The organism is Croceicoccus sp., assembly GCF_983967925.1.
Map to the genome: position 1 here is coordinate 1 of NZ_CFETID010000012.1, position 101,789 is coordinate 101,789.

At 65.0% G+C, this 101,789-nt stretch carries 110 protein-coding genes and 1 pseudogene; 59 read left to right on the forward strand and 52 right to left on the reverse strand.

Going from position 1 to position 101,789, the window contains the following annotated elements; genetic code table 11:
- The first annotated feature begins 268 nt into the window (after positions 1 to 268).
- From AC4FIJ_RS08380 to nadC, 13 genes are all read left to right on the forward strand, one after another.
- Positions 269 to 679 carry a hypothetical protein gene (locus AC4FIJ_RS08380; protein ID WP_490336264.1) on the forward strand — a complete coding sequence of 137 codons (411 nt, stop codon included), beginning with the start codon at positions 269 to 271 and terminating at the stop codon, positions 677 to 679.
- A 41-nt stretch (positions 680 to 720) separates the two neighbouring features.
- On the forward strand, positions 721 to 1,224 hold the full coding sequence (locus AC4FIJ_RS08385) for an MmcB family DNA repair protein (RefSeq protein WP_490336265.1): 504 nt from the start codon (positions 721 to 723) through the stop codon (positions 1,222 to 1,224).
- Positions 1,225 to 1,324: 100 nt separating this feature from the next.
- Positions 1,325 to 2,080 carry a sterol desaturase family protein gene (locus tag AC4FIJ_RS08390; protein ID WP_490336266.1) on the forward strand — a complete coding sequence of 252 codons (756 nt, stop codon included), beginning with the start codon at positions 1,325 to 1,327 and terminating at the stop codon, positions 2,078 to 2,080.
- Entirely contained in the window at positions 2,077 to 2,559 is a 483-nt protein-coding gene (locus AC4FIJ_RS08395) for a DUF2141 domain-containing protein (protein WP_490336267.1), read from the forward strand. Before AC4FIJ_RS08390 ends, AC4FIJ_RS08395 begins: the two co-directional genes overlap by 4 nt.
- 26 nt (positions 2,560 to 2,585) lie before the next feature.
- Positions 2,586 to 3,467: an HpcH/HpaI aldolase/citrate lyase family protein gene (locus AC4FIJ_RS08400; protein ID WP_490336268.1), complete on the forward strand. Its 882-nt coding sequence runs from the start codon at positions 2,586 to 2,588 to the stop codon at positions 3,465 to 3,467.
- 123 nt (positions 3,468 to 3,590) lie between these two features.
- The gene (locus AC4FIJ_RS08405; RefSeq protein ID WP_490336269.1) at positions 3,591 to 4,439 is read left to right on the forward strand and encodes a PAS domain-containing protein; all 849 of its coding nucleotides are present in this window, start codon (positions 3,591 to 3,593) and stop codon (positions 4,437 to 4,439) included.
- 92 nt (positions 4,440 to 4,531) lie between these two features.
- Positions 4,532 to 5,662: a phosphatase domain-containing protein gene (locus tag AC4FIJ_RS08410; RefSeq protein ID WP_490336270.1), complete on the forward strand. Its 1,131-nt coding sequence runs from the start codon at positions 4,532 to 4,534 to the stop codon at positions 5,660 to 5,662.
- 160 nt (positions 5,663 to 5,822) lie between these two features.
- Positions 5,823 to 7,190, forward strand: a complete 1,368-nt coding sequence (locus AC4FIJ_RS08415) for a M48 family metalloprotease (protein WP_490336364.1) — start codon at positions 5,823 to 5,825, stop codon at positions 7,188 to 7,190.
- Between the two features lie 29 nt (positions 7,191 to 7,219).
- On the forward strand, positions 7,220 to 8,005 hold the full coding sequence (locus AC4FIJ_RS08420) for a DsbA family protein (RefSeq protein WP_490336271.1): 786 nt from the start codon (positions 7,220 to 7,222) through the stop codon (positions 8,003 to 8,005).
- Positions 8,002 to 9,006, forward strand: a complete 1,005-nt coding sequence (locus AC4FIJ_RS08425) for a M48 family metalloprotease (RefSeq protein ID WP_490336272.1) — start codon at positions 8,002 to 8,004, stop codon at positions 9,004 to 9,006. The genes AC4FIJ_RS08420 and AC4FIJ_RS08425 overlap by 4 nt, the downstream gene beginning before the upstream one ends.
- 123 nt (positions 9,007 to 9,129) lie before the next feature.
- Entirely contained in the window at positions 9,130 to 10,320 is a 1,191-nt protein-coding gene (locus AC4FIJ_RS08430; RefSeq protein ID WP_490336273.1) for a sensor histidine kinase, read from the forward strand.
- A gap of 46 nt (positions 10,321 to 10,366) precedes the next feature.
- On the forward strand, positions 10,367 to 11,164 hold the full coding sequence (locus AC4FIJ_RS08435; RefSeq protein WP_490336274.1) for a LytR/AlgR family response regulator transcription factor: 798 nt from the start codon (positions 10,367 to 10,369) through the stop codon (positions 11,162 to 11,164).
- 378 nt (positions 11,165 to 11,542) lie between these two features.
- A complete protein-coding gene (nadC, locus tag AC4FIJ_RS08440) occupies positions 11,543 to 12,403 on the forward strand; it encodes a carboxylating nicotinate-nucleotide diphosphorylase (RefSeq protein ID WP_490336275.1) in 861 nt (286 codons plus the stop codon).
- Between the two features lie 9 nt (positions 12,404 to 12,412).
- Here the strand turns inward: nadC and AC4FIJ_RS08445 are convergent, their stop codons facing one another.
- Positions 12,413 to 12,868: a nucleoside deaminase gene (locus AC4FIJ_RS08445; RefSeq protein ID WP_490336276.1), complete on the reverse strand. Its 456-nt coding sequence runs from the start codon at positions 12,866 to 12,868 to the stop codon at positions 12,413 to 12,415.
- Between the two features lie 201 nt (positions 12,869 to 13,069).
- Between AC4FIJ_RS08445 and rpmB the strand changes: the two genes are divergently transcribed.
- Positions 13,070 to 13,348 carry a 50S ribosomal protein L28 gene (gene rpmB / locus AC4FIJ_RS08450; RefSeq protein ID WP_490336277.1) on the forward strand — a complete coding sequence of 93 codons (279 nt, stop codon included), beginning with the start codon at positions 13,070 to 13,072 and terminating at the stop codon, positions 13,346 to 13,348.
- Between the two features lie 36 nt (positions 13,349 to 13,384).
- Here rpmB and AC4FIJ_RS08455 read toward each other — a convergent pair whose 3' ends face one another.
- The 4 genes from AC4FIJ_RS08455 to xseA are packed head-to-tail and all read right to left on the reverse strand — an operon-like array spanning position 13,385 to position 17,064.
- Positions 13,385 to 14,392, reverse strand: a complete 1,008-nt coding sequence (locus AC4FIJ_RS08455; protein WP_490336278.1) for an esterase-like activity of phytase family protein — start codon at positions 14,390 to 14,392, stop codon at positions 13,385 to 13,387.
- Complete coding sequence (locus AC4FIJ_RS08460; RefSeq protein ID WP_490336279.1) at positions 14,385 to 15,320, reverse strand: M23 family metallopeptidase; 936 nt, start codon at positions 15,318 to 15,320, stop codon at positions 14,385 to 14,387. Before AC4FIJ_RS08460 ends, AC4FIJ_RS08455 begins: the two co-directional genes overlap by 8 nt.
- On the reverse strand, positions 15,317 to 15,520 hold the full coding sequence (locus AC4FIJ_RS08465) for a DUF2093 domain-containing protein (protein ID WP_490336280.1): 204 nt from the start codon (positions 15,518 to 15,520) through the stop codon (positions 15,317 to 15,319). Before AC4FIJ_RS08465 ends, AC4FIJ_RS08460 begins: the two co-directional genes overlap by 4 nt.
- A 26-nt stretch (positions 15,521 to 15,546) precedes the next feature.
- Positions 15,547 to 17,064, reverse strand: coding sequence for an exodeoxyribonuclease VII large subunit (gene xseA, locus AC4FIJ_RS08470; protein WP_490336281.1), 1,518 nt, complete (start codon positions 17,062 to 17,064; stop codon positions 15,547 to 15,549).
- Here xseA and purD point away from each other — a divergent pair.
- Entirely contained in the window at positions 17,064 to 18,353 is a 1,290-nt protein-coding gene (gene purD / locus AC4FIJ_RS08475; RefSeq protein ID WP_490336282.1) for a phosphoribosylamine--glycine ligase, read from the forward strand. The genes xseA and purD overlap by 1 nt on opposite strands.
- A 16-nt stretch (positions 18,354 to 18,369) precedes the next feature.
- Here the strand turns inward: purD and AC4FIJ_RS08480 are convergent, their stop codons facing one another.
- Entirely contained in the window at positions 18,370 to 19,365 is a 996-nt protein-coding gene (locus AC4FIJ_RS08480) for an adenosine kinase (RefSeq protein WP_490336283.1), read from the reverse strand.
- Between the two features lie 151 nt (positions 19,366 to 19,516).
- On the opposite strand from AC4FIJ_RS08480, the gene AC4FIJ_RS08485 reads away from it, so the two are divergent.
- The 3 genes from AC4FIJ_RS08485 to AC4FIJ_RS08495 all read left to right on the forward strand — a co-directional run bounded on the left by AC4FIJ_RS08485 (position 19,517) and on the right by AC4FIJ_RS08495 (position 21,676).
- On the forward strand, positions 19,517 to 20,254 hold the full coding sequence (locus AC4FIJ_RS08485; RefSeq protein ID WP_490336284.1) for an EI24 domain-containing protein: 738 nt from the start codon (positions 19,517 to 19,519) through the stop codon (positions 20,252 to 20,254).
- Positions 20,241 to 20,663, forward strand: a complete 423-nt coding sequence (locus AC4FIJ_RS08490) for a hypothetical protein (protein ID WP_490336285.1) — start codon at positions 20,241 to 20,243, stop codon at positions 20,661 to 20,663. Before AC4FIJ_RS08485 ends, AC4FIJ_RS08490 begins: the two co-directional genes overlap by 14 nt.
- A 65-nt stretch (positions 20,664 to 20,728) precedes the next feature.
- On the forward strand, positions 20,729 to 21,676 hold the full coding sequence (locus AC4FIJ_RS08495; protein ID WP_490336286.1) for a hypothetical protein: 948 nt from the start codon (positions 20,729 to 20,731) through the stop codon (positions 21,674 to 21,676).
- 14 nt (positions 21,677 to 21,690) lie between these two features.
- Here AC4FIJ_RS08495 and AC4FIJ_RS08500 read toward each other — a convergent pair whose 3' ends face one another.
- The 10 genes from AC4FIJ_RS08500 to AC4FIJ_RS08545 all read right to left on the reverse strand — a co-directional run bounded on the left by AC4FIJ_RS08500 (position 21,691) and on the right by AC4FIJ_RS08545 (position 30,063).
- A complete protein-coding gene (locus AC4FIJ_RS08500) occupies positions 21,691 to 22,050 on the reverse strand; it encodes a HesB/IscA family protein (RefSeq protein WP_490336287.1) in 360 nt (119 codons plus the stop codon).
- Positions 22,050 to 22,526 carry an SUF system Fe-S cluster assembly protein gene (locus AC4FIJ_RS08505; RefSeq protein WP_490336365.1) on the reverse strand — a complete coding sequence of 159 codons (477 nt, stop codon included), beginning with the start codon at positions 22,524 to 22,526 and terminating at the stop codon, positions 22,050 to 22,052. The genes AC4FIJ_RS08500 and AC4FIJ_RS08505 overlap by 1 nt, the downstream gene beginning before the upstream one ends.
- 74 nt (positions 22,527 to 22,600) lie before the next feature.
- On the reverse strand, positions 22,601 to 23,812 hold the full coding sequence (locus AC4FIJ_RS08510) for an aminotransferase class V-fold PLP-dependent enzyme (RefSeq protein WP_490336288.1): 1,212 nt from the start codon (positions 23,810 to 23,812) through the stop codon (positions 22,601 to 22,603).
- Positions 23,809 to 24,567: a SufD family Fe-S cluster assembly protein gene (locus AC4FIJ_RS08515; RefSeq protein WP_490336289.1), complete on the reverse strand. Its 759-nt coding sequence runs from the start codon at positions 24,565 to 24,567 to the stop codon at positions 23,809 to 23,811. The genes AC4FIJ_RS08510 and AC4FIJ_RS08515 overlap by 4 nt, the downstream gene beginning before the upstream one ends.
- Positions 24,564 to 25,304 (reverse strand): Fe-S cluster assembly ATPase SufC, encoded by a 741-nt coding sequence (gene sufC, locus AC4FIJ_RS08520; protein ID WP_490336290.1) that lies wholly within the window; start codon positions 25,302 to 25,304, stop codon positions 24,564 to 24,566. The genes AC4FIJ_RS08515 and sufC overlap by 4 nt, the downstream gene beginning before the upstream one ends.
- A gap of 17 nt (positions 25,305 to 25,321) precedes the next feature.
- A complete protein-coding gene (locus AC4FIJ_RS08525; protein ID WP_490336291.1) occupies positions 25,322 to 25,870 on the reverse strand; it encodes a DUF559 domain-containing protein in 549 nt (182 codons plus the stop codon).
- Complete coding sequence (locus tag AC4FIJ_RS08530; protein ID WP_490336292.1) at positions 25,867 to 26,124, reverse strand: hypothetical protein; 258 nt, start codon at positions 26,122 to 26,124, stop codon at positions 25,867 to 25,869. Before AC4FIJ_RS08530 ends, AC4FIJ_RS08525 begins: the two co-directional genes overlap by 4 nt.
- Positions 26,124 to 27,650 (reverse strand): Fe-S cluster assembly protein SufB, encoded by a 1,527-nt coding sequence (gene sufB, locus AC4FIJ_RS08535; protein WP_490336293.1) that lies wholly within the window; start codon positions 27,648 to 27,650, stop codon positions 26,124 to 26,126. The genes AC4FIJ_RS08530 and sufB overlap by 1 nt, the downstream gene beginning before the upstream one ends.
- Entirely contained in the window at positions 27,647 to 28,060 is a 414-nt protein-coding gene (locus AC4FIJ_RS08540) for an SUF system Fe-S cluster assembly regulator (protein ID WP_066847310.1), read from the reverse strand. Before AC4FIJ_RS08540 ends, sufB begins: the two co-directional genes overlap by 4 nt.
- A gap of 98 nt (positions 28,061 to 28,158) precedes the next feature.
- Positions 28,159 to 30,063, reverse strand: a complete 1,905-nt coding sequence (locus tag AC4FIJ_RS08545; RefSeq protein ID WP_490336294.1) for a DUF885 domain-containing protein — start codon at positions 30,061 to 30,063, stop codon at positions 28,159 to 28,161.
- A 125-nt stretch (positions 30,064 to 30,188) separates the two neighbouring features.
- On the opposite strand from AC4FIJ_RS08545, the gene AC4FIJ_RS08550 reads away from it, so the two are divergent.
- The 5 genes from AC4FIJ_RS08550 to AC4FIJ_RS08570 all read left to right on the forward strand — a co-directional run bounded on the left by AC4FIJ_RS08550 (position 30,189) and on the right by AC4FIJ_RS08570 (position 36,008).
- Positions 30,189 to 31,226: a quinone-dependent dihydroorotate dehydrogenase gene (locus AC4FIJ_RS08550; RefSeq protein WP_490336295.1), complete on the forward strand. Its 1,038-nt coding sequence runs from the start codon at positions 30,189 to 30,191 to the stop codon at positions 31,224 to 31,226.
- 2 nt (positions 31,227 to 31,228) lie between these two features.
- Positions 31,229 to 32,965 (forward strand): gamma-glutamyltransferase, encoded by a 1,737-nt coding sequence (gene ggt, locus AC4FIJ_RS08555; protein ID WP_490336296.1) that lies wholly within the window; start codon positions 31,229 to 31,231, stop codon positions 32,963 to 32,965.
- A gap of 153 nt (positions 32,966 to 33,118) precedes the next feature.
- Positions 33,119 to 34,966 carry an AMP-dependent synthetase/ligase gene (locus AC4FIJ_RS08560; protein ID WP_490336297.1) on the forward strand — a complete coding sequence of 616 codons (1,848 nt, stop codon included), beginning with the start codon at positions 33,119 to 33,121 and terminating at the stop codon, positions 34,964 to 34,966.
- 174 nt (positions 34,967 to 35,140) lie between these two features.
- Positions 35,141 to 35,299, forward strand: a complete 159-nt coding sequence (locus AC4FIJ_RS08565; protein ID WP_490336298.1) for a YqaE/Pmp3 family membrane protein — start codon at positions 35,141 to 35,143, stop codon at positions 35,297 to 35,299.
- A gap of 82 nt (positions 35,300 to 35,381) precedes the next feature.
- Positions 35,382 to 36,008, forward strand: a complete 627-nt coding sequence (locus tag AC4FIJ_RS08570) for a septal ring lytic transglycosylase RlpA family protein (RefSeq protein WP_490336299.1) — start codon at positions 35,382 to 35,384, stop codon at positions 36,006 to 36,008.
- 217 nt (positions 36,009 to 36,225) lie between these two features.
- Here AC4FIJ_RS08570 and AC4FIJ_RS08575 read toward each other — a convergent pair whose 3' ends face one another.
- The 3 genes from AC4FIJ_RS08575 to AC4FIJ_RS08585 all read right to left on the reverse strand — a co-directional run bounded on the left by AC4FIJ_RS08575 (position 36,226) and on the right by AC4FIJ_RS08585 (position 38,376).
- Positions 36,226 to 36,771, reverse strand: coding sequence for a hypothetical protein (locus AC4FIJ_RS08575; protein ID WP_490336300.1), 546 nt, complete (start codon positions 36,769 to 36,771; stop codon positions 36,226 to 36,228).
- A gap of 130 nt (positions 36,772 to 36,901) precedes the next feature.
- Positions 36,902 to 37,912, reverse strand: a complete 1,011-nt coding sequence (gene thiS, locus AC4FIJ_RS08580) for a sulfur carrier protein ThiS (protein ID WP_490336301.1) — start codon at positions 37,910 to 37,912, stop codon at positions 36,902 to 36,904.
- A 59-nt stretch (positions 37,913 to 37,971) separates the two neighbouring features.
- The gene (locus tag AC4FIJ_RS08585) at positions 37,972 to 38,376 is read right to left on the reverse strand and encodes a MerC domain-containing protein (protein ID WP_490336302.1); all 405 of its coding nucleotides are present in this window, start codon (positions 38,374 to 38,376) and stop codon (positions 37,972 to 37,974) included.
- Positions 38,377 to 38,469: 93 nt separating this feature from the next.
- On the opposite strand from AC4FIJ_RS08585, the gene AC4FIJ_RS08590 reads away from it, so the two are divergent.
- From AC4FIJ_RS08590 to rpsI, 5 genes are all read left to right on the forward strand, one after another.
- Complete coding sequence (locus AC4FIJ_RS08590; RefSeq protein ID WP_490336303.1) at positions 38,470 to 39,582, forward strand: COX15/CtaA family protein; 1,113 nt, start codon at positions 38,470 to 38,472, stop codon at positions 39,580 to 39,582.
- Positions 39,579 to 39,893, forward strand: coding sequence for a divalent-cation tolerance protein CutA (gene cutA / locus AC4FIJ_RS08595; protein ID WP_490336304.1), 315 nt, complete (start codon positions 39,579 to 39,581; stop codon positions 39,891 to 39,893). The genes AC4FIJ_RS08590 and cutA overlap by 4 nt, the downstream gene beginning before the upstream one ends.
- A gap of 104 nt (positions 39,894 to 39,997) precedes the next feature.
- Positions 39,998 to 40,216 carry a hypothetical protein gene (locus tag AC4FIJ_RS08600; protein WP_490336305.1) on the forward strand — a complete coding sequence of 73 codons (219 nt, stop codon included), beginning with the start codon at positions 39,998 to 40,000 and terminating at the stop codon, positions 40,214 to 40,216.
- Between the two features lie 160 nt (positions 40,217 to 40,376).
- A complete protein-coding gene (gene rplM / locus AC4FIJ_RS08605) occupies positions 40,377 to 40,856 on the forward strand; it encodes a 50S ribosomal protein L13 (protein WP_066847347.1) in 480 nt (159 codons plus the stop codon).
- Complete coding sequence (rpsI, locus tag AC4FIJ_RS08610; RefSeq protein WP_490336306.1) at positions 40,856 to 41,371, forward strand: 30S ribosomal protein S9; 516 nt, start codon at positions 40,856 to 40,858, stop codon at positions 41,369 to 41,371. The genes rplM and rpsI overlap by 1 nt, the downstream gene beginning before the upstream one ends.
- Before the next feature lie 100 nt (positions 41,372 to 41,471).
- On the opposite strand, the gene AC4FIJ_RS08615 is transcribed toward rpsI, so the two are convergent.
- The 3 genes from AC4FIJ_RS08615 to AC4FIJ_RS08625 all read right to left on the reverse strand — a co-directional run bounded on the left by AC4FIJ_RS08615 (position 41,472) and on the right by AC4FIJ_RS08625 (position 43,535).
- Positions 41,472 to 42,335, reverse strand: a complete 864-nt coding sequence (locus AC4FIJ_RS08615) for a metallophosphoesterase family protein (protein ID WP_490336307.1) — start codon at positions 42,333 to 42,335, stop codon at positions 41,472 to 41,474.
- Entirely contained in the window at positions 42,335 to 43,189 is an 855-nt protein-coding gene (locus AC4FIJ_RS08620) for a diacylglycerol/lipid kinase family protein (RefSeq protein ID WP_490336308.1), read from the reverse strand. The genes AC4FIJ_RS08615 and AC4FIJ_RS08620 overlap by 1 nt, the downstream gene beginning before the upstream one ends.
- A 76-nt stretch (positions 43,190 to 43,265) precedes the next feature.
- The gene (locus tag AC4FIJ_RS08625) at positions 43,266 to 43,535 is read right to left on the reverse strand and encodes a hypothetical protein (protein WP_490336309.1); all 270 of its coding nucleotides are present in this window, start codon (positions 43,533 to 43,535) and stop codon (positions 43,266 to 43,268) included.
- 270 nt (positions 43,536 to 43,805) lie between these two features.
- On the opposite strand from AC4FIJ_RS08625, the gene AC4FIJ_RS08630 reads away from it, so the two are divergent.
- Positions 43,806 to 44,105 carry a UrcA family protein gene (locus AC4FIJ_RS08630; protein WP_490336310.1) on the forward strand — a complete coding sequence of 100 codons (300 nt, stop codon included), beginning with the start codon at positions 43,806 to 43,808 and terminating at the stop codon, positions 44,103 to 44,105.
- 159 nt (positions 44,106 to 44,264) lie between these two features.
- On the opposite strand, the gene AC4FIJ_RS08635 is transcribed toward AC4FIJ_RS08630, so the two are convergent.
- The 3 genes from AC4FIJ_RS08635 to AC4FIJ_RS08645 form a co-directional block, all read right to left on the reverse strand.
- Positions 44,265 to 45,032: a LytR/AlgR family response regulator transcription factor gene (locus AC4FIJ_RS08635; protein ID WP_490336311.1), complete on the reverse strand. Its 768-nt coding sequence runs from the start codon at positions 45,030 to 45,032 to the stop codon at positions 44,265 to 44,267.
- 3 nt (positions 45,033 to 45,035) lie between these two features.
- The gene (locus AC4FIJ_RS08640; protein ID WP_490336312.1) at positions 45,036 to 46,370 is read right to left on the reverse strand and encodes a sensor histidine kinase; all 1,335 of its coding nucleotides are present in this window, start codon (positions 46,368 to 46,370) and stop codon (positions 45,036 to 45,038) included.
- A 139-nt stretch (positions 46,371 to 46,509) separates the two neighbouring features.
- Positions 46,510 to 48,036: a fumarate hydratase gene (locus AC4FIJ_RS08645; protein ID WP_490336313.1), complete on the reverse strand. Its 1,527-nt coding sequence runs from the start codon at positions 48,034 to 48,036 to the stop codon at positions 46,510 to 46,512.
- Between the two features lie 227 nt (positions 48,037 to 48,263).
- Between AC4FIJ_RS08645 and AC4FIJ_RS08650 the strand changes: the two genes are divergently transcribed.
- The 4 genes from AC4FIJ_RS08650 to AC4FIJ_RS08665 all read left to right on the forward strand — a co-directional run bounded on the left by AC4FIJ_RS08650 (position 48,264) and on the right by AC4FIJ_RS08665 (position 51,746).
- Complete coding sequence (locus AC4FIJ_RS08650) at positions 48,264 to 48,953, forward strand: protein-L-isoaspartate O-methyltransferase family protein (protein WP_490336314.1); 690 nt, start codon at positions 48,264 to 48,266, stop codon at positions 48,951 to 48,953.
- 26 nt (positions 48,954 to 48,979) lie between these two features.
- Positions 48,980 to 50,419 (forward strand): TolC family outer membrane protein, encoded by a 1,440-nt coding sequence (locus tag AC4FIJ_RS08655; RefSeq protein WP_490336315.1) that lies wholly within the window; start codon positions 48,980 to 48,982, stop codon positions 50,417 to 50,419.
- Positions 50,420 to 50,434: 15 nt separating this feature from the next.
- Positions 50,435 to 51,316: a DUF2497 domain-containing protein gene (locus AC4FIJ_RS08660; RefSeq protein ID WP_490336316.1), complete on the forward strand. Its 882-nt coding sequence runs from the start codon at positions 50,435 to 50,437 to the stop codon at positions 51,314 to 51,316.
- Positions 51,317 to 51,380: 64 nt separating this feature from the next.
- Positions 51,381 to 51,746, forward strand: a complete 366-nt coding sequence (locus AC4FIJ_RS08665; RefSeq protein ID WP_490336366.1) for a (2Fe-2S) ferredoxin domain-containing protein — start codon at positions 51,381 to 51,383, stop codon at positions 51,744 to 51,746.
- Here the strand turns inward: AC4FIJ_RS08665 and AC4FIJ_RS08670 are convergent.
- Positions 51,743 to 52,051 carry a hypothetical protein gene (locus AC4FIJ_RS08670; protein ID WP_490336317.1) on the reverse strand — a complete coding sequence of 103 codons (309 nt, stop codon included), beginning with the start codon at positions 52,049 to 52,051 and terminating at the stop codon, positions 51,743 to 51,745. The genes AC4FIJ_RS08665 and AC4FIJ_RS08670 overlap by 4 nt on opposite strands.
- A gap of 151 nt (positions 52,052 to 52,202) precedes the next feature.
- Between AC4FIJ_RS08670 and AC4FIJ_RS08675 the strand changes: the two genes are divergently transcribed.
- From AC4FIJ_RS08675 to xth, 3 genes are read left to right on the forward strand one after another with little or no spacing between them, the layout of a single operon-like run.
- Positions 52,203 to 52,634: a CBS domain-containing protein gene (locus AC4FIJ_RS08675; protein WP_490336318.1), complete on the forward strand. Its 432-nt coding sequence runs from the start codon at positions 52,203 to 52,205 to the stop codon at positions 52,632 to 52,634.
- A 58-nt stretch (positions 52,635 to 52,692) separates the two neighbouring features.
- Positions 52,693 to 53,025 (forward strand): HesB/IscA family protein, encoded by a 333-nt coding sequence (locus AC4FIJ_RS08680; RefSeq protein ID WP_490336319.1) that lies wholly within the window; start codon positions 52,693 to 52,695, stop codon positions 53,023 to 53,025.
- Between the two features lie 9 nt (positions 53,026 to 53,034).
- The gene (gene xth, locus AC4FIJ_RS08685; RefSeq protein WP_490336320.1) at positions 53,035 to 53,811 is read left to right on the forward strand and encodes an exodeoxyribonuclease III; all 777 of its coding nucleotides are present in this window, start codon (positions 53,035 to 53,037) and stop codon (positions 53,809 to 53,811) included.
- A 129-nt stretch (positions 53,812 to 53,940) separates the two neighbouring features.
- On the opposite strand, the gene AC4FIJ_RS08690 is transcribed toward xth, so the two are convergent.
- The 6 genes from AC4FIJ_RS08690 to dnaQ form a co-directional block, all read right to left on the reverse strand.
- A complete protein-coding gene (locus AC4FIJ_RS08690; protein ID WP_490336321.1) occupies positions 53,941 to 54,615 on the reverse strand; it encodes a cell wall hydrolase in 675 nt (224 codons plus the stop codon).
- 221 nt (positions 54,616 to 54,836) lie between these two features.
- Entirely contained in the window at positions 54,837 to 55,148 is a 312-nt protein-coding gene (locus tag AC4FIJ_RS08695) for a DUF1491 family protein (RefSeq protein ID WP_490336322.1), read from the reverse strand.
- A 16-nt stretch (positions 55,149 to 55,164) separates the two neighbouring features.
- Entirely contained in the window at positions 55,165 to 55,674 is a 510-nt protein-coding gene (locus tag AC4FIJ_RS08700) for a PaaI family thioesterase (RefSeq protein ID WP_490336323.1), read from the reverse strand.
- Positions 55,664 to 56,125 (reverse strand): PTS sugar transporter subunit IIA, encoded by a 462-nt coding sequence (locus AC4FIJ_RS08705; RefSeq protein WP_490336324.1) that lies wholly within the window; start codon positions 56,123 to 56,125, stop codon positions 55,664 to 55,666. Before AC4FIJ_RS08705 ends, AC4FIJ_RS08700 begins: the two co-directional genes overlap by 11 nt.
- 261 nt (positions 56,126 to 56,386) lie before the next feature.
- Complete coding sequence (gene hpf / locus AC4FIJ_RS08710) at positions 56,387 to 56,971, reverse strand: ribosome hibernation-promoting factor, HPF/YfiA family (protein ID WP_490336325.1); 585 nt, start codon at positions 56,969 to 56,971, stop codon at positions 56,387 to 56,389.
- Positions 56,972 to 57,040: 69 nt separating this feature from the next.
- Positions 57,041 to 57,757 carry a DNA polymerase III subunit epsilon gene (dnaQ, locus tag AC4FIJ_RS08715; protein ID WP_490336326.1) on the reverse strand — a complete coding sequence of 239 codons (717 nt, stop codon included), beginning with the start codon at positions 57,755 to 57,757 and terminating at the stop codon, positions 57,041 to 57,043.
- A 118-nt stretch (positions 57,758 to 57,875) separates the two neighbouring features.
- Here dnaQ and AC4FIJ_RS08720 point away from each other — a divergent pair, with 118 nt between their 5' ends.
- Both AC4FIJ_RS08720 and AC4FIJ_RS08725 read left to right on the forward strand, forming a co-directional pair.
- Positions 57,876 to 58,877 carry a ligase-associated DNA damage response exonuclease gene (locus tag AC4FIJ_RS08720; RefSeq protein ID WP_490336327.1) on the forward strand — a complete coding sequence of 334 codons (1,002 nt, stop codon included), beginning with the start codon at positions 57,876 to 57,878 and terminating at the stop codon, positions 58,875 to 58,877.
- 12 nt (positions 58,878 to 58,889) lie between these two features.
- Positions 58,890 to 60,485, forward strand: a complete 1,596-nt coding sequence (locus tag AC4FIJ_RS08725) for a cisplatin damage response ATP-dependent DNA ligase (protein WP_490336328.1) — start codon at positions 58,890 to 58,892, stop codon at positions 60,483 to 60,485.
- On the opposite strand, the gene wecB is transcribed toward AC4FIJ_RS08725, so the two are convergent.
- The 5 genes from wecB to AC4FIJ_RS08750 form a co-directional block, all read right to left on the reverse strand.
- Positions 60,482 to 61,594: a non-hydrolyzing UDP-N-acetylglucosamine 2-epimerase gene (wecB, locus tag AC4FIJ_RS08730; protein ID WP_490336367.1), complete on the reverse strand. Its 1,113-nt coding sequence runs from the start codon at positions 61,592 to 61,594 to the stop codon at positions 60,482 to 60,484. The two genes, AC4FIJ_RS08725 and wecB, sit on opposite strands and share 4 nt — an antisense overlap.
- Before the next feature lie 85 nt (positions 61,595 to 61,679).
- On the reverse strand, positions 61,680 to 62,252 hold the full coding sequence (locus AC4FIJ_RS08735; RefSeq protein ID WP_490336329.1) for a gamma carbonic anhydrase family protein: 573 nt from the start codon (positions 62,250 to 62,252) through the stop codon (positions 61,680 to 61,682).
- On the reverse strand, positions 62,249 to 62,824 hold the full coding sequence (locus tag AC4FIJ_RS08740; RefSeq protein ID WP_490336368.1) for a GNAT family N-acetyltransferase: 576 nt from the start codon (positions 62,822 to 62,824) through the stop codon (positions 62,249 to 62,251). The genes AC4FIJ_RS08735 and AC4FIJ_RS08740 overlap by 4 nt, the downstream gene beginning before the upstream one ends.
- A 5-nt stretch (positions 62,825 to 62,829) precedes the next feature.
- On the reverse strand, positions 62,830 to 63,819 hold the full coding sequence (hemB, locus tag AC4FIJ_RS08745) for a porphobilinogen synthase (protein WP_490336330.1): 990 nt from the start codon (positions 63,817 to 63,819) through the stop codon (positions 62,830 to 62,832).
- Positions 63,820 to 63,879: 60 nt separating this feature from the next.
- A complete protein-coding gene (locus tag AC4FIJ_RS08750) occupies positions 63,880 to 65,310 on the reverse strand; it encodes a peptidoglycan DD-metalloendopeptidase family protein (RefSeq protein ID WP_490336331.1) in 1,431 nt (476 codons plus the stop codon).
- Between the two features lie 307 nt (positions 65,311 to 65,617).
- On the opposite strand from AC4FIJ_RS08750, the gene AC4FIJ_RS08755 reads away from it, so the two are divergent.
- The 6 genes from AC4FIJ_RS08755 to AC4FIJ_RS08780 all read left to right on the forward strand — a co-directional run bounded on the left by AC4FIJ_RS08755 (position 65,618) and on the right by AC4FIJ_RS08780 (position 71,198).
- On the forward strand, positions 65,618 to 68,191 hold the full coding sequence (locus AC4FIJ_RS08755) for a helicase-related protein (protein ID WP_490336332.1): 2,574 nt from the start codon (positions 65,618 to 65,620) through the stop codon (positions 68,189 to 68,191).
- Complete coding sequence (locus AC4FIJ_RS08760; RefSeq protein WP_490336333.1) at positions 68,188 to 68,496, forward strand: S4 domain-containing protein; 309 nt, start codon at positions 68,188 to 68,190, stop codon at positions 68,494 to 68,496. Before AC4FIJ_RS08755 ends, AC4FIJ_RS08760 begins: the two co-directional genes overlap by 4 nt.
- Positions 68,497 to 68,565: 69 nt before the next feature.
- Complete coding sequence (gene fdxA / locus AC4FIJ_RS08765) at positions 68,566 to 68,904, forward strand: ferredoxin FdxA (protein WP_490336334.1); 339 nt, start codon at positions 68,566 to 68,568, stop codon at positions 68,902 to 68,904.
- Between the two features lie 330 nt (positions 68,905 to 69,234).
- Positions 69,235 to 69,765: a CarD family transcriptional regulator gene (locus AC4FIJ_RS08770; RefSeq protein WP_490336335.1), complete on the forward strand. Its 531-nt coding sequence runs from the start codon at positions 69,235 to 69,237 to the stop codon at positions 69,763 to 69,765.
- A 197-nt stretch (positions 69,766 to 69,962) separates the two neighbouring features.
- A complete protein-coding gene (locus tag AC4FIJ_RS08775; RefSeq protein ID WP_490336336.1) occupies positions 69,963 to 70,769 on the forward strand; it encodes a GIN domain-containing protein in 807 nt (268 codons plus the stop codon).
- A 102-nt stretch (positions 70,770 to 70,871) separates the two neighbouring features.
- Positions 70,872 to 71,198: a hypothetical protein gene (locus tag AC4FIJ_RS08780; RefSeq protein WP_490336337.1), complete on the forward strand. Its 327-nt coding sequence runs from the start codon at positions 70,872 to 70,874 to the stop codon at positions 71,196 to 71,198.
- Between the two features lie 8 nt (positions 71,199 to 71,206).
- On the opposite strand, the gene AC4FIJ_RS08785 is transcribed toward AC4FIJ_RS08780, so the two are convergent.
- Complete coding sequence (locus tag AC4FIJ_RS08785; RefSeq protein WP_490336338.1) at positions 71,207 to 72,166, reverse strand: L-threonylcarbamoyladenylate synthase; 960 nt, start codon at positions 72,164 to 72,166, stop codon at positions 71,207 to 71,209.
- Between the two features lie 64 nt (positions 72,167 to 72,230).
- On the opposite strand from AC4FIJ_RS08785, the gene AC4FIJ_RS08790 reads away from it, so the two are divergent.
- A complete protein-coding gene (locus tag AC4FIJ_RS08790) occupies positions 72,231 to 73,055 on the forward strand; it encodes a DUF815 domain-containing protein (RefSeq protein ID WP_490336339.1) in 825 nt (274 codons plus the stop codon).
- On the opposite strand, the gene AC4FIJ_RS08795 is transcribed toward AC4FIJ_RS08790, so the two are convergent.
- Positions 73,010 to 74,419 (reverse strand): PQQ-dependent sugar dehydrogenase, encoded by a 1,410-nt coding sequence (locus tag AC4FIJ_RS08795; RefSeq protein WP_490336340.1) that lies wholly within the window; start codon positions 74,417 to 74,419, stop codon positions 73,010 to 73,012. The genes AC4FIJ_RS08790 and AC4FIJ_RS08795 overlap by 46 nt on opposite strands.
- A gap of 80 nt (positions 74,420 to 74,499) precedes the next feature.
- On the opposite strand from AC4FIJ_RS08795, the gene AC4FIJ_RS08800 reads away from it, so the two are divergent.
- Positions 74,500 to 74,982, forward strand: a complete 483-nt coding sequence (locus AC4FIJ_RS08800) for a GAF domain-containing protein (protein WP_490336341.1) — start codon at positions 74,500 to 74,502, stop codon at positions 74,980 to 74,982.
- Here the strand turns inward: AC4FIJ_RS08800 and AC4FIJ_RS08805 are convergent.
- The 6 genes from AC4FIJ_RS08805 to AC4FIJ_RS08830 form a co-directional block, all read right to left on the reverse strand.
- Positions 74,979 to 75,956 carry a ParB/RepB/Spo0J family partition protein gene (locus tag AC4FIJ_RS08805; protein ID WP_490336342.1) on the reverse strand — a complete coding sequence of 326 codons (978 nt, stop codon included), beginning with the start codon at positions 75,954 to 75,956 and terminating at the stop codon, positions 74,979 to 74,981. The genes AC4FIJ_RS08800 and AC4FIJ_RS08805 overlap by 4 nt on opposite strands.
- On the reverse strand, positions 75,953 to 76,729 hold the full coding sequence (locus AC4FIJ_RS08810; RefSeq protein WP_490336343.1) for a ParA family protein: 777 nt from the start codon (positions 76,727 to 76,729) through the stop codon (positions 75,953 to 75,955). The genes AC4FIJ_RS08805 and AC4FIJ_RS08810 overlap by 4 nt, the downstream gene beginning before the upstream one ends.
- Positions 76,726 to 77,406 carry a 16S rRNA (guanine(527)-N(7))-methyltransferase RsmG gene (gene rsmG / locus AC4FIJ_RS08815; protein ID WP_490336344.1) on the reverse strand — a complete coding sequence of 227 codons (681 nt, stop codon included), beginning with the start codon at positions 77,404 to 77,406 and terminating at the stop codon, positions 76,726 to 76,728. Before rsmG ends, AC4FIJ_RS08810 begins: the two co-directional genes overlap by 4 nt.
- A complete protein-coding gene (gene mnmG, locus AC4FIJ_RS08820; RefSeq protein ID WP_490336345.1) occupies positions 77,403 to 79,265 on the reverse strand; it encodes a tRNA uridine-5-carboxymethylaminomethyl(34) synthesis enzyme MnmG in 1,863 nt (620 codons plus the stop codon). Before mnmG ends, rsmG begins: the two co-directional genes overlap by 4 nt.
- Before the next feature lie 68 nt (positions 79,266 to 79,333).
- On the reverse strand, positions 79,334 to 80,626 hold the full coding sequence (mnmE, locus tag AC4FIJ_RS08825; protein ID WP_490336369.1) for a tRNA uridine-5-carboxymethylaminomethyl(34) synthesis GTPase MnmE: 1,293 nt from the start codon (positions 80,624 to 80,626) through the stop codon (positions 79,334 to 79,336).
- Positions 80,627 to 80,683: 57 nt separating this feature from the next.
- On the reverse strand, positions 80,684 to 80,941 hold the full coding sequence (locus AC4FIJ_RS08830; RefSeq protein ID WP_490336346.1) for a DUF6489 family protein: 258 nt from the start codon (positions 80,939 to 80,941) through the stop codon (positions 80,684 to 80,686).
- Positions 80,942 to 81,059: 118 nt separating this feature from the next.
- On the opposite strand from AC4FIJ_RS08830, the gene AC4FIJ_RS08835 reads away from it, so the two are divergent.
- Together AC4FIJ_RS08835 and AC4FIJ_RS08840 are read left to right on the forward strand one after the other, a co-directional pair.
- Complete coding sequence (locus AC4FIJ_RS08835; protein WP_490336347.1) at positions 81,060 to 81,758, forward strand: dienelactone hydrolase family protein; 699 nt, start codon at positions 81,060 to 81,062, stop codon at positions 81,756 to 81,758.
- 8 nt (positions 81,759 to 81,766) lie between these two features.
- Positions 81,767 to 83,380 carry an FMN-binding glutamate synthase family protein gene (locus AC4FIJ_RS08840; protein WP_490336348.1) on the forward strand — a complete coding sequence of 538 codons (1,614 nt, stop codon included), beginning with the start codon at positions 81,767 to 81,769 and terminating at the stop codon, positions 83,378 to 83,380.
- A gap of 37 nt (positions 83,381 to 83,417) precedes the next feature.
- On the opposite strand, the gene rho is transcribed toward AC4FIJ_RS08840, so the two are convergent.
- The 3 genes from rho to hemE form a co-directional block, all read right to left on the reverse strand.
- A complete protein-coding gene (gene rho, locus AC4FIJ_RS08845; RefSeq protein WP_490336349.1) occupies positions 83,418 to 84,671 on the reverse strand; it encodes a transcription termination factor Rho in 1,254 nt (417 codons plus the stop codon).
- A gap of 234 nt (positions 84,672 to 84,905) precedes the next feature.
- Positions 84,906 to 85,349: a CopD family protein gene (locus tag AC4FIJ_RS08850; protein ID WP_490336350.1), complete on the reverse strand. Its 444-nt coding sequence runs from the start codon at positions 85,347 to 85,349 to the stop codon at positions 84,906 to 84,908.
- A gap of 116 nt (positions 85,350 to 85,465) precedes the next feature.
- Positions 85,466 to 86,494 (reverse strand): uroporphyrinogen decarboxylase, encoded by a 1,029-nt coding sequence (gene hemE / locus AC4FIJ_RS08855; protein ID WP_490336351.1) that lies wholly within the window; start codon positions 86,492 to 86,494, stop codon positions 85,466 to 85,468.
- A 336-nt stretch (positions 86,495 to 86,830) separates the two neighbouring features.
- On the opposite strand from hemE, the gene AC4FIJ_RS08860 reads away from it, so the two are divergent.
- The 4 genes from AC4FIJ_RS08860 to coaE are packed head-to-tail and all read left to right on the forward strand — an operon-like array spanning position 86,831 to position 89,725.
- Positions 86,831 to 87,676, forward strand: coding sequence for a pyruvate, water dikinase regulatory protein (locus tag AC4FIJ_RS08860; RefSeq protein ID WP_490336352.1), 846 nt, complete (start codon positions 86,831 to 86,833; stop codon positions 87,674 to 87,676).
- Positions 87,673 to 88,251: a Maf family protein gene (locus tag AC4FIJ_RS08865; RefSeq protein ID WP_490336353.1), complete on the forward strand. Its 579-nt coding sequence runs from the start codon at positions 87,673 to 87,675 to the stop codon at positions 88,249 to 88,251. Before AC4FIJ_RS08860 ends, AC4FIJ_RS08865 begins: the two co-directional genes overlap by 4 nt.
- Positions 88,248 to 89,120, forward strand: a complete 873-nt coding sequence (locus tag AC4FIJ_RS08870) for a shikimate dehydrogenase family protein (protein WP_490336354.1) — start codon at positions 88,248 to 88,250, stop codon at positions 89,118 to 89,120. The genes AC4FIJ_RS08865 and AC4FIJ_RS08870 overlap by 4 nt, the downstream gene beginning before the upstream one ends.
- Positions 89,117 to 89,725 (forward strand): dephospho-CoA kinase, encoded by a 609-nt coding sequence (coaE, locus tag AC4FIJ_RS08875; protein ID WP_490336355.1) that lies wholly within the window; start codon positions 89,117 to 89,119, stop codon positions 89,723 to 89,725. The genes AC4FIJ_RS08870 and coaE overlap by 4 nt, the downstream gene beginning before the upstream one ends.
- Positions 89,726 to 89,775: 50 nt before the next feature.
- Here the strand turns inward: coaE and clpA are convergent, their stop codons facing one another.
- Complete coding sequence (clpA, locus tag AC4FIJ_RS08880) at positions 89,776 to 92,169, reverse strand: ATP-dependent Clp protease ATP-binding subunit ClpA (RefSeq protein WP_490336356.1); 2,394 nt, start codon at positions 92,167 to 92,169, stop codon at positions 89,776 to 89,778.
- 240 nt (positions 92,170 to 92,409) lie between these two features.
- On the reverse strand, positions 92,410 to 92,631 hold the full coding sequence (locus AC4FIJ_RS08885) for a DUF1192 domain-containing protein (RefSeq protein WP_490336357.1): 222 nt from the start codon (positions 92,629 to 92,631) through the stop codon (positions 92,410 to 92,412).
- Positions 92,632 to 92,867: 236 nt separating this feature from the next.
- Between AC4FIJ_RS08885 and AC4FIJ_RS08890 the strand changes: the two genes are divergently transcribed.
- The 4 genes from AC4FIJ_RS08890 (at position 92,868) to AC4FIJ_RS08905 (ending at position 97,256) form a co-directional block, all read left to right on the forward strand.
- Positions 92,868 to 93,845 (forward strand): NAD(P)H-quinone oxidoreductase, encoded by a 978-nt coding sequence (locus AC4FIJ_RS08890; RefSeq protein ID WP_490336370.1) that lies wholly within the window; start codon positions 92,868 to 92,870, stop codon positions 93,843 to 93,845.
- Positions 93,842 to 94,483, forward strand: a complete 642-nt coding sequence (locus AC4FIJ_RS08895; RefSeq protein WP_490336358.1) for a glutathione S-transferase family protein — start codon at positions 93,842 to 93,844, stop codon at positions 94,481 to 94,483. The genes AC4FIJ_RS08890 and AC4FIJ_RS08895 overlap by 4 nt, the downstream gene beginning before the upstream one ends.
- A 165-nt stretch (positions 94,484 to 94,648) precedes the next feature.
- The gene (locus tag AC4FIJ_RS08900) at positions 94,649 to 95,371 is read left to right on the forward strand and encodes a DUF1013 domain-containing protein (protein WP_490336359.1); all 723 of its coding nucleotides are present in this window, start codon (positions 94,649 to 94,651) and stop codon (positions 95,369 to 95,371) included.
- A 205-nt stretch (positions 95,372 to 95,576) separates the two neighbouring features.
- The gene (locus AC4FIJ_RS08905; RefSeq protein ID WP_490336371.1) at positions 95,577 to 97,256 is read left to right on the forward strand and encodes a long-chain-fatty-acid--CoA ligase; all 1,680 of its coding nucleotides are present in this window, start codon (positions 95,577 to 95,579) and stop codon (positions 97,254 to 97,256) included.
- A gap of 31 nt (positions 97,257 to 97,287) precedes the next feature.
- Here AC4FIJ_RS08905 and AC4FIJ_RS08910 read toward each other — a convergent pair whose 3' ends face one another.
- Both AC4FIJ_RS08910 and AC4FIJ_RS08915 read right to left on the reverse strand, forming a co-directional pair.
- Complete coding sequence (locus tag AC4FIJ_RS08910; protein WP_490336360.1) at positions 97,288 to 97,686, reverse strand: bactofilin family protein; 399 nt, start codon at positions 97,684 to 97,686, stop codon at positions 97,288 to 97,290.
- Between the two features lie 4 nt (positions 97,687 to 97,690).
- Entirely contained in the window at positions 97,691 to 98,872 is a 1,182-nt protein-coding gene (locus AC4FIJ_RS08915) for a M23 family metallopeptidase (RefSeq protein ID WP_490336361.1), read from the reverse strand.
- A gap of 328 nt (positions 98,873 to 99,200) precedes the next feature.
- On the opposite strand from AC4FIJ_RS08915, the gene AC4FIJ_RS08920 reads away from it, so the two are divergent.
- From AC4FIJ_RS08920 to AC4FIJ_RS08930, 3 genes and pseudogenes are all read left to right on the forward strand, one after another.
- Positions 99,201 to 100,496, forward strand: a complete 1,296-nt coding sequence (locus tag AC4FIJ_RS08920; protein WP_490336362.1) for a glutamate-5-semialdehyde dehydrogenase — start codon at positions 99,201 to 99,203, stop codon at positions 100,494 to 100,496.
- A gap of 66 nt (positions 100,497 to 100,562) precedes the next feature.
- Positions 100,563 to 101,606 (forward strand): aldo/keto reductase, encoded by a 1,044-nt coding sequence (locus AC4FIJ_RS08925; protein WP_490336363.1) that lies wholly within the window; start codon positions 100,563 to 100,565, stop codon positions 101,604 to 101,606.
- Between the two features lie 5 nt (positions 101,607 to 101,611).
- A pseudogene (locus tag AC4FIJ_RS08930) lies at positions 101,612 to 101,789 on the forward strand (nicotinate-nucleotide adenylyltransferase); the annotation flags it as partial.

Below are 101,789 nucleotides of genomic sequence, written 5' to 3' on the forward strand. Positions count from 1 at the left end.
TTCATCAAGCCTTGACACCTGCCTTCGGAGGGCAGCGCTCTATCCAGCTGAGCTATGGGTGCGCTCTGTTTGCCGGTGGGCAGGCGCTTAGCAGCAGGCTTTGAGCCGCGCCAGTCCCTTTCGGCGCGATCCCCTTTCGGCAGTCGAGCGGCTCTTGCGCTTCGCGTGCCAAAGCCGCTTCGGGGAACTGGCCCGTTCCGGGACAACCCACGCCGAAGGGGGCCAAATTAAGAGGAAATAAACCGGTCGGCGGGCATGAGAATCGGTCATGAACGCAATGCCCGATTTCTCCGACGACTTCGACCGCGTCGATCATGTCGCCAGCGCCTCGGCACCTGCCCGCGCACGAGGTTCACAGGACGCCCGTTCAGGCGGCGCAGAGGATCCGCTGGCCCCACGCTGGGCCGCGCTGCACCGCGCAGCCGGCGCGCTTGCCGCGCTCACCGGATCCAGCGTGCCGGGAACCGAGCGGCATGCCAGCCTCTATCCCGTTGCCATTCCTGCCTCGCGCGATCAGTCGATCGAGGCGGTGCTTGGCGATTTGTGCTCGATGCTGGAAACCGGGCTCTACGCCGTGCTGCAGGCGCGCGAGCATGGCGCCGACGGCAAGATCGCGGCCCGCGCCCTGCTCAAACGGTTTGAGCGCGAGCGGGGACGACTGGTCGGCCACACGCGCTGACGGCGCTTGCCCGTTCCCTTTCTGTTCACTAGACTGCGGGCATGCACGATTCGCCGCTTGCCGCCGTCCCGCTTTCCCAGCCGCATACCGCATGCGACGTCGCGCGGGGCATCTGCCGGCTGTTCGCGCGCAACGATATCTGGTGCATTCCCGAAATGATGCTGCCCGGCGGCCGCCGCGCCGATCTGATGGGCGTCGATGCCAAGGGCCATATCGTCATTGTCGAGATAAAGGTCGCGCGCGGCGATCTGATGGGCGATGCGAAATGGCCCGATTATCTCGAATTCTGCGACCGTTTCTTCTGGGGCCTGCCGCCCACGCTCGACCGCCTTTGTCTTGAGGGCGGGAATTTTCTGCCCGAACGCTGCGGCGTGATCGTCGCCGACGGCTACGACGCCGAGATTTGCCGCCCCGCCCCGCTGCTCAAGCTTGCGCCCGCGCGGCGCAAGGCACAGGTCGAACGGCTCGCCCGCGCTGCGATGCGCCGCCGGCAGGTAGAGATCGACAGCGCCTGCGCCCAATGGGGCAACAGCGAACTGGCCTGACGCGAAACGCCGTGACGGGCCGGACACAGTTTTCTCGTTGATTTCCCGACTTCTGCGTCGCCACTAGGCTTGTGCTGCAGTGCACGCTATGCACGCAGCCATGGCTCCGCATCTTCCTACAGAGGCTGGAACACTGGCCGCGCTGCTGTCGGTGCTGGTCATGGTCGCGATCGTCGCCCTGCGCTATCTGGCGACCAGCGGCGCCTTTGCGCTGGCCACCCGTTCGGTGCGCCCGGGCCTCTATGCGGGCCTCAACCCCCAGATCAGGCGAGAGATCGGCTGGTCGCTCGCCTCCGCGGCGATCTACGGCATTCCGGCGGGCATCGTCGCATGGGGCTGGCAGGCGCATGGCTGGACCCGGATCTACACCGATCCACAGGCCTTTCCGCTGTGGTGGATGCCGGTATCGCTGTTCGTCTATCTGTTCGCGCATGACAGCTGGTTCTACTGGACCCACCGCGCCATGCATCAGCCGCGCCTGTTCCGGATCGCGCATGCCGTCCATCACGCCAGCCGCCCGCCCACGGCCTGGGCCGCGATGGCGTTCCACCCGGTCGAGGCGGTGACCGGCGCGATCGTCATCCCCGCTCTCGTCTTCCTGGTCCCGATCCATATCGGGGTGCTGGGCGCCGTTCTGGCGATCATGACCTTGATGGGGGTCACCAACCATATGGGGTGGGAATTGTTTCCCCGCGCGCTTGTCCGCTCGCGCGCAGGCGGCGCGCTGATCACCGCCAGCCACCACCAGCTTCACCATGACAGATACAGCTGCAACTACGGGCTCTATTTCCGGTTCTGGGACCGCCTTTGCGGCACCGACCGGGGCCTCGCGGCAGAAGGATGGGACGTTCGATGAAATTGCGTTTGATGCTTGCATCACTGGCAGCCCTCGCGACCAGCTCCGGCCTCACCACCTCGGGTTTGGCCAGTTCGGGCGCCTTGCCGACCGCCGCGACCGCGGCGCGCGCCGGGACGATCCATGTGACCGTCACCGACCTGCGTTCCACCAAGGGCGAGGTGCATGCCTGCCTCGCGCCGGGCCGCGACAGCTTTCCCGATTGCAGCGCGGGCCGCGGCCGCACGCTGACGCTTCCCGCGGCAGAGCGTGTCGAGTTCAGCTTTCCCGACGTGCCCAATGGCCGATATGCCATTGCGCTGCTGCATGACGAAAACGGCAATGGAAAGATCGACAAGGCGCTGATGATCCCGCGCGAGGGCTTTGGCTTTTCACGCGACGCGCCGCTACGGATGGGTCCGCCCAGCTTCAAGGACGCCGCCTTCGACGTCGATGCCAAGGGCGTGAACCAGTCGATCCGCATGCGCTATATCATCTAGGGAGGGGCCACCCACCCGCCGACATCATGCCCGTTTCCGCCGATATGCCGATCGTCCGCTCCGCGCTGTCCATGCCGGGGTCCAATGCCCGTGCGCTGGAAAAGGCGCGCGGCCTCGCCTGCGACTGCGTGATCTTCGACCTTGAGGATGCCGTCGCCGCCGAAAGCAAGGCCGAAGCGCGCCAGATGGTCGCGCAGACCCTGGCGCAAGGCGGGCTTGAACCGCGCCACCGCGTCGTGCGGATCAACCCGCTGGACGGCGCATGGGGCACCGACGATCTGCGCGCGCTGTCGCGCAGCCCGCTCGACGCAATCCTCGTCCCCAAGGTCGTTTCGGCAGAGGATGTCAAAGCCATTTCGGGCGCCATGGCCACCGCGGGCTTCGCCTCGCACGTGTCGCTGTGGGTGATGGTCGAAACCGCGGCCTCGGTCCTCGCGCTGGAGCGTATTGCCCGCATGGCGCGGATCACGCCGCTGGGCGCGCTGGTACTGGGCGCGAACGATCTGTCCAAGGACACCGGCATGATCCGCACGCCGGGGCGCGAGGCGCTGGTCCCCGTGCTGTCGCAATGCGTGATGGCGGCGCGGGCGCACGGGCTGCTCGCCATCGACAGCGTGCTGAACGCGATCGGAGAGGACGAGCGCCTGCGCGCCGAATGCCGTCAGGGCCGCCAGTTCGGCTTCGACGGCAAGATGCTGATCCATCCCTCGCAGATCGAGGCCGCGAACGAGGCGTTCGCCCCCGGCGAAGACGAACTCGCCGAAGCGCGCGCCATCGTCGCGGCGTTCGACGATCCTGCCAATGCGGGGAAGGCGGTCGTCACCGTCAACGGCCAGATGGCCGAGGAACTCCACCGCGACGAGGCACGCGCCTTGATCGCCCGCGCCGAGGCCATCGCCGCGCGCTGAAACGCGCCGAAGCGGCCGCAGGTTAACGGCTTCTTTACCTGTTTTTGCGAATCTGCCGACCTTAGGGGACTCGCGCCATGCGGGGCCACGGGACGGGCGAATTCAAAGGGGGCCAGACATCGCATGGATACGCTGCGCTTCCCCGGCGATGCTTCGGCTGACACTTTCTGGCCCGAAGACCCGCTCGACCTTGGCGGTTTCGAATATTTCGCCGAGGCGGAGGCCGAGGCCAATGCCTGCCACGCGCCGCCACCCGCCATCGGGCAGGACGAACGCCGCATGCAGGTGCGGGCCTATAATTTCTGGGCCGGGCTTCTGGGGGAAGAGGAGTTCCCCGAGATCTACCGGCTAGACCCTGACGGCCATCCCGATTTCGGTCCGTTCTCGGTCCTGCTCGACCTTTCGCAGGATCAGAACGATCCGCGCATCGTCCACCTCGGCGGCGCGCTGGCACAGGCGTGCGGCTGCGAACTGGGCAAGGCATCGGCCTGCCTTTCCGACGTTCCCGGCAATAGCCTGCTGACGCGAATCACCGATCACTACGGCGAATTGCTGTCGAACCGCGCCCCCATTGGGTTCGAGGCGGAGTTCGCCTCCGGCCCCGACCGGCACGCGATCTATCGCGGCATCCTGCTGCCGTTTTCATCCGACGGGATCGTCATCGACCATGTCTATGGCGTGCTCAACTGGAAGGAACTGGCCGACGGTGACGCGGTCGATGCCCTGCCCGCTTCGGTCGAACTGGCCGCAGGGGCCGAGGCGCAGGACGAAACGCCCTGGGGCGATGAGATCGACCCGCCCGTCGCCGAACGCCTGCGCGCGATGACGCCCGCCGGTTTTGACGATCTGGCCGCCGACGGCCCCGAATTCGCGCTGCTGATGGCGCGCCGGCTGCGGTCGGGCAATGTCGTGCTGCTGGGCGAACTGCCCTTCGACCGGGCCGAGATCGAGCGCGCCGCGGCCCGGCTCTGACCGCGGACCGCCCGTCCTTCCCTCCCCGCAGACCCTACCCCGCCCCAATTGCCGTTTGACCGCGCCGCCCACGCATAGCACCATGCGTGCCAATGCCGCTTTTCAGAACGCCGCCCGTCATCTTCCCCTTTCTGGGCCATCGCAGCGCCACCCGCCTGCGCATCGGCGCGCGCGCGCTCCGAAGCCAGCATCCGCGCTGGGATCACGATTCGCGCTTTGCCAAGATGCGCGCGCTCGTCTCGCATTTCGCCTCGCGAGAATATGCCGGCCTGCCGGTGCAGCTCGAACTGCGCTCGCCCTCGGGCGCGGTCTCGCGCCACGGCGGGTTCACCGATGACGAAGGCTATATCCATTTCGACATCGCCCTGGACGCCGGGGATGCGGACGGATGGGCCCTGCCGCAGCACACCGAATGGGAAACCGCCTGCTTCGCGTGGAACGACGGCGACGGTGCACGCACGGCAGAGGCCTATATACTGACCCCCGGCACCGATGCCGATCTTGCCGTCATTTCCGACATCGACGACACCATCATCGAAACCGGCATCACCGGCGGCTTTCGTTCGGTGCTGCGCAACTGGAAGCGGATCCTGGCGCAGATGCCTGCCGAACGCATGCAGGTGCCCGGCGCCGACCGGTTCTACGGCGCCTTGTCGGGCGGCAGCGTACCCGCGGCGGGCAAGCACCTGCCCGCGACGCGCCATCCGTTCTTCTACATCTCGTCCAGCCCGTGGAACCTGTTCCCCTATCTCACCACCTTCATGCGCAGCCGCAAGCTGCCGCTCGGCCCGCTCGAACTGCGCGACTGGGGCCTGAACCGCGAGACGCTGGGATCGGCCAGCCACGGCGCGCACAAGGTCGCGTCGATGCAGCGGCTGCTCGATTTCTATCCCGACATGCGTTTCGCGCTGATCGGCGACGATACGCAGGCCGACCTCGTCGCATTCGCACGGATCGTGATGCGCCGCCCCGAACGGATCGCGGCCATCTTCATCCGCAAGGCGGGCGAGGCGCATTCGCCCGAGGAGACAGAGGCCAAGGCCGACATCGTCCGCGCGGGGGTGCCGCTATGGCTGGGATCGGAATATGACGTGGGGCAGGAATTCCTCGAATCGATCGGCCTCGGCCACGATCACGAAGCCGAACGCATCGTCGAAACCGTGCGCGAAACGAACGATGGCGGCGCGGGCGGCGCGGGCAGCGCCAGCGCAGCCTCTGCCTGAAAACGCCCATGCTTCACAGGGGGCCCGCAGACCTCTAGAACCTCAGACGCTTAAGCCGTCGTTCACAGCGTGGGGACCACCCAGCCGAGTTGACATCATGCACCCGATCGCCCGCCCCGTTCCCGCCAGCCCCTTCCATGCCAGCCATGCCAGTGGCCCGATGCGCCGCCTGACGCGGATCGGCGTGTGGCTGGCCGCCTTCATCGCGCTGGCCCTGTTCGCGGCGCGTCCGGCGATGGCGCAATCGATCCTGCGCGATGCCGAGACGGAGGAACTGTTCAAGGATATGTCCGCCCCGCTGGTCGAGGCGGCAGGGCTAGAGCCCGAGAATGTCGATGTCGTGCTGGTGGGCGATCCGTCGGTCAACGCCTTCGTCGCGGGCGGACAGGCCGTCTATATCCACGCGGGCCTGATCGGAGAGGCCGATACCGCGCTGCAGGTGCAGGGCGTGATCGCGCATGAAATCGGCCATATCACCGGCGGCCATGTCATCGGCATCGGACAAGGCGCGCAGGCGGCGACCAATATCTCGATCCTCTCGCTGCTGCTGGGCGTCGCGGCGGCAGCGGCTGGCGGGGGCGAGGCGGCGATGGGCGTGATGGCGGCGGGCCAGCAGGCCGCGATGGGCAAGTTTCTCGCCTTCACCCGCGGACAGGAATCGGCGGCCGATCTTGCCGGCGCGCAATATTTGTCGTCCGCTGGCATGTCGGGCCGCGGCAGCGTGGAATTCTTCCAGAAACTCCAACAGCTTGAGCACCGGGCAGGTTATTTCGCGCGGTCCGAGGACACGTTCTACCGCACCCACCCGCTGTCCCGCGACCGTATCCAGACCCTGCAGCACGTCTATATGCAGGATCCCGCATGGAACCGGCCCAATGATGCGGATATCGAGGCGCGCTTTCGCCGCGTGAAGGCCAAGCTCTACGGCTATCTCGCCGATCCCAAGGACACGCTGACGCATTATCCGCCCACGGATACCAGCATCCCGGCCCGCTATGCGCGCGCCTATGCCTATCACAAGGAAGCGCGCGTCGACGCGGCGCTGAAGGAAGTCGACGCGCTGATCGCGGCCGAGCCGGACGATCCCTATTTCCTCGAACTGCGCGGGCAGGTTCTGCTTGAGGCTGGCCGCCCCGACGAATCGCTGGCGTCTTTGCGCAAGGCGGTCGAGATCACGCGCTTCCAGCCGCTGATCGCGACCATGCTGGGCCATGCGCTGATCGCGACCGAGGACAAGGACCATTACGAAGAGGCCGAACGCGTGCTGCGCGCCGCGGTGGCGCGCGACCGCTACAACCCCACCGGCTGGTATCTACTGGGCCGCATCTACGATTCGCAGGGCGACATGCCGCGCGCGCGCCTTGCCAGCGCGGAAAAGCAGATCATGACCGGCGATCCCGGCGCGGCGCTGCAGAACGCGCAGGCCGCCAGCGCCTCGCTGCCCGAATCGACGCCGGACTGGCTTCGCGCGAACGATATTGCCATGGAGGCACGCGCCCAGATCGAAGAACGGTCGAAGCGCCGCTGATTCTTGTTCAGGATAGGTCTCCCGCCGCCATGACACTTCGCCTCACCTCGCTTCGGATCGTGCTGATCGCCGCGCTTGCCGCCGTGATCGTGCTGGGCGCATTCTGGGCCCTGCGCGCCAACGGCAGCGACGGCGAAGCCGCCGACCCCGACGCCGCAGCCGCCATCGCCGCCGCCGGATTTTCCGCCGAGCAGAAGGAAGCCATCGGGCTGATGGTGCGGCAATATATCCTCGAACACCCCGAGATCCTGCCCGAGGCCATCGCCGAACTGCAGCGCCGCCAGACCAGCGAGCAGCTGGCCGCCGCGGGCGACGATCTGACCCAGCCCTTCCCCGGCGCGGTGCTGGGCAATCCTGACGGCGACAAGGTGCTGGTCGAATTCAGCGATTACGCCTGCGGCTATTGCCGCCAGTCGGTCGAGGATGTGAAGGCGCTGGTCGCCGCCGATCCCGACCTCAAGGTCGTGGTCCGCGAACTCCCGATCCTCAGCGAAGGATCGGTCGAGGCGGCGAAGATGGCGCTGGCCGCCGCCGATCAGGGCCGTTTCCCCGCCTTCCACGATGCGATGTATGCCGAGGGGCGCCCCACCGGCGACGCCATCGAACGGGCGGGCAAGGCGGCAGGTCTCGACATGGCGAAGGCCCGCGCCTTCGCGGCAAGCGAAAGGGTCGCCGCCGAGATCGAGGCCAATCGCAACTTCGCCCGGCAATTGCAGATCGAGGGCACGCCCGCATGGGTCGCCGGAGAGGAAGTGATGCAGGGCGCCATCGGGCAATCGGCCCTGCGCGTGGCGCTCTATCCCGAAGACCGGTGATCGCGCGGCGTCCCGCCTGCGCCATCGCAGCGCTCCCGCTGGGCCTCGCGTGCATCGCGCCCGCCGCCGCTGCCACGCAGGAAACAGCGGAAACGGCGGAAACGAACGACTACCGGCAATTGCTGGCGCTCGACGCGCGGATCCAGTCGATCGGCTGGCGACTGGTGCACGCCAATGCGCCGTTCTGCACCGCCACGCTCCCCGCCATCGGCCTGCTGCTACAGGACAGCCATAGCTGGACCGATCCCGCCGCGATGCGCGCGGCGCTGGGCCTGACCGCCGATATCGCCGTCGGCGCAGTCGCCGCGGGATCGCCTGCCGAACAGGCGGGATTGCAGGCGAACCAGCCCGTGCTCGAACTGGCAGGGCTTGCCGCCGGTGATTTTCCCACCACCGAACCCGGCGATTATGTCCGTCTGACCGGCCTGCACGACCGGATAGACAATTCGCTGCGTCAGCACGGCGCGGTTTCGATTACCGTCGCAGCGGCGGACGGGCCGCGCGCACTCACCATTGCCGGACAGCCCGCCTGCGCCAGCCGCTTCGAATTGCTGACCGCCGGCGAATCGGCACGCGCGGAGGGCGCGCGCGTGCTGGTGACGCGCAGCCTTGTCGATGCGGTGCCGGACGATGACGAACTCGCCGCCGCCATCGCGCATGAGCTGTCGCACAACCTGCTGCGCCATCCGCAAAAACGCACCGAAGAAGGCACCGGCTGGGGCAAGATCCGCCATAACGAGCGCGAGGCCGACCGCCTCTCGGTCTGGTTGCTGGCCAATGCCGGTTTCGACACCGAAGGCGCAGTGCGGTTCCAGCGTGACTGGATGCGCCACCGCGACTGGGGCTTTCTGGCCCCCACCCATGATGCATGGGACGAACGCATCGAAGGAATCGAGCAGGAACGCGCGCTGATCGCCGCGCAATCGGCGCAGGGCACCGGACCGGGCGGTTACGACTGGTCGGGACGCTTCCCGATGAGCCGCGAGACGGCCAAACCCTGATTTGAAACGCCCCGGTTTACGGCAGCGCGGTCGATAATCGCGCCGGACAGGTGGCATCGGTCATCCCCCGGCAGGGTTTCCCGCCTGTCGCGCCCCGTTAATTTCGGTTATCGAGTCGCCACCATGGCCGTCTTGCCCGTTCGTCCCGTCCCGTTCTTCGCCGACAAGAACAGCGCCTTCTGGCGGCTGCAGGCGGCTGGCTGGGGCGGCGCGATGGTGCTGCGCGCGATGTCCAGCTTGGCCAATGCGCAGCCTTTGTCCTCGCTGATCATCGTGCTGGTCGCCACCTTCACCGGCTTTTCGATCAGCCTGATCCTGTCGGTCATCTTCCGCACGCTGATCGGGCGCAAGCCGCTGGTGACATGGGGCGCGACCGCGCTGGTGCTGGCCGTGGCGGTCAGCCTTTACGCCTTCGTCGATTCGTGGGTGATCTCGCTCTACCGCCCGTCCAGCGACGCCGGTTTCGCATCGCTGTTCCTCGGCGTGTTCTACCTCGACCTCACGCTGCTGGGCGCATGGTCGGCGCTCTATTACGCGATCAATTTCTTCCTGCAGGTGGAAGAACAGAATGACCGGCTGCTCAGCCTGGAAAATCAGGCCACCAGCGCGCAGCTGGCGATGCTGCGCTATCAGCTCAATCCGCATTTCCTGTTCAATACGCTCAATTCGATCAGCACGCTGGTGCTGCTCAAACAGACCGAGCCTGCCAATGCGATGCTGTCGCGCCTGTCCAGCTTCCTGCGCTATACGCTGGTCAATCCGCCGACGGGCCGCGTGACCGTCGCGCAGGAAATCGACACGCTGAAGCTCTATCTCGATATCGAACGCATGCGGTTCGAGGAACGGCTGCGCACCCGCTTCGAAATCGATCCCGACACGCGTGAGGCGGTGCTGCCCTCGCTGCTGCTGCAGCCTTTGGTCGAGAACGCGATCAAATATGCCGTCAGCCCGCAGGAAAGTGGCGCGGAAATCTCAGTATCCGCGCAGCGCAAGGGGGACCGGCTGCGCATCACCGTGGCCGACACCGGCCCCGGCCTGCCCTATGGCGTCGACCCCGATGGCGTGATCGGCGTCGCTCACCAAGGCACCACGGTCGACACCCGCCAGTCCACCGGCGTCGGCCTTGCCAATATCCGCGAGCGTCTGGCGCAGGCCTATGGCGAATCCCAGCGCTTCGAGATTCGCTCGCGCCCGCACGAGGGCTTCGCGGTGATCATCGAACTGCCCTTCGAAACGCCCGAAGCCGTCAATCCGCCGAAACCTGCGCACGCTTCGTCAGGGCCAGTCATGTCCCAGCCAGAAACCATGTCCTAGCTCGCTCGTTACACCTGAACTCCTCTTTTACAGGAACCGCAGATCCATGAGCATCCGCACGATCATCGTCGATGACGAGAAGCTGGCCATTCAGGGCCTTCAGCTTCGGCTGCAGCAATTCCCCGATATCGAGATCATCGCCACCTGCGCCAACGGGCGCGAGGCGATCCGCGCGATCAAGACCGAAAAGCCCGATCTCGTCTTCCTCGACATCCAGATGCCCGGTTTCGACGGGTTCTCGGTGGTGAAGGGCGTGATGGGCATCGACCCGCCGCTGTTCATCTTCGTTACCGCCTATTCCGAACACGCGCTGAAAGCGTTCGAGGCCAATGCCGTCGACTATCTGATGAAGCCGGTCGAGGAAGACCGTCTTGCCGACGCGGTATCGCGCGCACGCACCCGCATCGCGGAAAAGAAGAACACCGAGGAAGTCGAGAAGCTCAAGAACGTGCTGGCCGAAGTCGCCCCCGACGCGATGGACGCTATGCCCGAGGGCGAGGAAACCGCGACCGGCCGGTTCGAAAAGATGCTCAACGTCAAGGACCGCGGCCAGATTTTCCGTGTCGACGTCGATACGATTGAGCATATCGAGGCCGCGGGCGACTATATGTGCATCTACACCGGCGACAATTCGCTGATCCTGCGCGAAACGATGAAGGATCTCGAACGCCGCCTCGACCCGCGCCATTTCCAGCGCGTGCACCGCTCGACCATCGTCAATCTCGATCAGGTCCGGCAGGTGAAGCCGCACACCAACGGTGAATGCTTCCTGGTGCTGGGATCGGGCGCCGAGGTGAAGGTGTCGCGCAGCTACCGCGACGTGGTGGCGCGCTTCGTGCATTGATTCTCGGATGTCCGCCTTGCGGCGGACCCCTCAAACGCCGGGCGGCGGGCATCCGCCCGCTTTGGTTTGGCCTGACGGCCATCTCCGCTTCGCTCCGATTCCGCGCCAATAAGGCGCGGCGGCCGGTCGGCCTTGCGGGTCTCGCTGCGCGGCCCGTTTTTTGTTTGAGGCCCTCAAACGGCGGGCGGGGCGCATCCGGGCCGCTTGGTTTGGCCTGACGGCCGTCTCCGCTTCGCTTCGATACCGCCGCAATAAGCGGCGGCGGGTCTCGCTTCGCGGCCCGGGGTGTCCGATCGAGCAGCCGCGAACCGCTGTTTAGTACCCCGTTGATCGGACCACCTTCTTGAACTCCTCCCTCAAAGGCCGCATCTGGTTTTCATGACTGAATTCATCCTTCCCAATTTCGATCTCGACGCATTCGTGCAGGCCACTCTGGCCGAAGACCTTGGCACCGGGATCGAAGGGGGCGGGGTCGATGTCACCAGCCAGAGCGTCATCCCCGAGGATGCGCGCTTTTCGGGCGTGATGGACAGCCGCCATGCGATCACCGTCGCGGGGCTTCCCATTGCCGCTGCCTTCTTCACCGCGCTCGATCCCGATGTCGAGATTACCGTGCTGGTGCCCGAAGGCACCGCGGTCGAGGCCGGGACCGACCTGATGCGCCTGTCGGGCAATGCCCGCGCGCTTCTCACCGCCGAACGCAGCGCCCTTAACACCGTGCAGCACCTGTCGGGCGTCGCCACGCTGACCGCGCGCTATGTCGCGGCGATCGGGGGCAAATGCACGCTGCTCGACACGCGCAAGACGCTGCCGGGCCTGCGCCATCTGGAAAAATACGCGACCCGCATGGGCGGCGCGCTCAACCATCGCATGGGCCTGTGGGATGCGGCGATGATCAAGGACAACCATGTCGCCGTCGCGGGCGGCGTGGCCGAGGCGGTCGCCCGCGCCAAGGAAGCCGGCGTGGCCGAGATCATCTGCGAGGTCGACAGCATCGACCAGATCGAACCCGCACTCGAGGCAGGCGCGACCCATCTGCTGCTCGACAACATGGGCCCCGATACGCTGCGCGAGGCGGTCGGCATCATCAAGGAACGCGTGCCTGCCGAGGCTTCGGGCGGCGTCACGCTGGAGACCATCGGCGCGATCGCGGAAACCGGCGTCGACTACATCTCGGTCGGCCGCCTGACGCAGAGCGCGCCCGCCGCCGACATCGGGCTGGATTTCAAGCTGGCCTGATTCGCCGCCTCAACGCCGCTCGGCAAAGAACCCGCGCAGCAATTCCGCTGCTTCCGCTTCGCCGATGCCGCCATAGACCTCGGGCCGGTGCAGGCTGCCCGCCCGGTCGAACAGGCGCGGGCCGTGCTCTACCGCGCCGCCCTTGGGATCGGCGGCGCCGTAATAGACGCGCGCGATCCGCGCATGCTGGATCGCCCCCGCGCACATCGGGCAAGGCTCCAGCGTGACATAGAGATCGCAGCCCGCCAGTCGTTCATCGCCCAAGGCCTTCGCGGCCTCGCGAATCGCCAGCATCTCGGCATGGGCGGTCGGGTCGTGCAGCGCGCGCGGGGCGTTATGCGCGGCCGCGACAACCTCGCCGTCCTTCACCACCACCGCGCCCACGGGCACCTCGCCCGCGTCACGCGCATCGCGCGCGGCCTTCAGCGCCAGCGCCATCGGTTCGGGAAGCGGCCATCTCTTCATCGCCAGCGGACTTGCCCGAATCGGCGCAAGCGGGCAATGGCAGCAGCGAAAGCGCCGATCAGCGTGCGGCCTTGCGGAATGTCATCGGGCGATTGCTTGACGATTCGCCTGATGGCCGCTATGCGCGCCGCTTTCCCGGCAAATTGCCCGTTTCGCGGGCGCGCCGGTATCACCGGATTCTTTGAAAGCGAGTTGTAAGCCATGTCGCGCATCTGCGAACTGACCGGCAAGGGTCGCCAGATCGGCCACAATGTGAGCCACGCCAACAACAAGACCAAGCGCGTCTTTCTGCCCAACCTGCAGAACGTCACGCTGATGAGCGAGAAGCTGGAGCGCAGCTTCAAGTTCCGCGTTTCGACGCAGGGCCTGCGTTCGGTCGAGCATAATGGCGGCCTCGACAACTGGCTGCTCAAGACCAACGACGAAAAGCTCTCGACCCGCGCCCGCAAGGTCAAGCGCGAGCTGATCAAGGCCGCCTGAGGCCTTTCGGACCGGAGACGCGGATCCCGCCTGTCGCTATAGCGCGGCGGGATCCACCTCCAGCCTGACAAGCTTGGTCGACTGAAGCCATTCGGCCTCGTTATTGTCGGATATCAGCCAGATCGTCAGGCGCCCGCCGGGTGCCTTCTCGCTGGCAATCCCCTCGTAATTATCCGCCAAGGGACCGCCGGAAATCCCGGCCAGCGTCCTTGCGCGCCACAGCCCCGCCGGTTTCAGTCCGGCCGGATCGGCGATGGCGATGATCGCGCGAAAGCGCAGGATCGGGCTGACGGCACGCCCCACGATCAGCACGCGCCCATCGGGCAATTGGGTCATCCCCGTGGGCCGGTAATCGCCCGGCATCGCCAGATGCGACAGGCTGCCCCGCAGGCCCTCTTCGGGCGAGCGCGGAAAGACCACCACGGGAAAGCTTCGGTCGCGGCCCTTGCTGCGCCCCTCGCCGATGACCACGAAGCGGCCATCGTCCAGCAGAGCCATCGCCTCCGCCCCCGTATTGTTGCGCCAGCCCGCCATCTCGGGCGGCACCACCGATCCCCGGTAATTGCCGCCCGCGCTGTAATGGCCGATGCGGTTGATCGTCTCCGCCCCCACCCAGCTTTCGCGCGTCACCGGATCGAAAGCCAGCGATTCGCTGTCGACCTGCCCGTGCGGCGGACGGTCCCTGATGCGGATCGGGCGCATCGCGGTGGGCCCCGTCCGGCCGGGCGGCGGCATGGCGATGCGCCGCCCCCTGTCGGTCACGAACAGCAATCGGCCATCCGGCAACGCCGCAACGTCGGACAGCCCGCGAAACTGGCGGCTCGTGCCCTCCAACGTCCACGCCGCCACCGGCACGAAAGGCATCAGCCCTCGGCGCGTCGCCTCGTCGATCGCGATGGGCACCGCGCTCACCGAAAGGGGAATATCGTCATCCTCGGGCACCGGATCGCGGACCCAGGTCATCAGAAAGGTCAGCCCGGCAAGGATCAGCACCAGCGCAAGCCGGATGCCCCGGCGCAGGACCGCGCGCCCGCGTTCAGCCATCTCCCGGCGCGACGAACAGCAGCGGGTCCAGCCGCGCCTTGCCCCACATCAGGCTCCAGTGCAGATGCGGACCCGTCGCGCGCCCACTCGACCCGATCAGGCCCAGTTGCTGCCCCTGCGTCACCCGGTCGCCCTGTTTCACGTCCAGCCGCTGCGAATGCAGGAACGCGCTGTTGAGGCCGTTGCCATGGTCGATGATCAGCAGATTACCTTCGAGCGAGAAATCGTCCGCCGCCAGCACCACCACCCCGTCGGCAGGCGCGACATAAGGCGTGCCCGCCCCCGGTGCTATGTCCAGCCCGGTGTGATAGCTCCCCGGTTCGCCGCGATATATCCGCTGCGATCCAAAGCGTCCCGAGATGCGGCCCCTGACCGGCCAGATGAAATCCTGCCGCCAGCCCTCGGCGCCGGTTTCCATCGCGCGCGCGCCATAGATCCGCTCAAGCTCGGGACGGCGGCGCTGCATGAAGCTTTCGCTCGGCCCGCCGGTGCGGCGCGCGGCATTGATATGCTCGATCTGCCAGTCGCGCGGCGATATGGTCAGCAGCTGCGTCGCCGTCGTCCCGTCGCTGCGCGTCGCGGCCAGTGTCGCGGTGCCCCCCGCATCGCGGTCGAACGCCGCCAGGAACGATCCGTCCGCAGCCATCTGAACCGGCTCTCCATCCAGCGTCAGCGCGGTCGTCCCGATTGGCGCGGTTCCGCGGACCCAGCCGCCTTGAGTCAGCTCACCCGAATACACGAAACGCGCGGGCGGCAAGGCCGCAGGGGTCGGGCTCGGAGCCGGAGTTGCAACGGGCGCCGGCGCAGCAGCCGCAGCGGGCTGGCTGGCAGGCTGCGGAGAACGCTCGGCCTGCGGATCACCCGAAGGCGGCACGACGGCGCAGGCCGAGGCGAGCACCGCAAGCGATGCCGGGGCAAGCCATCTCATGCGCCAGCAAGCAGGCGCTGGGTCGCGATCTCGGCAGTGGCATAGGGTTCCTGCCGCTCCACGCTCCAGTAACGCAGCATGTCGAGCGGGATCGGCGCACCCGTGACCGCGCAGACGACATGGTCGCCCGCCGTCATCTGGCGAAAGCCGTTCGGTCCGTAGAGAAGCTTGGCAGGTCCGGTCGAGGAATTCATCAGCATGCGCCCTAGTTAGCGATCATCGCCGGTCAAAACAACGATTGCTGGCGCGGTTTGGCGTCGCCGGAGCCATCCTTCGCCTCATCCTGCCGCTTGCGGCGCGGCGGATCGCGCGGGACTGGCGGCGTTCCCGCCCCATCCGCAGGCACGGTATCGATGCTCCCATCGGCGAATCGCAGCGTCAGCGCAGGCTGCGCCGAAGCGGCGGCGCGGCTGGTGATCGTTTCGCCCTGCGCGCCCGTCACCACCGCATAGCCGCGCTCCAGCGGTGCATAGGGGTCGAGCTGGCTGAGCAGCCGCGCGGTGGCCGACAATTGCTCGGCCCGGCGCGTCTGGATGCGCGATACCAGCACGCCCATGTCGGGCGCGGAGGCCAGCCGCCGCCGCTCCTGCGCGACCATGCGGGTCAGCACGGCAGGCCGCAGGAAACCGCCCGCTTCGGACAAGCGCCCCTGCGCCCGCGCCGCCCGTGTGGCGAGGCCGCGCCGCAGCCGCTCGCCCAGATCGTCGATGCGTTGCCCGCGTTCGGCCACGATGGCGCGCGGATCGGGCAGGCGTTGGCTCCAGTTCTCCAGCCTTTCACGCGCCAGCAGCACGGGCCGCTGCACCCCGCGCCGCTTGCGCAGGCCCAGCTCCATCAGCATGTTAAGCAGCTCCGCACGCACCGGCACCGCCAGTTCCGCCGCGGCGGTCGGCGTCGGCGCGCGCAAATCGGCGGCGTAATCGGCCAATGTCGTATCGGTCTCATGCCCCACGGCCGAGATCACGGGGATCGGACTGTCGGCGATGGCGCGCACCGCCACTTCCTCGTTGAAGGCCCACAAATCCTCGATCGAGCCGCCGCCGCGCGCGACAATCAGCACGTCGGGGCGCGGAACCGGACCATCCGCCGGAATCGCGCCGAATCCGCGCACCGCCGCCGCCACCTGCTCTGCCGCGCCCTTGCCCTGCACCATCACCGGCCACACCAGCACCCGGCTGGGAAAACGGTCCGCCAGTCGGTGCAGGATGTCGCGAATCACCGAACCGGTGGGCGATGTCACCACGCCGATCACCTGCGGCAGGAAGGGCAGCCGCCGCTTGCGTTCGGGCGCGAACAGTCCTTCGGCGTCCAGCCTTGCCTTCAGCTTCTCAAGCAGTGCCAGCAGCGCGCCCTCGCCCGCGATCTCCATCGAGTCGACGACGATCTGGTACTTGCTGCGCCCCGGATAGGTGGTGATCTTGCCGGTCGCGACCACCTCGACCCCGTCCTCGGGCCGGAACGACAGGCGCTGGGCATTGCCGCGCCACATCACCGCGTCGATCACGGCATTGTCGTCCTTGAGGCAGGCATACATATGCCCGCTCGCCGCGCGCTTGACCCCCGACAATTCGCCGCGCAGCCGCACATGGCCGAACCGGTCCTCGACCGTGCGCTTCAGCGCGTTCGAGATTTCGGACACGGTGAGCGGCTCGGCGTTGTCGCCCGGACGCTGCCGCGCTAGGAGCGGCGCTTCTTCACCAAGGCCCGAATTATCGGCGGAATTATCGTAGGGACTGCGCGGCAATGAATATCCTCTTGATCGGCTCGGGCGGGCGCGAACATGCGCTGGCATGGAAGCTGGCGCAATCCCGGCTTCTGGAAAACGGCGACCATCTGTTCGCCGCCCCGGGCAATCCCGGCATGGCCGATTGCGCCGCGCTCGTCACTCTGGATGTCGCCGATCATGCACAGGTCCTGCGCTTTTGCGAAGAGCGCGAGATCGGCCTCGTCGTCGTCGGCCCCGAAGCGCCCTTGGTCGCGGGCCTTGCCGACGATCTGCGCGGCAGCGGCATCGCGGTGTTCGGCCCCAGCGCAGCGGCAGCGCAACTGGAAGGGTCCAAGGCCTTCACCAAGGCGCTGTGCGACGAGATGGACATTCCCACCGCCGCCTATGCCAAGGCCGAGAGCCTGGGCGATGCGCTGGCGGCGCTGGACCGCTTTGCCATCCCCGTCGTCATCAAGGCCGACGGCCTTGCCGCGGGCAAGGGCGTGATCATCGCCGAAAGCACGGATGAAGCGCGCGAGGCGCTGGAAGACATCTTCGGCGGCCGCTTTGGCAGCGCCGGGGCCAGCGTGGTGATCGAGGAATTCCTGACCGGCGAGGAAGCGAGCTTCTTCGCGCTGACCGACGGCAGCACCATCGTCCCCTTCGGATCGGCGCAGGACCACAAGCGCGTGGGCGAAGGCGACAGCGGCCCCAACACCGGCGGCATGGGCGCCTACAGCCCCGCGCCGGTGCTGACCGGCCTGCTGGAAGGCGAGGTGATCGAGAAGATCATCGCCCCCACCGTAAACGGCATGGCGAACCGCGGCACTCCCTATTGCGGCGTTCTCTACGCGGGGCTGATGCTGACGAAGGAAGGCCCCAAGCTGATCGAATACAACTGCCGTTTCGGTGACCCCGAATGCCAGGTGCTGATGATGCGGATGGAGGACGATCTGGGCGAGTTGCTGCTCGCGGCAGCGGAATATCGCCTGTCCGCGCTGCGCCCGCCGCGCCTGTCGCATGAAACCGCGCTGACCGTGGTGATGGCCGCGAGCGGCTATCCCGACACGCCCGAAAAGGGCGGCGCTATTCGCGGGCTGGACGCGGCGGAAGCGACCGGCGCAAAGGTCTTTCACGCCGGCACGAAGATGGACGGCGAAATGCTGGTCGCAAACGGGGGCCGCGTGCTGAACGTCACCGCCACCGGCGCGAACGTGACGCAGGCACAGGCCGCTGCCTATCGCGCGGTGGACGCCATCGACTTCCCCACAGGCTTCTGCCGCCGCGACATCGGCTGGCGCGAAATCGCGCGCGAGGCGAAGGGCTGAGAGGGGGTCTGACCCCTCAGCCCACCCGCTTCTTCGCCAGTTCCGAAAGATTCGCCTCGGGCCGCGCGCCATAGTGGCTGATGATCTCGGCCGCCGCGACCGCGCCCAGCGTCAGGCAGTCCTTCAGGCTCTTGCCCTGCACATGGCCGTGGAGGAAACCCGCGGCAAAGCTGTCGCCCGCGCCGGTGGTGTCGACGACCTCGTCGACCGGCTCGGCAGGCACTTCGATGCGCTCGTCGCCGCGGATCGCCAGCGCGCCCTTTTCGCTGCGCGTCACGACCAGCACCGGCACCTTGGGCGCCAGCCAATCGATCGCCTTCTCCAGATCGTCCGTGCCGGTCAGTGCCATCGCCTCGCCTTCGTTGGCGAACAATATGTCGATCTCGCCCTTCTCGATCATCGCGCGGAAATCGCTGCCATGCCGGTCCATCAGAAACACGTCGGACAGGGTGAACGCCACCTCGCGCCCCGCTTCGCGCGCGCATTCGATCGCGCCCTGCATCGCGGTGCGCGGCTCGTCCGGATCCCATAGATAGCCTTCGAGGTAGAGCACCGCCGCATTGGCCACCAGTTCGGGATCGATCGCCGCCGCCGACAGATATTGCGACGCGCCGAGGAAGGTGTTCATCGTGCGCTGCCCGTCAGGCGTCACCAGCACCAGGCAGCGCGCGCTCGGCGGCTCACCCTCGCGCGGCGGGGTGGCGTAATAGATCCCGGCCGAGCGGATATCATGCGCGAACACACTGCCCAGCTGGTCGTTCGCCACCTGCCCGATGAAGGCGCAGCGGCTGCCCAGTGCGGCAAGCCCCGCGCAGGTATTGCCCGCCGACCCGCCCGAAACCTCGCGCCCCGGACCCATGTTCGCATAGAGCGCCTCGGCCTCCGCCGTATCGACCAGCCGCATCGCGCCCTTGTCCAAGGCATGTTCGGCAAGAAATCCGTCATCGCAGCTGGCGATCACGTCCACGATCGCATTGCCGATGGCGAGTACGTCGAAGCGGGGCTGGGTCATGTTTGTCCTTAGAGAAGAGGCGGTGCGCGCGACGGCGGCAACCGGGGATCGTGGATGGCGGCTTGGCTATCGGCGGAAGTCGTTGACAGCAAGCCCTTCAGGCCATCTACCCTTTCGGCCCATGCAGGTTCCATCCGATAGCCAATCCCGTTTGACAGGCCACGCGCTGCAAACGCTGTCGATTCCCGGCGCGTTCGCGCTGGGCGCGGCGCAGATGGCGGACCGGCGCGTGATCCGCGTGCTGGTGAAAAGCGCGCTGGTGTCGCTAGTGCTGCTGGCGCTGGTGTTCTGGGGCGGGTTCGCCGCGTTCGACGCCGGGATCGAATGGCTGGCGGGCACGCAAAACGCGTGGATCGCGGGATTGGGCCAGCTGATCGCGGTGATCGCCGCGGTGCTGTGCGCATGGCTCGCGTGGCGCATCGTCGCGATGGCGGTGCTCAATTTCTATGCGGACGAGATCGTTTCGGCGGTCGAGGAACGGCATTATCCCGCCTTCAGGCCGCGCGACATCCCGCTGGGCGAAGAAATCGGCATGGCGCTGAAAGGCGCGGCGCGCGCGCTGGCGTTCAACGCGCTGGCGCTGCCGGTCGCGCTGGCACTGGCGGTTACCGGCGTCGGCACCGCCATCGTGTTCATCACCGTCAACGCCTTCCTGCTGGGCCGCGAATTGCAGGACATGGTCTGGGCACGCCATCAAAAGGGCGGAGGACTTGCACCATTGGGCGCATCCACCCGTTTCCTGCTGGGACTGGCGGTGGTAGGGCTGCTCGCCATTCCGGTCGCGAACCTGCTGGCGCCTTTCCTCGGCGCGGCAGCCGCAACCCACCTTGTCCACCGCGCCGCCGCGCGCAGAGCCGGGAAAACCGCACACGGCCATGATGCCACGTAATTTAATCGCCGCGCTGGCACTCGTGCCCGCGCTTGCCGCCTGCGCCCCCTCGGTCAAGCAGGCGCGCCCCGCCCGCCCCGCGACGACGCAGCCCATTCCCCCGCAGCAGGCCCCCGCCACGCCCGCGACCAGCTTTCGCAGCGCAAGGGTGATGAGTGGCCCGGGCCTGGAGGGCGTGATCGGCGCCGATGCCGACGCGCTGATCCGCCAGTTCGGCACGCCCCGCCTCGACGTGTGGGAGGCGGATGCGCGCAAGATGCAGTTCGCGGGCACGCGTTGCATCCTCGACGTGTTCCTCTATCCGCAGCGGCCGGGCGCGACCGAAACCGCGACATGGATCGAGGCACGGCGCAGCGACGGGCAGGACGTCGACCGCGCCGCCTGCGTCGCGGCGACAAAGCGCCGCTAACCCCGTCTTAACCGTGCCAAGCCATACAGGACCCCATAGACCAACCGGGGGCCTTGGCAGGATTCATGACGATCAGCTTTCAGGACATCGCCGCGCAGGCCGCGCGCGACGGCATCATCACCGACGCCGAATTGCTCGATCTGCGGCGCAATGGCTGGTGCGACGGCACGATCTCGCCGCAAGAGGCGGAATCGATTTTCGCGATCAATCATGCGCTTGGTGAACGAAGCGCGGCCTGGACCGACTTCTTCGTCGAGGCGCTGGGCGAATTCCTGCTGAACCGGCAGGAACCGCGCGGCTATATGGCCGAGGATCAGGCCGACTGGCTGATCGCACAGGTCACGCGGGATGGGCGGATCGATTCGATGGCCGAACTCGAACTGCTGGTCCGCATGATCGAGCGCGCGAGCAACGTGCCCGAAACGCTCAAGAGCTTCGTCCTCGAACAGATCGAACGCGAAGTGCTGACCGGAACGGGTCCGACGCGGGACGGCGGCGAATTGTCCGACACCCATGTCAGCGAGGCGGAAGTCGCGCTGCTGCGCCGCGTGTTGTTCGGACAAGCCAGCGACCGCCCCGCCGCGATCAGCCAGCGCGAAGCCGAATTGCTGTTCCGCATCAAGGACGCGACGCTGGGCGCACTCAATGCGCGCGGGTGGAAACGCCTGTTCGTGCAAGGCGTGGGCAATTATCTTCAGGGCTGGTCGTCGCCGAACGCGCAGATCACCCGCGACCGCGCCGCCGAACTCGACCGTTTCATGACCGACACCGACAGCGGCGTGGGCCGTTTCATGGCGCGGATGGTGAAGGCCGTGCCGAATAGCGCGGGCATTGTGTTCGGGCGCAAGCAGGCGGACACGCCCGACCTCGACGCACGGATCGCGGCCGAGGCGGATATCACCGCCAGCGAACAATCATGGCTCGACGCGCAGGTCGAGGCGAATGGCGAGATCGACGAATACGACCGCGCCCTGCTGCACTTCCTCGCAGGCGGCGACCCGCCTGCGGCCTGATCAGACGATAAAGATCAGACCGTAAAGCTCTCGCCGCAGCCGCAGCTGCCGGTGGCGTTGGGATTTTCGAACACGAAGCCCGCCTGGAAATCGTCCTCGCGCCAGTCCATCACGCTGCCGATCAGATAAAGCACCGACGCGCTGTCGATATAGAACACGCCGCCGGGGGTCTCGATCTTCTCGTCGAACTTCTGCTCTTCGGTCACGTAATCGACCGAATAGGCAAGCCCCGAACAACCGCGCCGCGGAGTCGACAGCTTGACGCCGATCGCACCTTCGGGCGCTTTTGCCATCAGATCGGCCACGCGCTGCTCCGCACCGGGGGTCAGCGTCACGGCGGCCTTGGGGGCGGGTCTGGTCTTGGTATCGCTCATCACAGCATTCCCAGTTCTAGTTTCGCCTCGTCGCTCATCTTCTGTGGGTCCCATGGCGGGTCCCAGACGAGATTGACCTCGGCATCGCCGATGCCCGGCACCGAACCGACGCGCAGCTCGACTTCGCCCGGCATGGATTCGGCCACGGGGCAATGCGGGGTGGTCAGCGTCATGTTGACATGGGCGTGGCCGTCGTCCGAAATCTCGACGCCATAGATCAGGCCAAGGTCGTAGATATTGACCGGAATCTCGGGGTCGTAGATTTCCTTCAGCGCGGCGATCACGCTTTCGTACAATTCGCCGCCCGGCTCGTTGCCCGAGACATTCTGCGGACGCTCCTTGAGGAAACCCTCGAGGTAATCCTTCTTGCGCTCCAGCTTCTCGCCCGCGGTTTCCGCATCGGTATCGACCGCATCGTCCACGCGCGCCCGCCGGGGCTGCTCGACGCTCTCGACCGTTTCGGCAGCAGGCCGCATCTCGTCGAAAGGCGACGGGGCGACCACGCGGCCGTCGTCGCGGATGTCGTTGTTCTGGTTCTCTGGGCTATCCATCAGCCGAAAATCCTTATCGTGCGTTCGATGCCGCGGATCAGCGCGGCAATGTCGTCCTCATCCGAATAGATGCCGAAACTGGCGCGCGCCGTCGCGGGCACGCCCAGATGGTCCATCAACGGCTGCGCGCAATGGTGGCCCGCGCGGATCGCGACATTCTCTTCGTCGAGAATGGTGCCCAAATCGTGCGGATGGATCCCGTCCATCGTGAAGCTCACGATCCCCGCGCTGTCCTCCGGCCCGAACAGACGCAGCGAATTGATCCGGCCCAGTGCCTCGCGCGCCTTGGCGGTAAGCGCCATCTCATGCCGTTCGGCGGCGTCCATGCCGATCGCCTCGACGTAATCGACGGCGGCGGCGAAGGCGATCGCTTCGGTGATCGCGGGCGTGCCGGCCTCGAAACGCTGCGGAGCGTCGGCCCAAGTCGTCTTCTCAAAGGTGACGCGGTCGATCATCGAACCGCCACCCTGATAGGGCGGCATCGCCTGCAGCAATTCGCTCTTTGCCCACAGCGCGCCGATGCCCGTCGGGCCATACAGCTTGTGCGCCGAGAACACATAGAAATCGCAGCCCAATGCTGCAACATCGACCTTGAGCCGCGGCACCGCCTGACACCCGTCGAGCAGCAATTTGGCGCCCACCGACTGCGCAAGATCAGCCGCGGCAGCGACATCCAGCCGCGATCCCAGCACGTTCGACACATGCGACAGCGCCAGCAATTTGTGCCGTTTATCAACGATCTGCCGTGCAGCATCGATGTCGATGCGGCCATCCTCGGTCAGCGGGCAGACATCAATCTCCACCCCCGTCCGCTCGCGCAGCATCTGCCACGGCACGATGTTCGAATGATGCTCCAGCACCGACAGCAGGATGCGGTCGCCCGCCTTCAGATTTGCTGCACCCCAGGTCGCAGCAACAAGGTTGATCGCCTCGGTCGCGCCGCGGGTGAAGACGATCTCGTCCTCCTGCCCGCCGACGAAGCCAGCGACGCGGCGGCGCGCGGCCTCAAAGCCCAGCGTCATCTCGGCGCTGCGGCCATAGACGCCGCGGTGCACGGTCGCGTAATCGCGGCCCAGCGCGCGGCTCATCGCATCGACCACGGCCTGCGGCTTCTGCGAGGTCGCGGCCGTGTCGAGGTAATGCCACGGCGCTCCATCGGCGGTGACCATGCCGGGAAAATCGGCTTTGCGCGAAAGCAGCTCGGTCGTCATATCGCAGCCTCCTCCAGCCGGTCGAGCACCTTGGCCAGCATGTTTTCCGCCAGCGTCTCGTCCTCCATCGCCACGAAGGCATCGGCGACGAAGGCCTGCACCTGCAAGCGGCGGGCAACATGCGGCGGGATTCCGCGTGCCGCCATGTAGTAACCCGCGCTGTCGTCCAATGCGCCGATGGCCGCGCCGTGGGCGCATTTCACATCGTCGGCAAAGATTTCCAGCTCGGGCTTGGTGTTCGCGCTGGCACCCTTTTCCAGCAGGATCGCGCGGAAATTCTGCGCAGCATCGGTCTTCTGCGCGTCCTTCACCACTTCGATCCGGCCCAGGAAATTGCCGGTGGCACGGTTCCAGTGAACCGCACGGATGGTCTGGTTGCTGGTCGCTTCCGGCTCGGCATGGCGGACGCGGGTGACGAATTCGCGGGTCACCTCGCCGCCGCCGATGGTCACGCCGCCGAATTCGAAATGCGCACCCTTGGCCAGCGTCACCTCGACCTCCAGCCGCGTGTAGTCGCTGGCCGAGGCGATGGCATAGATCTCGGCCCGCGCGCCTTCGCCCAGCGCCAGCCGCACGCGGGTCACGCCCGGCGCGCTGTCGTCCAGCACATAGGTCTGCACCTGCGCCTCACCGGCGGTCAGCGTAATCTCGTGCCAGCCGTCCAGCGTCTCCGCCGTCAGATCGCGCAGCGCGGCGGCATCGGCATAGCGCCAATCCTCGTCGCGCGTCGTGGGAAGGGTCGCTACATCGCTCATGCGACCGCCTCGTAACCCTCGCGCTCAAGCTCCAGCGCCAGTTCGGGCCCGCCGGTTTTCACGATCCGGCCCTTGGCCAGAATATGCACCTTGTCGGGCTGCACATAATCGAGCAGGCGCTGGTAGTGCGTGATCAGCAGCACGCCCTTGTCGGGCTGGCGCATGATCGCATTGATCCCCTCGCCCACCGTGCGCAGCGCATCGATGTCGAGACCGGAGTCGGTCTCGTCCAGCACCGCCAGCTTGGGATCGAGAATGCCCATCTGCACCATCTCGGCGCGCTTCTTCTCGCCGCCCGAAAAGCCGACGTTCACGTTGCGCTTCAGCATTTCCATGTCGAGCTTCAAGAGCGCGGCCTTTTCCTTGGCGAGCTTCAGGAATTCGCCGCCGGTCAGCGGTTCCTCACCGCGTGCCTTGCGCTGCGAATTCAGCGCCTCGCGCAGGAACTGTACGTTGGAGACGCCGGGAATCTCGACCGGATACTGAAAGCCCAGGAACAGCCCGGCAGCGGCCCGCTCATGCGGTTCAAGCTCCAGCATGTCCTGTCCGTTGAAGGTCACGCTGCCTTGCGTCACCTCGTAACCCGGACGGCCGCCCAGCACATAGGCCAGCGTCGACTTGCCCGCGCCATTGGGGCCCATGATCGCATGCACCTCGCCCGCGCCGACTTCCAGCGTCAGGCCGTTGAGGATCTGCTTGCCGTCTATTTCGGCGTGGAGGTTTTCGATTTTCAGCATCAGTTGTCTCTCGGTCCTTAGTCTCGCGGGCCGGCGCGGAAATTGCGGGGCTTGTAGCCCTGCCCGGTTCCGCGCTTCTGTTCGAAGTGCCTGGTGCGCGCCTCGCGGCGTTCGCCGATGCGGATGCGCATGCCGGCGGTGATCCGGTCGAGCACCGCGTCCATGTCCCCAAGGATGTCGCTCGCCTTGATGCGCATCACCTTGATGCCCACGGCCTCAAGGCTCTTGTCGCGGCGGGTGAGCAGAGCCGGGTTCTCGCCTTCGCCGCTCACATCGTCTTCGATGATGATCGCCATGCCGAGGTTGTGGCAGTTGAAATCGACGATGGCCGATCCGACCACGGCAAACCGCTTGAAGCTGTATTTGCCCATGTCCGCCTCTGCGAACTTGTCGGCGAGCGCCTTGTGCGCCTCGGAAGGCTCACGCCGCATCTCGCGCGCACGATCGTGCAGCGTGTCGAGGCGGGATTCCGAAATCTCCCACCCGCGGCCCTTCTTCTTGATGACGGGCGCGGCATCGTCCTGCTCGGACGCGGGCTTGATCTGGAGGGTTTTACGGTCGGTCATGAGGCATTCCAGGCAATAGCAAAATTCAGCAGCCAGATAGCTCCAGCAGCCGCCGCGAAGCCAATCACGGCATTCCAAACGACAGCATAAGCAAACATTCGCGGGCGATCAGAACGCGAGATCGCGAGCCCACTCCTATCCACAAACAGCATCATACGAACGCGCGAAATTCCACTGTGATAGTCCCGCCAAGCTAACCTCAGCTGCAACCACGCAACACAGGCGAAAAGTGCGGCCAGAATATAGCCGAACATCACCCCACGCTCCCCTCAAGCGAGATCGCGAGCAGCTTCTGCGCCTCGACCGCGAATTCCATCGGGAGTTCCTTGAGGACCTCCTTGGCAAAGCCGTTGACGATCAGCGCCACGGCCTCTTCCTCGCCCAGCCCGCGCTGCATCGCATAGAACAGCTGGTCGTCGCTGATCTTCGACGTGGTCGCCTCGTGCTCGATCTGGGCGGTGGGGTTCTTCACCTCGATATAGGGCACGGTATGCGCGCCGCTGGTGTCGGACAGCAGCAGCGAATCGCACTGGGTGAAATTGCGCACATTGTCCGCATTCGCCCCCACGCGGAGCAGCCCGCGATAGGTGTTGTTGGACTTGCCCGCGCTGATACCCTTGGAAATGATCGTCGAACGGGTGTTCTTCCCGTTGTGGATCATCTTGGTGCCGGTATCGGCCTGCTGGAAATTGTTGGTCACCGCGACCGAGTAGAACTCGCCTACCGAGTTTTCGCCGTTCAGCACGCAGGACGGGTATTTCCACGTCACCGCGCTGCCGGTTTCCACCTGCGTCCACGAAACCTTGGAATTCCTGCCCTGGCACAGCGCGCGCTTGGTCACGAAATTATAGATGCCCCCCTTACCCTCGGCATCGCCGGGATACCAGTTTTGCACGGTCGAGTACTTGATCTCGGCATCGTCCAGCGCGACCAGTTCCACCACCGCGGCATGCAGCTGGTTCTCGTCGCGCATCGGCGCGGTGCAGCCCTCTAGGTAGGAGACATAGCTCCCCTCCTCGGCCACGATCAGCGTGCGCTCGAACTGGCCGGTGTTCTCCGCATTGATGCGGAAATAGGTCGACAGCTCCATCGGGCAGCGCACGCCCTTGGGAATGTAGACGAAGGTGCCGTCCGAAAAGACCGCGCAGTTCAGCGTGGCAAAGAAATTGTCCTGCATGGGCACGACCTTGCCCAGCCACTTCTTCACCAGGTCGGGGTATTCCTTGATCGCTTCGCTGATGGAGCGGAAGATGACACCCGCTTCCTCAAGCTCCTTGCGAAAGGTCGTGGCGACCGAGACGCTGTCGAACACCGCGTCCACCGCCACCTTGCGCGCGCCCTCGACGCCCGCCAGCACCTTCTGCTCCTCGATCGGAATGCCCAGCTTGTCATAGACCGACTTGATCTCGGGATCGAGCTCGTCGAGCGATTCCAGCTTGGGCTTCTTCTTGGGCGCCGCGTAGTAATAGGCGTCCTGATAGTCGATCGGCGGAATGTTCAGCTTCGCCCAGTCGGGCGGGGTCAGCGTCAGCCAGTGGCGATAGGCCTTCAGACGCCATTCCAGCATCCACTCCGGCTCTTCCTTCTTGGCCGAGATGAAGCGGACGGTGTCTTCCGACAGGCCCTTGTCGGCGAATTCCTGCTCGATGTCCGAGTGAAAGCCGAATTCATAAGTCTCGAGCGACTTGGCCGCTTCACGCGCGGCGCGGTCCTTCTCGATCGCCTCTTCCTGCGAAGCGCGAACCTGCTCTACCGTTTCATTCTTAAGGGCGTCGTTCATGCCGCCACATCCTCCTTCGCCAGATCGGCGAGCGTGATATTCTCAAGCGCGCCGCGAATGGCGCGATTGACCTGGGGCCAATGCGGCCGTGCGCCGCAGCTGTGTTCGATGGTGCAGCCGCTGGGGCCGTCGCTGCACTGGGTCATGGCGATGGGTCCTTCCACCGCCTCGATAATATCGGCGAGATTGATCGCCGCGGCAGGCCGCGCCAGCCGGATCCCGCCATTCGCCCCGCGCGTGGACCGCAAGAGCCCCGCCGCGCTCAGCCGGCTGACCAGCTTCTGCACCGTCGGTGCGGGCAGGCCGGTCTGGTCGGCCAATTGCGCCGCGCTCCACATCTGCGATCCGCAATGGCCGGCGGCGGCGCGCATGGCGACCACGGCATAATCGGCTAGATTGGAAAGGCGCATGGGTGCGTCACTCGCTAATTCGGACCAAATCGTTCCGAATTGCAGCTAGTGACGCACCCACGCGGATGCAAGCGATGATTAACTCTTGCGAGTCGTTCTTAGGATGCCCTTACTTCGGCAATCCACGCATCGACATTCTCTTCCATGATGTTCAGCGGCACCGGCCCGTTCTCAAGGATCACGGTGTGGAACGCGCGAATGTCGAACGCGTCGCCAAGCGCGGCCTGCGCCTTGTCGCGCAGTTCCTCGATCTTCAGCTTTCCGATCATATAGGCGGTCGCCTGCCCCGGATAGACGATATAGCGTTCGATCGCCTTGGTGATGTCGCCCGCGGGATTGGGCGTATTATCGGTCAGATACTGGATCGCCTGCTCGCGGCTCCAGCGCTTGGAATGGATGCCGGTGTCGACCACCAGCCGCGCCGCGCGCCACAATTCCATCTGCAAGCGGCCGAAATCCGAATAGGGATCGGTATAGAACCCCATGTCCTTGGCCAGCTTCTCGGAATACAGGCCCCAGCCTTCCGAATAGGCGGTGACGCCCCCGAAACGGCGAAACGGCGGCAGTTCGCCCAGCCCGGTCTGCACCGACAGCTGCAGATGATGCCCCGGCAGCCCTTCGTGGAAGGCCAGTGCCTCCAGCTCGTTCAGGCTCATCGAATCGAGCTTGTAGAGATTGACGTAATAGATGCCCGGACGCGATCCGTCGGGCGCGGGGCGCGAATAGAACGCCTTGCCCGCCGATTTCTCGCGGAACGCCTCGACCGGCTTCACCTGCAGCGCGTCCTGCGGCAGGACTTCGAAATATTTCGGCAGTTCGGCTTCCATCGCGTCCAGCGCGACATCGACCTTGCCCAGATATTCCTCGCGGCTGTCGGCATAGAAACGCGGATCGGTGCGGGTATATTCGAAGAATTCCTGCAGCGTCCCTTCGAAGCCCACCTGCTCCATGATCGCGCGCATCTCGCCGTGAATACGCTCGATGTTGGAGAGGCCGATCTGGTGGATCTGATCGGCGCTGAGTTCGGTGGTGGTATAGTTCTTCAGCAGCGCCGCATAATAGGCCTCGCCCTGCGGCAGGCGCCAGACGCCGTCGTCGGTCCCGGCCTTTGCCTGCTGCTGCACCATCACCGCGCGCAGCAGGCGATAGGCCGGCAGCCCGCTCGCTTCCCATGCCGCGACCGCATCGGCGACCAGCGTGTCCTTCTCGGCCTGCGGCAGATCGAGCGCGGCGACCTTCTCGCGGAAATCGTCGAGGATCGCATTGCCCTCATGCATCGGCGCGGCGGGCGTGATCAGATTGTCGATGTCGGAAATGACATAGGGATAGACCCAGCGCGGCGGCATCACGCCCGCCTCGGCCCGTTCCACCGCGCGCTTGGTCAGCGCGTCGAGATGCGGACCGATCCCGGCGATCCGCTCGATATAGGCCTCGGCCTCCGCCTTGTCGCTGACGCGGTGCATGTTGACGAGGAACGAGGGGATCCCGCTCTGCGCGCCGAACATCTGGTTGAAGAGATAGCCGTTCTCGCGAAACGGGACGAGGCTTTGCTGGCGGTCGACCGCGGATTTGAACAGGCGATAGGACAAGGCATCCTGCCCCTCCAGCGTGTTCAGGTCGAAACCCTGCTCCATCCGGGCGAGAAACGCGCGGTCCATCGCCGCCTCGCGCAGGTCGGCCTCCAGCGAGGGATCGTCCCACTTCCCGTAATCCTCGTCGCGAATGCCGCGATAGGTCTTGGTCTCGGGGCTGAAGGCAAGGCCCGCATCCTCATAGGCCTGGAAGAACGCATTAATGTCGTTCGCCGCGATGGCCGCATCGACCGCGGCCATCTGCGCCGCCGGAATGGCAGAGGTGATCGCCGGGCTGGTCGCCGCAGGCTGCGCGGCGGGGGCGGGCGCGGGGGGCGCTTCCGCCATGTCGGTGGTGGCGGCGCAGGCGGAAAGGGCAAGCGCGGCGCTGCCGCCAAGCAGGCAGGCCGTCAGGCGCGGAAAATGGATCAAGGGGATGCCTCCGTTAGGTGCAAAAGAAACTATTTCTTCCTAACTGCCGCATCGCGCGCAAAGAGGCAAATGCAGCCGGAAAACCGTTCGACAGCGCGCCCGCTCTCGCATACGCAATATGGCCTATGGTCTATTCGCTGCTTCGCCCGCTGATCTTCCGCCTCGACGCCGAGACCGCGCACGGGCTGGCGCTCTCGACGCTGAAGTCGCTGCCCTCCTCGCTGCTGGCCAGCCCGCCAAGACACGATCCGGCGCTTGAGATGACGGTCGCGGGGCTGCATTTTCGCAATCCGGTCGGCATGGCGGCGGGCTTCGACAAGAACGGCGAAGTGCCCGATGCGCTGCTGCGCTGCGGCTTTGGCTTTACCGAGGTGGGTTCGGTCACCCCGCGCCCGCAGCAGGGCAATCCCAAACCGCGCCTGTTCCGCCTGGCCGAGGACCGCGCGGTCATCAACCGCATGGGTTTCAACAATGACGGCGCGGCCATCGTCGAACAGCGCGTGAAGCGCCGCATCGACGGCCACGGCGTCGTCGGCATCAATATCGGCGCGAACAAGGACAGCACCGACCGCGTCGGCGACTATGCGATCATGGCGCGCACCATGGCGCCGCATGCGCAATACCTCGCGGTCAATATCTCCAGCCCCAACACCCCCGGCCTGCGCGCGCTGCAAGACCCTGAGGCACTGGGCGGTCTGCTCGACGTGGTGATGGCGGCGCGCGGCTGCGACGTGCCCGTGTTCCTGAAAGTCGCGCCCGATCTGCAGCCCGCCGACATCGACGCCATCGCGCGCATCGCGGTCGAAAAGGGTCTGGGCGCGCTGATGATCGCGAACACCACCATCGAACGCCCCCCGCTGCATTCGGCCCATGCGGGCGAGAGCGGAGGATTGTCGGGCGCACCGCTTAAGCAAATGGCGCTCGAAAGGCTGCGCGACTTCCGCAAGGCCACTGGGGGCTCCATCCCGCTGATCGGCATCGGCGGCATCGCCACGGCAGAGGACGCGTGGGAACGCATCCGCGCGGGCGCCAGCCTCGTCCAGCTTTACAGCGCGATGGTCTATGAAGGGCCGGGGATCGCCTCCAGCATCGTGCGCGGCCTGCCCCCGCTGATGCGGCGCGACGGCTTTGCCACCATCGCCGACGCCGTGGGAACCGAATGATCATGAAACTGCGCCTTGTCGCCTCCCTGCTGGCTCCCGCCCTGCTGGCCGCATGCGCCGCGCCTTCCGATCTGGCGACCGCCCCGCCCGCCCCCGCGCCACCGCCCGCAGCAGAACAGAGCGGCCACGCAGTCGGCATGGTCAGCGCCGCCGACCGCCGCGCCGCCGATGCAGGCGCGCGCATCCTGCGCGAAGGCGGCAATGCGGTGGACGCGGGCTTTGCCGTGCTGCTCGCGCTCAACGTGGTCGAACCGCAAAGCTCCGGCATCGGCGGCGGCGGTTTCCTCGTGCTCGATCCGGGAAACGGCCAGCCGGTCACCTATGACGGCCGCGAAACCGCGCCCGCCTCGGCCACGCCCGACCGCTTCATGAAGGACGGCCAGCCGATGTCCTTTGTCGAGGCATGGGTCGGCGGCCTCAGCACCGGCGTGCCCGGCAATGTCGCGATGATGGCGATGGCGCATGAAAAGCACGGCAAACTGCCATGGGCGCAGATCTTCCAGCCCGCCATCGAACTGGCGCGGGACGGTTTCGACGTCACGCCGCGCCTGCATAACACGCTGGCCGCCGCCGACCGCACCGGCGCGCTGTCGGCAGAGGCGCGCGCGCTGTTCTATCCCGGCGGTCAGGCCGCCCCCATCGGATCGACCATCCGCAACCCCGCCTTCGCCGCCACGCTGGAACGCATCGCCGCCGGCGGGCCAAAGGCCTTCTACACCGGCGACAACGCCGCCGACATTTCGGGTGCGGTCCAGAACGCGCCCGCCAATCCCGGCGATCTGACCGTTCAGGATCTCGCCAGCTATCGCCCGGTCGAACGCGATGCGGTGTGCGGCACCTACCGCGTCTATCGCATCTGCGGGATGGGCCCGCCCTCCTCGGGCGCGACGACGGTGTTCGCGATCCTGAAGCAGCTCGAACGCTTCGACATGGCCGCGCATGGCCCGGGCGATCCCGTCGGCTGGCACCTGTTCGCCGAATCCCAGCGCCTCGCCTATGCCGACCGCGAGCAATATCTGGCCGACCCCGATTACGTGCAGGTCCCGGTAAAGGGCCTGACCGACCCCGACTACCTCGCCCGCCGCAGCGCGCTCATCGACATGGGCAGCACCATGGCATCGGCCAGCGCGGGCACGCCCGAGGGCGTCTCGCTCGCCTTCGCGCCGCAGGCGGAGCAGCCCGAACACGGCACCAGCCATTTCGTCGTCACCGACAAGGGCGGCATGATCGTCAGCGAAACCTCCACGATCGAGGCGGCGTTCGGATCGGGCCTGTTCGTGAACGGCTTCTACCTCAACAACGAACTCACCGATTTCTCGCGCGCGCCCTCCGAAAACGGCCAGCCCGTCGCCAACCGGGTCGAGGCGGGCAAGCGCCCCCGTTCGTCCATGTCGCCGACCATCGTCTATGGCCCCGACGGCAAGCCGCGGCTCGCCGTGGGTGCGGCGGGCGGCACCACGATCATCGTGCAGGTCGCCAAGGCGATCATCGGCGTGGTCGACTGGGGCCTCACCGCACAGCAGGCGATCGCGCTGCCCTTCCTCTATTCCCCCGGCGACACCCTGCTCGTCGAGGAAGGCACCGACCTCGAAGCCATGCTCCCCGCCTTTCGTGCATTGGGGCACGAGGACGCGAGGACCATGCCGGGCCGGCTGAAGGCGAACGCGGTCGAATGGGTTGACGGACAGCCCATCGGCGCCGCCGATCCCCGCAGCGAAGGCGCCATGGTCACGCCCTGATCGCCCGCGATCCACACAGCTCCGCCGTTCCCGCCTTGCCCGAACGCGCGGCCCATCCTAGTTTCCCGCAGCAACACGGGCCAACCTTGCGCAGACACCGGTTTGCGCGGGCCAGGACCGGAACACGCAGAGGAAGAGGTCGACAGGCGAACCATGGCGCACGCTAATCCCGGCAGAACAGCGGACCGCCCCGGCCCGCACGGCTTTACCCTTGCCGATATCGAGAATGCGCAGAACCTCGTCGCGCTGTTCCTGTCGCGCGCGGACGTGCTGGGCGACAGGCCCTTCCTCTACGCCAAGACCGACGGCGAATGGCGCTCGATCAGCTGGGCGGACGCGGCGCGGCAGGTGTGCCTGCTGGCGGAATCGCTGGTCGGCCTTGGCCTCGACAAGGGCGACCGCGTCCTGCTGGTCAGCGAGAACCGCCCGCAATGGTGCATCGCCGACCTTGCCATCATGGCCGCGGGCCTCATCACCGTGCCCGCCTATACGACCAACACGGTCCACGATCATCAGCACGTGCTGGAAAATTCGGGCGCGCGCGCCGTCATCCTGTCCGGGCCGAAACTCGCCAAGAACCTGATGCCCGCCGTCGCCGCCAGCAACCGCGCCGACCACATCATCGCGATGGAGCCGATCCGCCCGCCGCAAGCGACCAATTATCACGACATGGCGGCGCTGATGCAGGGCGACGCCGACGCCGCCCGCCGCGCCGTCAATGCGCGCATCGCAGGCATCACGCGCGAGGACCCCGCCTGCATCATCTACACCAGCGGCACCGGAGGCAGCCCGCGCGGCGTGCGCCAGCACCATGGCGCGCTGCTGCACAATGCGGCGGGCGCTGGCGACGTGATCGCCAACGATTTCGGGTGGAGCGAGGAGCGCTTTCTCTCCTTCCTCCCCCTCAGCCACGCCTATGAACACACCGGCGGGCAGGCCTTCCCGATCGCGCTCGGGGCCGAGATCTTCTATTCCGAAGGGCTCGACAAGCTGGCCGGCAATATCGAGGAAGTGCGCCCGACGATCATGGTCGTCGTCCCCCGCCTGTTCGAGGTTCTGCGCACCCGCATCCTCAAACAGCTCGCCAAACAGGGCAAGCTTGCCGAGACCATGGCTCAGCGCGCCAGCCGCCTGTCCGAACGCAAGGGCGAAGGCAAGTCGCGCCCGCTGATCGACAGCGCCGAGGACATGCTGCTGGAACGCGTGCTGCGCCCCAAGGCCCGCGCCAAGTTCGGCGGGCGGGTCAAGGCGCTGGTATCGGGCGGCGCGCCGCTCACGCCCGAGATCGGCTATTTCTTCACCGGCCTCGGCATGCCGCTGCTGCAGGGTTACGGCCAGACCGAGGCAGGCCCCATCATCAGCGTCAACCGGCCCAGCACCGGCCTCAAGATGGACACCGTCGGCACGCCCTTAAGAGGCGTCGAGGTCCGCATCGCCGAGGACAGCGAGATCCTGGTGCGCGGCGAGCTGGTGATGCACGGATACTGGCGCAATGCCGAGGAAACCGCCCGCACATTGAAGGACGGCTGGCTGCACACCGGCGACATCGGCCATATCGACAATCGCGGACGGATCGTCATCACCGACCGCAAGAAGGACATGATCATCAACGACAAGGGCGACAATGTCGCGCCCCAGCGCGTCGAGGGCATGCTGACCCTTCAGCCCGAGATCGGGCAGGCGATGGTATCGGGCGACCGCAAGCCATACCTCGTCGGCCTGATCGTCCCCGATACCGAATGGGCCGCCGAATGGGCCAGGGAGAACGGCCGCACCGGCGATTGGACCGATTGGCGCGACGACGCCGAGTTCGGCGCCGCGATCCGCGCCGCGGTCGACCGGGTGAACGCCGACCTGTCCGTCATCGAAAAGGTCCGCCGCATCATGATCGCAGACGAGCCCTTCAGCATCGAGAACGAGGAAATGACCCCCTCGATCAAAATCCGCCGCCACAAGCTGCGCGAACGCTATGGCGAACGGCTGAACGCGATGTATCGCTAAGTCGGGTTGCAGGGCTGCGCGGGCTGTGGAAGCGGCGACCGCCTTGCGGAACCCATGGTCACGAAGGCGGACATCCGGCCGGCATTCTCTCGGGCATTCTCGCGGACACGATTTCGCTGCGCAGGAACAACGAGGCCACCGACGGCTTCTCTTCAGGAAGGAGACATGCCGATGATGGCTTTGCTGACACTGATTGCTACCATTCTCTTGCCGCCGCTGGGCGTTGCGCTCAAGCATGGGCTGGGCAAGACATTCCTGATCAATCTCGTCCTTACCCTTATCCTCTATCTGCCGGGGCTGGTTCACGGGATCTATGTAAACTACATGCGCTGAGCGTCCCCTCGAGGGCAAGCGCTTCAGGGCGGGCGGCCCGTTATTTCGGAACATAAGGGGGGGGACCGCCCGTTGGTTCGGTATGGACCATCATACCGAAACCGCCCTTCCCGCCCGTCGTGAATCCTTCATAAGCGCCAACTCGTCCGGCCATGATCCGGCGCATCATCTACCCAGCCGCCGCGAGCGGCTTCGCGTGCTGCTACGGCTCAAGTCGCAGGGGCAATTGCTGGCGGTGTCGACTGGGGCGCTCGCCGGTGTCGCCGCGATCCTGTCCTTCGCCCTGATCCAGACCAGCAACTCGCCCGACATCGTCCGGCTGGGCGGCGGCATGGCCAGCGTGGAAGCACAGCCGGTTGCCCTTGCAGCCACCAATGCGGTGTCCGCTGGCGACGAAAGCCCAAGCGACGAAAGCCATTTCGGCACCGGCGAGGCGAGCTATTACGGGCGTGAGCTGGCAGGCAACCCCACCGCCAGCGGCGAGATCTTCGATCCCGCGCGGCTGACCGCGGCCCATCGCACGCTTCCGCTGGGCAGCCGGGTGCGCGTGACCAATTCCGGCAATGGCGAGGATGTCGTGGTCCGCATCAACGATCGCGGCCCGTTCCACGGCGACCGGGTGATCGACCTTTCCTCTGCGGCGGCACGCAGCATCGGCCTGCTGCGCACAGGCACCGCGCGGGTCAGCCTCGCTCTGCTGCTGGATTGACGGCGGCCTGTTAACACTGTCCTACACGCCGATCCGGCGCTAGCCATCAGGCCCAGCGCTCTTTGCCATCGTCGAAATTCCCCGCACCCCCCGATGTGTCGCTTTTGGACCGAAACCCGTGAATTTCCGCGGGGCCGGGCAGGGTTACAGCCCCTGTAGGACGTGTCACCTTTGTCACTTTTCGAGGGGATCCCAAGGGGCCACCCAGGGCGGGCGTTCAGCCCTCGCCCATGCCCATTTCCTCGTCCGCGGGCACGAAGTCGGGATAGAACCCCGGCTGGCGGCGCGACCAGCCCGGTGCGCAGGCGGCCGCTTCGCTGATCGAATGGAGCAATTGCTTGCGGCGGTCGGGCGCGATCTGCGGCAACGCGGCGGCGGCGCAGAAGGCGGCAGGCAGCCACGGACGCGAATCCGGGCCCAGCAGCCGCTCGTACAGAAAACGATAGGCGGGAAAGCCGAACAGGCACCCCTCGCCAAGGTCGAACACCGACACGCGCACCAGCCGCCCGATATAGCTGTCGAGCCGCGTGTCATTGCGCGAACTGGGCACCGCCCCGCGCAGCGCGTTCAGTTCCTGATAGGCCAGATATTGCCGCCGGATCGAGGTCGTGTCCCGCTCGTCCCGCGCCCAGCGCTCGAACGCGTCGGCACGGGCAAGACCCACGTCCAGACTGCGCCTGATATAGCGCTGCTCCGCCGGATCGAATTCGGCGAACTCGCGCATCTCGGCAATGGCCATGTTCGCCGTGTCGAGATAGCCCATCCGGTAATTCCCCTGCTTGCCCGGCCATAACCCCTGCGCGATTCGTCAGGGGCCGCCCCAATGCCGCCATGTTTCGCGGCAGAGGGTTAGCATCGGGTTAAAGCAAGGGCTTAACGCGGCTCGGCTATCGCTAGATCAGCCCCGCCAGCGGGCTCGACGGATCGGCATAGCGGCGCTTGGCCATCCGTCCCGCCAGATAGGACGCGCGGCCCGCCTCGACCGACAGTTTCATGGCGCGGGCCATCAGGATCGGGTCCTTCGCCTCGGCAATGGCGGTGTTCATCAGCACGCCGTCACAGCCCAGCTCCATCGCCACGGCTGCATCCGAAGCGGTGCCGACGCCCGCATCGACCAGCACGGGCACGCTGGCCCCCTCGACGATCAGGCGGATCGTCACGCGGTTCTGGATGCCCAGCCCCGACCCGATCGGCGCGCCCAGCGGCATCACCGCCACCGCGCCCGCGTCTTCCAGCTGCTTGGCCGCGATCGGATCGTCGGTGCAATAGACCATCGGCAGGAAACCTTCCTTGGCCAGCACCTCGGTCGCCTTCAGCGTCTCGCGCATGTCGGGATACAGCGTCTTCGCCTCGCCCAGCACCTCCAGCTTGACGAGGTCCCAGCCGCCCGCCTCACGCGCCAGCCGCAGCGTGCGGATCGCATCATCCGCCGTGAAGCAGCCCGCGGTATTGGGCAGATAGGTCACCTTTTTCGGGTCGATGAAATCGGTCAGCATCGGCGCCTTGGGATCGGATACGTTCACGCGGCGCACCGCGACGGTCACGATCTCCGCCCCGCTCGCGTCCAGCGCGGCGGCGTTCTGGGCAAAGTCCTTGTACTTGCCCGTGCCCACGATCAGCCGCGAACGGAACGTGCGCCCCGCCACGGTCCAGCTGTCGTCCGCCTTCACCGCGTCCTGATGATCGCCGCCTCCCACGAAATGCACGATTTCCAGCTCGTCGCCTTCGTGCAGGGTCACGGTTTCCAGCGTCGTTCGCGGGATCACGTGGCGATTGCACTCGACCGCGACTTTCGCCGGGTCGAGTTCCAGCATGCGGGCTAGATGCGCAATGCTGGTGTTTTCGGGCACGCGGCGGGTTTCCCCGTTCACCGTGATCGCGATCATGTTCGTGTTCGGAGCCATGCTAGGCGACATAGCGCCGGCGGGCCGCAGTTCAAGTGGAACAGGGTCCCGGCCTCCACTCAGCGCGGCAGCGAACAGGCCCGTATGTTGAAGACATGTCCCAAGGCCAGCACAGCGACCCCGGCAATCGTCAGCACCGCTTCGGCCAGCCCGTGCGGACCGGCCACGGCAATCGCCATCAGCGCGATCCCGATCCCTCCCAGCACCAGCGGCCGCATCCGCCCATGGCGCAGCGCGCCGATGCCAATGGTCAAGGCACCGACGACAATCGCGGCGACAAGGCCATATTCATGGATCTCCGGAGCCAGCAGCAAAGGCCCGCCCAGGCCCAGCAGGCCGACCAGCGCCAGCCCGACCACGCAATGCACCGCACACGCGCCCGACAGCACGATCCCCAACCTGTCGAGGCGGGAGCGCGCATCGCGGACGGGGCCGTGCGAGCAAAAGGGCGGGGAGGGCTTCATTGCAGTGCATGATATAATGTAACATCAGCCAAAAGCAATGCCTCCCTTGCGGGCACTTGCGAATTCCGCGATTTCTGGCAAAAGCGCCGCATCGTGAGAACCCAGAACGACGGAATTCCGCTGGAAGCGGTGGCGAACTACGGTCCCGCGCGCCCCATTGCGATCGCCCGCTGGCTCTATGTCATGGCGGCACTGGTCGTGGCTATGGTGCTGGTCGGCGGCATCACAAGGTTGACCGAATCCGGCCTGTCCATCACCGAATGGAAGCCGATCACCGGTGCACTTCCCCCGCTCAGCGAAGCGGCATGGCAGGCCGAGTTCGACGCCTATCGTCAGATCCCGGAATATACGCAGGTGAACGGGCCTGCCGGCATGACGCTGGCGGAATACAAGTTCATCTTTTTCTGGGAATGGGCGCACCGCCTGCTGGGACGATTGATCGGCGTCGCATTCGTGGTGCCGCTGATCTATTTCTGGATGCGCGACGCCATTCCCATCGGGTTCAAGCCGCGGCTGCTGGCGCTGCTGGCACTGGGGGGACTGCAAGGCGTTTTCGGCTGGCTGATGGTCAGTTCGGGCGTCGGGGCCGAGGCGCAGGAGCTGGGCCGCACCGATGTCAGCCATTACTGGCTGTCGATCCATCTGATGACCGCGTTCTTCACATTGGGTGGTCTGGTGTGGACAGCGCTGGATCTTGGCAATTTCGCGGAAGGCCAGCCGCGCGCCGGTCTGCGCGGCTTTTCCATCGTCGTCCTGTGCGTCTTGGCCATGCAATTGCTGTACGGTGCATGGATGGCGGGTTTGAACGCGGGCTATGTGGCGGGCGGCGGCTTGCTGAACAGCTGGCCGCTGATGCAGGGATCGCTTTTTCCCGAAGGTGTCGATGTTTCTCAGGGCCTGTGGCATACGCTGACCGCCGACCCGTTCATGGTGCATTTCATCCATCGCTGGTGGGCATGGGTCGCGCTGGGATTCCTGATCGTCCTCGCCCGCAAGCTGCGAGCGACAAAGCGGCCGATATCGGTCGCGATCCATTCGGTTGTCGGTCTGCAGATCCTGCTGGGCATCGCGACCGTATGGACCGGCGTATCGCTGTGGGTGGCCGTGGCGCATCAGTTTTTCGGTGCCCTGCTGGTCTGCGTGACCGTATGGGGGGCGCACGCGCTGGGCTTTCGCGACCGCATGCCGGGCAGCGTCCTTCGATGAGCGAGCGGGGCGCTGCGCTGATCTGGTCGCCCTTCGGCGATGAGGACAGCGCCGCCGCCATTGCCAGCCAACTGCTGGACGAAGGGCTGATCGCCTGCGCCAATCTGATGCCGATCCGTTCACTCTATATCTGGAACGGCGAGCGCGGCGAGGGCCGCGAATGCGCGGCGCTAATGAAAACGCGGAGCGATCTGCTTGGCGCCGCCATCGCCAGGCTGGAAGCCATCCACCCATACGATACGCCCGCCATCAGCGGATGGCACTGCGACGAAACCGGCCCCTCGATGCGCGACTGGCTGGTGGGCATCTGAATTCATCGCAAATCGGGCGCGGTTCGCCGCTGCGTTCAGCATTTGTGAAGACCGCGCCCTTATCCAGCGAGACGGATCGTATCACTGACAGGACCACGGATTACATGTTTGAAGAGCACGCGCGTGCACTGCGTTACCTCGCCTGGTTTGCAGCGGGGCTGTTTCCATTTGGCATCATCATCGAAAGGCTGAAGCAGGGCGGCACGGAGCCGCTTGCCATCTATGGACTGCTGGTTCTGATCGGGGTGCTGTGCATGGCGATCTGCCATGGCGAGTGGCGGCGGGATAACGCACTGGCCGGTCCGCCAAGAGGGCGTCACTGAGCGCCTGATCGCCCAAAGGTATCATTTTACCTCTCGGCAATCCCCCTGTTTCGCTTGACTTCGGGGCCGCGAAAGGCAAAAGCGCGCCCACTTCGCGGCAGCGCCGAATCGGTTCGGCCTGCGCGGTGCACTGACAATTCAACCAAAGGAACTGAAAGCCATGAAGGCGCTCAGCACCCAGACCCGGTCGATCAAACCGGCCGAGGTCGAGAAAAAATGGCATATTATCGATGCCGAAGGTCTGGTGGTCGGCCGTGTTGCCACCATCATCGCCAACATCCTGCGCGGCAAGCACAAGCCGAGCTTCACCCCGCACGTCGATTGCGGCGATCACGTGATCGTCATCAATGCGGACAAGGTGCGCTTCACCGGCAACAAGCTGCAGGACAAGCGTTACTACAAGCACACCGGCTATGCCGGCGGCATCAAGGAAACCAGCCCCGCCAAGGTGCTGGAAGGCCGTTTCCCGGAACGCGTCCTTGAAAAGGCTGTCGAGCGCATGATCCCGCGCGGTCCGCTGGGCCGTCAGCAGATGAAGGCGCTGCACCTCTATGCCGGTACCGAGCATCCGCATGACGGGCAGCAGCCCGAAGTGCTCGATATCGCCGCCCGCAATCGCAAGAACAAGGTTAGCGCGTGATGTCCGAGAACGAAGTGAAAGACCTGTCGGACCTCAAGGATCTGACTGACAACGCCGATCTGGCTGAAACCGAACAGCAGGCTCCTGCCGCTCCCACCATGCCGCTGCGCGACAAGGAAGTGGACAAGCAGGGCCGCGCCTATGCCACCGGCCGGCGCAAGGATGCCGTGGCCCGCGTGTGGCTCAAGCCCGGCACGGGCAAGATCACCGTCAATGGCCGCGATCAGGAAGTGTATTTCGCACGTCCCACGCTGCGCCTGGTGATCAACCAGCCGTTCGACGTCACCGATCGCAACGGCCAGTACGACATCATCGCCACCGTCAAGGGCGGCGGTCTGTCGGGTCAGGCCGGCGCCGTCAAGCACGGTATCTCGCAGGCGCTGTCGCGCTTCGAACCCGCGCTGCGCGGTGCGATCAAGGCCGAGGGCTTCCTCACCCGCGACAGCCGCGTGGTGGAGCGCAAGAAGTACGGCCGTGCGAAGGCACGCCGCAGCTTCCAGTTCAGCAAGCGCTGATACGCCTCACCGGCTTATGCAAAAGGAAGGGCGGCACCCGTTTCGGGGCCGCCCTTTTTATTTGTGGCTCTCAAATGAGCCCTAGTCAGTTGGCCAGTGATCAGTGAACCGGCGGATCTTCCGCGGGCACGCGTCCCACAGGCGCCACCGGCTCATCCGGCCTGCGCGGCGGCATCGCGTCTTCGGGCACGTCGTCGATCTGCATGTCGGGCGTCGGCACTTCCTCCAGGTTGCGAACAACGACTTCAAAATCGTTGCCGTCCCAATGCAATTCATTGAAGCTGGGCGGCGTTGAGCGCACCCGCTGCGACAATGTTCCCGCCCCGATCATGCGGATCGGACCATTCGGTGTCTTGGCGATCATGTCGAAGGCGTCATGCACATGGCCCGACAGCACCGCGACGACATTGCGTTTCGCAAACTCCGCCAAGGCATGGTCGCCGCCCTTGGTCAGTGCTTTGCCGCGCGTGCCCGCTTCGACCAGCGGGTGGTGGCATGCGACGACGATTTTCGTACCCGGCGGCAAGGCGTCGATCGCCTTCAGCGCCTTTGCAAGCTGGTGATCGGTGACATAGCCATAGCTCCACGGCCAGCGCCACTGGGCGCGCGGTGCGGTGTTGAGCGACACGATGGCCAGGCCCGGCAGATCGATCTCCGCCTCGACCTTGTCCTTCATGCCGCGAAAACGGCGGTAAGGGTCGGTAAAACGCTCAAACAGGTTGAAATAGGGCATGTCGTGGTTGCCGACCTCGACCGTGACCGGCACGTCGAGAGAATTGATCCATGTTGTCGCCGCATCGAACTCGCGGTGGCGCGCGCGCATGGTCAGATCGCCGGTGATGGCCACGGCATCGGGCTTCCGCCGCGCAATCTCTGCCTTGGCCCACGCGATCGCGGATTGATCGACCAGGCCGAAATGAATATCCGACAGGTGGAAGATGAGCGCCTTGCTACGACCGGGCATCAGCGTTCGCCTGTCGCGATCAGGTCGACACCGCATTCGCCCAGCAGAAAGCGGACCGATCCCGAACCGTGAACCGGCTCGCCATCGATCAGCATGGGAATGGCGGTTTCGTCCGCGCTCTTGACCATCATCTGCGAAAATTTCCCAAGTTCTTCGTGCGGCCCGTCGCGGAACCGGTGACCGAGTATGGCCATGCCCTGCTGCGCATATTCCATGAACCGGTCGGCATGATAGGCCTTCACCGAAAATTCCTCGCGCTGCGGCGTGACCATGAGCAGGGGATAGCCATCGCCGCGCCCCTTCGCGGGATCGGCGCAATGCACGCGCACGCCGTCGATCGACTGAGAGGCGGCCTCGATGGCATCCTCGACCACAGCGGCGATGTCGCGGTCGCGAAACGCCTCGCGCGCTTCGCTCCAGGCCGTGGCGGGACCTGCCAGCACTTCGGCAAGCGCTGTCCCTGTAGGCGCGTCCTCCGTATCGCTCCCCGTCACGCAATGGACGATGGAGGGCCGAATTCGGCGCGCATCGCCGCGGATCAGCGACTGCACGATCTCGTCGCTGGATCGCGGGCCGTGCAGCCGCTTCGAAAGAAGGTTCATCGTGCCGCCTGGCAGCACCAGTATAGCGCCGCTCCAGCCTTGCAGTGCAGTCACCAGCGCATTGACCGTTCCATCGCCCGCAAAGACCGCCACCGTGCGGATACCGGCCGCGTCGAGTTCGCCGGGCGCCGGCAGATCCTGATGGGGAAACGCGATGCGGCGCGTCAGACAAAGTCCGGCATCGTCGCATTGGCCCGTCAGCGCATCCAGCGCATCCTGATCATTGCTCCCGCTCGCCGGGTTGTTGACCAACCATATATCTTGGCTTTTCATCATTATCCGTAATCCCGCGAAGCGCGGGCCGGTTCCCGTGATTGTCCCTGCCGCACTACACACGCCGCGTGATGATCAGCCAGGCGGCCAGCGCATTGGCGATGGTATATCCCAGATAGGCAAGCGCCGCGCCCGTCGCGCTGCTGCCTTCGGTGTTCTGGTTTACCAGCATCGCTGCCGTCAGCAGCAGAAACTCGACCACCAGCCCGAAACGCCCCCCCAGCATGTGCACGAACCACGGCATCTGGCCCAATAGCGGATGGCCGCTTTCCAGCACGGCCTTGTGCATGACGAAATTGCCCACGCCGAGCAGAAAGAGAAGCACCAGAGCCACCTTCGATGCTTAACGCGAACCCCGACCGCTTGGGAAGCGGCACCGAACAGCTCTTTCCGATTCTTGTCCCCTGTCATCGTTCTGTAAAACTTCATGTCGTTCGCCGGACCCGGTCGGTCGTTGGTGGAGGGGTCATGCCGCTGGCAGAGCCGATGCAGACCTTTGCCGAGCGGTTGCGGCGCGACACCGGCAGCTCCGCTATCCAGAATGGCGAGGCACCGGAGAGCACCGGAAAGCCGCAGTAAAGGAGGAGATAGACCCATGAAAAAGCTGATGATCATGGCTGCACTGCCGGTTCTCGCCATGGCCGCCCCGCAGGTTGCAATGGCCGAGGAATCGAACACCGCACACGCGTCCTACGCAGGACTCGATCTGACCACCGAAGCCGGTCAGAAAGAATTGAAGCACCGCATCGAGCGAGCCGCCAAGAGCGTCTGTTCCGACAACCGCGTTCGCGGCGCGGCAGAAGCCAACCGCCGCAGCGCTTGCATGAAAGTCGCGCTGAAGAAGAGCGAACAGCAGTTCGCCGCTGCCATCAGCGATGCCCGTTACGGCGGCTGATCCCGAGCCGTCTGTAAATAGCCGGTCCGGTTCAGTCCCCCGGGCCGGCTATGCCCTCCGCCCCACAGGCGGACAATAATACGATTTTTCCCCTTGGGCCGGCCGCTGCGCCGGCCATTTTTTTGGCTGCCGATGCCGATGTGCCGCGCTTCACGCGCTTTATCGGCCGGCCATCGCCTTTACCGATTTGAGGAAAGTGCGCCCGATCCGCACCGGTTCCTTTTCTCCAAGCTCGGCGGACCAGACGCCCAGCCCGTCGTGGCGAAGCCCCGTGATCGTGTCCCGGCGCAGGATCGTCGAGCGGTGGACGCGGATGAACTTGTCCGGATCCAGTCTCTGCTCGAGCGAGGTGATCGTCTCCAGCAGCAGATGACTTCCGCCCGGAACGTGCAGGCGCACGTAATCGCGCTCTGCATCGATGCGGTGCACTTCATCGGCACCCACGCGCAGCAGTTCGGAGCGGTGCGGGACCCAGAATTCCGAAATCCATGCCTGCTTGCGTTCGCCATCCTGAGCCGGTCCACTGCCTCGGCGCGCGACGGCGCGCGCGATCGCACGCTCAAGCCGGTCCTGCGCCACGGGCTTCAGGACGTAATCGACCGCATCGAGATCGAACGCCTCGACCGCGAAGCTGTCATGCGCGGTGACGAAGACCACGGCGGGGCGTTCTGCCGCATCGGGCACGACCTCGGCGATGCGCCGCGCGACCGACAATCCGTCGGCCTCGGGCATGGTCATGTCGAGCAGCACCAGCTCAGGCCTCAGCGCATCGATCATGCGCAAGGCCGCGGCGCCATCGCCGGCCGTGCCCACGATGCGCAGGCAATCGAGCCGCGAGCAGATGACCTGCATGCGTTCGACCGCCAGTGGCTCGTCGTCGACGATCAGCGTCGATAAAACCTGCTCTTTCCCGACCGCTTCGGTCATGGTCTATTCCCCCCGAACATTCCGCTCCAACGGCATGCGGATGACTGTCCGCCAGCCGTGACCCGTATCCCCGCTGACAACCGACACATCCTTGCCGAAACGCGTTTCCAGCCGGTTGCGTACATTCGCCAGCCCTATGCCAAAGCCGTTCCTGCCGCCGGATGCATGAGCGGCGGCCGTATCGCCCTTGCGCGGCGCATTCTTTTCCCCCGATCCGGGTCCGTTGTCGGCGACGGTGATGACCAGCCGCCCATATTCCTCGATCGCCGAGATAAAGATGGTGATCGGCCGGTTGACCGGTGCGACCGCATATTTGACCGAATTCTCGATCAGCGGCTGCAGGATCATGCCGGGTACGCGTGCGCTTTCCAGTGTTTCGGGCACATCGATGACCGTGCGCAGCCGATCGGGAAACCGGACCGATTCAATCTGCAGATAGGTCCGCTGCAATTCGATTTCCTCCGCCAGCGGCACGTCGCCCACCGGATCGCCTGTCAACGAGCGGCGATAGAAGGTGCTGATCATCTGGATCATCGATTCGGCCTGGTCGTTGCGTCCGACCATGACCAATGCCGACAGCGAATTGAGCGTGTTGAACAGGAAATGCGGATTGACCTGATATCGCAGCGACTTGAGTTCGGCCGCCTTGGCCGCGCGCTTGTATTCGCCCTCACGCCGCTCGGCGACGCGGGCATGTTCGGCCTGCGTCATCGCGAAATAGAGAGCCGCCCATGCCAGCAGAAGGAAATAGCGGCCCAGCGCGATGTCGGTCAGCTGGACCCACAACAGGTTGCGCTGCGTCTCCTTGTCTATGACGATGGGCTCGCCATCCTGGCCCTCACCGCTGGCAGCGCTTTCCATGGCTTTGCGGACCTCGCCGGGAAGGCCCGGATCCAACTCTTCGAGATCGTCGGGAATTTGCGGCACATCGACAAGAATGTTGCCTGTCTGATCGCGGCGGACCGTCACGCCCTGTTCCTGGCTCAACCGAAAGATCGCGCGTTCCTCGACCTCACGGAACACTTCGGTATTGATTACGGCAAGGAGCAGCGATGCCGGCAGCGCGGCGACGAAGGCGACGGCAAAGCGCAGGCCAAGGCGGCGATTGTCGAACCCGCGCAGCAGCAGCCACAGCAGCACGGTCACCGCAAGGCTGGCCAGGATCACGACAAGGCGCAGCAACAGCAACTCGTCCTGGAACTCGAAGCCGATCAGATAGCTGCGGGCCGTCGCCAGAACGAAATAGCATGCCCAGAAGGCAACCATCGACAGCAACACGTTCACAAGCGGAACGCGCGGCTGGCCCTCTTCAAGTCGATCGGCTTCGGTGTTCTCCATCCTCCGATCCATAGGACGACGGTTTCAACCGCGCCATAGGGCGCAAGTCGCCGGTCGAACCCGATGGGCGCTTGGTCGAAGATGGGTGTTCCAAGAGGCTAAAATTGCGCCCCTTGGACAGGAAATCACCCACCGCTGCCTATTTCACCGGCAGCAGATGTTCCTTGGCGATCTTGTCGCGCCAGACCAGCGGAGCGAGCGTATGGACATTGTTGCCCTCGCTATCGACCGCCACGGTCACGGGCATGTCTTCCACCCGGAACTCGTAAATCGCTTCCATGCCCAGATCCTCGAAGGCAACGACCTTCGCGTCCTTGATCGCGCGCGACACCAGATAGGCCGCGCCGCCGACTGCCATCAGATAGGCGACCTTGTGCTTCGCGATCACCTCGGTCGCGCCCTGTCCGCGCTCGGCCTTGCCGATCATGGCGATCAGGCCAAGGTCGAGCATCATGTCGGTGAACTTGTCCATGCGCGTCGCGGTGGTCGGGCCAGCCGGGCCGACGACCTCGCCCAGTACCGGATCGACCGGGCCGACGTAATAGATCGCGCGATTCTTGAACTCGACGGGCAGTTCCTCGCCCTTGTCCAGCATGTCGGCGATGCGCTTGTGCGCGGCGTCGCGGCCCGTCAGCATCGAACCCGACAGCAGCAGCCGGTCGCCATTCTTCCAGCTCTGCACTTCCTCGCGGGTCAGATTGTCGAGGTCGACGCGCCTGGCTTCCTTCGACGGCTTCCAGCCCACATCGGGCCATGCGGACAGGTCGGGCGCGGGGATGAAGGCCGGACCGCTGCCGTCCAGCGTCAGATGCGCGTGGCGCGTCGCGGCACAATTGGGGATCATCGCCATCGGCTTGTTCGCCGCATGGCACGGCCAGTCGAGGATCTTGACGTCCAGCACGGTCGCCAGACCGCCCAGCCCCTGCGCGCCCATGCCCATTGCATTGACCTTGTCGAAGATCTCGATCCGCAGCTTCTCGATATCGTTCTGCGGTCCGCGCGCCTTCAACTGGCCCATGTCGATCGGGTCCATCAGGCTTTTCTTGGCCAGCTTGACGCAATGTTCGGCAGTGCCGCCGATGCCGATGCCCAGCATGCCGGGCGGGCACCAGCCCGCGCCCATCTGCGGGATCATCTCAAGCACCCAGTCGACGATATTGTCGCTGGGGTTCATCATCTTGAACTTGGACTTCGCCTCGCTGCCGCCGCCCTTGGCCGCGACGTCGATCGACACCGTATTGCCCGGCACCATCTCGACATCCAGCACGCAGGGCGTGTTGTCCTTGGTATTGCGGCGGGTGAACGCCGGATCGGCCAGCACCGAGGCGCGCAGCTTGTTTTCGGGGTTGTTGTAGCCGCGCCGCACGCCTTCATCGACGACATCCTGCAACGACTTGTCGGAATTGAGCCGGCAGTTCTGGCCCCATTTCAGGAACACGTTGACGATGCCGGTGTCCTGGCAGATCGGGCGGTGCCCCTCGGCGCACATCTTGGAATTGGTCAGGATCTGCGCGATGGCGTCCTTGGCGGCGGGGTTCATCTCGGCCTCATAGGCCTCACCCAGCGCCTTGATGTAGTCCATTGGGTGATAGAAGCTGATATATTGCAGCGCATCGGCGATGCTCTCGACCAGATGCTCTTCCTCGATCACCACCATATCGGACATGCGCGCGCCTTCCCGTTCCAGAACCGTAGATATGGTGCGCCCTGTAAGGGCAAGCTACGTCCCTGCCAAGTCATCCGGCGCTCGCAGCGGGGCTCTTGGCGTTCATGCCGCAATGCACTAGAGCAGCGCCGTTGGCGCAGGCAGTACCGGGTGAAACCGTTTTTTGCGCCGCACTCCGTAACCTTCCGGCCCGCAATACGGGCACGATCCGCGTGAGAGATTTTGCCATGGCCAGTGCCGCGACACCCCAGCCCGAGCTTACCCCCGCAAGCGGCGAGAATTTCGCCGCTGCGCGCAAGGCGATGATCGACAGCCAGTTGCGCCCCAGCGGGATCAACGACCCGCGCGTTCTGGCCGCGATGGCCAGCACCCCGCGCGAACAATATGTCGCCGCAGACCAGCGTGCGATCGCCTATATGGACCGATCGGTTTCGCTTGGCGAAGGGCGCGCCCTGTCGGCTCCATTCGCGCAGGCGATGTTGCTTCAGACGGCACGTCCGGCGGATACCGACAAGGCACTCCTGATCGGGGGCGCGACCGGATATCTCGCGGCTCTGCTTGCCCCGATGGTCGCCTCGCTGGATGTCGTCGAATCCGATGCCCGCCTGACCGGCATTGCCGGAAGCAGGACGGGCGACTGGCATGAGGGTGCGCTGACTGACGGGTTCAAGAGGAACGGGCCTTACGATTTGATCGTGATCGACGGCGCCGTAGAGCATTTGCCGAAAGCGATCGCGGCCCAGCTTGCCGCGGACGGCCGCCTTGTGACGGGCGTCACCGATCGCGGGGTGACGCGCATTGCGATTGGCCGCAAGGCCGGGACCGAGGCGAATGCGCCCATCGCGCTCCAGCCGCTGGTGGAAACGGGCATTCCCGTGCTGGCCGAATTCAAGAAAGAGAAAGGCTGGAGTTTCTGATGCCGTTCAGGGGTGGGGTTACAGGAATGAGGCGCGCTCTGCTTGCATGTGCGGCAGTCGCAGTCGTGGCTGCGCCCGCGCAGGCCGATACGCTGCGCGGCGCCCTTGCCAACGCCTACAACACCAATCCCACCCTGCTGGCCGCGCGTGCGGATCTGCGCGCAACCGACGAAAACGTGCCGATCCAGAAATCGGCGGGGCTGCCCGACATTGGCGCGCAGGGCCAGTATGCGGAAACGCTGAAGGTGAGCGAGAACTCGTTTTCGGCGCCGGACCGCATCTTCAGGACCAACGTGGAACTGAACGTCCCGATCTATTCGGGGGGCGCGGTCAAGAATTCGATCCTTGCCGCCAAGCAGCGTGTGCAGGCCGGCCGTGCCGATTTGCGCGCGACCGAAGCATCCGTCTTCAGCCAGGTCGTCGCCGCCTATATGGACGTGATCCGTGACGAGGCGGTGGTGGGCCTGAACCTGCAGAACGTGGACGCGCTTAGCGTGAACCTGGAAGCGACCGGCGACCGGTTCGAAATCGGCGACGTGACCCGGACCGACGTGGCGCAGTCCGAATCCCGCCTCGCGATCGCGCGCAGCGACCTCACCACCGCGCAGGCCAATCTGATCGGCAGCCGCGAGCGCTATGTTCAGCTCGTCGGGGAAGCGCCCACCGCGCTGGAAGCGCCCCCGCCGCTGCCCGGTCTGCCTGACGATCCTCAAACGGCGGTTGCCATCGCTCTCGAAAGCAATCCGGACCTTCTGGCGGCACGAGAAAGAGTGCAGGCCGCGCGTTACGAGATCGAGGTTGCCGGTTCGGGCCGCCTGCCGCGCGTTTCGCTTTTCACCGCCGGCGACTATACCGACTATCTCGGCACCTTGGGCGACGGCATCATCGGCGCGGATTTCGCGCAGCGCGAAACCTCGGCGCAGGCCGGTGCGCGTTTCAGCATCCCGATCTTTCAGGGCGGCCTACCCGCCGCGCAGGAACGGCAGGCGCAGGCCCGTGCCGCCTCGGCGTTCGAGACCGAGATCGCCATCGAACGCGACGTGATCGCGCAGGTCCGCAGCGCCTATACCGCGTGGCAGGCTTCGCTGGAGGTGATCGAATCGACAACCTCGGCGGTGTCCGCCGCGCAATTGAGCCTTGAGGGCGTGCGGGCCGAGAATTCGGTCGGCAATCGCACGATCCTCGACATACTCGACGCCGAGCAGGAATTGCTGCGCGCGGAAGTCCAGCTGGTGACCGCACGGCGCAATGCCTATGTGGCGGGTTTCTCGCTGCTCGCCGCCATGGGCATGGCCGAGGCGGAGGACCTCAATCTCGACGTTGGCAGACCGCTTTACGATCCGACGGTCTATTACGAATCGGTCGACGATGCGATTTTCGACTTCCGTTTCGAACCGGATCCTGTGGCCGAGGCGACACGCACCGTTGACACGCCCGCACAAGACGCGACAATCCCCGGCGAGTAATCGAGGGATCAGGACATGGCGCAGAAGGACGGCGAGGCATCGGTCGAGGATATTCTGCGGTCGATCAAGCAAGTGATATCGCGCGAAGACGGGCCGCGCCGATCGCCTGACACATTCGCGCGCGACGCCGCGCGCGAGAATGGTGAGCCGGTTCCCGAGCGGCCCGCCAGCTTTTCTCCCTATTCGTTTCAGCGTCACTCGCCCTTCGGCGCACGCGCGCCTGAAAGCGCCGCTCCCGAGCCGGCAGCAGAAGAGGGATCGTTCGACGATTCGCGCAGCGACGTGTTCGATCTGCGCAGTCTCGACAGCGATGCCTTCGTCGATGACGACGACATGGAAGAAGGGCACGTTGCCGAAGACGCGACTTCGAGCGGCGATGCGGACGAGGAGGAGCCGATCATCCTGCCTCCACCCGATCCCGAAACCGGCAACCCGCAGTGGTCGGCCGTGGAGTCGGGCGATACCGCCGACTATCGGGAAGCGGCTCCGCACCACGGCTTTGAGCAGCCCGGCAACGATCTTCAGCAGGATCCGCATGACGGCGACGAGGAGCTGTCGCGTCATGCCGAGGATGTTCAGCCCGATGCCGAGACTGATGTGGCCGGGGAGCCCGAACCGATAGCGCAGGATGATGCGAACGATTCACCTAACGCAGGCGCGTCTGAGGGCCTTATCGCTGGCGCAGCGGCAGAGGCCTTGCGCGCACGCTTCTCGGCGCTTGAGCAGGCGGCACATGGCGAAAGCGCGTCGTCCGGCAAGGCGGCGCCCAATCCGCTGGAGGACATGGTGCGCGACATGCTCCGGCCCATGCTGAAGCAATGGCTGGACGACAACATGCCGGGGCTGGTCGAAAAGATCGTAGAGCGGGAAATTGCCCGGATCACCGGACGCCTCTGACCGAACGGACGACGGAGACAGGCAGGATTTCGAACCGTCGCTGCCCGTCCGTCCGCATGTCGCCCTGCCGCAGGCATCGGCAGGCCTTGCCGCGATCGGCGGCGGCGCGCCTTTCACGCGGCATATCTTCCTGTGCGCCGACCAGACGAAGGCCAAATGCTGCCCCGTCGGCACCGGGATCGAAAGCTGGGACTATCTGAAATCGCGGCTGGCCGAGCTTGGGCTGGACCGCAATGGCGGTATCATGCGCACCAAGGCCAATTGCCTGCGGGTCTGCGTCGCGGGCCCGGTCGCGGTCGTCTATCCTGAGAGCGTGTGGTACTGGGGCTGCAAGCCGCCCGTGCTGGAACGCATCATCCAGGAACATCTGATAGGCGGCGTTCCGGTAGAGGACTATCGGCTCTATCCGGCAGAAAGACCCTCGACCTAGCGGTCGTTCCAGGTCTCCTTGGCTTCATCGCCCAGACGGTCGTCGATCGATTCGTCATGGCCGGTTCCGTTCGACAGGAACACCAAGCCCATCAGTGCCGCGACCAGCATCATCATGAAGCCGATCCCCAGACCCCAGGCGATGTAGAAATGAATCGAGAGCATGCCGTTCTCATAGGTCAGCCATGCCAGCACGATCCCGATGGTCGTCAGGGTCAGGGCCAGCATGCCTTTCATCATCCGCTTGTACCGGCCCCAGGCAAAGGCGGCATTGTGGGGATCGTCGAGCGGGGAGCGTCCAGTCATGCCCTGCAAGATGGCGATTGCCGAGCACACTGGCAAGCGAACGCGATAAGTGGCATTATATGGCGTCGGATCGGCCTGCCGCATTACAAGCGGGGCAAGTAAGATCCCGCGCGACCGGCTGGTCCTCGCTTGAAACGGGGAAGGAAGGCCTATGAATATCGCTCATATCATCGCCCACCGCGACGCTGGCGTCGTGACGTGCCGCGCCGATCATTCCGTATCGGAAGCGGTCGCTCTGCTGCGTGAGCATCGGATCGGCGCGATGCCGGTGATTGACGAGATGGGTACGGTGCAGGGCATTTTTTCCGAACGCGACGTCATTCGCTGTCTTGACGAGTTGGGAGCGGATGCGTTGTCGGCCCCGGTGAGCGATGCGATGACGTCGCCCGCCGTGACCGCCACGCCCGATATGTCCGAGCCTGAGGCACTGGGCCTGATGACGATGCGGCGCATCAGGCACCTGCCCGTGGTGAAGGACGGACGGATGATCGATTTCGTCTCGATCGGAGATCTCGTGAAGGCCCATATCGACCAGATCGAGCAGGAAGCGAGCGAGATGAGGAATTATATCCGCAGCGCCTGACCCCACGCCCAAACCTGCATGGCTTGCCGCGGGGGGCGGCGAGCCCTATCTGTCAGCCATGGACATTCAGCCGATCCGCCTCAGCCCCGATGCCGCAAGACGCGTGGCCCTGATCGCCAGCAAGCAGGGCAAGCCTGCCATATTGCGCCTGGCCGTCGAAGGGGGCGGCTGTTCGGGCTTTCAATATCGCTTTGGCCTGACCGACGCGGTCGAGGCCGACGACGTCACCGCCGAAACCGATGGCGTGACGCTGGCGGTGGACGAGGTCAGCCTCGATCTCGTGCGCGGCAGCATTGTCGATTACGTGGAATCGCTGGGCGGTTCGGCATTCAAGGTCGAAAATCCGAATGCCGCGGCGGGATGCGGCTGCGGCTCCAGCTTCGCCGTTTGATAGCGGCGCATGCGGATTGCCAGCTTCAACATCAACGGGGTGAAGGCGCGCCTGCCCCGCCTTCTGGAATGGCTGGAAGAAACGCAGCCTGACGTCGCCTGCCTGCAGGAAATCAAATCCAGCGACGAGACTTTCCCGGCGCATGAGTTCGAGGGCACCGGCTATACGCCGATCTGGCACGGGCAGAAGGGGTTCAACGGCGTCGCCATCCTGTCGCGCGGCGACCAGCCCGCGACCGAGGTGCTGCGCGGCCTGCCCGGTGACGACGAGGATACGCATTCACGCTATCTGGAAGCCGATTTCAGTGGCGTGCGCGTGGTGTGCATCTATCTGCCCAACGGCAATCCGGTTCCTGGCCCCAAGTTCGACTACAAGCTGGCATGGATGAAGCGCTTGCGCAGCCGCATGGCGGAACTGCGGGCGGCGGAGATCCCGACTGTCGTGATCGGCGATTACAATGTGATTCCCGAAGACAAGGACGTCTGGTCCCCCAAGGCCATGGCCAGCGATGCGCTGATGCAGCCGGAATCGCGCGATGCGTATTTTCGCCTGATCGGCGACGGCTGGACCGACGCGATCGACCTGCACCATCCGCGCGGCGGCATCTGGACGTTCTGGGATTACCAGGCAGGCGCATGGCAGCGCGACCATGGTTTCCGCATCGACCACGCATTGCTTTCGCCCGAGTTGGCCGACCGGCTGGTCGCCAGCGGCGTCGACAAGGCCTATCGCGGCCGCGAAAAGGCCAGCGACCATGCGCCGGTCTGGGTCGAACTGCGCGACTGAAGTTTCAACAAGAACGAGAAAGGGCCGCCGGCCATATTCGGGGGGATTGGCCAGCGGCCCTTTACGCATCCGGCCCTGTGGGGGGGACGGGCCGGTGCGGGGGGAAACGTGAACGCGCCTTAGGCGCGATCAGCGATAGAAGATGTGGTTATCGATCTGCGCCAGCCGCGTCATCTTGCTGCTCCAGCGCGGCTTGACGTAATTGGCGTGGAAATACAGCGCGCCTTCGGCCTCGCTTTTCCAGCCGTCCTGATCGGCGATCAGCGCCAGCTTTTGCGCCCGCTGCCATGCCCGGCTCGATTTGTTGATCGCGGGCATCGCCTTTCCGCGCACGAACGAGAACTGGTGGCGCTGAAACACCACGCCGCAATAGCTCGACGGGAACCGGGGCGATTCCGCCCTTGCCACGATCACGCGGGCAACGGCCAGCTGACCGTCCAGCGGCTCACCCTTGGATTCGTGATAGATTGCGCCCGCCAGGCAGTTCAGCTGCTTGTCCAGGTTCGCAGGCGTCGGAATTCCCGACAGGTAATCGCCAAGATTCGATGCCATCGGCACCGCGTTCTGGCTATCCACCTCGGGCGTTTCCGGGATCGTCTGGACGACCGGCTGCGACACGAAACCCGAAGGCGTGTCCTTGTCGTCCTGCGCTTCGGTGACGGACTGCGTCACCTGTTCGATCGCTTCGACGGGAACATAATTGCCCATCTCGGCATTTGCGCGGGTACCCTCGAATCCAAAGAGGGCGATGCCCGCCATGACAGCCAGCGACAGCGCGCTGGCGCCTTTAACCTTACGGCCCATCAATAAGTCGATCGTATGCGGTGAACGCGCCTGTCGCAGAGTATCAGCGAGCCTGCACCACCAGGTGCGTTGCTATGGCCTGCCGAAAAGACCCTGCCGGTCGTTCCCCGTCTGCGCGCTCATCATCCAATGCCGATCTGCATTGCATGACTGCCTACGCCCGTCCGTTGCGGGCGCTATCTGTGTTTGTGGCGAGAATGTGTCAACCCAAAGGTTCCGAATTAACCGATAAAGCGTTCCACCTGTGCGATTTCGAGATCGATTATCCAGCAATCGGGGTCCTGCTTCGCTCGTCTTTCCAGATACTCGGAAAATTCGCGTTCTTTTTCAATAATTTCTTCACGCGTTTTGGTCCAGCGCCGGTTTCCCTCCAAGTCGGGAATCCGCTCGTAAAGACATAATGCTTCGTCGTGGTGGCGCGTGGCGATCAGAATGGTCCCTGCGTCTCGCTCTCCCTTGTGCAGAATTGTTGCGAAGCCACCCGCCTGGTTTACCGATCTTGCAAGGCCGGAAACTTCGATATGCGCCGGCAAGCGATGATCCATTGCCTTATTCGCCCGATTCGGACGGGGACGATTCGTCCGCGCGATATCCCGGCAGTCCAGAGAGCGGGATCTGGGACCGCATGAATGTGCCCGTTCCGCGGCCCACTTCCTCGTCCTCTTCGTCCAGCAGGCGCGCTTCGGCGACCAGCACGCGTCGGCGGCCGCTGATCCATTTGCCTTCGGCGCGTATGCGGCCGTGCCTGATCGGGCGCAGAAACTGCAGGTTGAACGACGTGGTCAGCAGGAAGCGGTCGCTGATCAGCGTATTAGCGGCATAGAACGCCGCATCGTCCAGCATCTTGAAATAGATCGTGCCATGCGCCGCGCCTGCCGCGTGAAAGACATTGTCGTCCACGTCGAACAGGATTGTGGCCGCGCCCTCACGCCCGATCGAAAGACTCGACCGGAAAAGCCGGTTTATCGGAGCCGAAGCATACAGCCGCTCCAGCGCGCGCCAGTGAAGCGCCGCACCGCCAGCCGATTCCCCGGTCACGGCCGAAGAGTCAGGCGGCATCCCGCTCGGACACATTGGCAAGCAGGGCGTAGACGGCTTCGTCGCCCGGTGCCTCCGCCAGACGGTCGCGCATACGGTCGTCGCGCATCGTCCGGCTTATCGCCGCGAGGGCATGGAGATGCATAGCACCCGACTTTTCGGGCGAGAGCAGGCCGAACACCAGTTCCACCGGCATGCCGTCGGCGGAATCGAAAGAAACGGGTGAAGAAAGGCGCAGAAATACGCAGACCGGCTGCGACAGGGCGTCGATCCGGGCATGGGGAATAGCGGTGCCGCGCCCGAACCCCGTGCTGCCCAGCTTTTCCCGCTCTTCGAGCGCTTCGAGCACGGAATCGCGGTCGAGCGCGTAAACCTCGGCGAAACGGGATGCGAGCGCCTCGAGCACGCCCTGCTTGTCTTCGGCGTCACAGCGGCCAACTGCCACCGGATCGAGTACGAATAGCGATGTCATCGTTTCGGTATCATCATGTCTGCAGCCCCGCCGGGGGCCATCCAAGTTCCGGGTGCCTGCAAATGGCAGGCCGCGACCCGCATGGCGGGTCCGTCGCGAGGGACGCGCCGTGCAGGCGAATGCCGTGAGCCCGACAAACGGGCAAGGCCCCTCACTCGCGCCTTATCGCAGACAAGCCTTGGCAAATCGCTAAGGCCTGCATGCAAATGATGCGGCAAGGGGCGTTGCATTGCCCGATCCGGATGCAGGCGCATCCCGAGATCAGCTGGTCGCGGACGGTTCAACCCATCCGATCGTCCCGTCGGATCGGCGATAGACCATATTATGCCGCCCAGTTCCAGCATTTTTGAAGAACAGGGCAGGCGTGTCGCGCAGATCCAGCATCATGACCGCATCGGAAACGGATGTTTCGGGAATGTCGGTGCGGGTCTCTGCCACGATGGCAGGGGCGTCGCTCGCCTCTTCGTCGTCGTTTGCGCTGTCCTGTTCGGAACCGGCGAACACGGTATAGGCCGCCACTTCCTCGCGCAGCGCATGATCGGCCTGTTCGTGCCGGTCCTTCAGTCGCCGCTTGTAGCGTCGCAGCTGCTTCTCGATCTTGTTGAGCGCGTTGTCGACCGCCTGATGTGCTTCCTGCGCCTCGCCGTGGCCCTTTACGATCAGGCCCTGCATGACATGGGTGACGATGTCGGCGGTAAAGCTTTCGTGCGGCCCTCGCCCCAATGTGACCTGCGATGAAAGCGCCCTGTTGAAATACTTGTCGACGATTCCCGTAAGCCGCTCCGTGGCGTGTTCCTGAAGGGCTGCACCGGTTTCGACCTGGTGACCGGAAACGCGAATATCCATCGACTACTCCTTCGTCTTATTCTCGCCCCTTATCGTGGCGGGGGGCTTACCGCCATTTGGGTCCGTCGCTCATGCCCTCCTTCTCGAAGGGCCGGCGACGCCCATATCCCAGATGGGGTCGGTCAAGGTCGCTATAAAGGCCGAATGTGCCGCCAATTCGGCATCGCTGGCAAAATGCGGGCGCGGTTCGCGATAGGGCCGGTCGAGCCGCACCGGCTGTGCGGTGGTCTGCTGCGCGGGGGCGGCTACTTCTGCCGCCAGTTCCAGCCCGATCTGCCGCCCGCCGGTCAGCTCGACATAGAGCTGTGCCAGCAATTCGGCGTCGAGCAAGGCGCCGTGCTTGGTCCGGTGAGACCGGTCGATGCCATAGCGCGTACAAAGGGCGTCGAGCGACAGCTTTGCCCCGGGATGCTTGCGCCGCGCGATCGCGACCGTATCGACCATGCGCGTCATGCACACCGCGGTGCGCTGGCAGAATTCCAGCTCAGCATTCAGAAATCCGAAGTCGAAGCCCGCATTATGCGCGACCAGCGGCGAATCGCCGATGAATTCCAGCAGCTCGTCCACCCGCTCGTGAAAGCGGTGCTTGTCCGACAGAAACGTCGCCGACAGGCCGTGCACGGCCTCTGCCTCGGCCGGCATCGACCGGTCGGGATTGAAATAGGCGTGGAACACGTTTCCCGTGGCCACGCGGTTTATCATTTCGATGCAGCCGATCTCGACAAGGCGGTCGCCATTACGCGGGTCGAGTCCGGTCGTCTCGGTATCAAAGACAATCTCGCGCATGGCGATTTTATGCGCCCGACCGGCGCGAGAGGCAAGCATAACCGGCATGAGGAACGAAGCTTCGTGACGGCGCATTTTACCACCATGCCGCTCGCTCGTTCACCCCTCCGCCATTGCCATGCGTGACTTCGGCTGGATCCGCGCAGAACCGCACGGCATTCACGTCGTGCCCTGTAATGCCTGGATCGATCCGGCAAGGCCCGTCGAACGCGCGCTTATCACCCATGGCCATGCCGATCATGCGCGCGGGGGACATGGCGAGGTGTTCGCCACGCCCGAGACGCTGGCGATCATGGGACTGCGCTATAACACCGGCGAGGAAGGCGTGGGCGTGCCCATGCGCAAACCCGTCGATCTCGGCTGCGGCGTAACCGCGAGTTGGTATCCGGCGGGCCATGTGCTGGGAAGCGCGCAGATCCTGCTCGAACATGCGGGTGAACGCGTCGTTGTCACCGGCGACTACAAGCGCCGCCCCGACCCGACCTGCCCGCCCTTCGAGGTGGTCCCCTGCGACATCTTCATTACCGAGGCGACCTTCGGCCTGCCGGTTTTCCGCCACCCGCCGATCGAAGAGGAGATCGCCAAGCTGACCGAGGCGCTTGCCGCCGCGCCCGATCGCTGCGTCGCTGTGGGCGCCTATGCGCTGGGCAAGGCGCAGCGGGTGATCGCCGAATTGCGGCGGCTGGGCCATCACGACCCGATCTACCTGCATGGCGCGCTGGAAAAGATGTGCGCGCTGTACGAAGATCACGGCGTCCCGCTGGGCGAACTGCGCCCCGCCACGGGCGCAAACAAGGACGAGATGCGCGGCCGCATTGTCGTCTGCCCGCCCTCCGCGCTCAACGATCGGTGGAGCCGGCGCCTGCCCGATCCGATCACCGCGATGGCCTCGGGCTGGATGCGGGTTCGCCAGCGCGCCCGCCAGCGCAATGTCGAACTGCCGCTGATCATCTCGGACCATGCCGACTGGGACGAGCTGACCGCCACGATCCAGGAAGTCGACCCGCAGGAAAGCTGGATCACCCATGGGCGCGAGGAGGCGCTGCTGCGCTGGTGCCAGTTGCATCAGCGGCGTGCCCGAGCACTGGCGCTTGTCGGCTATGAGGACGAAGATGATTAGGGGGGACGACTGATGCAGGCCTTCGCAGCCCTCCTCGACCGGCTGACCTATACCAATTCGCGTAATCGCAAGCTGGAGCTGATCGCCGATTACCTGCGCGCCACGCCCGATCCGGATCGCGGCTGGGCCTTGGCGGCGCTGACGGGCGAGCTCGACTTTCCGGCGGTCAAGTCCAGCATCATCCGCAACCTGCTCACCGAACGCGTCGACCCGGTGCTTTATACTTTGTCGCGCGATTATGTCGGCGATACCGCCGAAACCGCCAGCCTGCTGTGGCCCGAACCGCTGGGCGAGCAGCCGCCCGCGCCCTCGCTGGACGAGACAGTGGCGCTGCTGCGCGGCATGACGCGGGCCAATGTGGCGGTGGAACTGCCGCGGCTGCTCGACCGGCTTGAAGCGAACGGACGCTATGCGCTGATCAAGCTGGCGACGGGCGCAATGCGGATTGGGGTGTCCGCGCGGCTTGCGAAGACCGCCTTCGCGCAGGCCTTCGACGTCAATGTCGAGGATGTCGAGGAATACTGGCACGGCGTCGACGCGCCCTACGAGCCTTTGTTCGACTGGGCCGCGAAGGGCGCAGATCCGCCGCGCCTCGATCTCGTCCCGCTGTTCCGACCGTTCATGCTGGCGCATCCACTCGAAGAGCGCGAAGTCGACCTCGCCGATTATGCAGCGGAGTGGAAATGGGACGGCATCCGAGTCCAGATCGTCCATACGGCCGGGAAAACCCGCGTCTATTCGCGCTCTGGCGACGATATTTCAGACAGTTTCCCCGAAATCGCAGATGCCCTTCCCTTCCCTGCGGTGCTGGACGGCGAATTGCTGGTGCGTGGCAGTCATCAGGGCGGGGAAGAAGGCGGTGCGGCCAGCTTCAATGCGTTGCAGCAGCGATTGGGGCGCAAGACCGTGTCGAAAAAGATGATGCGGGACTATCCCGCTTTCGTTCGCCTTTACGACGTGTTGCTGGCCGATAGTGAGGATCTGCGCGAACGAGAATGGCGCGAAAGAAGGGCTGCGCTCGAATCTCTCATGAATCGGCTCGACGATGATAGATTTGATCTGTCATCCGTCATCCAAGCAGAGGATTTCACTACATTATCGCAAATGCGTGAGAAGGCCCGCGATTCCGCTATCGAGGGGATCATGCTCAAGAAACGCGATTCGCCGTATGTGGCGGGCCGCCGGTCGGGCCTGTGGTACAAGTGGAAGCGCGACCCGCTGCTGATAGACTGTGTCCTGATGTATGCCCAGCGCGGCAGCGGCAAGAGGTCGAGTTTTTACTCCGATTTCACGTTCGGCTGCTGGGACGGCGATCCGGATCGCGGCGCGGAACTGCTGCCGGTCGGAAAAGCCTATTTCGGTTTTACGGACGAGGAGTTGAAATGGCTTGATCGTCACGTCCGGCAGAACACGGTCAAGCGGTTCGGCCCAGTGCGCGAAACCGACAAGTCGCTGGTGCTGGAAGTCGCATTCGATTCGGTTCACGCCAGCAAGCGGCACAAGTCGGGCCTTGCGATGCGCTTTCCCCGCATTCACCGCATAAGGCGCGACAAGCCCGCGCATGAAGCGGACCGGATCGACGCGCTGCAGGCCATGATCAGGGATTAGGCCGCGCGCATTCGGGCGGTGAGCAGGTCGAGGCCCAGCCTTGCCGCAATCCGTTCAGACGCCATGCCATCGCCGAACACCCGGCTAGGCAGTGGCATGGGCGCGGCCAGCGCATGCTGTGCCTCGGCCAGCAGCAGTTCGGGATCGGAACCGACGAGCCGCGCGGCACCCGATTCCACGGCTTCGGGCCGTTCGGTTTCGCGGCGAAGCACCAGCAGAGGCCGCCCCATTGCTGTCGCTTCCTCTTGTATTCCGCCGCTGTCCGATATGATCAGCCTGCTTTCGCGCATCAGGCGAACGAAAGCGAAATAGTTCAGCGGCTCGACAATCTGGACCCGCGGTAAGCGAGCCAGGAGATCGCGCAGCACCGCGTTTTCCGCGCGTGGATGCAGCGGGACGATCAGTTCCACCTTTTCGCGCGCGACCAGGGCCCTGAAACCTTCCGCAATCGCGGCAAGCTCATCCGCGCCGGTTTCGCGCCGATGCACGGTCGCAAGCACGATGGGACGCTTTGACGCGCGTTCGACAAGGGGGAGCGCTTCGTGCGAAAGCCTTTCGTCGCGGTCGAGACAGGACAAGGCCCAGTAAAGCGCATCGATCACGGTATTGCCCACCGTTTCGACGCTGTCGGCCGGCACACCCTCGGCGACAAGAGCGTTTGCCGCGGCGGCGGTCGGCGCGAAATGCCAGTGGGCAAGGCGCGCGATCATCCGGCGATAGCCTTCTTCGGGCCAAGGGCGCGTGATATCGCCCGAGCGAAGACCCGCTTCGACATGGGCGACCGGGATCTGGCGATGAAACGCCGCCATCGCGCCCGCCATCGCGCTTGCCGTGTCACCCTGCACCACCACAGCCTGCGGGCGCTGACGGTCGAGCGCTGCGCCGATGGCGGTCGTCAAACCTGCCAGTAAGGCGCCGACATCCGAAGCGGCAGGCCGCAGCAGCCGCTCATCGGGCACGATACCCGCCGCGTCGAGCATGCCCTGCCCCAGATCCTCGTGCTGGCCGGTATGGCAAAAACGCGCGGTCGGCCCGCCATGGCGCGCCAATGCCTGCATGACAGGCACGAGTTTTATGAATTCCGGACGTGTTCCGGCAACGACCAACACAGACAAGGATGCGACCCCCCAAGGAAACGAGTGTCATTTCCGAAAAAATGGCACCCGGTGTCAATCTTAGGCTTATCCGTGTTAATCAATCCTTTGCGGCGAGTTGTGCCTCTATTGCTTTTGCGTGGTTGCGGCCATTCTCGACGTAATGAGCGACGCCCTCCGCCATGCCGGCAAGGGCGCTTTCCGGCAATTCGCGAACGGGCTTTGCCGGACGACCGACCCATAATTCGCGCGGAGCGATCCGCTTGTTTTCCGTCACCATCGCACCGGCGCCGACCATGCCCTGTTCCCCGATAAGAACGCCATTCATCACGATGGCGCCCAGCCCGACAAAGCCCGCACGTTCGATCGTGCAGCCGTGAACCATCGTCATGTGGCCGATCAGCACGTCCTCGCCGATGATGGTCGGCCAGCCTTCTGCTTGCCCGGGTTTAGGGCTGTCGCAGTGGATCACGCTGCCATCCTGCACATTGGTGCGCGCGCCGATCCGGATGAAATTGACGTCGGCCCGGATCACGCAATTGTACCAGATGCTGACGTCGGGCCCGATCTCGACATCGCCGATGATCCGGCACCCCGGCGCGATAAAGGCCGAGGGATGGATACGAGGCGTCTTGCCATGGATCGTCAGTATGGTGACGTCGGGGCGATTCATTGCGTTTCCTCCCATTCGCGGCGGGTGATCGACCAGGCCGAGATATTCTCGGCCCAGGCCGCCTCGCCCTCGGCCCGGAAATCGAGGTCCGGGCGCCGCTTCATGCCCAGCCGCTCCATCAGGCCCCAGCTGGGCCTATTGTCCATGACGGTCAGCGCGATGACATGCGGCGCGTCAAAACGTTCGAACGCCAGCCTCAACGAAGCCTGCGCGGCTTCCCTTGCATAACCATGTCCCCACGCGTCCTCACGTAGGCGCCAGCCGATTTCCACGTCGCCGACGGGTCCGGGCGGCAGATTGGCGCGCTTCAGTCCGCAAAAGCCCAGCACTTCGCCGGAAAGATGACCGCCATCGTCCTTTCGCGACACCACCCAGAAGGTAAAGCCATGATCGCGCTGATATGCCAGCAGACGGTCCATCGCCGATCCGGCCTTGGCCGCGTCCATGACGCCGCCCAGCCATTGCATGACAGCGGGCGTATTGGTGTGCCGCAGAAATTCCTCGCGGTCCGCATCGGTCCAGTCGCGCAGGACCAGCCGCTCGGTCTCGACACTGAAGGGCGCAAGCTCCATCGCGCTCAACCCAGCAGCCTCGCCGCCAGCGGGGCGTGATAGGTCAGCACGCCGCTGGCACCCGCGCGCTTGAACGCGGTCAGCGTTTCCAGAACCAGCGCATTCCGGTCGCCCGCGCCCGCCGCGGCGGCCGCCTCGATCATCGCGTATTCGCCGCTGACCTGATAGGCGAACACGGGCACTTCGAAAGTGTCCTTCACCCGCCGCACGATATCCAGATAGGGCAGGCCCGGCTTTACCATCACGCTGTCCGCGCCCTCGGCCAGATCGAGTTCGACCTCGCGCAGCGCTTCCTCCGAATTGGCGGGATCCATCTGATAGGTCTTCTTGTCGCCCTTGAGCAGGCCGCCCGAACCCACCGCATCGCGGAACGGGCCATAGAAGGCGCTGGCATATTTGGCGGTATAGGCCATCAGCTGGACATTCGCGTGGCCGGTTTCCTCCAGCCCTTCGCGGATGGCGGCGATGCGGCCGTCCATCATGTCGGAAGGCGCAACGATATCCGCGCCCGCATTGGCCTGGTTCAGCGCCTGCTGCACCAGCGCATCGACCGTGGCATCGTTCACGACATAGCCCGACTCGTCCAGCAAGCCGTCCTGCCCGTGACTGGTATAGGGATCGAGCGCGACATCGGTCAGCACGCCGATATCGTCTCCGCAGGCATCCTTGATCGCACGGATCGCGCGGCACATCAGATTGTCGGGATTATGCGCCTCGGTCCCGTCGTCGTCGCGCAGATGGCTCGGCGTGTTGGGAAACAGCGCCAGACAGGGGATGCCCAGCGTCACCGCTTCCTTGGCACGAGCGGCGATCACGTCGACCGATCCGCGCGACACGCCGGGCAGCGATGCGATATCCTCGGTCACGCCCTGCCCTTCGGTCACGAAGACCGGCCAGATCAGGTCTGCGGGCGTCAGCACCGTTTCGCGATAGAGCGCGCGGCTCCATGCGCTGGCGCGGGTGCGGCGAAGTCGGAGATTGGGATAGCTGCTCATGCGATCAGCCTTTGCCCGACTGGCGCGGTGTTGAAAAGCCGCGCTTATCGGGTTGGGCGATCAGGCCGGGGCGTTCGACAGGCGATCGGCCTCGCGCTCCGGCTCTGCGGTCTGCGCGCTCGCAGGGACCAGCGGTTCGAGCGCCGCGCCCGGTTTCACCTTTTTCAGTTCGACCAGTTGGCTGCGGAACTGGCGCAGTTCCGCCGCCGACAGCTGTTGCCGCACGACGAAATCGACCGAGGCCGGATTGATGACCCGCCCATTGCGATACATCTCATAATGCAGATGCGGGCCGGTCGACAGGCCCGTGGAGCCGACATAGCCGATGACCTGACCGCGCTTGACCCGCTGGCCGCGATTGACCGCGATCCGGCTCATATGCGCATAGCCAGTGGCTAGCCCGCCGCCATGGCTCAGCTTCACGAAATTGCCGAAGCCGCCGTTGCGCCCCGCCATGATGACGGTGCCGTCGGTAACCGCGAAGATCGGCTGACCCGAACGTGCCCGGAAATCGAGCCCGTTGTGCGGGCGGCGAATCTTGAGGATCGGGTGGCGGCGCATGCCGAAGCCCGAGCCGACCGCGCCGTTGACCGGACGGATCAGCCCTTCGCGCAGTTCGCCCTGCCCGTTGGCATCGTAGAACCGCCCGTCCTTGCCCCAGCGCAGCAATTGCGCACGCGGCGATCCGCGGCGGTCGAGCCCGGCATAGAGCACGTCGCCCACCTCGACCTCGCCGGTTTCGGCACGCTTGTATTCGATGACCATGTCGAAGGTGTCGCCGGCCCCGACTTCGCGATTGATATCAAGCGCATCGCCCAAGGCCTTCAGATATTGCTGCACCGATTTCGCGGGCGCTCCGGCGGCGCGGGCGGCGCGATAGAGGCCCGAACCGACCGTGCCGGTAATCCGCAGAGGCGTGTCGTCGACCCGGATCGCCCGTCGTTCGAGCGCGAGAGGCCCGCCTTCGCGCGCAACCGCGAGTTCAAGGTCGAGGCGCGCGCGGAAGGTCAGGTTTTCGAGCGGTCTTGGCTGGCTGGGATTGGCGCGGCGGCCAAGCCGAATGTCGAAGCTGGTGCCGCCAGCAAGGTCTTCCAGCGGCAGGGCATTGCCGATCAGTTCCTCGACTCGCGAGGCATCGGTTCCGCTGACCCCGGCGCGGCGCAGCATGGCGGCCAGCGAATCGTCCTTGCCCAGAGTCGCGGTCAATTCGACGATGGGCCGTTCGGGCGCATTGGCCAGCGGCACGACCAGGCGCGAGGGGCCCATCCGCCGCCCGCTATCCGCGCCCAGCGCCAGCGGGGTAATCATCTGGCTGCGATATTCGTCGCGCTCTTCCTGGGTCAGTCGCGAGGGAGCGGCGGCATGAAGCGCCGAGAAATCCGGCCAGAACGCAAAGGTCACGATGATCAGCGCGATCAGCAGCCCAAGCGAGCGGAACCAGCGCGCGCTGCCGATGTCGGAACCGAGATCGCCGACCCATTTTTCGGCCATCGTGGCACCTTGGGCAGCATTAGAGTCATGCGCGACGCGCTCCCTGCGCGAGATGCTTAGGCGGTTGTCGCTGGCTTCGGTCATTTGCGTTCGGGCATTCCTGTCTGGCCTGCGGGCAATATCGCCGATCCGTTGCATTCTTCGTGCCGCCAATATTGCCGGCCCGAAACTTAAGCAGCGTTCAAATTCTCGTCCCTATCGATAGGACGCGCCCTGCGTGCGGCAAGCCGTTGATTTGGCGCGATTGGGGAAGCTTTGGACCGTGCGCCTTGCAGGCATCAGGATGCGATGCCACATTTGTGAAGCGATGAGTTCGCCCGCCATCAAGGCCGTTCTGGGCCCCACCAATACCGGCAAGACGCATTTGGCCGTGGAACGGCTTTGCGCGCATTCCAGCGGTGCGATCGGCTTTCCCCTGCGGTTGCTGGCGCGTGAAGTCTATGACCGCGTGGTCGCGATCAAGGGCGCGGGCAATGTCGCGCTGATCACGGGTGAAGAGCGGATCGAGCCGCCGGGCGCGCGGTGGAAACTGTGCACGATGGAAGCGATGGACCGCGATGCCGATCTCGCCTTCATCGCCATCGACGAGGCGCAGCTGGGTGCCGACCGCGAGCGGGGGCATGTCTTTACCGACCGCCTGTTGAATGCCCGTGGGCGGGAGGAGACGATGATCCTCGGCTCGTCCTCGCTGACGCCGATGGTGAGGGCGCTTGAGCCCGATGCCGAAATCATCACCCGCCCCCGCTTTTCGACGCTGAGCCATGCGGGTGCGGTCAAGCTGTCGCGCCTGCCGCCGCGCAGCGCGGTTGTCGCCTTCTCGGCGGAGCAAGTCTATGCGGTTGCTGAGATGCTGCGGCGTTTCCGGGGCGGCGCAGCGGTCGTCATGGGCGCGCTTTCACCGCAGACGCGAAATGCGCAGGTTGAAATGTTCCAGTCTGGTGAGGTCGACTATATCGTCGCCACCGACGCCATTGGCATGGGTCTCAACCTCGACGTGCGTCATGTTGCCTTCGCGAGCCTCGACAAGTTCGATGGCGAACGGCGGCGCAGGCTGACCATTGCCGAGATGGCACAGATCGCGGGACGCGCGGGCAGGCACCAGACCGACGGGACGTTCGGGGTCCTGGCCGGCGAAGCGCGCGCCGAGTTCCGCGATGACGAGATTTTCGCGATCGAGAATCACAGCTTTCCGCCGCTTCAGCGGTTGTACTGGCGCGATGCGCGGCCCCGGCTGGATTCGCTAGCGACGTTGATCGAGGATCTGGAAGCCCCGCCCGACCACCCCGCATTGGCCGCTGCGCCTGAGGCGATAGACCTGACCGTTGCGCGCATGCTGTCGTCAGAGCCCGCGATTGCGCAGGTGGCGAGGGGCAAGGCGATGGTGCGCCGATTCTGGGATGCGTGCTCGCTGCCCGATTTCAGGCAGACGGGAGCGGAGCATCATGCGCGCTTCGTGGCGCGGCTGTGGCATGATCTGTCCACCGGCACTGGCCATATCGCCCATGATTTCGCCGCCGCGCGCATCGCCGAACTGGATCGCACCGGCGGCGATATCGGCACGCTGCAGGGCCGCATCGCCGCCATCCGCAGCTGGTCCTATATCGCGCAGCGGCCCGACTGGCTGCTTCAGCGCGAAGAAATGGCCGAGCGCGCCCGCAGTGTCGAACGCAAGCTGTCCGAGGCATTGCATGCGCGGCTGACCGAGCGTTTCGTCAATCGCCGGACAGCGGTGCTGATGCGCAAGCTGGGCGCGGATGCGGGGCTGCTGCCAGTCAAGCTGGGCGAAAACGACGCGGTTCTGGTTGATGGGGAAGAAATCGGACGGCTGGAGGGTTTCACCTTCCATGTCGATCCGCAGGCCCGGATGGAGATGCGCCGCCTGTTGCTGGCGGCGGCGGAGAAGCATCTGCCGGCGCTGCTCGACAAGCATGCGCGCGAACTGCTGGGCGATCTGGCGGAGGGGCGCAATATGGCCTGGAATGGCGAGCATCTGACATGGAATGGCCACGATCTGGCACGTCTGGGCCCAGGAAAAGCCATGCTGGAGCCATCGATCAGCCTTGCCCCCGGCCTTGCCCTGCTGAACCCGGCACGCCGCGCCGAGATTGAGGCCGCACTCGCTGTCTGGATGGACAAGGAGCTGGAACTTCTCGAACCGCTGAGGCGCGTGGCGGCGGCGGCGAAGGAGCTGTCGTCTGGTCCCGAGCTGCGCGCCCTGCTGATCCGCCTGTCCGAACAAGGCGGGGTCGTCGACCGCGAATCGTCGGGGCTTGGCGAATTGTCGGTCGAGCAGCGGCAAATGTTGCGGCGGCTTGGCGTCAAGGTCGGGGCGCTCGACGTATTCATGCCCGCGATGCTGCGTGCGAAACCGCTCGATCACTGGACGGCGCTTGCGCGATTGGCAAGGCAGGATTTTGCCGCGCCCGATGCGGCCATGGCGGCGGCGCTGCCCGCCAAGGGACGGTTGCCGCTGGGCTATCGCAAGGCCGGGGACCGGTTCGTTCGCGTCGATCTGGCCGAACGGCTACTGCATGCCGCGCACCAAAGGCGGATGCGGTGGACCGACGCGGGCCGCAAGCGGCACCGCAATCCGCCGCGTTTCGCGCTCGACCCCACCATGGCGCTGTCGATGGGGCTGACCACGCGGGCCTATGCCCATCTGCTGCGGCAGGCGGGCTTTACCGCCGACGCGCCCGCGCAGTGGCCCGAGGGGCGCTTTGGCCCGCCGACGCCGCCGCGCTGGCGCTGGAGGCCGCGCCGCGTTCAGGATACGCGCACCGCCCGGCCCGCGAAGGGCGGCCACCGGCCCAGCCCGGCCCGCCCCGCGCCCCGCCCCGCCGCGGGCAATCCCTTTGCCGATCTGGCGGAGCTGCTTTCGTGACGGATGCGGCGACCGGTCCCAAGGCTTCGCTGCGGATCGACCGGTTGCTGTGGATGCTGCGCTTTGCCCCCAGCCGCGGCGCGGCGCAGGCGATCGTCGCGGCGGGCCATATTCGCCGCAATGGCGAGCGTGTGACCCGCATCGCGCAGCCGGTCTGCGCGGGCGACGTGCTGACCGTGCCGGTGGGCAAGGCGATCCGCGTCATTGCGCTCGATTCGCTGCCCGCGCGGCGCGGGCCCGCGGTGGAGGCGCAAAGCCATTACCGCGATCTTGCGAACCACACGCAAGAGAAGCCAATCGCTTGACGATCCGGAATCGCGCCCATAGCAGACCGGAAGGAAAAGCCACTCGGGGCCACTGAGGGATAGATTGAAATGACTTACGTCGTCACCGATGCCTGCATCAAATGCAAATACATGGACTGCGTCGAGGTTTGCCCCGTCGACTGCTTCTATGAGGGTGAGAACATGCTGGTGATCAATCCCAGCGAGTGCATCGATTGCGGCGTGTGCGAGCCGGAATGCCCGGCCGAAGCGATCCTTCCCGATACCGAGAACGGTCTGGAAAAATGGCTGGAAATCAACACCCAGTATTCCGCCGAATGGCCGAACATCACGGTCAAGCGCGAACCCCCCGCCGATGCCGACGAGCATAAGGGCGAGGAAGGCAAGTTCGACAAGTATTTCACGACCGAGCCTGGCGAAGGCGACTGATTCCGGACGGATTTTTCCGTCCAGCCAGTGGAAAATGACTCCGCGTTAACCGTGCAAGTCGCGGTTGGCGCGAGAGTCTTGTGCGTTTTGCGCACAAGACTCGCTTTCACCGTCATTTTATGGTAAAAAACGCCACGGCTGGCGGAAATTACTCCGTCCGGTCTCGTCAGGAAAGGCGAAAATTCCCGCAGGCACAGCTTCACATTGGGCCGATCGTTTCGGCGCAGGAAGGAGTTTTGGCCCCCCCGGACAGGCGGCATTTGCCGTCTTTTCTACGCCAGAGCCCGGTTGAGGCTTGAACGGGAAGGATTGCCAGAGAAAGGACTCTGCATGACTGCCAAGGCACTTGCCTTCGACGTCGGTGACTATGTCGTTTACCCCAAGCACGGCGTTGGCCGCGTGATCGAACTGCAAAGCCAAGAGATCGCCGGCATGCAGCTCGAACTTTACGTGCTGCGTTTTGAGAAGGAACGCATGACCCTGCGCGTTCCGGTCAACAAGGTTGAATCGATCGGCATGCGCAAGCTGTCGTCGGACAAGACCCTTCGCGAGGCGATGGACGTCCTAAAGTCCAAGCCGAAGGTAAAGCGCACCATGTGGTCGCGCCGCGCCCAGGAATATGAAGCGAAGATCAATTCGGGCGACCTGGTGTCGATCGCCGAAGTGACCCGCGACCTGTTCCGCGCCGACGACCAGCCGGAACAGAGCTATTCCGAGCGTCAGATCTTCGAAGCCGCGTCCAGCCGCCTTGCGCGCGAACTGGCCGCGATGGAAAAGACCGACGAACCGGCCGCGCTCGCCAAGATCCTCGAGATCCTGAACGAATACGCGCCCAAATATTACGAGCAGCAGCCCGCCTGATCGGTCGCTGCCGCATTTGATGGCCGCAAGGCCAGCCGAAAGGGGCCGTCGGAGCGATCCGGCGGCCCTTTTTCGTATCGACGCGCCCACGTCGTTCGCAGAGCCATGTGATGCCTTCGCCGAACGGGACGACGCCCGGCTTGCGGCGACTCGCGCCGGTGGTGTATTGCCGCTGTAATACAGTTGTGGAGCATGTGATGTCCAATAACCGGCAATTCGACAATCTCGGCGATTTCATCTCGGCCATGGCCGGGGTCGCCATGACCAAGGCGTTCTCGAACCTCGACAAGTTCGATATCGACATGAAGAACGTCGGCAATTTCGGCAATTTCTCAAATATCGGCGAGACGATGCGCGTCGCGTGCGAGGCGGGCGTCCCGCTGGGCGAGCTGGACCTGGCCGATGCCGGGATTCGCCATGTCGCGGTGATGGGCCCCGATGATGTCGTGATCGAAACCGGCGAGGACACCGCCATCACCGTCGACGGCGACGAGGATGCCGCCGATGCGATCCGGTTCCAGCTGGACGACGGCAAGCTGTCGATCATGCGCGTCACCGGAAAGCGCCAGAACGGCACCGCGATGGTGAAGATCACCCTGCCCAAGCTGCGCAAGATCTCTCTGGCCGGATCGGGTTCGGTGCATTGCGCGGCGATTCGGGGCGGCAAGGCCAAGATCGCGGTCGCCGGATCGGGCAATGTCCAGTGCGGCGAGATCGAGGTCGATCAGCTGAAGGTGCAGATGCTGGGCTCCGGCTCCGTCAGCGGCAAGGGTTCGGCCAAAAGCCTGTCGCTGAAGATCGCGGGTTCGGGCAATGTCGGTCTGGAGGGCGTCAGCGTCGAAAGCGCGAATGTCAGCATGGCGGGTTCGGGCAATGCGGTTTTCGCCAGCGACGGCGATGTGTCGGCCAGCATGGCGGGTTCCGGCAATGTCACGGTGAAGGGCCGCGCGCGCTGCACCGTCAAGGGCGTGGGATCGGGCCGGCTGGTGTGCGAACCGGCCTGATAATTTCCGGCAAATAACGACAATTTCCGGCAAATAAGGGCGGTTCATTCTTCGTCCATACGGATCCGGCATGCTAGGCGGCATTCGAAGGAGAATGCCCCGATGCGTGCACGCCTGGTCCTGCCGGTTCTGATGACTGCCCCCTTGCTGACCGGTTGCCTTGGCACCGTGGTCGATGTCGTGACCCTTCCGGTGAAGGCCGCGGGCAGCGCGGTCGATGCGGTGACCACCAGCCAGAGCGAGGCGGACGAGAACCGCGGCCGCGAAATCCGCAAGCGCGAAGAGCGGCTGGGCAAGCTGGAGCGGCAATACGGCAAGGAAATGAAGGACTGCAACGAAGGCGACGAGAAGGCGTGTGAGGAAGCGCGCCGGATCTATGCCGAGATGCAGGAGATCATCCCCACCCTGCCGGTCGAGCCCGACCGCTGATCGAACCTTCAGGCAGCCGCGCGTGACAGCCGGTCGTTGATGGCCGCGCCGATGCCTGTTCGCGGGACGGGTGCGACGGCGATGCGCGGCTGTGCGCTTTCCGCAGCGTGGTGCAGGCAGGCATAGAGGCGTGCCGCGGCTTCGAACAGATCGCCGCTTTCCGACAGGGTGATGTCGCCGCGAACGGGGCCGAAGCCGATGTGGTATTCGTCCGCCTGCGCTCCGCGGGCGTCGAGGCGCACCGGCTTGCCGGGGGCGTAGTGGCTGGCGAGCTGGCCAGGGGCTTCGATCGAGCCGTCCGTTTTTGCGGATGTTGGCGCGGTGCCGAGGATTTGTTCGAGCGCCTGCGCATCGATGGGGCCGGGCCGCAGGATGCGCCAGCCTTGCGGGTCCAGCGCGACGATGGTCGATTCGATCCCTTGCTGCGTCGCGCCTCCGTCGATGACCAGCCCGATCCGCCCGCGCAGGGATTGGGCGACATGCTGTGCCGTGCTGGGGCTGATCGCACCGCTGCGATTGGCGGAGGGCGCGGCCAGCGGGAACGGGCATAGCCGCAGCAGCGCCTGCATCGCGGGATGCGCGGGACAGCGGATCGCCACCGTGGGCAAGCCTGCCGTGACGGCATCGGCCAGCGGCGCATCGGGCCTGCGCGGGAGGACCATCGTCAGCGGACCGGGCCAGAACCGTTCGGCCAATCGCTGGGCGCGGGTATTGAACTGCGCGATAGTGCTAGCCGCCTCGCTGTCAGCGACATGCACGATCAGCGGGTTGAAGCTGGGCCGCCCTTTCGCCGCATAGATCGCCGCCACCGCGCTGTCGCTGTCGGCGCGGGCGGCGAGGCCGTAGACCGTCTCGGTCGGGACTGCGACCGGGTGGCCTGCCGTGAGTTCGTTCAACGCGCGCCCAAGCGCATCCTCGCCCATGGGGAGGATCGCGGGTCCGGCGGGATCGGCATTGGCAGCGCTCATTCGGGCTCGCTATAGGCTCTGGCAGCCAGCGACAAGATCAACCGATTGAAGGCCGCCATCCACCATGTCCGACAGCGAAACCAATTCCCTGCTTGCCCGCATCGCCGCCGCTTTGGAACGGATGGCGCCTGCGAGTGACGGGCCGACCGATCCCGACGCGTTTCCCGCCTATGGCTGGGACGGATCGGTGCTGCACGGGCAGGACCGGATTGCCGCGCCCGCGTTGGACCTGCTGCGCGGGATCGACCGCCAGCGCGACACGGTGTCCGCCAATGTCCGCCGCCTTGCGCAGGGGGCCGAGGCGCATGACATGCTGCTGTGGGGCGCGCGCGGGATGGGGAAGTCGGCGCTGGTGCGCTCTTCGGTGCTGGCGGCGCAGGCGGATGGGGATATCGCGCTGGTGCAGGCGGCGGGCGATGCGCTGCATACGCTGCCTGTTTTGTTCGCCCTGCTGAAGGGGCGGGTGCGGCGCTATCTGGTGTTCATCGATGATATCGGTTTCGACCGCGAGGAGGATGCGCGGGCACTGCGGTCGCTGCTTGAGGGGGGCGTGACTCCCCGGCCTGCCAATGTGCGAATTGCGGTGACCAGCAACCGGCGCAACATCCTCGCCCGCACGCAGGGGCAGCAGGACGATCCCGTCAATGCGCGCGACGACATGGACGATGCGCTGGCGCTGGCCGACCGGTTCGGGCTGCCCGTGGGCTTCCACGCCTGCGACCAGGACGATTACCTCGCCATCGTGGCGGGCTATGCCGCGCATTACGGGCTGGACTGGAACCGTGACGAGGCGCTGAACTGGTCGCGTCGCCGGGGCGCGCGGTCAGGCCGCGTCGCACGGCATTACATCGCCGAGCTGGCGGGCCGCGCGGGGGTTGTGCTGGACTGATCGGCCTCGCCCGGCGTGGGTGCCGGCGTGCCGGTGACGCGCCAGACGATCCCCGCCGTGTCGTCGGTGACCAGCAGCCCGCCGCGCGTGTCCCACGCCAGCCATGTCGGGCGGCCATGGGTCGTTTCCAGATCCTCGCCCAGAAAGCCCGACAGCACCGTCAGCGGCGGTTCGTCCAGCGGATTGCCGCGTTCGTCAAAGCGTACGAAGATCACGTCGTAACCCGCTGGCGGCGAACGGTTCCATGACCCGTGCCGCGCCACGAAGGCCCCGCTGGTGAACGGTTCGCCTAGCGCGCCGTCATTCGCGAACACCAGCCCCAGCGGCGCGACATGCGCGCCAAGGCCATATTCGGGCCAGCGCGTATATTCCTGCAGATATTGCGGCATGGGCGCTTCCACCCGCTCGTCATAGGTGAAGCGCCAGTAGATCCACGGCCAGCCATATTGCGCGCCGATCGGCACGTTGGTCAGGTAATCGGGCGGCACGTCGGGGCCGAGCATGTCGCGCTCGTTCACCGTGGTCCACAATTCGCCGCTGGCGGGATTGAAGGCCAGGCCCATCGGGTTGCGCAGACCGCTGGCGAACTGGCGGCTCGTCTGGGTGGTAAAGTCATATTCGTAGATCGCGGCGCGGCCTTCCTCTGCCGCCATGCCGTTTTCGCCGATATTGCTGGCCGATCCGACCGTCACATACAGCCGCTCGCCATCGGGGCTGAGCAGCAGGTTGCGCGCCCAATGGTTGCCGCCGCCGGGAAGCGCCATCAGCTGCCATTCCTCGCCCTTGGCGATGGTCGTGTCGCCGGGGGTGAAGGGGAAGGACAGCACCGCATCGGTATTGGCGACGATCAGCCGTCCGTCGCGCGTGGCCATGCCGAAGGGGGACTTGAGGCCGTCGAGCAGCACGCTCTGGCTGTCGGCCGCGCCGTCGCCGTCGGTATCGCGCAGCAGGACGATCCGATCGGCCGAGGGTACGCCCGCCCCTGCCCTGCCCATCAGCCAGCCCGCCACCCGGTCGGTGAAGCTGGCGGGCGGTCCGGGCTGGCGATTGGTTTCGGCCACCAGCACGTCGCCGTTGTCGAGCACCAGCATCGACCGGGGATGCTGCAGCCCCTCGGCAAAGCGCGTGACGTTCAGCCCTTCGGCCGGAGTCGGGCTTTCGCCGTCGGCCCAGCCCACCGGATCCATGATGCCGATGGAGGGGATCGTCTCCTCCTCGATCGCGGCGATCAGCGGGTCGGTGCCGGTCAGTTCCTCATCGCCATATTTGGCTTTAGTTGGCTGCAGCAGATACCAGCCGACCGCCACGATGGCGACGATGACGACAAGGGCGATGATGAGGGTCTTGCGGAGCGTGGATGACATGCGGCCCTAGATAGAGCGCGGATCGCGAGGCGGCAACGACGCATTGCCAAGCGGGTGGCGACGGGGGTAAAGGCGCGTCCATGTTCAGCTTTCAGCCCAGCAACCCTGCCGACAAACCCTTGCGCTATCGCGAGCTTTGCGAAGCCGCCGATGCCATCACCGCGGGCGAGCCCGATGGCGTGGCCAACATGGCCAATGTCGCCGCGCTGATCTGGCATTTCGTGCCCGGGCTGAACTGGGGCGGGTTCTATCGTTCGGTCGGGGGCGAACTGGTGCTGGGGCCGTTCGTCGGCCTGCCTGCCTGTATCCGCATTCCCTTTGGCAAGGGCGTTTGCGGCGCGGCGGCAGAGACAGGGGACAGCCAGCTGGTGCCCGATGTCCACGCCTTCCCCGGCCATATCGCATGCGACGCGCGCAGCCGGTCGGAACTGGTGGTGCCCGTCATGCGCGGGGGCGAGGCCATCGCCGTGATCGACTGCGACAGCCCCGAACCGGACTTCTTCGACGAGGAAGATCGCAAGGGGCTTGAAGCACTTGCGAGCATTCTTTCGCAGCGAATCTAGATTTCGCCGCCCGTCAGGCGCTGACAGACCAGATCGAGCTGGTCGAGCGTCTTGTAGCGAATCGTCACCGTGCCCGATGCCGGATCCGCGTCGACCTGAATCGACACGGGCAGGCCCAGCGCGTCTTCCAGTTGAGTCTGCACCGCCGCGATATCGGCGTTTTCCGGACCGCGCGGTTCACGCGCCACGCGGCGGGCGGGCTGTGCGGTTTCGCCCGCAGCCTGCTTGCGGACCAGCTTCTCGACATCGCGGACCGACAGCTTCTTGGCGACGGCCTTTTCGGCAATCGCCTCGGCATCGGGGCAATTGATCAGCGCGCGGGCGTGGCCCATCGACAGCGCGCCCTTCTCCACCATCGCCAGCACCGGCTGCGGCAGGGCAAGCAGGCGCATCAGATTGGTGACATGGCTGCGCGACTTGTCGACTAGTCGGGCAATCTCGGCCTGCGCCATGCCGTCGCGGTCGGACAGGCGGTGATAGGCGCGCGCTTCCTCGACCGGGTTGAGGTCTTCGCGCTGGATGTTCTCAATCAACGCCAGAGCGGTGACCTCGCGGTCGTCCAGTTCGCGAATTATTGCTGGAATTTCATGGAGTTGCGCCTTCTGCGCAGCCCTCCAGCGGCGTTCGCCAGCGACCAGCTGATAGCGGCCGCCGCTGGCCGGACGCACGATCACCGGCTGAATCACACCGCGCGAGGCGATGGAGCCCGCGAGCTCTTCCAGAGCGCCTTCCTCGAACTCGACGCGCGGGTTTTCCGGATGCGGTTCGATCGAGGCTATCGCCAGCAGGGCAAGGCCACTTGTCACGCCCTCCGCCGGCGCGGGCGCGGGTGCCTTTGCATTGTGGGAAGCCTGCGGACGCGAGACCGGTTCCTCGCGCTGCGCATCGCCGAGCAAGGCGCCCAGCCCCCGGCCCAGCGCCGCGCGGCGCTTTGCGGTTGGCTTGGTGTCTTCCTTTGCCGCGGTCTTGCTCATGCCGCTTTCCTCCGTTTGGGCAGCCGGTCAATAAGTTCGCGCGCAAGGTCCATATAGGCCCGCGAACCGGCGCAATTGTGATCATAGACGAGGGCGGGCACGCCGTGGCTCGGCGCTTCGGACAGGCGCACATTGCGCGGCACGACCGTGTCGAAGACAAGGTCGCCCAGCACTTCGCGGACATCCTCCGCTACCTGGTCTGTCAGCCGGTTGCGCCGGTCGAACATGGTGAGCGTGATGCCCACGATGCCCAGATCCTCGTTAAAGCGCTGCTGTACCTGCTCGACGGTTTGCAACAGCTGGCTGAGACCCTCGAGCGCGAAGAACTCGCATTGCAGGGGGACGAGCAGCTTGTCCGCCGCGACCAGGCCGTTGAGAGTCAGCAGGCCCAGCGAAGGCGGGCAATCGATGAAGGCGATGTCATATTTGGCGTGATCCGTCAGACCGTCGCGCAGGCGCTGCGTGCGGTTCTCGGCCGATACCAGTTCGATTTCGGCCCCGGATAGGTCGACCGTCGCCGGGACGATGTCGAGGAGCGGGATCGACGTTTCACGTGCACATTCGGACAGCGACGCTCCGTCGATCAGCAGCTCGAAGCTAGAATTTTCGCGATCTGCACGCGCTATGCCTAGCCCGGTCGAGGCGTTCCCCTGCGGATCGAGGTCGATCAGCAATGTCCGCCAGCCCGACGCCGCAAAGGCGGTGGCAAGATTGATGGCTGTGGTCGTCTTTCCCACGCCGCCCTTCTGGTTGGCGATTGCAATAACAATCATCGACGCACCCCGCCTTTGGGACCGATCGCCTTGGGATCAATGCGACCTACTATGATTCCCGATTCGCTGTCCGTAACTGAAGGTTCCACGTGGAACGTATTCTGCCAAGATGGAATTGCCGCCACCTCGTCATTCGCAGACCGTCCTTTGGGAAGCAGCCACAACGTATCCTTGGTAGCGAAGCGCCCGGCCATCGCCAAGAGCTTGGGCATCGGAGCGAACGCGCGGGCGGTGATAACGTCGAATTTCTGGTCAGGGACGGCAGCAACGGCGGTACCGCAGACATGCGCATTGCGCAGTTCGAGCCGGTCAATCGCACGTTCCAGCCATGAGATGCGTAATGGGCGGCGTTCGACCAAAGTAAACTGATCGGCTGGCCGAAGGATCGCGAGGACGATTCCGGGAAGCCCAGCCCCCGACCCCAAATCGATCCATGACATAGATGTTTCACGTGGAACATGATCAAGCAGCTGGGCGCTGTCGAGAATATGGCGCGACCAGATAATCCGGCGCGTCGCGGCGGCGATGAGATTTTGTTCCTCGGCTTCCTCAAGGAGCATGCGAACGAACATATGCAAATGCTCGATTTGCGCATCCGTTGCGCCAAGTCGAGAATTTATCCAATCCAGAGCCTGCTGACGGTCCTGCCGATTTACCTCAATATCCGGCCTTGTCATGCTGCCCGGTCATTTTCATACTTGCGTATGTTCACAACCAAGGCGGCGAGCGCAGAGGGAGTCACGCCCGGAACACGCCCGGCCGCAGACACGGTTTCCGGCCTAGCATTCGAAAGACGCTCCTTCATCTCGTTAGACAGGCCGGGGAGCGCGCCATATTCGAAGTGCTTCGGAATCGTCAGCCCTTCGGCTGCACGCAGGTCGCGAAGCTCTGCATCCTGTCGCTCGAGATAGGGGGCGTAGAGAAGATTTTCGCTCACCTCCTCCATCAGGTCGCTATCGCTCGCCACGCCATCCTCCATGGCCCAATCGCCGATCTTGTCGCGGATTTCTTCGAACCGGGCCCAGTCCCGCAGTGGGCGCGTGCCGCTTGCGCTCAGCGCGACCGATGTTCCACGTGAAACAATATCGGCGCGCGACCAAGAGTGCGACAGCCAATCCTGCACCGCAAAGGCCTGCTTCTCCCTTGCTTCGAACCATTCCCGGCGCTGCTTGCCTATACAACTGATATCGATCCCGATCGGTGTGAGACGCGAGGATGCGTTATTGGCGCGCAGGCGAAGCCGATATTCGGCGCGGGCGGTCAGCATGCGATAGGGTTCCGATACGCCCTGCAATGTAAGATCGTCGACCATTACAGCCATGTAGCTATTTGCCCTGTCGAGCCTTGGCCCTTCGCGTCCCAATACAACAGCAGCACTGTGGAGCCCGGCGAGCAGGCCTTGCGCGGCTGCTTCCTCATAGCCGGTAGTGCCATTGATCTGACCGGCGCAATACAGGCCGGGCATGGCCTTGAGCTCCAACGTCGACGTGAGAGCGCGCGGATCGATATGATCATACTCGACAGCATATCCGGGCTCGATAACGCGAACCTGTTCGAGGCCAGCGATGGCCTTCAGCATCGCTTCCTGAATGTCGACGGGCAGCGATGTGCTGATACCGTTGGGATAGATCAGCGCATTATCCAGACCCTCCGGTTCGAGGAAAATCTGGTGTCCGTCACGGTCGCCGAAACGGTGGATCTTGTCTTCGATGGAAGGACAATATCGGGGACCGCGTGAATCGATGGCTCCCGAAAATAGCGGCGATCTGTCGAGCCCACCTCGGACTATATCATGCGCTCGTTCATTCGTGCGGGTGATCGCACAAAATAATTGCGGATTCCGGCGGCTCCCCGTCAGCGGCGACATCAGCCATTGCTCGACGTCGGACTCCTGCCGTTGCAACTGCTGCCAATCTATGGTCCGTCCATCGAGCCGCGGTGGCGTGCCTGTCTTGAGGCGTGCCATGGGTAGATTGGCTTCGCGCAATTGCGCGGCCAGCCGGTGGGCACTGTTCTCGCCGATCCGCCCACCTTCGAGCCTTTCCTCGCCCCGGAAGAGGCGTCCCCCCAGAAACGTACCGGTGCAGAGGATGATCGCGGATGCCATCAACCGCTGGCCACTGGCCAGTTCGACGCCGCACGCGCGACCGCCCGACATGACCAGTGCGGCCACCTCGCCCTCGATCTCGGTTACGTTCGGAGTCTCGGACATCATCGCCTGAATTGCCTGGCGAAAGAGGGTGCGGTCGGCCTGTACCCTCGGCCCCTGAACGGCGCTGCCCTTTGAGCGGTTGAGCATGCGATAATGGATCGCCGCTTGATCGGCGGCGCGGGCGATCAATCCGTCGAACGCGTCGACCTCGCGAACCAGATGTCCCTTGCCCAATCCGCCGATGGCCGGATTGCAGGACATCGCCCCAGTCTTGCTCTTGTCGAAGGTGACAAGCGCGGTGGACGCGCCCATACGTCCGGCGGCGGCGGCCGCTTCGCATCCGGCGTGACCTCCGCCGACCACAATGACGTCGAAATTATGCATGTTCGGCCCATACCGTTCGCGCGCATCACGGTCAAAGAAGAAAGGCGTAGATGTTCCACGTGGAACATCTATTTGCCGATACAGAAGCGTCCGAACAGTGCGTCGAGCATGTCTTCCGTGCCGGTATTGCCCAGCAGCCGATCGAATGCACTCCTCACCCGGCGGAGACACTCGGCGATCAGTAAGGGATCGGACAGATGGCCAGCCTCGACAAGATTATCCCTCGCCTGTTCGATCAGCGAGGCCTGCCGCTCGTTGATCGCGATCTGGCCGGGTTTAGGCATCGCTTCGGCTGCTCTTGCGATCAAAGCCGTCCGAAGCGCGTCGACCCCCTCCCCCGTCGCGGCAGAAACCGAAAAATCGGCGGACGCCATCTTCTCCGCCGGCGAGATTCGAAGATCGATCTTGGTCTCGATCTGCCAGCTATTCTCCGGTCCCTGCCCCTTTTCGCCAAGCCATAGCACAAGGTCCGCGCGCGCGAGTTCCGCGCCTGCCCGCTCTATGCCGATGGCCTCGATCGTATCGTCGGTGCGGTCGCGAAGTCCCGCCGTGTCGACGAACAGGAAGGGGATGCCACCCAAGGCGATGGGCCGATGCAGCGCGTCACGCGTAGTGCCCGCGATGGGCGTTGCGATGGCCGCCTCATCCTCTATCAAAGCATTGAACAGGCTACTTTTTCCTGCGTTTGGAGGCCCGCCAATGGCAACGCGAAACCCCTCGCGCAGCACCTCCGCGCGCGGCGAGTGCAGCCATTCGCCCAGTCTTTCTGCCAAGACGGCGCACTCCCGTGCCATGTCCAGCTCGATGGCATCCGCGTCGTCCTCATCCGAAAAGTCGATCAGGGTTTCGATCCGCGCCGAAAGCGACAGCACCTCGTCCCGCCACTCACCGACCCGCCGCGAAAAGGCTCCGCCGCTCAGCGCCTGTGCATTGCGCAATTGCAGTTCGGTCTCCGCGCTCAGCAGATCGGCGAGCCCTTCGGCCTCGGCCAGATCAATCCTTCCATTGCGAAAGGCGCGCAGCGTGAACTCGCCCGGTTCGGCGCGCCGCAATCCGTCGAGCGATGCGAGAACCTCCTGAACCCTCGCCACAAGCGCGCGGCCGCCGTGCAAATGAAGCTCGGCACAGTCCTCGCCGGTCGCATTGCGGGGGCCCGGCAGGAACAGGACCAGCGTTTCGTCAAGAAGGCTGGCGTCGGCGGGATCGCGCAGCTGCATCACGCTGGCGCGGCGGGGCTGCGGAATGCGTCCACCCAGGCTCTGCAATACCGACGAGGCACGCGGACCGCTGATGCGGATCACGGCAATGCCGGCGGGCGGATTGCCGCTGGAAAGGGCGAAGATCGTGTCGTCGACAGCCATGGCCATGCCAGTGCCCACCCGGCGCGGCGAAATCCAGCCCCTATGCTGCGATCAGGCCTAGTTCGTGGATTTGGCGCCCTTGCCGAAAGCCGCCTGCGCGCCGGTTTCCATCAGCTGCTGGAACATTTTCAGGCCCAGCTCACCCATCGGGGTGAACTGCTTGATCATTTCCTGCATCTGCTCGACATTTCCGGTCCCCTTCATCGTGTTGATGATGGTGTCGACGTAATATTCATTCACGCGCGTGACATCGGGCAGGCCAAGAAAGCGCCGCGCCTCTTCCGGCGAGCAATCGAATTCGACATTCACTTTCATTGGCTTAACCCCGTGGAACCTTATGCATGGGTGCACGCTGTCACAGACGGGTGGCAATGTCCAATGGTGCTTCCTAGGTTGGGTCGAGCACCCGCAACCGCATAAGGAGAGAATGGCCATGGAATTCGCCCAATCGGTTCCCACGCTTGAGAATGACGGCAGCTTTGGCGTCTATGTCGCCCGGCCCTCCTCTACGCCTAAGGCGGCGATCGTCGTCATTCAGGAGATCTTTGGCGTGAATGCCGGAATTCGGGAAAAGTGCGACCTGCTGGCCAAGGACGGATATCTCGCCGTCGCGCCCGACCTGTTCTGGCGGTTTGAGCCGGGGATCGAACTCGACCCCGATGTCGAGGACGAGATGCAGCAGGCGTTCGACTATTTCGGCAAGTTCGACTTCGACCAGGCGGTGAAGGACCTGGAATCGACGGTCCACTGGGTCCGCCGCGAGGAAGGCGTGCAAAAGGTCGGCTGCGTCGGATACTGCGCGGGCGGACGGCTTGCCTATATGATGGCGGCGCGCACCGACGTGGATGCCTCGGTCGGATATTACGGCGTGATGATCGACAAGATGCTGAACGAGAGCCATGCCATCGCCAAGCCGCTGATGCTGCATATCCCGACGGCGGACGGCTTTGTCGATGCGGATGCGCAAAAGGCGATGCACGAAGGGCTGGACGATCACCCGCGCGTGACCCTGCATGATTACGAGGGGCTGGATCACGGCTTTGCCACGCAATCCGGCAAGCGCCGCGATGAGCAGGGCGCACAGCTGGCGGACAAGCGCACCGCGGAGTTCTTCGGCAAGCATCTGGCGTAAGCGCAGCCATGCAGAACAGGGCCAGCTGGCGCCGCTCCGCTGATCTTTACACGCGCTTTGCGGTGCCGGCGGTGCTGGTGGTGCTAACCGCGGTTGCGCTGGTCTGGCCTGGCGTGCGCTGGCTCGCCTATCTCACCGTGCCGCTGCTGCTGATTGCGGTGTGGGATTTCTTCCAGACCCGGCACACGCTGCGGCGCAATTATCCGCTGATCGCGCGCTTTCGCTGGTTGATGGAGGATTTCCGGCCCTATTTCCGCTCCTATCTGATCGAATCCGATCTGGAAGGGCGGCCCTTCAACCATGACCAGCGAGCGCTGATCTACGCGCGGGCGAAGGGTCAGCTCGATTCGCATCCGTTCGGCACTGAGCTGGATGTGTATTCCGAGGAATATGAGTGGCTTGGCCATTCCATCGCGCCCACCAAGGAGGCACCGAAGGAATGGCGCTGTAAGGTCGGATCGGACCAGTGCAGCCGGCCCTATTCCGCATCGCTGCTCAATATTTCGGCGATGAGCTTTGGATCGCTGTCGGCCAATGCGGTCATGGCGCTGAACAAGGGCGCATCCAGCGGCGGGTTCTATCACGACACCGGCGAAGGCGGCATCTCGCGCTATCACAAGGCGCATGGCGGCGATCTGGTGTGGGAACTGGGCAGCGGCTATTTCGGCTGCCGCAACAAGGACGGCAGTTTCGATCCCGGCCTGTTCGCCGAGAATGCGCAGGCCGACACGGTCAGGATGATCGAGGTCAAGCTGAGCCAGGGCGCGAAGCCCGGCCATGGCGGATTGCTGCCGGGCAGCAAGGTGACCGACGAGATCGCCGAAGCGCGCGGCGTGCCGGTGGGTGAGGATTGCCTGTCGCCTCCCGGGCATTCGGCCTTTTCCACGCCGATCGAGATGATCGAATGGTGCGCCCGGCTGCGCGAGATGGCGGGCGGCAAGCCGGTCGGGCTGAAGCTGTGCGTGGGACAGCCGCACGAGGTGATGGCCATCGCCAAGGCCATGCTGGAGACCGGCATCACGGTCGATTACATCGTCGTCGACGGCGGCGAAGGCGGCACTGGCGCGGCCCCCGTCGAATTGTCCAACCGTGTCGGCATGCCGATGCGCGAGGGGCTGATCATGGTGCGCAACATGCTGGTCGGATCGGGGCTGAAGCCGCAGGTGAAGATCGCGGCGGCAGGCAAGGTGCATTCGGGCGCGGGGCTGGCGATGAATTTCGGGCTGGGCGCGGACTGGAGCAATGCCGCGCGCGCCTTCATGTTTGCGCTGGGCTGCGTGCAATCGATGAAATGCCACACCGATGAATGCCCCACCGGTGTCGCCACGCAGGACGCCACGCGCCAGCGCGGGCTGGTGGTGGAGGACAAGGCGGAACGGGTCGCGCGGTTCCAGCGCCAGACCCTGCACGGGCTGCGCGAGATCGTGGTTGCGATGGGGCTGGACGATCCATGGCAGATCCAGCCGCATCACATTGGCGAGCGGCTGAATTCGGTGCGGTCCGATTCGATGGACCAGTTCTATCGGTTCCTGAAACCCGGCGTGCTGGTGGAAGACCCCGACAACACGCAATACGCCCGCCACTGGAAAGCGGCGAGCGCAGAGACGTTTCGCATGGTCTGAAGGGCCGGTCGCATGGTCTGCGGGCCGGCCCCGCAGATCACTGGTTCATGGTGGCGAAGAAGTCTTCGTTGGTCTTCGAATCCTTCATCTTGTCGAGAAGGAATTCCATCGAATCGATCGTGCCCATCTGCATCAGGATGCGGCGCAGAACCCACATCTTGGACAGCTGTTCCTTGTTGACCAGCAGCTCTTCCTTGCGGGTGCCGGACTTGCCGACATCCAGTGCGGGGAAGATGCGCTTGTCCGCGACCTTGCGGTCGAGCACGATTTCCGAGTTGCCGGTGCCCTTGAACTCTTCGAAGATCACCTCGTCCATGCGGCTGCCGGTGTCGATCAGCGCGGTCGCGATGATGGAGAGCGAGCCGCCCTCCTCGATATTGCGCGCCGCGCCGAAGAAGCGCTTGGGGCGCTGCAATGCGTTCGCGTCGACACCGCCGGTCAGCACCTTGCCCGAGGACGGGACCACGGTGTTGTAGGCACGGCCGAGGCGCGTGATCGAATCGAGCAGGATCACCACGTCCTTCTTGTGCTCGACCAGTCGCTTGGCCTTTTCGATCACCATTTCGGCGACCTGCACGTGACGCTGCGCAGGTTCGTCGAAGGTCGAGGAGATGACTTCGCCCTTCACGCTGCGCTGCATGTCGGTCACTTCCTCGGGCCGTTCGTCGACCAGCAGGACCAGCAGGAACACTTCGGGATGGTTGTCGGTGATTGCCTTGGCGATGTTCTGCAGCAGCACGGTCTTGCCGGTGCGCGGCGGCGCCACGATCAGCGCGCGCTGGCCCTTGCCCTGCGGCGAGATGATGTCGATCACCCGCGCCGACTTGTCCTTCACGGTCGGATCCACGGTGTCGAGCACCAGCTTCTCGTCCGGATAGAGCGGGGTGAGATTGTCGAAATTAACGCGGTGACGGACCACGTCGGGGTCGTCGAAATTGACCTTGAGCAGCTTGGTCAGCGCGAAATAGCGTTCGCCGTCGCGGGGCGCGCGAATCTCGCCCTCGACCGTATCCCCGGTGCGCAGCTGGAACTTGCGGACCTGGTTGGGCGAGACATAGATGTCGTCGGGCCCGGCGAGATAGTTCGCCTCGGGGCTGCGCAGGAAGCCGAAACCGTCGGGCAGCACTTCGATCGTGCCGATGCCCAGGATTTCCTCATCCTCGGCAACCTCTTTCAGGATGCCGAACATGATGTCCTGACGCCGCAGGGTCGACGCGCCCTCCACGCCCAGCTCTTCGGCCATTTCGACCAGTTCGGCGGGGGTTTTCTGCTTGAGTTCCTTGAGATGCATATTCTGTTATTCCGATTAAGGAGATCCGCTTGGCGTCCTTGAACCGGAAATTCGCACGCAGTTCGGCGAAGGCAGGACGTTATTCGGTTTGTAAAGGCTGGAGCGAGAACCCCGCATGGTGCGCGAGGGTCGCTAAAAGACAAGGCCCAAGATAAGGCCGCCGCGGCGCAAGGTCAATCGCCCTTCGCCGCTTATGTGTCCACCACTGGTCGCAAAACCGGCGATGCGGGCGGCCTAGAACGGTTTGACGACCACCAGCACCACGATCAGCGCCAGCAATATGCCCGGCACCTCGCCCCACATGCGCAGCTGCTTTTCCGAAAGCGGACGATCGCCCCGCGCCATCTTTTTCGCCTTGCCGACCATGATCCCGTGATAGGCGGTCATCAGCACGACCAGCAGCAGCTTGGCATGCAGCCAGGATTCGCCCCAGACACCCTGCACATAGGCCAGCGCCAGCCCCAGCACCCACACCACGACCAGACTGGGCGTCAGGATGATCTTGCGCAGCAGGCCGGTCCGCTTGGCCCACAGCGCTTCCTCGTCCGAGCCGGGCGCGGCGGGATGCATGTAGATCATCTGGCGCGGCAGCATGAACAGCCCCGCCAGCCAGAACACCACGAAGATGATATGGCCTGCCTTGAGCCAGAGGTAGATCATGGAAAGCGCCTCTTGCATGGCCGCCTTGATAGCGGCGCGGAACGGGAGGTTGAAGGGGGTAGTGAGGGCAATCGCCCGATCGCTAGCCTGAGGAACGGCGGCCTGATCGACGATGGTCCGATGGGCGATGCAAATCAGGGCCGCTGCCAGCCGCGCACGGTGGCAAGCAGGCTCTCGACATGCTCGATCGGGGTGAACTGGCCGATCCCGTGACCCAGGTTGAACACATGCGGCCGGTGCGCGCAGGCGTCGAGGATGAAGCGCACGCGGCTCTCCATCTCCGCGCCGCCCGCCATCAGCCGCAGCGGATCCAGATTGCCCTGCAGCGGCATGTTTTCCGGCAGTTCACGCGCTGCCCACGCGATATCCACCGACTCGTCCACACCCACCGCATCGACCAGCGTTTCCTTGGCATAGGCGACCAGCTTCTCGCCCGCGCCCTTGGGAAAGCCGATGATCGGCACGCCCGGACAGCGCTGGCGCACCGCGGCCACGATGCGCGCGGTGGGCGCGATCACCCAGCGGCCGAACTCGTCGGGCGCAAGGCTGCCCGCCCAGCTGTCGAACACCTGCACCGCCTCGGCCCCGGCCTCGATCTGGCCGACCAGATAGTCGATGGTGACATCGGCGATGGCATCGATGATCGCCTGAAACCCTTGCGGATCGGCATAGGCCATTTCGCGCGTTTCATGCTGGTCGCGGCTGCCCTCGCCATTGACCATGTAAGTCGCGACCGTCCACGGCGCGCCCGCAAAGCCCAGCATGGTCTGCTGTGGGCTCAACTGCGCCTTCACAAGCTCCACGGTGCGGTAGATCGGCGAAAGGCGCTCTGGCACCCCTTCCAGCGCCCTCAGCGCCCCATCGGCGAGCCTTGGCGAAAGCTTTGGCCCCTCGCCCGCCAGGAATTCGAGGTTCTGGCCCATCGCATAGGGCACGATCAGAATGTCGGAAAACAGGATCGCCCCGTCGAAACCGAACCGCCGCAACGGCTGCATCGTGATCTCGGCCGCGGCCTCGCTGTCATAGACCAGCGCGAGAAAACCGCCCTTTTCCGCGCGCAATTCGCGGTATTCGGGCAGATAGCGTCCCGCCTGCCGCATCAGCCAGATCGGGCGCCGGTCGAGATTCCTGCCCTTGAGCGTTTCGAGAAGAGGGCCTGCCATAAATCTCCAAAAGAAAGATTCTTATAATTGGTTGAAGGACTCTGTTGGTCCTGTGGATTGTGGGGATTGTCGCGATTGCCCGAATTATCACCGCAAGGCCACTGCAAATTGCCGAACCCGAATCCGCATGCGACGTGAGTCAAACGCTAGTTCTTCGCCTTATGAACAGGCTGTGGGCGAAGCGGACCCCCTGTCCAGAACCTGGCCCGTTCGGGACTCGCAGCGGGGACGGAATCGGTCGTTTTGCTTGTCCCCGGCATCGTCCCATGATTTATCGCCCTATTCGTCCACAACCCCCAACCGGCCGTTACGGCGACCAGGATCGATCATAGCGCAATGACCCGCCTGCACCTGCATCTTCTGTCTGACTCCACGGGCGAGACGCTGGAAATGATCGCCAAGGCGGCGCTGGCGCAGTTCGAGGGAGCCGATGTCGACCGCCATTTCTGGCCGATGGTCCGCTCGCAGCAGCATCTCGACCGCATCATGGGCGAAATCGTGCGCAATCCGGGCCTCGTGCTGTTCACGCTGGCGAACCAGGAGATCCGCGAAAGGCTGGAGTCAAAATGCGACGAGGCGGGGCTGGCCACCGTGTCCGCACTGGACGAGGTGACGCGCCGCCTGTCCAGCCTGCTGGGACAGGAAGCGCATGCCCGCCCCGGCCGCCAGCACCGCATGGACGAGGCCTATTTCGCGCGGGTCGAGGCGATCCAGTTCACCATCGCGCATGACGACGGCCTGCTGTGGGAGGAATGGGAAGAGGCCGATATCGTGCTGGCGGGCGTGTCGCGCACGTCCAAGACGCCGACCTCGATCTATCTGGCCAATCGCGGCTATCGCACCGCCAATATCCCCATCGTGGTCGAATCCCCGCCGCCCAAGGCGCTGTTCGGCCTGCGCCGGCCGCTGGTCGTGGGGCTGACGACATCGCCCGACCGGCTGATCCAGATCCGGCGCAATCGGCTGCTGTCGCTCAACCAGGCGCCCGAGACGGATTATGTCGATCACGACCGGGTCGAAAAGGAACTGAAATTCGCGCGCCGCATGTTCGCCGACAATGGCTGGCCGGTGATCGACGTCACGCGCCGATCGATCGAGGAAACGGCGGCGGCAGTCATCAATCTGGTCAATGAACGGCAGAGCGGCCTGTCGAAAGGCAATACGGGGCCCAAGCCGGTATGATCGTGCTCGCATCCAAGAGCGCGTCGCGGCAGGCCATGCTGGAACAGGCGGGCGTCGCGTTCGAGGCGCGGCCTGCCGACATCGACGAGCGCGCGCTGGAGGCCGCGATGACGGGTGCCGCGGCCGGCGACATCGCGCTTGCGCTGGCGGAAGCCAAGGCGGCGGCGGTCGATGCACCCGGACGGCTGGTACTGGGCAGCGATTCGCTGGTCGAGGTAGACGGGCGCCGTTTCGACAAGCCGGAGAGCCGCGAGGCTGCCGCGCAGCATCTGCGCTTCTTCTCAGGCCGCACCATGCATCTGCACAGCGCAGCGGCGCTGGTCCGGGATGGCGACATGGTATGGCGGCACAAGGCGCTGGCCCGCTTGCGGGTGCGCCGCCTGAGCGAGGACTTTATCGAGAACTATCTCGACGCCGAATGGCCCGCGGTCGGCTGGTGTGTCGGCGTGTTCCGCATCGAGGGGCCGGGCGTGCAATTATTCGAAGGCTTTGACGGCGATTATTTCACCGTGCTGGGCATGCCATTGCTGCCGGTGCTGGGCGCGCTGCGCGAACAGGGGGAATTGCCGCAATGACCGCCCAAGGATCGAACCGGCCCTATGCCGAGGTGATCGGCGACCCCATCGCGCAGTCGAAATCGCCCGACATCCATAATTTCTGGCTGCAGCGGCTGGGGCTGGACGGCGATTATCGCCGCTGTCACGTGACGGCCGAAGGGCTCGCGGACTACATCGCGCAGCGGCGCGGCGATCCGGACTGGCGCGGCTGCAACGTCACCATGCCGCACAAGCAGGCGATCATGGCGCTGGTCGATGCGGTCGATCCGGCGGCGCAGGCGATCGGCGCGGTCAATACGGTGGTGCGACAGGCGGACGGCACGCTGAAGGGTTTCAACACCGATGCGCCCGGCTTCCTCGAACCCTTGCTGGACGAGCTTTCGCAGCCGCATCTGTTCCGCATGGCGCGCATCATCGGCAATGGCGGTGCGGCGCGGGCGCTGGTCAAGGCGCTGTGCGATCATGGCTTCGTCATCGTGATGTTCGGCCGCGATCCGGCCAGGGCGCGCGTCCTGCTGGACGAGCTGGACCCCGAGGGCGAGCACCATGTCGCGCCGCTGTCCATGCTGGCCGAGCCGACCGAATTCGATTTCGACGACCGGGTCGGTTGCCTCGATCTGGTGGTCAATGCCAGCCCGCTGGGCATGACTGGCAATCCGCCGCTGGACCTGCATCCCGGCCATGTCCCGCCGCGCTCGATCTGCTATGAAATCGTCACCAGCCCGCGCGAGACCGAATTTCTGAAGACCGCGAAAGAGGCCGGTTTCCGGACCATCGACGGCCTGTCGATGCTGATCGGGCAGGCGGCCTATGCGTTCGAGAAATTCTTTGGCCAGCCAGCGCCGCGCGAAGATGACGCCAAACTGCGCGAGATCCTGACCCGATGAACAGCCCGGCAAGCGAAAACCGGCCCTTCATCCTTGGCCTCACCGGCTCCATCGGCATGGGCAAGTCGACCGTTGCGGGCATGTTCCGCGATTGCGGCGTCCCAGTCTTCGATGCCGATGCCGAGGTGCACCGCCTGCAAGGGCCAAACGGCTTGCTGATCCCAGCCATAGAGGAAGCCTTTCCCGGCACCACCGGCCCCGAAGGCGTCAAGCGCGCCGAACTGGGCGCCATCGTGTTCGCCGATCCGCAGGCGCTGAAAAGGCTGGAGGCCATCGTCCATCCCGCCGTCGCGGAAGAGCGTTTCGCCTTCATGGAAGCGAACCGCGATGCGCCGCTGATCGTGTTCGATATTCCGCTGCTGTACGAAAAGACCGGCACGCGCGGGCTGGATGCCGTGGCGGTCGTGTCGGCGCCTGCCGAGGAACAGCGCCGACGCGTTCTGAAGCGCCCGGGAATGACGGTGGAGAAATTCGAGGAGATCCTCGCGCTCCAGGTTCCCGATGCGGAAAAGCGCGCCCGGGCCGATCATGTCATCGACACCGGCGGCGCGCTGGAAGATACCCGACGGCAGGTCGAGGCGCTGGTCGAACAGCTGGCACCATAGAAAAGGGCGGCCCTTTCGAGGCCGCCCTTCCCTATTCGCGCTATCGCCGGTCAGCCGTTGCCGGAATCCTCGTCCGGTTCGTGCGAACCTTCCGCCGACTTGCCGCCGTCCTTCTTCGGCGCCGCCTTCTTCTTGCGGCGCTTCACCAGCTTGGGCGGGGCGGGCGTCAGTTCGAAAGCCAGCTCGGGCTTGTCGTCCTCGCCGGTCTTGGTGCTGACATGCACCTCGCCGCCTGCGGACAGCTTGCCGAACAGCAGTTCCTCGGCCAGCGGCTGCTTCACCTTTTCCTGTATCACGCGGCTCATCGGGCGCGCGCCATACAGGCGGTCGTAACCGCGTTCGGCCAGCCAGCCCCGGGCATCGCCGTCGAACTGTATATGCACGTTCTGGTCGGCCAGCTGCAGTTCCAGCTGCAGGATGAACTTGTCGACCACGCGGCTGACGATTTCCTTGCCCAGATAGGCAAACGGCACGATCGCATCGAGACGGTTGCGGAATTCGGGGCTGAACATCTTCTTGACCGCCTCATCCCCGGCGTCCGCCTTGGAGATGTCGCCAAAGCCGATGCCATTGCGCGCCATGTCCGCCGCGCCCGCATTGGTCGTCATGATGAGGACGACATTGCGGAAATCGACCGTCTTGCCGTGGTGATCGGTCAGGCGTCCGTTGTCCATCACCTGCAGCAATATGTTGAACAGGTCGGGATGCGCCTTCTCGATCTCGTCCAGCAGCAGCACGCAATGCGGTTGCTGGTCGATAGCATCGGTGAGCAGACCGCCCTGGTCGAAGCCGACATAGCCCGGAGGCGCGCCGATCAGGCGCGAGACCGAGTGCCGCTCCATATATTCCGACATGTCGAAACGCTGCAGCGGAATGCCCATGATGTCGGCCAGCTGACGCGCGACCTCGGTCTTGCCGACGCCCGTGGGGCCGCTGAACAGGAACGAGCCGATCGGCTTGTCCGCATCGCGCAGACCCGCGCGGGACAGCTTCATCGCGGTCGACAGAACCTCGATCGCCTTGTCCTGCCCGAACACCACCTGTTTCAGGTCGCGTTCCAGGTTTTCCAGCGCCTTCTTGTCGTCCTTCGACACCGATTTCGCCGGAATGCGCGCCATGGTCGAGATCACCTTCTCGATCTCGCGAGCGGTGATCGTCTTCTTGCGGCGGCTGGGCGGGACCAGCATCTGCATCGCGCCCACTTCGTCGATCACGTCGATCGCCTTGTCGGGCAGCTTGCGGTCGTTGATGTAACGGGCCGACAGCTCGACCGCGGTCTTGATCGCGTCGGGCGTGTACTTGACCTGGTGGTGCTCCTCGAACGCCGAACGCAGGCCGCGCAGGATCTTGATCGTATCCTCGACCGTGGGTTCGTTGACGTCGATCTTCTGGAACCGGCGCAGCAGGGCGCGGTCCTTTTCGAAGTGGTTGCGGAACTCCTTGTAGGTCGTGGAACCCACGCAGCGGATCGCACCCGACGACAGCGCGGGTTTCAGCAGGTTCGAGGCATCCATCGCCCCGCCGCTGGTCGCGCCCGCACCGATCACGGTGTGGATCTCGTCGATGAACAGGATCGCCTCGGGCATCTTTTCCAGTTCGGAAACGACCTGCTTCAGCCGTTCCTCGAAATCGCCGCGATAGCGGGTACCCGCCAGCAGCGCGCCCATGTCGAGCGAGTAGATGACCGCTTCGGCCAGCACTTCGGGCACGTCGCCCTCGACGATCTTGCGGGCAAGGCCTTCGGCGATGGCCGTCTTGCCGACGCCCGGATCGCCCACATAGAGCGGGTTGTTCTTGGATCGGCGGCACAGGATCTGGATCGTGCGATCCACTTCGGGCCCGCGCCCGATCAGCGGATCGACCTTGCCGGCCAGCGCCTTGGTGTTGAGGTTGACGGTGAACTGGTCGAGCGCCGAATCCTTCTTGTTCTTGGCCCCCTGCTCGGCGCGTTCCTCGGCCTTGGGGTCTTCGTCGCCCTTGGCAGGGCGCTGCTCGACCTGCTTGCCGGTCTTGCCGATGCCGTGGCTGATATAGGAAACCGCGTCCAGCCTGCTCATGTCCTGCTGCTGCAGGAAATAGACGGCATAGGAATCGCGTTCCGAGAACAGCGCGACCAGCACATTCGCGCCGGTGACCGTGTCCTTCCCGCTCGACTGCACGTGCAGGATGGCGCGCTGGATCACGCGCTGGAACCCGGCGGTGGGCGAGGGATCGGCCTTTTCGCTGGTCTTCAGCGATTGATATTCCTGGTCGAGGTACTGCTTCACCACGCCGGTCAATTCGGGAAGCTCGACGCCGCAGGCTTCCATCACCTGCGCGGCGTCCTCATCCTCGATCAGGGCGAGAAGAAGGTGTTCCAGAGTCGCATATTCATGCGCGCGCTCTGCCGCATTGGCGAGCGCGGTGTGAAGCGTCTTTTCGAGGCTCTGGGCGAAAGAGGGCATTGGGCGCTATTTCCTATCCAAAGGGAACCGGAGTCGCGATCATGGCAAGATTGTCATGAACGTAAGGCGAAAGCGTTAACGGCGAATTTTCGGTGCCGGCGCTGTCGCGGGGTCTGGGCCTGAAACCCGCGTTTCCTTCGCGCAATGGCGCGGCGGAAACGGGCCTTGCAGTCCGTGTTGCAACGGTAAGCGCCGCCATGTTTCTGGCCCGAGCAAATCGAGCTGGGGCGGCGCGGGCGATCATGCTGGCGGCTTCTCCGGCGATCCGAAGAGAGCCTCGGCAGCACGGCGGTGCTTGTCCACCCGGTCCATATGGGTTCGGGTCCGGGTAATTTCCAGTTCCAGCAAGGCGATGCGCTCTTCCAGCTCGTCCTGCGAAAGCGGGTCGAGGTTCTCACTCGCGAGGCGGGTCGCGAGTTCGCCGGTTTGGCCAGCGGGCCGGGGGCGATCGTCATCGAACATTGCAATATCCGATCATGCCGCTGTTTGCCTTGCTGTCAATGCACCTTGCGGTTAACCGCATGCGGGTGGGCGGAAATCCACAGGCTGTACGCCGGTCGGCACGGGGCATGTGCCGGTTTGGCAACAGTCATCGCGGGACATTCGATTCAGGGGTGAATGTGACAGACGGGATGAATGTGACAGGCGGGGTGAATGGAACTGGCAAGCCCGGCAGCAATCCGAACATCGCGGATAAGATGACCGCCATCGCCATCGACGGAAAGGGCGGGCCGGAAGTGCTGGTCCCGCGCGAGATGGCGGTGCCTTCGCCCGCCGAGGGACAGGTCCTGCTGCGCGTTCAGGCCGCCGGGGTGAACCGGCCCGACGTGATGCAGCGCTCGGGGCTCTATCCGCCGCCGCCGGGTGCGCCCGATACGCCGGGGCTGGAAGTGGCTGGCACGGTCGTCGCGGTCGGCGACGCTGTCGATCCCGAACTGCTGGGCACGCGCAAGTGCGCATTGGTCGCGGGCGGCGGCTATGCGCAATATTGCCTTGCCAGGGCCGATCATTGCCTTCCCGTGCCCGACGAAATGTCGATGGAGGAAGCCGCTGCGCTGCCCGAAACCCTGTTCACCGTGTGGAGCAATGTGTTCGAACACGGCATGGCGGACGAAGGCGAATGGCTGCTGGTCCATGGCGGCACCAGCGGGATCGGCACCATGGCGATCAAGCTGGCGAACCTGTTCGGCCTGACCATCATCGTCACCTGCGGCAGCGACGAGAAATGCGATGCCGCCCGCGCGATGGGCGCGCATCACGCGGTCAACTACAAGGACAGCGATTTCGTCGAGGAGGTCAGGCGCATCACGGACGGGCGCGGCGTGGACGTCGTGCTCGACATGATTTCGGGCGATTATGTCGCGCGCAACATCGCCTGCATGGCCGAGGATGCGCGCCACGTGACCATCGCCATGCAGGGCGGCGTGAAGGCTGAGATCCCGATGCACAAGGTGCTGACCAAGCGGCTGACGCTGACCGGATCGACGCTGCGCCCGCGTTCCGACGATTTCAAGGCGGCGCTGGCGGACGAGATCCGGCGTGAGGTCTGGCCCTTCGTCGCCAGCGGGCAATTGCGGCCCGAAATAGATTCGACCTATCCGCTGGACCGCGCCGCCGATGCGCACCGCCGCATGGACGAGGATCACGTCGGCAAGATCGTGCTGACCGTATTATGACCGCCCACACTTCACCGACTGGCCTGCCCTCACCGCTGATCCTTCACGAGGATCCCGTCAGCGGCAATTGCTACAAGATCAGGCTGACGGCGGCGCTGCTGGACATTCCGGTCGAGCGCCGGTTCTACGACATCACCAAGGGCGAAACCCGCACCGAGCGTTTCCTGGCCGAGGTCGACGCCAATGGGCGAATTCCCGTGCTGCAGGCGGGCGAGCAATTCCTGCCCGAAAGCAACGCGGCCTGTTTCTACCTAGCCGACGGATCCGGGCTGATTCCTTCGGGTAGGTTCGAACGCGCCGCAATGCTGCGCTGGATGTTCTTCGAGCAGTATCAGCACGAACCCAATATCGCGACCATGCGATACTGGCTGCATGTGCTGGGCGAAGCGAATCTGGCGGACCAACAGCGCTGCTTGATGGCGATGAAACGCAGCGGCGGCGAGGCGGCACTGGCGCTTATGGACCGGCATCTGGCGGAGCGGGACTGGTTCGTGGGCGATGCCTGTTCGCTCGCCGATATCGCGCTATTCGCCTATACCCATGTGGCGCATGAAGGCGGCTTCTCGCTGGACGGGCTGGGCGCGATTCGCGGCTGGATCGGGCGCATGCGCGCCCTGCCCCGTTTCGCGCCCATGTAAAGCTGAATCGCGCGGGCGAGCGGGAAACCCTTGCCTGCATGCGCGGGATCGCCTAGATGCGAAAGGCAAGCGGCCGCTCCGGTAAGGGGCGGCCCTTATCGTTTTTCCGCCCCGCGCATCGCCGGATTTTTCCCGAAAGAATGTCCGGCCCGCGCCACGGGGCCCATGCGAAAGGTTCACTTCGTGAGCACGAAACAGGCCACTCCGCTGATGCCGCACGCGACCGCCAGCTGGCTGATCGACAACACCGGCCTTACGTTCGAACAGATCGCCGAGTTCTGCGGCCTCCACATGCTGGAGGTGCAGGCCATGGCCGACGATCTGGCCGGCGCGAAATACACCGGGCGCGATCCCGTTCGTGCGGGCGAGCTGACGCACGAGGAGATCGAGAAGGGCCAGAACGATCCCGAATACGTGCTGAAGATGCACCGGGCGCCGGTTCAGGTCCAGCGCACCAAGGGTCCGCGCTATACCCCGGTGTCAAAGCGTCAGGACAAGCCCGACGGCATCGCATGGCTGATCCGCAACCATCCCGAAATCTCGGACGCGCAGATCGGCAAGCTGATCGGCACCACGCGCAACACCATCGGCGCGATCCGCGACCGGTCGCACTGGAACATCCAGAACATCAATCCCAAGGATCCGGTGACGCTGGGCCTCTGCAGCCAGCGCGAGCTGGACGCGGCGGTGGCCAAGGCGGCCAAGAACCTGCCTGCCGATGAGCAGAAGCCGGTGGCCGACACGCGGCTGGTCGACGACCGCCAGGCCCTGATCGACGAGCTGAAGAAGGAGCGCGAGGATGCCGCCCGCGCCGCTGTCGAGGCCGCGCAAGAAGCCGAGGCCGAGGCATGGCTGGCCGCACGCCGCGACAACGCGACCGAGGAATAGGCGCCTCTTTGAAACACAATTGAAAAGGGCCCGGCTCCAGCGTGAGCCGGGCCCTTTTTCGTCGGGCGCGGACGCTGCGACTGCGAAGCGGTGCCGCAGCTGCGAGGCGGCTATCTTGCCGCATTCCCGGCGAACGGGCACAATACCGCCCATGAACGCACATAATAATAATATCGGAGAAGATGCGCCGCCGCCCGAATGGCCGATGTCAAACGGCCGAAGGCTCGATGGAGAGGGCCACTATCGTCACCCGGTCGACTGGGAGGCGGGATTCGAGCCCTTGTCGGTACCGGACATGCTGGCGCGCGGCGCGCAGATGGCGGGCGACCGCGATGTCGCGGATTTCCTTGGCAAGACGCTGACCTATCGCGAGGCGCTGGCGCAGGCCCGCCGTATCGCTGCCGCCTTGCAGGCTGCCGGCATCGGCAAGGGCGACCGCGTCGGCCTGTTCCTGCCCAATGTGCCGCTGTACATCACCGCCTATTACGGGATCATGATCGCGGGCGCGACCGCGGTGAATTTCTCGCCGCTCTACACGGTCGAGGAATTGTCGGCGCAGGTCGAGGATTCGGGCGTTACCCTGCTGTTCACCGTCGATTCCAGCGCGCTGCTGCCCACCGCGATCGAGGTGCTGGACTGTTCCGCCGTCAACCGGCTGGTCGTGGGCCATCTGCCGGGCATGATGCCCTGGTGGATGGGGCTGGCGATGAAGCTGTTGAAGCGCAGCGACCTGACCCCCCTGCCCTCCGATCCGCGTATTACCGCGCTGGACCGCTTTGTGGCGGGTGCGGGCGAACCTGCGCCCGTCGCCATCGACCCCGAAAAGGACATCGCGCTGCTGCAATATACCGGCGGCACCACCGGGCGGCCCAAGGGCGCGATGCTGTCGCATCAGAACCTGACCGTGAATGCGCGCCAGACCCTGCGCATCGATCCGCACCGCGGCGAGCGCGACGTGATGATCGGCGTGCTGCCGCTGTTTCACGTGTTCGCCAATACGGTGGTGCTCAATCGCACGGTGCTGAACGGCGGGACCATCGTGATGCTGCCGCGCTTTGACGCGAAACAGACGCTGAAGGCGCTGAACCGCACGCAGGCGACCGCGCTGCCCGGCGTGCCCACCATGTATCAGGCGCTGCTGGATTGCCCGGCCATCGGCAGCACCGATTTCACCTCGCTGCGGGTGTGCATATCGGGCGGCGCGCCCTTGCCCCTGCCACTGAAGCAGAGGTTCGAGAGCGTGACCGGCGCGCATGTGGTCGAGGGTTACGGCCTGACCGAAAGTTCGGGGGTGGTGTCGACCAACCCGTTCGGCAAGCCCGACGACGAAAAGCCCGGCACCATCGGGCAACTGCTGCCCGGCACCAGCATCCGCCTGCTCGACAAGGAGGACCCTTCCCGGTTCGCGCCTGCGGGCGAGCCGGGGGAGCTGGCGGTCAAGGGGCCGCAGATCATGCAGGGATACTGGAACCGGCCCGAAGGCCATGCGGTGTTCCGTGACGGCTATCTGCGCACCGGCGATGTCGCCACCATCGATGCGGACGGCTTCCTGACCATCGTCGACCGCATCAAGGACATGATCGCGGTGGGCGGCTTCAAGGTGTTCCCCAGCCAGATCGAGGAAATCATCCTCGATCGCCCCGGCATACGCGAGGCGCTGGTGATAGGAATCGCCGACGATTATCTGGGCGAGGTGCCCAAGGCCTTCGTCACGCTGGAACCCGGCAGCGAGGACGATGAGGAGAGCCTGCGCGAATGGGTCAATTCACGCGTCGGCAAGCATGAGCGGCTGGCCGAGGTCGAGATTCGCAAGGAACTGCCCAAGACGATGATCGGCAAGCTGGACCGCAAGGCCCTTCGTGCCGAGATAGCGGGCGACAAATAAGGGCCGGCAGCCGCCAGCCCCCTTCGGTTCGTCAGTTTGCCAGCGAGAGCTTCGGCTCGTTGTCGGTGTCAGCCCCGGTTGAGACTGCCCCGTTCATGGCGGGCGCCGAGCCATGCGCGCGCCGGGCGAACTTTCCCTCGACATTCGCTCCCTGTTCGATGGTCAGCGTGTCGTAATGCACATCGCCGGTGATGCGCGCGGATTTCAGGATCACCAGCGTCTTGGCGGTGATCGAACCGTCGACCGTACCGGCCAGACGCGCGCTCTCCGCCTCGATCGCGCCGTTCACGGTGCTGGATTCGCCCTGCACCAGCGATCCGCAATGGATGTCGCCATCGACGCTTCCGTCGATGTGCAGATCCTCGCTCGCGTGGATATTGCCGGTGACCTTGATGTCGGAGCCGAGGACGGAGAAGCTGGAAGATGCCATGGTATTACCGGTCGGCCGCGGCGACGGGGCCTGTTTTTCCTGTTTCGAGAACACGTCTTGCTCCAAGTATGCTGGCGCCTTTTTCCAGCATGGGGCGCGGATCGACCGCGCGATTATTGATACGGACTTCGAAATGCAGATGCGGTCCGGTCGAACGGCCCGTGCTGCCGATGCGGCCGATGGTCTCGCCCGCGTCCACACGGTCGCCGACGCGCGCGTCGAACTTCGACATGTGCGCATAGCGGGTCATGACGCCATTGCCATGACGAATCTCGATCACATTGCCGTATCCGCCCTTGCGCCCGACAAAGGCGACGCGGCCCTTGGCGGCGGCGCGGATCGGCGTGCCGGTCGCGCCGCGGAAGTCGAGCCCCGAATGCATCGCGGCGCGGCCCGTGAACGGATCGCGGCGATAGCCGAAAGGCGAGGAGATCATGTCGCGGCGACCGGGCAGAACGTTGGGAATGCCTTCCAGCCCGCGTTCCAGCGCGGCCATGCGCGACAGCGAACTGGCCAGCTTTTCGAAACGGGGGTCCAGTTCGTCATTGCCCGATCCGAACGCCTCGAAGGGACCGCCCATCGCGCTGTTCTGGGCGTTCAGCCGCGCGACCGTCGCGGGATCGAGCCCCAGCGTGCGGATCGCCTTCGCCGCATCGTCGGCGCGCTTGTCGGCAAGGCGGGTCAGCCCTTCGACAAAGGCGAGCTGGCGTGCCTCGAGTTTGGCAAGGCCGACCGCCTCGGGCAGGACGGCGCTGACCTTCTGGACCGTGCGGCGGGTTTCGGCGGTCGAATCCTGAACGCCCTGCACCGCACCAGCGCCGGGCATGTCGCCAAGATGGTCCTCGACCATGTCCTCGATAAAGGCCTGGCGGCGCGATAGATCGTCGGCAACCTCGTCCAGACCTTCGCGATAGGCGGTGACGCGGCTTTCGGCGGTGGCGACCTTGGCGGCGCGCGCGCTCAGCTCGGCGGCATTGGTGCGGGTGTTCCATTCGCTGACCACGGCAACGCCCATGGTGGCGGACCAAACGACGGCCAGCGCGGCGGCACCGCCCGCGGCCTTCATCTGCAGCGATGAGGAAATCCGGACGAAGCGGACCTGGCCTTGCGAGCGCATGATGAACTCGCGGTCAGGAAACCAGCCCTTGATCCGGGCGAGAAGCGTGCTTTGGGCAGCTTGCGCCAAGGTTTACCCCATAGATCCCAAACGAGCCTCGCAAGGGGGCTGCGAAGCTTTCCCGTCCAGCTCTGGCTAGCATCGAGAAGGTTAAGTTGAAGTTTCCTGAGTCGGCTTAGCGGTGAAGCGTTGCCGGGGCGGGACGAAATGCTACAATTATTGGAAACGAAGCCTAAATCGGCGGAACCATTGTCGATTATCGGCGTTTCGCCGCGCCCTTTCGTAAACGCTGACATGCGAGTCAGCAGCGAATCTCAAGGCCCTGTCGGACCGCCCGAATCGTGCTTTTTTTGGCCCATACGCTGACAAACCGGGTCCCGATTGCTAGATTACGGGCATGGACACTGTAATCGAAAAGCAAACCGACGCCCCACTTTCCGCCGACGACAGCGCGGCCGTGATCGAAAAGCTGGCCCGCAAGGCCCGTGCAGCGCAGCATGTGCTGGCCGGGATGAGCGACGATGCCAAGGCCGACGCCCTGCGCGCCGCCGCCGCTTCGCTGCGCGATCATGCCGCCGAGATCCTTGCCGCGAATGCGAAGGATATCGACGCCGCCAAGGAGCGCGGATTGTCGAGCGCGATGATCGACCGGCTGAAGCTGGACGAGGACCGGCTGGAAGGCATTGCCGCCGCGGTCGAGAACGTGGCCGACCTGCCCGACCCGGTGGGACAGGTGATCGATCGGTCCGAACGCCCCAACGGATTGCAGTTCGCGCGCGTCCGCGTGCCCGTGGGCGTGATCGGCATCATCTATGAAAGCCGCCCCAATGTGACCGCCGATGCCGCGACCCTTTGCGTGCGCGCCGGCAACGCGGCGCTGCTGCGCGGCGGCAGCGAGGCGGTGCATTCCAACCGCGCGATCAACAAGGCGCTGGCCGAAGGGCTTGCCAAGGGCGGCATCCCCGAAGGCGCGGTGCAGCTGATCCCGACGCAGGACCGTGCGGCGGTGGGCGCGATGCTGAAGGCGGCGGGCCTGATCGACATGATCGTCCCGCGCGGCGGCAAGTCGCTGGTCGCGCGCGTTCAGGACGAGGCGCTGGTGCCCGTGCTCGCCCATCTCGACGGCATCAACCACACCTATGTCCACGCCAGCGCCGATCCTTTAATGGCGGAAGAGATCGCGCTCAATGCCAAGCTGCGCCGCACCGGCGTTTGCGGCGCGATGGAGACGCTGCTGATCGACAAGGCCTATCCCAAGGCCGAGGGCGTGGTGAAGAAGCTGCTGGACGAAGGCTGCGAAGTGCGCGGCGATGCGGCAGTGCAAAAGCTGGACGAGCGGGTGAAGCCCGCGAGCGACGAGGACTGGGACACCGAATATCTCGAGGCCATCGCCTCGGTCGCCATGGTCGGCGGCATGGACGACGCGCTGGACCATATCGCGGCGCATAGTTCGGGGCACACCGATGCGATCGTCGCGGCCGATACCGATGCGGTCGAGACGTTCCTGAACCGTGTCGACAGCGCCATCGTGATGGCCAATGCCTCCAGCCAGTTCGCCGATGGCGGCGAGTTCGGGCTGGGCGCAGAGATTGGCATCGCCACCGGACGGCTGCATGCACGCGGTCCCGTCGCGCTGGAAGGGCTGACGACCTATAAATGGCAGGTACGCGGGAACGGGCAGACGCGGCCCTGATTAATATTCTAGATTGACCAGGAGGCGGCCCCATTCGGAGGCCGCCTTTTTCTTCGGGAGACCCCCATGCGTTACAACCGTCTCGGCCGCACCGGCCTGTTCGTTTCCGAGCTTTGCCTTGGCACCATGACCTTTGGCGAGGGCGAGGGGATGTTCAAGCAGATGGGCGCGCTGGGGCAGTCGGACGTGAACCCGCAGGTCAAGGCGGCGGTCGACGGCGGCATCAATTTCATCGACACGGCCGATGTCTATTCCGCCGGCAAGTCCGAGGAAGCGGTGGGCCGCGCCATTCGCGATCTGGGCCTGAACCGTGACGAGCTGGTGATCGCCACCAAGGCGCTGGGCCCGATGGGTGAGGATGTGAACGCCCGCGGCGCATCGCGTTTTCATTTGCTGAACGCCATCGACGCCAGCCTCGACCGGCTGGGTATGGATCATGTCGATCTCTACCAGATCCACGGCTGGGACCCGGCCACGCCGCTTGAGGAGACGCTGCGCGCTCTCGACACCATCGTCCAGTCAGGCCGCGCCCGCTATGTCGGCGTTTCGAACTGGGCCGCGTGGCAGATCGCCCGCGCCATCGGCAAGACCGAACAGCTGGGGCTGGCCCCGCTGGCGTCGCTGCAGGCCTATTATTCGCTGGTCGGGCGCGACCTTGAGCACGAGATCGCGCCGATGCTGGAGGCGGAAGGGCTGGGCCTGATGGTCTGGTCGCCTTTGGCGGGCGGGTTCCTGTCGGGCAAGTACCGCCGGGGACAGGAAGGCGAGGGGCGCCGCGCGAGCTTCGACTTCCCGCCGGTCGACAAGGACAAGGGGTACGACGCGGTCGAGGTGATGGACGACATTGCCGCCAGCCATGGCGCGACCGTGCCGCAGGTGGCGCTGGCATGGCTGCTGGCCAAGCCGGCCGTATCGACCGTCATCATCGGCGCGCGCAAGCTGTCGCAGCTGCAGGACAATCTGGGCGCGAGCGATGTTCGCCTGAGTGAAGACGACATCGCCCGGCTGGACGCGGCCTATGCGCCGCCGATGCAATATCCCGGCTGGATGCTCAAGCGGCAGGGCGAATATCGCAAGGGCGGCCAGATCGAAGCGAATTTCGACGACTGACGCCGATGCGCACCGGGTTACTGGGTGGCAGTTTCAATCCTGCCCATGGCGGGCATCGCCGCATCACTCTGTTCGCGATGGACGCACTGGCGCTCGACGAGGCGTGGTGGATGGTCTCGCCCGGCAATCCGCTGAAGACGCAGGCGGGGATGGCACCGCCGGCCGCGCGCATGCTGTCGGCCC

Excerpts from the sequence above, each read along its gene's own strand:
- AC4FIJ_RS08380 (WP_490336264.1), top strand. The coding sequence starts at position 269 with ATGAACGCAATGCCCGATTTCTCCGACGACTTCGACCGCGTCGATCAT.
- AC4FIJ_RS08385 (WP_490336265.1), top strand. The coding sequence starts at position 721 with ATGCACGATTCGCCGCTTGCCGCCGTCCCGCTTTCCCAGCCGCATACC.
- AC4FIJ_RS08390 (WP_490336266.1), top strand. The coding sequence starts at position 1,325 with ATGGCTCCGCATCTTCCTACAGAGGCTGGAACACTGGCCGCGCTGCTG.
- AC4FIJ_RS08395 (WP_490336267.1), top strand. The coding sequence starts at position 2,077 with ATGAAATTGCGTTTGATGCTTGCATCACTGGCAGCCCTCGCGACCAGC.
- AC4FIJ_RS08400 (WP_490336268.1), top strand. The coding sequence starts at position 2,586 with ATGCCCGTTTCCGCCGATATGCCGATCGTCCGCTCCGCGCTGTCCATG.
- AC4FIJ_RS08405 (WP_490336269.1), top strand. The coding sequence starts at position 3,591 with ATGGATACGCTGCGCTTCCCCGGCGATGCTTCGGCTGACACTTTCTGG.
- AC4FIJ_RS08410 (WP_490336270.1), top strand. The coding sequence starts at position 4,532 with ATGCCGCTTTTCAGAACGCCGCCCGTCATCTTCCCCTTTCTGGGCCAT.
- AC4FIJ_RS08415 (WP_490336364.1), top strand. The coding sequence starts at position 5,823 with ATGCGCCGCCTGACGCGGATCGGCGTGTGGCTGGCCGCCTTCATCGCG.
- AC4FIJ_RS08420 (WP_490336271.1), top strand. The coding sequence starts at position 7,220 with ATGACACTTCGCCTCACCTCGCTTCGGATCGTGCTGATCGCCGCGCTT.
- AC4FIJ_RS08430 (WP_490336273.1), top strand. The coding sequence starts at position 9,130 with ATGGCCGTCTTGCCCGTTCGTCCCGTCCCGTTCTTCGCCGACAAGAAC.
- AC4FIJ_RS08435 (WP_490336274.1), top strand. The coding sequence starts at position 10,367 with ATGAGCATCCGCACGATCATCGTCGATGACGAGAAGCTGGCCATTCAG.
- nadC (WP_490336275.1), top strand. The coding sequence starts at position 11,543 with ATGACTGAATTCATCCTTCCCAATTTCGATCTCGACGCATTCGTGCAG.
- AC4FIJ_RS08445 (WP_490336276.1), bottom strand. The coding sequence starts at position 12,868 with ATGAAGAGATGGCCGCTTCCCGAACCGATGGCGCTGGCGCTGAAGGCC.
- rpmB (WP_490336277.1), top strand. The coding sequence starts at position 13,070 with ATGTCGCGCATCTGCGAACTGACCGGCAAGGGTCGCCAGATCGGCCAC.
- AC4FIJ_RS08455 (WP_490336278.1), bottom strand. The coding sequence starts at position 14,392 with ATGGCTGAACGCGGGCGCGCGGTCCTGCGCCGGGGCATCCGGCTTGCG.
- AC4FIJ_RS08460 (WP_490336279.1), bottom strand. The coding sequence starts at position 15,320 with ATGAGATGGCTTGCCCCGGCATCGCTTGCGGTGCTCGCCTCGGCCTGC.
- AC4FIJ_RS08465 (WP_490336280.1), bottom strand. The coding sequence starts at position 15,520 with ATGCTGATGAATTCCTCGACCGGACCTGCCAAGCTTCTCTACGGACCG.
- purD (WP_490336282.1), top strand. The coding sequence starts at position 17,064 with ATGAATATCCTCTTGATCGGCTCGGGCGGGCGCGAACATGCGCTGGCA.
- AC4FIJ_RS08480 (WP_490336283.1), bottom strand. The coding sequence starts at position 19,365 with ATGACCCAGCCCCGCTTCGACGTACTCGCCATCGGCAATGCGATCGTG.
- AC4FIJ_RS08490 (WP_490336285.1), top strand. The coding sequence starts at position 20,241 with ATGATGCCACGTAATTTAATCGCCGCGCTGGCACTCGTGCCCGCGCTT.
- AC4FIJ_RS08495 (WP_490336286.1), top strand. The coding sequence starts at position 20,729 with ATGACGATCAGCTTTCAGGACATCGCCGCGCAGGCCGCGCGCGACGGC.
- AC4FIJ_RS08500 (WP_490336287.1), bottom strand. The coding sequence starts at position 22,050 with ATGAGCGATACCAAGACCAGACCCGCCCCCAAGGCCGCCGTGACGCTG.
- AC4FIJ_RS08505 (WP_490336365.1), bottom strand. The coding sequence starts at position 22,526 with ATGCGGCCTGCTGCCGAAACGGTCGAGAGCGTCGAGCAGCCCCGGCGG.
- AC4FIJ_RS08510 (WP_490336288.1), bottom strand. The coding sequence starts at position 23,812 with ATGACGACCGAGCTGCTTTCGCGCAAAGCCGATTTTCCCGGCATGGTC.
- AC4FIJ_RS08515 (WP_490336289.1), bottom strand. The coding sequence starts at position 24,567 with ATGAGCGATGTAGCGACCCTTCCCACGACGCGCGACGAGGATTGGCGC.
- sufC (WP_490336290.1), bottom strand. The coding sequence starts at position 25,304 with ATGCTGAAAATCGAAAACCTCCACGCCGAAATAGACGGCAAGCAGATC.
- AC4FIJ_RS08525 (WP_490336291.1), bottom strand. The coding sequence starts at position 25,870 with ATGACCGACCGTAAAACCCTCCAGATCAAGCCCGCGTCCGAGCAGGAC.
- AC4FIJ_RS08530 (WP_490336292.1), bottom strand. The coding sequence starts at position 26,124 with ATGTTCGGCTATATTCTGGCCGCACTTTTCGCCTGTGTTGCGTGGTTG.
- sufB (WP_490336293.1), bottom strand. The coding sequence starts at position 27,650 with ATGAACGACGCCCTTAAGAATGAAACGGTAGAGCAGGTTCGCGCTTCG.
- AC4FIJ_RS08540 (WP_066847310.1), bottom strand. The coding sequence starts at position 28,060 with ATGCGCCTTTCCAATCTAGCCGATTATGCCGTGGTCGCCATGCGCGCC.
- AC4FIJ_RS08550 (WP_490336295.1), top strand. The coding sequence starts at position 30,189 with ATGGTCTATTCGCTGCTTCGCCCGCTGATCTTCCGCCTCGACGCCGAG.
- ggt (WP_490336296.1), top strand. The coding sequence starts at position 31,229 with ATGAAACTGCGCCTTGTCGCCTCCCTGCTGGCTCCCGCCCTGCTGGCC.
- AC4FIJ_RS08560 (WP_490336297.1), top strand. The coding sequence starts at position 33,119 with ATGGCGCACGCTAATCCCGGCAGAACAGCGGACCGCCCCGGCCCGCAC.
- AC4FIJ_RS08565 (WP_490336298.1), top strand. The coding sequence starts at position 35,141 with ATGGCTTTGCTGACACTGATTGCTACCATTCTCTTGCCGCCGCTGGGC.
- AC4FIJ_RS08570 (WP_490336299.1), top strand. The coding sequence starts at position 35,382 with ATGGACCATCATACCGAAACCGCCCTTCCCGCCCGTCGTGAATCCTTC.
- AC4FIJ_RS08575 (WP_490336300.1), bottom strand. The coding sequence starts at position 36,771 with ATGGGCTATCTCGACACGGCGAACATGGCCATTGCCGAGATGCGCGAG.
- thiS (WP_490336301.1), bottom strand. The coding sequence starts at position 37,912 with ATGGCTCCGAACACGAACATGATCGCGATCACGGTGAACGGGGAAACC.
- AC4FIJ_RS08585 (WP_490336302.1), bottom strand. The coding sequence starts at position 38,376 with ATGAAGCCCTCCCCGCCCTTTTGCTCGCACGGCCCCGTCCGCGATGCG.
- cutA (WP_490336304.1), top strand. The coding sequence starts at position 39,579 with ATGAGCGAGCGGGGCGCTGCGCTGATCTGGTCGCCCTTCGGCGATGAG.
- AC4FIJ_RS08600 (WP_490336305.1), top strand. The coding sequence starts at position 39,998 with ATGTTTGAAGAGCACGCGCGTGCACTGCGTTACCTCGCCTGGTTTGCA.
- rplM (WP_066847347.1), top strand. The coding sequence starts at position 40,377 with ATGAAGGCGCTCAGCACCCAGACCCGGTCGATCAAACCGGCCGAGGTC.
- rpsI (WP_490336306.1), top strand. The coding sequence starts at position 40,856 with ATGTCCGAGAACGAAGTGAAAGACCTGTCGGACCTCAAGGATCTGACT.
- AC4FIJ_RS08615 (WP_490336307.1), bottom strand. The coding sequence starts at position 42,335 with ATGCCCGGTCGTAGCAAGGCGCTCATCTTCCACCTGTCGGATATTCAT.
- AC4FIJ_RS08630 (WP_490336310.1), top strand. The coding sequence starts at position 43,806 with ATGAAAAAGCTGATGATCATGGCTGCACTGCCGGTTCTCGCCATGGCC.
- AC4FIJ_RS08635 (WP_490336311.1), bottom strand. The coding sequence starts at position 45,032 with ATGACCGAAGCGGTCGGGAAAGAGCAGGTTTTATCGACGCTGATCGTC.
- AC4FIJ_RS08640 (WP_490336312.1), bottom strand. The coding sequence starts at position 46,370 with ATGGAGAACACCGAAGCCGATCGACTTGAAGAGGGCCAGCCGCGCGTT.
- AC4FIJ_RS08645 (WP_490336313.1), bottom strand. The coding sequence starts at position 48,036 with ATGTCCGATATGGTGGTGATCGAGGAAGAGCATCTGGTCGAGAGCATC.
- AC4FIJ_RS08650 (WP_490336314.1), top strand. The coding sequence starts at position 48,264 with ATGGCCAGTGCCGCGACACCCCAGCCCGAGCTTACCCCCGCAAGCGGC.
- AC4FIJ_RS08655 (WP_490336315.1), top strand. The coding sequence starts at position 48,980 with ATGAGGCGCGCTCTGCTTGCATGTGCGGCAGTCGCAGTCGTGGCTGCG.
- AC4FIJ_RS08660 (WP_490336316.1), top strand. The coding sequence starts at position 50,435 with ATGGCGCAGAAGGACGGCGAGGCATCGGTCGAGGATATTCTGCGGTCG.
- AC4FIJ_RS08670 (WP_490336317.1), bottom strand. The coding sequence starts at position 52,051 with ATGACTGGACGCTCCCCGCTCGACGATCCCCACAATGCCGCCTTTGCC.
- AC4FIJ_RS08675 (WP_490336318.1), top strand. The coding sequence starts at position 52,203 with ATGAATATCGCTCATATCATCGCCCACCGCGACGCTGGCGTCGTGACG.
- AC4FIJ_RS08680 (WP_490336319.1), top strand. The coding sequence starts at position 52,693 with ATGGACATTCAGCCGATCCGCCTCAGCCCCGATGCCGCAAGACGCGTG.
- xth (WP_490336320.1), top strand. The coding sequence starts at position 53,035 with ATGCGGATTGCCAGCTTCAACATCAACGGGGTGAAGGCGCGCCTGCCC.
- AC4FIJ_RS08690 (WP_490336321.1), bottom strand. The coding sequence starts at position 54,615 with ATGGGCCGTAAGGTTAAAGGCGCCAGCGCGCTGTCGCTGGCTGTCATG.
- AC4FIJ_RS08700 (WP_490336323.1), bottom strand. The coding sequence starts at position 55,674 with ATGCCGCCTGACTCTTCGGCCGTGACCGGGGAATCGGCTGGCGGTGCG.
- AC4FIJ_RS08705 (WP_490336324.1), bottom strand. The coding sequence starts at position 56,125 with ATGACATCGCTATTCGTACTCGATCCGGTGGCAGTTGGCCGCTGTGAC.
- hpf (WP_490336325.1), bottom strand. The coding sequence starts at position 56,971 with ATGGATATTCGCGTTTCCGGTCACCAGGTCGAAACCGGTGCAGCCCTT.
- dnaQ (WP_490336326.1), bottom strand. The coding sequence starts at position 57,757 with ATGCGCGAGATTGTCTTTGATACCGAGACGACCGGACTCGACCCGCGT.
- AC4FIJ_RS08720 (WP_490336327.1), top strand. The coding sequence starts at position 57,876 with ATGCGTGACTTCGGCTGGATCCGCGCAGAACCGCACGGCATTCACGTC.
- AC4FIJ_RS08725 (WP_490336328.1), top strand. The coding sequence starts at position 58,890 with ATGCAGGCCTTCGCAGCCCTCCTCGACCGGCTGACCTATACCAATTCG.
- AC4FIJ_RS08735 (WP_490336329.1), bottom strand. The coding sequence starts at position 62,252 with ATGAATCGCCCCGACGTCACCATACTGACGATCCATGGCAAGACGCCT.
- AC4FIJ_RS08740 (WP_490336368.1), bottom strand. The coding sequence starts at position 62,824 with ATGGAGCTTGCGCCCTTCAGTGTCGAGACCGAGCGGCTGGTCCTGCGC.
- hemB (WP_490336330.1), bottom strand. The coding sequence starts at position 63,819 with ATGAGCAGCTATCCCAATCTCCGACTTCGCCGCACCCGCGCCAGCGCA.
- AC4FIJ_RS08750 (WP_490336331.1), bottom strand. The coding sequence starts at position 65,310 with ATGGCCGAAAAATGGGTCGGCGATCTCGGTTCCGACATCGGCAGCGCG.
- AC4FIJ_RS08755 (WP_490336332.1), top strand. The coding sequence starts at position 65,618 with ATGAGTTCGCCCGCCATCAAGGCCGTTCTGGGCCCCACCAATACCGGC.
- fdxA (WP_490336334.1), top strand. The coding sequence starts at position 68,566 with ATGACTTACGTCGTCACCGATGCCTGCATCAAATGCAAATACATGGAC.
- AC4FIJ_RS08770 (WP_490336335.1), top strand. The coding sequence starts at position 69,235 with ATGACTGCCAAGGCACTTGCCTTCGACGTCGGTGACTATGTCGTTTAC.
- AC4FIJ_RS08775 (WP_490336336.1), top strand. The coding sequence starts at position 69,963 with ATGTCCAATAACCGGCAATTCGACAATCTCGGCGATTTCATCTCGGCC.
- AC4FIJ_RS08780 (WP_490336337.1), top strand. The coding sequence starts at position 70,872 with ATGCGTGCACGCCTGGTCCTGCCGGTTCTGATGACTGCCCCCTTGCTG.
- AC4FIJ_RS08785 (WP_490336338.1), bottom strand. The coding sequence starts at position 72,166 with ATGAGCGCTGCCAATGCCGATCCCGCCGGACCCGCGATCCTCCCCATG.
- AC4FIJ_RS08790 (WP_490336339.1), top strand. The coding sequence starts at position 72,231 with ATGTCCGACAGCGAAACCAATTCCCTGCTTGCCCGCATCGCCGCCGCT.
- AC4FIJ_RS08795 (WP_490336340.1), bottom strand. The coding sequence starts at position 74,419 with ATGTCATCCACGCTCCGCAAGACCCTCATCATCGCCCTTGTCGTCATC.
- AC4FIJ_RS08800 (WP_490336341.1), top strand. The coding sequence starts at position 74,500 with ATGTTCAGCTTTCAGCCCAGCAACCCTGCCGACAAACCCTTGCGCTAT.
- AC4FIJ_RS08805 (WP_490336342.1), bottom strand. The coding sequence starts at position 75,956 with ATGAGCAAGACCGCGGCAAAGGAAGACACCAAGCCAACCGCAAAGCGC.
- AC4FIJ_RS08810 (WP_490336343.1), bottom strand. The coding sequence starts at position 76,729 with ATGATTGTTATTGCAATCGCCAACCAGAAGGGCGGCGTGGGAAAGACG.
- rsmG (WP_490336344.1), bottom strand. The coding sequence starts at position 77,406 with ATGACAAGGCCGGATATTGAGGTAAATCGGCAGGACCGTCAGCAGGCT.
- mnmG (WP_490336345.1), bottom strand. The coding sequence starts at position 79,265 with ATGCATAATTTCGACGTCATTGTGGTCGGCGGAGGTCACGCCGGATGC.
- mnmE (WP_490336369.1), bottom strand. The coding sequence starts at position 80,626 with ATGGCTGTCGACGACACGATCTTCGCCCTTTCCAGCGGCAATCCGCCC.
- AC4FIJ_RS08830 (WP_490336346.1), bottom strand. The coding sequence starts at position 80,941 with ATGAAAGTGAATGTCGAATTCGATTGCTCGCCGGAAGAGGCGCGGCGC.
- AC4FIJ_RS08835 (WP_490336347.1), top strand. The coding sequence starts at position 81,060 with ATGGAATTCGCCCAATCGGTTCCCACGCTTGAGAATGACGGCAGCTTT.
- AC4FIJ_RS08840 (WP_490336348.1), top strand. The coding sequence starts at position 81,767 with ATGCAGAACAGGGCCAGCTGGCGCCGCTCCGCTGATCTTTACACGCGC.
- rho (WP_490336349.1), bottom strand. The coding sequence starts at position 84,671 with ATGCATCTCAAGGAACTCAAGCAGAAAACCCCCGCCGAACTGGTCGAA.
- AC4FIJ_RS08850 (WP_490336350.1), bottom strand. The coding sequence starts at position 85,349 with ATGCAAGAGGCGCTTTCCATGATCTACCTCTGGCTCAAGGCAGGCCAT.
- hemE (WP_490336351.1), bottom strand. The coding sequence starts at position 86,494 with ATGGCAGGCCCTCTTCTCGAAACGCTCAAGGGCAGGAATCTCGACCGG.
- AC4FIJ_RS08860 (WP_490336352.1), top strand. The coding sequence starts at position 86,831 with ATGACCCGCCTGCACCTGCATCTTCTGTCTGACTCCACGGGCGAGACG.
- AC4FIJ_RS08865 (WP_490336353.1), top strand. The coding sequence starts at position 87,673 with ATGATCGTGCTCGCATCCAAGAGCGCGTCGCGGCAGGCCATGCTGGAA.
- AC4FIJ_RS08870 (WP_490336354.1), top strand. The coding sequence starts at position 88,248 with ATGACCGCCCAAGGATCGAACCGGCCCTATGCCGAGGTGATCGGCGAC.
- coaE (WP_490336355.1), top strand. The coding sequence starts at position 89,117 with ATGAACAGCCCGGCAAGCGAAAACCGGCCCTTCATCCTTGGCCTCACC.
- clpA (WP_490336356.1), bottom strand. The coding sequence starts at position 92,169 with ATGCCCTCTTTCGCCCAGAGCCTCGAAAAGACGCTTCACACCGCGCTC.
- AC4FIJ_RS08885 (WP_490336357.1), bottom strand. The coding sequence starts at position 92,631 with ATGTTCGATGACGATCGCCCCCGGCCCGCTGGCCAAACCGGCGAACTC.
- AC4FIJ_RS08890 (WP_490336370.1), top strand. The coding sequence starts at position 92,868 with ATGACCGCCATCGCCATCGACGGAAAGGGCGGGCCGGAAGTGCTGGTC.
- AC4FIJ_RS08895 (WP_490336358.1), top strand. The coding sequence starts at position 93,842 with ATGACCGCCCACACTTCACCGACTGGCCTGCCCTCACCGCTGATCCTT.
- AC4FIJ_RS08900 (WP_490336359.1), top strand. The coding sequence starts at position 94,649 with ATGCGAAAGGTTCACTTCGTGAGCACGAAACAGGCCACTCCGCTGATG.
- AC4FIJ_RS08905 (WP_490336371.1), top strand. The coding sequence starts at position 95,577 with ATGTCAAACGGCCGAAGGCTCGATGGAGAGGGCCACTATCGTCACCCG.
- AC4FIJ_RS08910 (WP_490336360.1), bottom strand. The coding sequence starts at position 97,686 with ATGGCATCTTCCAGCTTCTCCGTCCTCGGCTCCGACATCAAGGTCACC.
- AC4FIJ_RS08920 (WP_490336362.1), top strand. The coding sequence starts at position 99,201 with ATGGACACTGTAATCGAAAAGCAAACCGACGCCCCACTTTCCGCCGAC.
- AC4FIJ_RS08925 (WP_490336363.1), top strand. The coding sequence starts at position 100,563 with ATGCGTTACAACCGTCTCGGCCGCACCGGCCTGTTCGTTTCCGAGCTT.